Here is a 112,621-nt window from a genome sequence, read left to right on the forward strand (position 1 = left end):
GTCGATGACGACACGAACCAGGCGTGCCGGATCGAGATAACCCTCTTCGAGGTCGAAATCCCAGGAACGGTTCTGCTGCGCCATCAGGCGGCGCTGCAGCCGGTTGGCGAGCCGGCCGACGACGCCGGAGAGATTGGCCAACTGCTTGTCGAGGAAGGCGCGCAGCCGGTCGAGTTCTTCCTCCTCGCACAGCTCTTCCGCACCGACCGTCTCGTCGAAGGCGGTGGTGAAAACCTTGTAGTCGATCTCTTTCGGCAGGTTGGCGAAGGGGTTGTCGTTGCGGCGCGCCTCGCCCGGCGTTTCGGCGTCCGCATCGTCATCGTCGGAAAGATCGTCGGCAGTGGCGTCGGAGGCCTCAGTCTCCGACGACTGTTCGTCGTCGGCGGAGGCCTCGGCATCCTCGGACTGCGACTGCTCGGAGCCGGAATCCTCTTCGCCGCCCTCCTCGCTCTGCTCCTCGCCTTGCGGCTGGTTGTCGTCATTGTCCTCGGAGTCTTCGGTTTCCTGGTCGTCGCCGAGTTCCTCGGCCATCTCCATGGACGCAAGCATCTCGCGCACGACGCGGGCAAAGGCCTGCTGGTCGCCAAGCTTGGCCGACAGTCCGTCGAGATCGGCCTTGGCTTTTTCCTCGACCCAGGGCCGCCAGAGGTCGACCAGCCGTTCGCCGCTCTTCGGGATCGGCCGTCCGGTCAGCTTCTCGCGCACCATCAGCGCCAGCGCTTCCTCGATCGGCGCGTCGGCCTTGTCCTTGACGTCGACAAGGTTGGCCTTGGCGTATTTGTCCTCCAGCATGGAGCCGATATTGTCGGCGACGCCCTGCATGGCGCGGCTGCCGATCGCCTCGACGCGGGCCTGTTCCACGGCGTCATAGATCGAGCGCGCCAGCTTGCCTTCCGGCGCCAGTTTGGTGTGGATGCGCTGATCGTGGCAGGCGCGCTTCAGCGCCATGGAATCGCCCAGGCCACGAGTAATCGCGATGTCTGTCTTGGACGCTTTCTTCGGCAGTTCGGGCAGTCGGGCGCGGCTGCCGGCGAGCGCCGGGCGGTCCTTGGCGAAACCGACTTCGAGCTCCTTGTCGCCGGCGATGGCGCGCATGCAGACGGTGACGGCACGCTTGAAGCTGTCGGCTTCAGACCCCGTCTTCGACTTGTTGCGCGTGTTGTCGCCCGGACCCGCCATCAAGGCTCAGCTTACCCCAGCACCACGTTGGCGGCGCTCTCGGGCAAATCCTCGCCGAAGGCGCGCTGGTAGAACTCGGCCACCACCGAACGCTCCAGCTCGTCGCACTTGTTGAGGAAGGTCAGCCGGAACGCCATGCCGATATTGCCGAAGATCTCGGCATTTTCGGCCCAGGTGATGACGGTACGCGGGCTCATCACGGTCGACAGATCGCCATTGATGAAGGCCGAGCGCGTCATGTCGGCGACGCGCACCATCTTGTTGACGATGTCCTTGCCCTTGCCGTCGCGATAGTGCTTGGCCTTGGCCAGCACGATGTTCACCTCATTGTCGTGCGGCAGGTAGTTCAGCGTGGTGACGATCGACCAGCGATCCATCTGCGCCTGGTTGATCTGCTGCGTGCCGTGATAGAGGCCGGTGGTGTCGCCGAGGCCAACGGTGTTGGCGGTCGAAAACAAGCGGAACGCCGGATGCGGGCGGATGACCCGGCTCTGGTCGAGCAGCGTCAGGCGCCCCGATGATTCCAGCACTCGCTGGATGACGAACATCACGTCCGGACGGCCGGCATCGTACTCGTCGAAGCAGAGCGCGACATTGTGCTGGTAGGCCCAAGGCAGGATGCCGTCGCGGAATTCGGTGATCTGCAGGCCATCCTTGACGACGATGGCGTCCTTGCCGACGAGGTCGATACGGCTGACATGGCTGTCGAGGTTGACGCGTACGCAGGGCCAGTTAAGGCGGGCTGCGACCTGTTCGATATGCGTCGATTTGCCGGTGCCGTGATAGCCCGAGACCATGACGCGGCGATTGTAGGCAAAGCCGGCAAGGATCGCCAGCGTCGTCGCCTTGTCGAACAGATAATCCGGATCGATGTCCGGCACATGTTCCGAGGTCACCGAATAGGCCGGCACCACCATCTTGGACTCGAAGCCGAATTTGTCTTTCACTGACACCGTCGTGTCGGGCAAATTGGCGATGTCGCGATCGACCTTGTTCATCTCTATCCGAGTCTCCACGGGCGAAATGCCTGATTTCGCCGGCAATCGTTTTTGTCCGGGGGCGGTCTTAGAGCCTTTTCCACCCTTATGAAAGTTGGAAAACGACACGAACCGTTAGGTCGCTCAGCACAAACCCGCCTGCTTGAGCACGCGATAGGCCTGCAGCACATCGCGGAACCGGTCTTCCGAACCTCTATCGCCGCCATTCGCATCCGGATGGTGGCGCTTCACAAGTTCCTTATAGCGCGCCTTGATGTCCTTGCCAGTCGCCTTTGTATCAAGGCCAAGCGTTTCCAGCGCCTTGGCCTCAAGCGGCTTGGCCTTGCGTTCGCGCGCCTCGCGCGGGTCCTTCGGCCCTTTGAACAGATCGAAGGGATCGCGCATGCGGTTGTAATAGCCGGCGCGACCGGAACGCTGCTGGGCGAAATCGGGCGAGGAGCGCGTCGAGGCGCCGGCGACGCCCATCTTCCATGTCGGCCGGTGGCCGGTCATCGCTTCCTTCTGGAAGCGGGCTATCTCGGTGTCCGGCACGCCGGAGAAGTAGTTGAAACCCTTGTTGTATTCGCGCACATGATCGAAGCAGAACTGAAAATACTCGCCTTCCTTCATGCGTCCGACCGGCGCCCGGTGGGTACCGGCCTCCTTGCAGCCGTCCCACTGGCAGATCGGCGAGTGCGACTTCAGCTCCGCATCCTTGTCGGGACGGACCCGAATTTTCTCGAAATATTTGGGGTACGGTTTCATCTCACCCATTTATGGGCTGTTCGCACGTGCGAAACAAGAATTGACATTTTCGCGATCATCGCCCTAACCGCTGAATCGCGGCATAAAGCAGGGCGAATGGCGATTTTTGAGGCGGCCCGGCGGGATCGATCCCGATTTCCCGATCACGCCTTGCAGATATGGTGAAGGGAGATGGCGATGTCCATACAGGCGACGATGGAAGACAAGCTGAACAAGGCGTTTTCGCCGGAGCGGCTGGCGATCGTCAATGAAAGCCACCTTCATGCCGGTCATCACCACCACGGCTCCGACGATCACGGTGCCTATGACGGCACCGGCGAGACGCATTTTCGCGTCCGCATCGTCTCATCCGTCTTTGCCGGCATGAGCCGCATCGACCGCCACCGCGCCGTCAACGAATTGCTCGCAGCGGAGCTGCAAGCCGGTGTCCATGCGCTGGCAATCGAACCGGCTGCACCCGGCGAAAAGACCCGTTGGTAAGTCTCTCCGCCTCAGATCACCGCTTCGATGAGAAACGGTCCCGGACGCGACAGGGCACTGTCGAGCAGCGCGTCGAACCGCTCGCACGTGTCGGCGCGGGCCGCCTCGACGCCCATGCCTTTGGCCAGCGCAACCCAGTCCAGCGCCGGATGGTCGAGATCGAGCATGCGCCTAGCGTTCTCGCCGATCTCATTGACCCCGACATTCTTCATTTCGCCATGCAGGATGGCGTAGGTCCGGTTGGAAAAGATGATGGTCACGACGTCAAGCTTTTCCCTGGCCTGGGTCCACAGTCCCTGCACCGTGTACATGCCGCTGCCGTCGGCCTCGAGATTGATCACCTTGCGGTCCGGGCAGGCGATCGCTGCTCCTGTCGCCATCGGAATGCCGCCGCCGATCGATCCGCCCGTACCCATCATGTAGTCGTGCGGCGCCGCAAAGGCGGATAGCGCGAAGAACCGTCTCGCCGAGGTGACCGCTTCGTCGCAGACGATGGCATTGGCCGGAAGTTTGCGCGCCACCGACAGCGCGATGGCATCGTCCGTCAGTCTGCCGCTCAGCGTCGGTTCGTCTGGAAAGGCGGTTGCGGCGGCGAATTGCTGCGTCGGCTTGATGCCGACCTCGGCAGCCAGCGCCTCCAGCGCCGCTTTCAGATCCTGGCCATGCGCCGCCAGCAAAAGCACCTTGCAATCGTCCCGAACCAGCCGCCCGGGCTTGCCGGGATAGGCGAAGAAGGCAACCGGCTCCTTGGCGCCGACCAGCACCAGCAAGTCGATATCCCGGAGCATGGCCGTCGCCGCATCGACCGGATAGGGAATGCGGGTCGGGGCGAACCGCCCGCGGCCGCGTTGCATGCGGGCGATCAGAACCTCACTGAACAGCCTGACATCGCTTCCCGATGAGATTCTCCCTGTGATTTCAAGGGCATCGGCGCGCGCCGCTTGCCCACGCACCACCATGCCGACACGGTCCGGCGCTGCGCGGATTGCTTCGGCGATCGTGTGCACAACAGCCATGTCGACCGCGGGCGGCGGCGCCAGCTTCACCTTGCCAGGCGAAATCGCAGCAACTTCGCCCCAGGCCGCATCCGCAGGCAGGATCAGCGTCGTGACGCCAGGCGGCGTGAGTGAGGCGCGGAAAGCCGCCTCTGCGGCCGGCACAATATCGGCCGGCCCCTTGACGCGGCCAACCCAGTTCGACATCGGCGACGCCAGGCCTTCTATGTCGCTGGTCAGCGGGGCATCGAGCGGCAGATGGTAAGAAGCATGGTCGCCGACAATGTTGATCATCGGGCTGCGCGCCCGCCTTGCGTTGTGCATGTTGGCCAAACCGTTGGCGAGACCCGGTCCGGTATGCAGCAACGTTGCTGCCGGGCGGTCGGTCATGCGCGCATAGCCGTCGGCGGCGCCGGTCACCACGCCCTCGAACAGGCCGAGCACGCAGCGCATCTGAGGTTTGCGGTCCAGTGCGGCAACGAAATGCATTTCGGATGTGCCAGGATTGGCGAAGCAGACCGTGACGTCATTGGCCAGGAGCACGTCGCACAGCAGATCGGCGCCATTCATGATTTTCTTTCCCAATCGACAATTCAGGAACAATTGCACCTGTAGGCGCCGGGTCGGCAATGTCCCGCCGGGGCTTTTGGTCTGATCCAGGACGCCTCGCGGGGATCCGGCGATCAACCGACGGTCCATTCAGGAAGGCCAGCATCGCGGCGGTCAACGCGTCGCCGTCCTCGCCGAAGTCGTGATTGATCGACATATGCGTGTAGGCGTTGCCGTCGAACAGCGTCACTTCAGTGCCGATGGCGCGCAGGCGTTTGGCAAAGCCTTCGATTGGTCGTCGCGGCCTTCGGCGCGCGAATAGGCGATGAAGGTCGGCGGATGCTTGTGTCCATCGAGATAGCTGGCCGGCGACAACGCCGCCCATCAGCGCCGCAGCACCGGGCAACCCGCCATTCCAGCCACTCCGAATGTTTCCTCCCAAGCCTTCTACCCGGATTGCAGCCACTCTCCTTCATGTGAAGGGAACCAACAATGCTTTCCGACAGTTGAAGGTGATGAGGCGATTGGAATCCAGATCGGCTCCGAGGGCAGAACATCATGCGTGCAACCCAATCCGACGTCTTCGATCTTTTTTCGGAAATTTATGCCAATGCGGCGGACGAAGAGGTCAGCATCCAACAGTATCTTCTTGCCTGTCGGGAAGACAAATCGATGTACGCTTCGGCGCCCGAAAGGATGGTCGACGCAATCGGCGAACCAAAACTGGTTGACACCAGCAAAGACGAGCGCCTCGGCCGCATCTTCGCGAATCGGACCCTCAAGATCTACCCTCATTTTTCCGACTTCTATGGAATGGAGGATACGATCGAGCGCATAGCTGGATATTTCCGCTATGCCTCGCAGGGGCTCGAAGAACGCAAGCAGATCCTCTATCTCCTCGGCCCGGTCGGCGGCGGCAAATCCTCTCTGGCCGAGCGCCTGAAGAAACTGATGGAGCAGCGCCCGATCTACACGCTGAAGGTCGGCAACCAGATCAGCCCGGTTTTCGAGTCGCCGCTTGGGCTGTTCCATCCCGATCACATGGGTGATCTGCTAGAGGATAAATACGGCATAGCCCGGCGCCGGCTGAACGGATTGATTTCGCCATGGGCGGCCAAGCGCCTCGACGAATTGTCTGGCGACATTTCCAAATTCAGCGTCGTCAAGCTGATGCCTTCGCGGCTGCGCCAGATCGGCATTGCCAAGACCGAACCTGGCGATGAGAACAATCAGGATGTCTCGGCCCTGGTCGGCAAGGTCGACATCAGGCAATTGGAAAATTTTAGCCAGTCCGACCCCGATGCCTATTCCTATAGCGGTGGCCTGAACCGGACCACGCAAGGTCTGCTTGAATTCGTCGAGATGTTCAAGGCACCCATCAAGGTTCTGCATCCGCTGCTGACCGCAACACAGGAAGGCAGCTACAACGGCACGGAAAATTTCGGCGCCTTTCCCTACCAGGGGATCATCGTCGCCCATTCCAACGAGTCGGAATGGCAACAGTTCAAGAGCAACAAGAACAACGAGGCGTTTCTCGATCGCATCCTGGTGGTCAAGGTACCCTATTGCCTGCGGATCACCGAAGAGAGGCAGATCTATGAGAAATTGCTGCGTGAGAGCGAGTTGGCCGCCAGCCCCTGTGCCCCTGAAGTTTTGGACATCCTCAGCCGCTTTGCAGTTTCGACGCGCTTGGCCGAGCACGACAACTCGCCGCTCTACACCAAGATGCGCGCCTATGACGGCGAAAATCTGAAGGAAGTCGATCCCAGGGCAAAGTCGGTCCAAGAATATCGCGACGCCGCCGGCGTCGATGAAGGCATGACGGGCGTCAGCACGCGCTTTGCCTTTAAGATCCTTTCGCAGACATTCAACTTCGATAATGAGGAGGTGGCCGCCGATCCTGTGCATCTGATGTACATTCTGGAGGAGGCGATCAAGCGGGAGCAGTTCCCGAAGGAAACGGAAGCGGCCTATCTTGAATTCATCAAGTCGGAGCTTGCGGCGCGCTACGCCGAGTTCATCGGCCACGAAATCCAGAAGGCCTATCTGGAGTCCTATAGCGAATACGGCCAGAACCTCTTCGACCGCTACATCGCCTATGCGGATGCCTGGATTGAGGACCAGGACTACAAGGACCCCGACACCGGCCAGATCCTCAACCGGGAGATCCTGGACAACGAACTTTCGCAGGTCGAGAAACCGGCAGGCATCGCCAATCCCAAGGACTTCCGTAACGAGGTGGTGAAGTTCACTCTGCGCGCTCGCGCAAGAAACCACGGCCGCAACCCGTCATGGACCAGCTATGAAAAATTGCGCGAGGTCATCGAGAAGCGGATGTTCGGACAGGTCGAGGACCTCTTGCCGGTGATCAGCTTCGGCTCCAAGCAAGACAGCGTTACGGAAAAGCGCCATAACGAATTCGTGCAGCGCATGATCGAGCGTGGCTACACAGAACGGCAGGTACGCCGGCTGGTGGACTGGTACATGCGGGTGAACAAGGCGGGTTGACAGAGCCGGATGGTTCCATGCCGATCTTCATCGACCGTCGCCTGAACCCCAAGGACAAGAGCCTTGGCAATCGACAGCGCTTCCTCAGGCGTGCTCGCGAGGAGTTGAAGCGGAGCATTCGCGATCAAATCCGCACTGGCAGGATCGCCGACGTGGATACCGAGCACGCCGTGCCCATGCCTGAAAGGAAAACAGCCGAGCCGAGCTTCAACGATGACAGGGCCAGCGGACGGCGCCGACACATCCTTCCGGGCAACAGGCATTTTTCCCCTGGAGACCTGCTCCCGAAGCCGCATGGGGGCGGCGCGGCGTCGTCGCCAGGAAACACGGCGTCGGAAGACGATTTTCGTTTCGTGCTGTCACGCGAGGAGGTGCTCGAACTCTTTTTTGAGGATCTCGAACTGCCCGACCTGGTTAAGCTCAATCTCAAGGAAATCCTTGCCTTCAAGCCGCGCCGGGCCGGCTTCGCGGCAACCGGTTCCCCGACCAACATCAATGCCGGCCGCACCATGCGCAACAGCCTAGGCCGGCGCATTGCGCTGAGGCGCCCCACGCAGCAGGAACTGGAGGCGATCCTCCGGGAAATCGTCACGCTTGAGTCGGCCCCGGCCGGCGCGGCGGTGCGCCAGCGCATCGCGGAATTACGCGACGAGCTTGACCGGCTGGAGCGACGGCGCAGGCGAATTGCCTTTGTCGATCCGGTCGATATCCGATTCAACCGCTTCGACGCCCGGCCGGTGCCGAATGCCAATGCCGTCATGTTCTGCCTTATGGACGTGTCCGGATCGATGGGCCAACGCGAAAAGGACTTGGCCAAACGCTTCTTTGTGCTGCTGCACCTGTTCTTGAAACGGCGCTACGAACGCACGGAGATCGTCTTCATCCGCCATACCCATGAGGCGCACGAAGTGGATGAGGACACGTTCTTCTACAACACGCAGAGCGGCGGTACGATCGTCTCCACCGCGCTCGACGAAATGCACCGCATTATCGGCCAGCGCTATCCTGCCAGCGAGTGGAACATTTACGCCGCGCAGGCCTCTGACGGGGACAATTTCACCACCGATTCCGAGCGGTGCATAGAGCTCATGAACGGCAAGCTCATGCGCCTGTGCCAGTATTTCGCCTATGTCGAGATCATCGACGAACGCGAGAGCCACATATTCGGTGCTACCGAAAACGGGACGTCGCTTTGGCGCGCCTACAGTACGATTGAACTGAAATGGCCCAACTTCCAGATGAGCCGCATCGCTGCTCCCGCGGATATTTACCCGGTCTTCCACCGGCTCTTCGCCAGGCAGCCGGCGGCCATCAAGAGCGCTTGAGAGAGAGATGGTCAGGCGAGCCAACGAAACGAATTTGTTGTTTTCCGGTTCCGACTGGAATTTCGAGAAATTATCGCGGGCTTTTGAAGAGATCGAGGCGATCGCGGTCGACGAGTTGCATCTCGATACTTACCCGGTCCAGATGGAGATAATCTCCTCCCAGCAGATGCTCGACGCCTACTCATCTATCGGCATGCCACTGATGTATCGGCATTGGTCGTTCGGCAAACATTTCCTTCACCAGGAGCTTCTTTACCGTAAGGGTGGTCGGGGGCTGGCCTATGAACTGGTCATCAACTCCAATCCCTGCATCGTCTACCTCATGGAGGAAAACACCATGGCGTTGCAGGCCCTTGTGACAGCCCACGCGGCGCTTGGCCACAATCATTTCTTCAAGAACAATCATCTGTTTCAGCAATGGACCGACGCCGGGGCAATCCTGGGTTATCTGGACTTCGCCAAGGGCTACATCGCCCGGTGCGAGGAGCGGCACGGCCTTGCAGCAGTGGAGGCCATTCTCGATTCCGCCCATGCGCTGATGGAACAAGGGGTGTTCCGCTACCACCGGCCGCCAAAGCTCTCGTCGGAGCGACAGCGCGAAGGGCTTCGCGAGCGCCTCGAATACGAAGAGCGCTCCTACAACGATCTGTGGCGCACGCTGCCGCCGTCGCAGAACAAAAACAAGTCCGGCAATGAGGATCAAGGGATGGCGGAGCGCAAGAGATCGCTCAACCTGCCCGAGGAAAACCTCCTGTATTTCCTCGAGAAGAACAGCCTGATCCTGGAACCCTGGCAGCGCGAGATCATCAGGATCGTCCGCGTCATCGCGCAATATTTCTACCCGCAGCGACAGACTCAAGTGATGAATGAAGGCTGCGCCACCTTCGTGCATTATACGCTCATGAACATGCTATTCGATCGTGGCCGGATCGGCGAAGGTGCCATGCTCGAAATCCTGCGCAACCATTCGAACGTGATCTTCCAGCCGGCCTTTGACGATCCCCGGTTTTCAGGCATCAATCCCTATGCCCTCGGCCTCGACATGATGCAGGACATACAGCGCATTTCGACCGAGCCGACGGCGGAGGACCGCGACTGGTTCCCGGACATTGCAGGACATGGCAACTGGCGCGAGGTCCTGCTTGAGGCCTGGGCCAACCACCGCGACGAATCCTTTATCCGCCAGTATCTCAGCCCGAGCTTGATCCGAAAATGGCGGTTCTTCGTGCTTGGCGATGGAGCCGACAAACCGCATTTCGAAGTCGCGTCGATCCACAACGAACGTGGCTATCACAAGATACGCGCCCAGCTTGCCCACAGTTACGACCTTGGAGCGAATCGGCCGGACATCCAGGTGATTGATGTCGACCTGCTCGGCGACCGGCAGTTGCGACTGCAACACAGGGTAAAGGATGGTGTTGTGCTCGAAGGCGCCAGCCGTGACGCGACGCTCCGCCATGTCCGCAGCCTCTGGGGCTACGAGGTCAGCCTGGTTGCAGTTGACGCTCAAACCGGTGCGACCATCCACGAACGGTCTACGAGCCAGATCGCGGCATAAGCTCGGCAAAGAGCGTTCTGTTGCGGGCCTGCTCGGTACCTTTAGGATTCGCCCGCCGGCCTGATCCTGATCCTGGCGATCCGGTTCTTGTCGCGTTTCATCACCACGAAGCGCTTGCCGTGGAAGGTGAAAGCCTGCTTTTCCTCGGGGATCGACTGCGTCTCGTGGATGACCAGCCCGGCAATGGTGGTCGCTTCCTCGTCAGGCAGGTTCCAGTCGAGCGCCCGGTTGAGATCGCGGATCGGCACGGTGCCGTCGACGACCACGGAACCGTCCGCCTCCTGCTTGACGCCCTGAATGTCGACATCGTGCTCGTCGGCGATCTCGCCAACGATCTCCTCGATAATGTCCTCCAGCGTCACCAGCCCTTCGACCTCGCCATATTCGTCGACGACGATGGCGAAATGCGCCTTGGCGCGCAGGAAGGCGTTGAGCTGTTCCTGCAGCGTCGTGGTGTCGGGCACGAACCAAGGCTTCGACGCGATCTTCATCACGTCGACCCGGGAAAAGTCGTTGCCGACCTCGTTCAGCGCTCGCAGCAGGTCCTTGGCGTGCAGCACGCCGACAATGTTGTCGAGAGAGCCTTTCCACAACGGCATGCGGGTGTGCGGGCTTTGCAGGATCTCGCGCACCACCGCTTCCGGCCCATTGTCGGCATTGACCGAGCGCATATTGGTGCGGTGGACCATGATGTCGGAGACTTCGAGCTCGGCGAGATCGAACAGCCCGCCGACGCGGTCGCGGTCCTCTCGCACCATCTGGCCGTCGCGGCGGAAATCGTCGACCGCGCCGCGCAACTCGTCCTGGGTCGAGCGCTGCGGCTCGATGCGCGACAACTCATAGCCGAACATGGCAAGCAGGCGCGTGCGCACGGCCAGGACAAGCAGGATGAGGATGGCAAGGACGGCGACGACGGTCCAGCCGGGCTCGTTGATCATCGCGGCCGGCTTTCCTGGCCCGGGTGGTTCTCCCTGAGGAACGAAAGTACTTCCGACGCAGGTACATCCTTGGCAATAAAAGCCTGGCCAACGCCGCGCGTCAGGATGAAGGTCAGCGCGCCGCGCGACACTTTCTTGTCCTGGGTGATGAAGCCAAGCAGCGCCTCGGCATCGGGCAACTCACCAGGGATGTCGGCCATCCGCCAGGGTAGACCGACGGCGCGAAGATGCGCCTCCACGCGCGCCGCGTCGTCCGGGCTGGCCAGATTGAGCCTTGCGGAAAAACGGTGCGCCAAGGCCATGCCGATGGCGACGCCTTCGCCATGGACGAGGCGGGCGCCGTCATACTGTGTGGCGCCTTCCAGCGCATGGCCGAATGTGTGGCCAAGATTGAGCAGTGCGCGGTCGCCGGTTTCGAACTCGTCGCGGGCGACGACATCGGCCTTGGCGCGGCACGCCTCGGCAATGGCCTCGGTCCGCTCCGGTCCGCCAGCGAACACCTTTTCCCAGTTCGCTTCCAGCCAGGCGAAAAACGCCGGTCGGTCGATCAACCCGTATTTGGCAAGCTCGGCATAGCCGGCGCGAAATTCGCGGATCGGCAGCGTGTCGAGCACTTCGGTGTCGGCCAGCACCAGCTTCGGCTGGTGGAAGACGCCGACCAGATTCTTGCCGCGCGGGCTGTTGATGCCGGTCTTCCCACCGACCGAGGAATCGACCTGCGCCAGCAGCGAGGTTGGAATCTGGACGAAATTCATGCCGCGGCGCACGATGCCGGCGGCAAAGCCGGTCAGGTCGCCGATGACGCCACCGCCGAGCGCAATGACGACATCGCCGCGCTCCAGCTTGGCGGCGAGCACGCCGTCGACTACCTCTTCGAGATGGGCAAAGCTCTTGGTCTTTTCGCCGGCCGGCAAAGTGATGACGGCAGGCTGGATGCCGCCTGTTTCCAGACCGGCCTTCAGCGCGTCGAGATGTGCCGCCGCGACATTGTCGTCGGTGACCACCGCCGCTCTCGTGCGGGGCAGGCGGCGCGAAATCTCGGCGCCGGCGCGCGCCAAAAGGCCGGGGCCGATCAGGATGTCATAGGCGCGCTCGCCAAGGCCGACCTCGACAGTGACCGGTTCGCTCACAGCCGCACCTCGCCCGGCGCAGTCGGAGCCGGAATGCCGAAATGCCCGCACAGCGCGTCGACAACCTCCGTCGCAATGACCTCCTTGCGGTCGTCGCGTGTCGGCACGGTGATGTTGGACGTGGCATAGACCGGGTAGCGCTCGCCCATCAGTCGCTCGAGCACGGCGCGCGGATCGGCGCTTTTGAGCAACGGCCGGTTCTGCTTCTTGGACACGCGCTCCATCAACAGGTCGATCTCGGCCTTCAGCCACACCGACACGCCATGCCCGGCGATCGCTTCCCGCGTCTGCGCATTCATGAACGCGCCGCCGCCGGTCGACAGCACCTGCGGCCCACTCTCCAGCACGCGCAGGATGACGCGCTGCTCCAATGCCCGGAATTCGGTCTCGCCATAGCGTTCGAACAGTTCCGGCACCGTCATGCGCGACACGGTTTCTATCTCCTGGTCGCTGTCGACGAAGGGCAGCGACAGCATCGTCGCCACCTTGCGGCCGATCGCCGTCTTGCCGGCGCCCATCAGGCCGACAAAGACGATCGAGCGGCTGCCCAGCCTGTCGAGCAGCGCGGCATGGCTATCGCCGGGAGGATTTGCTGGTAACGCGTTCATGAGACCATGCTGTTTCTAAGCCGTCTTTGCCGGCGTATCGACATCAAAAGCCCGTTTGCGTCAAGCATAGCGCCTTTCGCACGCAGAGCCCTTCGTCCTTGAATTGACGGAATTAGCGTCCCATAAGGACACGGGCTTGGAATCGCAGAGCAAGAAGACGGGCGAAGATTGATGCCGACACTGTTCCGCTTTGTCGTGACGATGATGATTCTTGCCGGCATTGCCTATGGTACGATGGTGGCGTTGGCGATGTTCGTCGAGCCGAAAAAAGCCGAAATCACCGTGCGCATTCCACCGGAAAAGCTGAACCCCAAGAAAAACTGACCCAAAACTGACCCAAAACTGACCCCTGGAACATGAACAGCGCGGCTCGCATCGAAGCCTTTCTCGAGATGATGAGCGCCGAACGCGGTGCCGCTGCAAACACGCTGTCTTCCTACCGCCGTGATCTCGAAGACGCTTCGCAGCAGATTGCCGGCGGGCTTGCCGCTGCCGCCGCAGCCGACATCCGCGCCTATCTCGACGATATCGCGGCGCGCGGCTTTGCGTCGACGTCGCAGGCGCGCAAACTGTCGGCGATCCGCCAGTTCTTCAAGTTTCTCTACGCCGAGGGCTTGCGCGGCGACGACCCGACCGGCACGCTGGACAGTCCGAAAAAAGGCCGGCCGCTGCCCAAGACGATGAGCGAGGCCGATGCCGGTCGGCTGCTCGACCGTGCGGCGCTTGAGACAGGCGATGGCGTCAATGGCGACCGGGTGGCGGCACTGCGCCTGCACGCTTTGGTCGAGGTGCTCTATGCCACCGGGTTGCGCGTCTCCGAACTTGTCGGCCTGCCGGTGACCGTCGCCCAGCGCGACGACCGCTTCTTCATGGTGCGCGGCAAGGGCGACAAGGAGCGCATGGTGCCGCTGTCGGCCAAGGCCCGCATGGCGATGCGGGCATGGCTCACGGCCCGGGCGTCGGTGCCGGCTTTCGCCGACAGCCCGTTTCTGTTCCCGGCCGCCGGCGACAGCGGCTTTCTCTCCCGGCAGGTCTTTGCCCGCGACCTCAAAGGCCTTGCCGCGCGGGCCGGCATATCGGCGGCCAAAATTTCGCCGCATGTGCTGCGCCATGCTTTTGCCAGCCATCTCCTGCAGAACGGCGCTGATCTCAGGGCGGTGCAGCAGCTGCTCGGCCACGCCGATATCTCGACCACGCAGATTTACACGCATGTGCTGGAAGAGCGGTTGGTGCGGTTGGTCAACGATCATCATCCGCTTGCCGACTAGGCCTCATATCGCTATGTGAGGGCAACGTGCCCGCGCGGAGCCTACATCTGCGCGATGTTTGCCTTCCGACGCATCGGTCCGCTCAAGAATGTACAATTACCTCGATTTCGAAAAGCCGGTGCAGGACCTTGAACTCAAGATCCTCGAGCTGAAGAAGCTTGCCGAGAATGGCGAGGCGGTCGACGTCGGCGACGAAATCAGCCGGCTCGAGAAGCGCGTGCGCGACGCGCTGCGCGACATCTACAAGGCGCTGACGCCGTGGCAGAAGGTGCAGGTCGCGCGCCACACCGACAGGCCGCATTGCCTCGACTACATCAAGGGTCTGTTCAGCGATTTCACGCCGCTCGCCGGCGACCGCAATTTCGGCGAGGACCAGGCAATCATCGGCGGCTTCGCCCGCTTCCGCGGCGAACCGGTGGCCGTCATCGGCCAGGAAAAGGGCTCCGACACGGCGAGCCGGCTCAAGCACAATTTCGGCTCGGTGCGCCCTGAAGGCTACCGCAAGGCCGTGCGGCTGATGGAACTTGCCGACCGTTTCCAGATCCCACTTCTGACGCTGGTTGACACCGCCGGCGCCTACCCCGGCGTTGGCGCCGAGGAACGCGGCCAGGCTGAAGCCATCGCCCGCTCAACCTCGGCCTGCCTCGGCCTCAAAGTGCCATCGATTTCGGTTGTCATCGGTGAAGGCGGTTCGGGCGGCGCCATTGCGATCGCCACCGCCAACCGCGTCTACATGCTGGAACACGCCATCTATTCGGTGATCTCGCCGGAAGGCGCTGCCTCGATCCTGTGGCGCGACACCACGCGCTCGAAAGATGCGGCGACCAACATGAAGATCACCGCCCAGGACCTTCTGGAAATGAAGATCATCGACGCCATCATTGCCGAGCCGCTCGGCGGCGCCCAGCGCGCGCCCGAAACGGTGATCGCCGCCACCGGCGACCTCATCGCCAAGACGATGAAGGATTTTGCCGGCGCCAACACCGATTTTCGCGAACAGCGCCGCGAAAAATATCTGGCGATGGGCCGCAGCCTCTGATTTTGGCCGGCAGCGCACCGCAATGTGGCGTTAAGGAGCAATTTCGCCACAAAAATGCCGCCGCATTCGGCTCAATAAAAAATCCGTGACACCGGGCGAATTGCCGTGGGGGGCGCCGTCCGACGCTTGCGGTAAGGAATTTTCAAGGTTAACGGGCTTAGGGTCCGTCAGTGTCAGCATGCAGGCCCGGGCGCTATCCGGCCGTGCCGCGAGAAAAAGATATAGCCGTATCCATGTTTACCAAGCTTGCCCGCACTGGACTTCTGATCGCCGCGCTTGGCGTTGCCGGCTGCAACGATTCCTCGATGAAGAATTTTGCGCCGGAAGCCAGCAAACCGCTGCCGGACAAGATCCTGGCCGACATGAAGGCCAAGGGCATGATCCGCACCTCGTCGGTGATGGCTCGCATCTTCAAGGAAGAAGGCAAGCTCGAAATCTGGAAGGCCAAGACCACCGGCCGCTACGAGATGGTCGCCAGCTACGACATCTGCAAATGGTCGGGCAAGCTCGGCCCAAAATACACCGAGGGCGACCGCCAGGCGCCGGAAGGTTTCTATACGGTCCGCCCGTCGCAGATGAATCCGCGCTCGAACTATCACCTGTCCTTCAACATCGGCTATCCCAACGCCTATGACCGTGCCAATGGCCGCACCGGCGCCAATCTGATGGTGCACGGCGCCTGCTCGTCGTCGGGCTGTTATTCGATGACCGACCCGCAGATCGAGCAGATCTACGCTTTTGGTCGCGATGCCTTCCAGGGCGGCCAGACCGAGTTCCAGATCCAGGCCTTCCCGTTCCGGATGACCGCCGCCAACATGGCGCGCTACCGCAACGACCCGAACTATGAGTTCTGGAAGATGCTGAAGGTCGGTTACGACAATTTCGAGATCACCAAGGTGCCACCGAAGGTCGATGTCTGCGACAAGCGCTATGTCTTCAACCAGGTGGCGCCTGAGGGCACGACATTCGATCCGACTGGCGCCTGCCCGGCGACCACGCAGCCGGATTCGCTGAAGAGCGCACTCAACGCCTATCAAAGCAGCTATGACGCAGCCTTCACCGGCGCGGTCAAGGCCAGCGTGCCGGCGCCCAAGCCGACCATTGCCGGCATCAAGGAAGCCAGCATCGTTTCCGACTGGTCGAAGCGCCGCGCCCGGGGCGAGCGCGTGCCGATCGAACCGCCGTCGCTGAATTCCGACGGCACGCTGACCGAGACGGCGCGCATGGGCCGCATCGATTCGCCCGCCGGCCGCAAGATGGCGGCGCTGGACGCAGAGAAGGAAGCCAAGCGCAAGGCCGAGGAACAGCGGGTTGCTGCCATCGAGGCTGCGAAAGCCGCCAAGGCCCAGGCACTGGCTGAAAAGCAAGCGGCAAAGGCCCAAGCGCTGGCCGAAAAGGAAGCAGCCAAGCAGGCCGCCCAGCAGCCGGTCGCCACTGCGAGCGTCGAGGCGGCGCCTGCAGAACCGCCGGCGGACGAAAGCCGGATGTCGAAGATCAAGAACAAGCTGCTAGGCATGTTCGGCGGCTGAGGTTTTCGCCTTGCCGATGCATGCCGCCCAAAAGTGCGCCGCGGTTTTGGGACAAAGACATGCATGAAGACAAACAAACAAATCACACCGCGATCTATGACCTCAAGGGCCTGAACTGCCCTCTGCCCGTTCTCAAGGCGAAAAAACGCCTGGCGGCAATGCAGCCGGGCAGCCGGCTTTGGCTGGAGACCACCGACCCGCTGGCGGTCATCGACATCCCCGCCTTTTGCGCCGACGCTGGTCACCAGTTGGTTGAAACGTCAGCCGTCAGCTGCGGCCACCGCTTCCTGGTCGAACGCGGCGCATAGCGAGCCTGAGAATCAGCCCCCGGCTATCGCCAGCGGATTGCTCTCCAGCGCCGCGCGATCCGGCGTGTCGATCGACGGCCGGTTGGTGAAAGCGGAAAACAGCCGGCGCACATAATCTTCCGGCATATCGAGCGTGATCAGCACCAGCCTGGTGCCGCATTGGCCGTCCGGCCAGGCCAGCAGCCGCGCCGGCGGATGCAGGATCTTCTGTACCCCGTGGACAACAAGCGGCCGCGACGGGTCCTCCGCAAGCTCGATGACGCCCTTCATCCGCAAAAGCTTGTCGCCATGCGCAGAACGCAGCAGGTCGAGGAACATCTCGATCGCCGAAAACGGCACCGGGCCGTCATGGACCAGCGAGTAGGAGCGCACGCGGGAATCGTGGTGGTGCTCATGCTCGCCGTGATCATGATGATGATGGTGGTGCTCATGGGCGGCTTCTTCGCCGAGCCAGCGCCGGACATCGGCGGATTTGGTCGCCGGATTGTAGAGGCCGCAGTCGAACAGCGCCGCGACGCCGGTTCGGCCGTCGCCGGCCTCCAGCACCACGGCGCCTGGATTGAGCTGATGGACTCGCGTTCGCAAAGCATCGACGTCGCCGGAATCGCTGGCCAGATCGACCTTGGTCAGCACGATGCGATCGGCGACTGCCACCTGCTTGACCGCCTCGACATGGCCGTCGAGCGTCGCATTGCCGTTGACCGCGTCGACCAGCGTGATGACGCCATCAAGTCGGAAGGCCTGCACCAGGGCGGGATGCGCCATGATCGACTGCAGCACCGGCGCCGGATCGGCGAGCCCGGTGGTTTCGACGACGACGCGGGCGAGGCGGGCGATACGGCCCGTCTGCAGCCGGTCGACGAGGTCAGCCAGCGTGTCGACCAGTTCGCCGCGCACCGTGCAGCATAGACACCCGTCGGACAGCTGGATGATGCCGTCCGAGGCCTGCTCGACCAGAAGGTGGTCGATCGCCACCTCACCGAATTCGTTGATGATGACGGCCGTGTCGACCAGTGCCGGATCTTTGAGCAGCCGGTTGAGCAATGTCGTCTTGCCGGCGCCGAGGAAGCCGGTGACCACCGTGACGGGTATCGGAAAGCCAGCCATCGCCTAGTTCGCGGCTTTGACCAGCTGGTCGCCCTGCACCGCGGTTGCCTGGCCCACCACGGCCGGTTCGGCGCCCTTTGGCGCCGGAATGTCTGGCCGCCAGCTCGGCAGCGGCACATCGGCGTATTCCTGGCCGCCCTGGTCGAGCATCGCCTTCGGCGCCGGCCCGGTGGCGCCGCCGAGGCCGACTGCAACCAGCGTCGGCACGTGGTCGAGCTTTTCCTGATAGGGCGATTTCGGCACGTCGGCGCCCTTCGCGGCCACCGGCGGAGCCGCCTCGGACTGCTCGTGCGGCGCCTTCTTCCTGCAGATCTCATCATGCATGTCGTTGGGTGACATGGTATCGCCATAGGAAGGCATGGCCGCGACCGTGAGCCAGTTCGGGTCGGGCATGGCAAAGCCCTGGTCAAGCAGCCTGGCGGCGGTCTCGGCACGGCTGATCGCCGATTTTTCGCCGAGCACGACCGCGACCAGCGTGCGGCCATTGCGTGTCGCCGAGCCGATCATGTTGAAGCCCGAGGGACAGACGAACCCGGTTTTCATGCCGTCGGCGCCGGGATAGCGCCCGATCAAGAGATTGTAGTTGGAGATCGCCTTCTTGCCGACGGCAAGGCCTTCGATCGAGAACCAGGGGGCGTATTGCGGGAATTCCTTGCGGATCGCCATCACCAGCAGGGCAAGATCGCGCGCCGTCGTGTACTGCTCCGGCGAAAACAGGCCGTTCGGATTGACGAAATGCGTTCCGGTCATGCCAAGCCGCGCCGCCTCCGCATTCATGCGAACGGCGAATCCGGCCTGAGAGCCGCCTATGTTTTCGCCGATGGCCATGGCGATATCGTTGGCCGATTTGACCAGCATCATCTTCAACGCATTGTCGAGCCGCATCACCGAGCCCGGCTTGAAGCCCATCTTGCTCGGCGGTTCGCCCGCCGAATGCTTGGTCACCTTGATCGGTGAATCGAGCTGGACCTCGCCGGCGGCAATCGCCCGGAAGGTGACATAGGCGGTCATCAGCTTGCTCAGCGAAGCGGGATACCAGCGCTTGAAGGCGTCCTGGTGCTGCAGAACCTTGCCGCTGTTGAGGTCGAACAGGATCACCGGATTGGCCAAAGCTGGCCCAGCCAGCATAGGTAGCGCCAAGCCGCCCGTTAGCAGTAATTTGAGGATATGGCTGTGCCGCATCATGGAATCCGAAATCGCCTCTTGCCGTAGTCGCCCCTGGCTCCGTAAGATTTCGTTACGCGATGGCCAGCATGACCTGATCCGGCCCTCAATTTCCGGATCACATTGTCTGGGGTGCTATTTACCCTATGTGACGCCAAGATGGCAAAGTGCCAAGATGGCAACAAGCATGGCAATCACAATTGCAATCAAGCAGGCCAGATCGTCTGCTCCAACAGCGAGATGGAACCATTATGCCGATTCTCAACCGCGCCGCCGAGATGCAGGATGAAGTTGCCGGCTGGCGACGCCATCTGCACCAAACGCCAGAACTGAATTTCGATGTCTTCAAGACCGCCGCCTTCGTCACCGAGAAGCTGAAGGAATTCGGCTGCGACGACGTGGTGACGGGCCTCGGCAAGACCGGCGTCGTCGGCATCATCCATGGCCGCAAGGGGCAAGGCGCGACCATCGGCTTGCGCGCCGACATGGACGCGCTGCCGATCAACGAGATCACCGGGAAGCCCTATGCCTCGACCGTGCCTGGCAAAATGCACGCCTGCGGCCATGACGGCCATACGGCGATGCTTTTGGGCGCCGCCAAATATCTGACCGAAACGCGCAATTTCGCCGGTTCGGTTGCGGTTATCTTCCAGCCGGCCGAAGAGGGCGGCGGCGGCGGCAACGAGATGGTCAAGGACGGCATGATGGAGCGTTTCGACATTTCGCGCGTCTTTGGCATGCACAACATGCCGGGCCTGCCGGTCGGCCAGTTCGCCATCCGGCCGGGTCCGATCATGGCGGCGACCGCCGAGTTCACCATCACCGTGAAGGGCCGCGGCGGCCATGCGGCGATGCCGCACGGCACGATCGACCCGATCGTCATCACCAGCCAGCTGGTCGGCGCCCTGCAGACGGTCGCTTCGCGCAGCACCGATCCGGTCGAGGCGGTGGTGGTTTCGGTGACGAAATTCCACGCCGGCGACGCCTATAACGTCATTCCCGAGACCGCCGAGATCGCCGGCACGGTGCGCACGCTGAAGAAAGAGATCGCCAAGAAATCGGAAGAGCGCATCCGCACCATCTGCGAAGGAATAGCCACCGCCTTCGGCGCGACGATCACCGTCGACTATGACGCCAACTATCCCGTGACCTTCAACAATCCGGAAGAAACGGTCTTTGCCGGCGATGTCGCGGCAAATGTCGCCGGCGACACCCAGGTCCACCGCGCCATCCAGCCGGTGATGGGCGGCGAAGACTTCTCCTACATGCTGGAAGCCCGCCCTGGCGCCTTCATCTTCATCGGCAATGGCGAGACCGCCGGCCTCCACCATCCGGCCTACGACTTCAACGACGAAGTCATCCCGCACGGCATGAGCTACTGGGTAAAACTGGCCGAAACGGCGCTCGCAGCCTGACATATGCCGCCGAAAGGCCGGCCGAATTGCCTTCGGCCGGCCTCTTCATTGCCTTCGGCGAGCCCTCTTGGCGAAACGATCGGAAGCGGCTATGTGTCGGGCCGCGTGGTCCCGTAGCTCAGTAGGATAGAGCGGCAGATTCCTAATCTGTAGGTCACAGGTTCGATTCCTGTCGGGATCACCAGCAGCCACGATCAGTCCGTGAGGCGCCCACGAAACAACGTGGTGCCGTCGGTCAGCTGCGACCTGGAGATATCCCGGAACCCAGCCCCGGCCATCCACCCGCGATACTGACCTTCCGTGTACGATTCGCCTGCGCGGTAAAGGTTCAGGAAGGTGAGATTGAGAAAGACACCCTCAGGCGGGCCGAGACGGTCGTCATCGACGACACCCCACCCCGCAATTGCGATCTCGCCTCCTTGGGTGAGGCAACGCGCCGCGTTCAGGATCGAACTGCGCGCCTGGTCCGGCGGCAGGACCTGGACGACAGCCTTCAGGATTGCCAAGTCATGCCGGCCGGTCGATGGAGCGACCGTTATGTCGCCTTCTTCGACAACCACATCGCCGGCACCGTATTCCGACAGGATCGCTGGTGCGACCGCTGCGACCGTCGGGAGTTCCATCAAAGTCGCCGCAATATGCGGCCATCGCTCGCGAAGTCCGACCAGAATGGTCCCGGCGCCGCCGCCGATGTCGATCACCGAACGGACCGCCGAGAGGTCCAGCTCACGGGCCAGATTCCGGCCGAAAATCACCCCTCCCGGTGCGAGCATGCGGCTGAAGGCCGCTGCGGATTCTGGCCCCGCTTCAGAAAAGTCATGCAGCGCGGCCGGCCGGTTCTGCCGCAGCGACTCTGCGGTCAAAAGGTCGGCTCCCCAGAGTTCGCGCAGCAGCACATGATCGCCGCCGCGATAGGTCGGCTTGGACGCGTCGAGAAACTTCGACGCTTCGGCTCCGTTGCGAAACTGACCATCCTTGACGTCGAGGAGACCGATGCTGGCGAGCGCGTAGAGGAGCCGCGACAGACGAGCGGGCTCGACTTTGAGCGCTGCCCCAAGGCTGTCGGCAGTCGCAGCATCGCCGCCGAGCCGGGTGAAGATGCCAAGGTCCAGCCCGGCACGAAGCGCCAAGGCGGGGGGCACCCCTGCGATCAGCTTGTCGATCCGATCGGAATCCACCATGTCATATCCCGTTGTGCGATCCAGGATCGACTTTGAACAGATCGGCCAACCTCGTCAAATCAGTTCGCCAGCGCGCCGCTCTCCGCGTCGAGCAGGTTCAGCTTGGCGGTATCGGGTTCGACGTAAAGCGTATCTCCGGGGCCAGCGCTGATCCTACCAGCGCCCGCGACCGTTGTGCGCCGGCCCGGCATACCTCAAAAATCCGGCTGTGATAATGGCTGGTCGCGCCTTCGGACGCTACGCAGGCAAGGCCAGCAGCGCCAGTCCGGCCAGCGCCGAGCCGGCCAATGTCGGCAGCATGCCGATCCTCAGTTTCAGCATGGCGACCATAGCGGCTGCCGCCAGCAGCGCGGCACGCCAATCCAGCGACGACAGCACCGGCACCTCCATGCCCAGGCCAACGCGGTGCACCGCGCCGAAGACGACATGCAGTGCGAACCACAGCGCAAGGTTCATCACCACGCCGACGACAGCCGCCGTGATCGCACTCAGCGCCGCCGACAGTGCCTTGTTGCCGCGCAGCGCTTCGATGTAGGGGGCACCGAGAAAGATCCAGAAGAAGCACGGCACGAACGTCACCCAGAGCGTCAGCAATGCGCCGAGCGATCCGGCGACAAGCGGTCCCATCGCACCGGCGTGCCGGTAGGCGGCGACGAAGCCGACGAATTGCAGCACCAGGATCAATGGTCCCGGCGTCGTCTCGGCCAGGCCAAGCCCATCGACCATTTCACCCGGCGCCAGCCAGCCGAACGACGTCACCGCTGCCTGCGCGACATAGGAGAGTGCGGCGTAGGCGCCGCCGAATGTGACCACCGCCATCAGGCTGAAGAAGCCGCCAAGCTGTGCCCAAACACTGGCAGGGCCGGTCAGCGCCAGGATCAGTACGACCGGCCCGAGCCAGATCGGCACCCAGATCGCGATGGTGCGCGGCGCGTGCCATTTCGTCGGCTTGGTGTGAGCGAGTTCGCCGCGTTCGAACATGACGTCGACGGCGCCCCTGACATCGGGCAAATTGTCCTTGCCGCGTGCGGCTCCGGAAAAACGCGCCGGTGCCAGGCGGTTGCCGATCCAGCCGGTCAGCCCTGCAACCAGGATGATCAGCGGAAACGGCAGCCTGATGACATAAATGGCAAGGAACGCGGCCACCGCGATCGCCATCATCACCCGGTTCTTGAGCGCCCGTTTCCCGATGCGGAGGACCGCCTCCACGACGACGGCCAGCACCGCCGCCTTGATGCCGAAAAACAGCGCCTCGATGACGGGCGCATCATTGTAAAGCACGTAGAAGATGCTGAGGCCCAGCATGACAAACGCACCGGGCAGCACGAACAGGATGCCGGCAACGAGGCCGCCGGCGGTCCGGTGCAGCAGCCAGCCGATATAGATGGCGAGCTGCTGTGCCTCGGGGCCTGGCAGAAGCATGCAGTAGTTGAGCGCATGCAGGAACCGCTGCTCGCCGATCCAGCGGCGATCCTCGACCAATTCCTTGTGCATCAGCGCGATCTGTCCGGCCGGCCCGCCGAAGGAGAGCAGGCCGATCCTTGCCCACAGTTTCGCGGCTTGGCGGAAGGTCGGGACGATCGGAGCCTCGGTAGCCTGTGCATCGTCGTCCGCGGCAAGGGCGCTCATGGCGCTTTGCCCGCGCTGGGCCAATTGTGGGTTTCGTCAGTGGCATCGCGGCACCATCTGAAGAACGCATCGTAGAGCAGCATGCCGGCATCAAGCTGTTCGAGATCGTCGCGGAACATGCGCGACAGCCCGAGCGATGCAGCGAGGAACCCGGCCGCCTGCGGTACGAGATCGAGGCGCGCCGTATCGGCTGCACGCACGATCAGCGCAAGGCGATCGAGCGCTTCGGACCGCAACCCGAACTCTTCGATCATCGTGTCGAAGGTGCAGCGCTCGCCGCGATGGCTCCAGAACACGTCGTCGATGTCGAAGGCAACCGCCCCAAACCGATCGGCGGCCGCCAGCACTTCAGACGGCTCGACAAACAGGAACACCGCCGAGGGATCGACGAAGCGGCGGATCAGCCAGGGACAGGCGATGCGGTCGACCTTGGGGCGGGCACGCGTCACCCAGACCGTGCGGCCCTTGTCGTCGCGGGGCGGTATCTTGTCGGCCTTGACCAGAACCCCCTTGGCCGCCTGCCACGCCTCGAAGCCGCCTTCAAGGGATTCGGCAGCAATGCCCTCATGGCGCAGCCATGCGGCAACGCCTTGCGAAAGCTTCAGCCCCTTCTGGCAGATGACGACAGCATGAGCCCCCGTTAATTCGGCCGCCCAGTTCGAAACAGACTTGAAGTCGCGCCGGCACGAGGCCGGAAGCAGGCGCGGATCGGCGTCGTAGTCTTCGTCGATGCGGACATCGACAAGAACAGGCGCGTCGGACAGACCGACAAGGCGGGAAAGCTGCGCTACGGTGATTGCGGTTGTTGACGGCATGGCGTCCACCTCCAGCGTGAGAGTTTGGACGCGATCATTGGGCTGACGCCTCACGGGGTCGTCGCGAAGGAACCCCTTGCCACAATGCTGGATTGATCCTTCGCCTTTGTCAAGGAAAGAGCGGCGCCGGGGGACCGCGCCTACTGCGCCGTCCAGCCGCCATCCATCGGCAAGGTGGTGCCGGTGATCTGTCTGGCTGCGTCAGAGCACAGGAACAGAGTCAGCGCGGCGAGCTCCTCGACGGTGACGAATTGCTTCGTCGGCTGCGCTGCCAGCAGCACGTCGTGCTTGACCTGTTCCTCGGTCATGCCGCGCGCCTTCATCGTGTCGGGGATCTGTTTTTCGACCAGTGGCGTCCAGACATAGCCGGGCGCGATGGCGTTGACGGTGATGCCGTCCTGCGCGACTTCCAGCGCTACCGTCTTGGTCAGACCCGCTATGCCGTGCTTGGCCGAGACGTAAGCCGACTTGAACGGCGAGGCGACCAGTGCATGCGCCGACGCGGTGTTGATGATGCGGCCCCATTTGCGCGCCTTCATGCCGGGCACCACGGCCTTGATCGCGTAAAAGGCGGCAAGCAGATTGATGCGGATGATGGCTTCCCACTTGTCGTCGGGAAACTCCTCGATTGGCGCGACATGCTGTATCCCGGCATTGTTGACCAGAATGTCGAGGCTGCCCAAGGCCTGCTCGGCTTCGCGCACCATGGCGGTCACCGCTGCGCCGTCCATCATGTTGGCGCCGGAGTAGCGGCACTGGACGCCGAAATCCTTCTCGATGCCGGCGCGCTCCTGTTCGATCGCCGCGGCTTCGCCAAGGCCGTTGATCGTGACGTTGGCGCCCTCGGCGGCAAGGGCGCGGGCAATGGCCAGGCCAATGCCGCTGGTCGATCCGGTGACGAGCGCATTCTTCGAAGAAAGGGAACCCATGGAGATCTCGCGACTGTTAGGAGGACTACAAAGGCACATAGTTTGTGCGCCGCAACATGACAATGCCATAACCATATGTCGGCGCCATCACAGCCCTAAAACGCGCTTTGCCGGCCTCGCCGAGCGCCGTCTCAAGGCTGACACGTCAAGGCTGGCACGGCAGTGTTATGGTGCGGCGCAACATAGTCGGCCGCGCATTCGCGCAGTCATTCCTGAAGCATCGATCCAACGAATCAGGGGGGCTGTAGCTTGAAATCGCCGATGTCGTGATGCGTGCCTATGCCATGCCGCTCACTAACCGTCCTTTCCGCCCGGCCCGTATCGCTTCTTCGACCGCGACGCCCTAAGCTATCCCGCAATCTCCAGTAGGGCCGATACCAGCAAGTGGCGTTCGTCGGCGGACAGCACGTCGGAATCGAAGAGGTTCATGCTGCGCAGCCCTTCGATGGCCAGAAAGCAGACCAGCAGCGTCTTGAGGTCCGGCGTCTCGCTCTTCAGCCGCTGCAGCAGCTGTGACTTGAAGGCTTTTATCGGCGTCAGGAAATCCGGATCCTCGGCGATCGCCGAGAATATCCACGAAGCCGTCGGCTTCGGCTCCTCACAATCATCCGCCGAGAGCCGGATATAGGTGGCGAGCAGGCTCTCGCCGCTGGCGCCGGCGACACGGCCCGATTCCAGCGCCAGCTCGAACGCGCGCAGGTAATTCTCCACCAGGCCCTGCATCAGTTTGGCCTTGGTCGGAAAGTTATATAACAGGCCGCCTTTCGACACGCCGGCGCGGCTGGCGACGGCGTCAAGCGACAGGCTGCCGGGACCGGTCTCGCGTGCGACATCGGCGGCGGCGGCGAGTATCTTGTCGCGCGAATTTGCCCTTTGGGTCTTCATCGATCCCTTCCCCCGCACCAGCCTAGGCGGAATTGACAAGACCGTCCAGACGGTACAGTAAGTTCGCCGTCATTTGTAATCGGGACCTGGCGTCGATAAGTGTCCCGCTATTCGGCTATTTTGCCGGACACCGGCCGAGGGGACAGTTCGTGAAGCGCTTCATCTCTATCACCGCAATTCTGCTTCTGCTCGCTCTGGTGTGCGTCGGCGTTGTCGGCTTCAACCTGTTCCGCGACAACGCTATCAAACAGTATTTCGCCACCATGAAGCCGCCGGCGACGACCGTATCGACGGTTGTCGTCAAGCCTTCCGACTGGACGCCGGGCGTCGAGGCGATCGGCACGGTACGCGCCGTGCGCGGTGTCGACCTTACCGTCGAGACCAGCGGCATCGTCAAGGACATCCTTTTCCATGCCAACCAGAAGGTGCCGGTCGATTCGGTCCTGCTGCAGCTCGACGATGCCGTCGAACGCGCGGATCTGGTCGCGGCCAAGGCGCAGTCCGTGTCCGACAAGACGGCGCTCGAACGCGCGCTGGAGCTGCAGCGGCGCGGCGTCGGAACGGATGCCACGCTCGACACCGCTCAAGCCGCTGCATCGGCCTCCGCCGCGCAGGTCAACAAGCTGCAGGCCGTGCTCGATCAGAAGCAGCTGACGGCGCCGTTCGCCGGCACCGTGGGCATCCCCAAGATCGACCTCGGCCAATATCTCTCGCCCGGCAACGCAGTGGTGACCTTGCAGGATCTGGACACCATGCGGGTCGATTTCTCGGTACCCGAACAGCAGCTGCCGCTGCTCAAGATAGGCCAGGCGGTGCGGCTCGGCCTCGGCGGCACCGGCGGCGGCGCCGACATGCCGTTTGCCGGCTCCATTCGCGGCATCGATCCCAAGATCGACGCTTCAAGCCGCCTGGTGTCCGTCCGCGGCGAGGTCGCCAACCCTGACGGCAAGCTGACGCCCGGCCAGTTCGTCCAGGTTCGCGTCGAGCTGCCGCAGGAGAAAAACATTCTGTCCTTGCCGCAGACGGCATTGACGTCGAGCCTCTATGGCGACTTCGTCTTCGTCGTCGTTCCGGCGAAGCCGGCGGAAGGCGCCCCAGCCGCGAAACCCGAGGAAAAGCCTGCCGCGGGGGCCGACGCAGCAAAGCCGGCGGCAGATGCAAAGCCGGCAGACGCGAAACCGGCTGCCGAAGACGCCGCGGCGAAGCCCGCGGACAAGCCGGCTGTCGACCCCGCGAAGCCCGCGGCAGAACCGGAAAAGCCGGCGCTCGTGCTGTCGCAGGTGTTCGTGAAGCCCGGCCGCCGCAACGACGGCATGGTCGAGATCATCGAGGGCATCAAGACCGGTGACGAGGTCGTCACCGCCGGTCAGAACCGTCTCTTCAACGGCATGTCCGTCGCTGTCGACAACACCATTGACCCCAGCAAGTCGGCTAACCAGCAGGCTCAGCAATGAACTTTTCCGACATCTTCATTCGCCGGCCGGTCCTCTCCACCGTCCTCGCCTGCATGATCCTGCTCCTGGGTTTCCAGGGCATCTTCAACCTGTCGATCCGGCAGTATCCCAAGGTTGACGAGACGGCGATCACCATCACCACCGCCTATCCCGGCGCCAGCGCCGACCTGATCCAGGGCTTTATCTCCGCCCCGATCGCGCGGGCCGTCGCCTCGACCGAGAACATCGACTACGTCACCTCGTCCAGCCGGCCGTCTTCGAGCACTGTGGTCGTCCAGATGAAGCTCGGCTCCAATCCGGATGTCGCGCTCACCGAGGTCCTGTCGAAGGTGCAGGGCGTACGCGGCACCTTGCCGGATGCATCCAAGGACCCGGTCATCGTCAAGGGCACCGGCCAAGAGTTCGCGATGATGTACATCTCGATGCAGAATCCGAACATGAGCAAGGAGCAGCTCACCGAATATATCGAGCGCGTCGTGCGGCCCCGCATGTCGACGGTCGAAGGTGTCGCCGACGTGCAGATCTTCGGCGCCGAGGAATATTCGATGCGGGTCTGGATCGACCCGGTCAAGCTTGCTGCGCGTGGCGTCACCGCCGCCGAAGTGCTGGCGGCGATCAACAACTCCAACTTCCTGTCGGCGCCCGGCAACACCGAGAACGAATATGTCGTCTCCTCGATCACGGTTCGCTCGACGCTGCAGACGCCTGAGGCCTTTGCCGAGCTTCCGCTGCGCTCGACGGACGGCCAGGTGGTGCGCTTGCGCGACGTGGCGCGAGTCGAGCTTGCCGCCGAGAGCACCGACACGAGGGTGAGCTTCAATGGCAAGCCCGGCACCTTCCTCGCCATCTTCCCGACGCCGGCCGCCAACCCGCTGACAACGGCGGAGGCGATCCACAAGATCGTGCCTTTGATTCAAGAGACGCTGCCGAAAGGCATGACCATCGAAATCGTCTACGATTCCACCGAACAGATCAGCGCCTCGATCGATGAAGTGTTCAAGACCATCGCCGAAGCCGTCGCCATCGTCGTCGTGGTCATCCTGTTGTTCCTCGGCTCATTCCGCTCGGTGATGATGCCGATCGTGACCATCCCGCTGTCGCTGGTCGGCGTCTGCTTTCTTTTGTTTGCGGTCGGCTATTCAATCAACCTTCTGTCGCTGCTGGCCATGGTGCTGGCCATCGGCCTTGTCGTCGACGACGCTATCGTGGTGGTGGAGAACATTCATCGCCACATGGAGGAGGACCACATGTCGCCGATGCAGGCGGCCTTCAACGGCATGCGCGAGATTTTCTCCGCCATCGTGGCCATGACCATCACGCTCGCCGCCGTGTTCGCGCCGCTGGCCTTCACCGGCGGCCTGACCGGCGCGCTGTTCCGCGAGTTCGCGGTGACGCTCGCCGGTTCGGTGGTGCTGTCCGGCCTCATAGCCGTCACCATCACGCCGATGATGGCGGCGCGTCTGCTCAAGGCGGGATCGCACAGTCGCTTCCAGCGCGTCGTCGACGGAACCTTCAGCCGTGTCGAGCATGTCTATGAGCGGGCGGTCACCGCCTCCTTGAGAAATCGACCGGTGACACTGCTGATGGTCGTGGCGCTGGTTGCGCTCACCGGCTTCATGTTCACCAAGACCTCGAGCGAACTGGCGCCGGAAGAGGACCAGGGCTTCCTGTTGTCGATCGTGACGGCACCGCGCTACGCGACCTCGGACTACACCGAGACCTACGTCAACCAGATCCTCGGCCTGGTGAAGGACATTCCCGAAACCAGGGCGCAATTCTCTGCCGTTGCCTTTGGCGGCGCCACCAACGGCGCCTTTGTCGGCTTCGCCTTCAAGGATTGGGCCGAGCGCCAGCGCAACTCAAAGGAGCTTCAAGCCGATATCCAGGGACGCCTCGGCAAGGTGGCCGGCGTCGAGGCCTTCGTCTTCGCGCCGCCGACGCTGCCGGGCTCCGGCGGCGGCCTGCCGATCTCCATGGTGGTGCGCTCGACCGGTGGTTCCGCCGAGGTCTACGAGGCGGCCGAGCAGATTAAGAACAAGGCGCAGGCCTCCGGCCGCTTCATCGTCGTGCAAAACTCGATGTCCTTTGACGCTCCGCAGGTGACGGTGACCATCGACCGCGACCGCGCGGCGGCTCTCAACCTGCCGATCGCCGACATCGGCCAGACGCTGACGCTGCTGGTCGGCGGCGCCGAAGTGGCTCAGTTCGACCGCGACTCCAACAGCTACGACATCATCCCGCAGGTGCCGAAGGAATTCCGCGACAATCCCGAGAAGCTCGGCGAATATTTCGTGCGTAGCGTGACCGGCGAAATGGTGCCGCTTTCAGCGGTAGTGAAGATTTCGACCAACGCCGCGCCGGCCGCGATCGAGCAGTTCAACCAGCTGAACTCGGCGACGATATCAGCGCTGCCGCTTCCCGGCGTCACCACGGGCGACGGGCTGCAGACCCTGGAGAACCTTGCCAAGGAGAGCCTGCCCGATACCTTCTTCATCGATTATTCCGGCCAGTCCCGGCAGGAGAAGGAGCAGGGCAACACGATCCTTATCGCGTTCGCAGCCGCCGTAATCGTCATCTATCTGGTGCTGGCGGCGCAGTTCGAAAGCTTCCGCGACCCGCTGATCATCATGATGGCGGTGCCACTGTCGATCTTTGGCGCCATCGTGCCGCTCAATCTGGGGCTTGGAACGCTCAATATCTACACGCAGGTCGGCCTGATCACACTGATAGGTCTGATCACCAAGCATGGCATTCTTCTGGTCGAGTTCGCCAACCAGCAGCGCGAGCTGCATGGCATGAGGCGGCGCGATGCGATCGTCGCCTCGGCCAAGGTGCGCTTGCGGCCGATCCTGATGACGACAGCGGCGATGGCGCTCGGCGTCGTGCCGCTGATCGTGTCCAGTGGTGCTGGTGCGGCGGCGCGCTATTCGATGGGCCTCGTGATCTTCACCGGCATCCTGGTCGGAACCATGTTCACCCTGTTCGTGGTGCCGATGTTCTACACCTTCATCGCCAGCAAGGACCTGCCGCACCACGCCGAAAAGCCAGACCCGAAGCTGATGCCGGTGCACGCGGACTGAGCTGCGAACGGCGTTAGCGAACAAACGAAAAGAGGCCGGAAATTTCCGGCCTCTTTTTTGACTGGATTGATTTACCGCGAAGCTCTGATGGAGCTTCAGGCGGGAACTTGCGGTGCGGCATGACCTGGCCGGCTGCGCTGCACCATCGCTCCAAACGCAGTCTGCTACTTGACGATGACGATGCTGGTGTTGGTCGGGCCGAAGGTTTCGACCAACTGGTAGAAGTCGGCGGCATTGTCGGGATGCAGCCGCACGCAGCCATGCGACGCCGGCCGTCCCAGCCGCTTGATGGCGTTGGTCGCATGCACGGCGTAGCCGCCGCTGAAGAAGACCGAATGCGGCATCGGCGCGTTGTCGTATTTCTTCGAATGCCACATCTCGTGCATGCGGGTCGGCTTGAACGAGCCGGTCGGCGTGACATGCGCACTGTCGCCGGTCGAGACCTTCCAGGCGAAAGTCGGCCGGCCATCGACCAGCACTTCCATGGTCTGCTGCGACAGCGAAACACGCGCCACGATCTGGTTTGCCGCGGCATGGGCGGTGCTGTTGGCGGTGCCAAGCAGAAGCGCGGCGCCGCCGGCTGCGGCGGTGACGTTGATGAGTTTGGCGGAAATGGCTTTGTACATGATGGCTCCTCTTTGCCGGTCCTGCCGGCGTCAATTCGGTGGCCGCCTTATCCCCGCGCCATGTTTCAGACTGACTTCGCTGAGGCTCGTTTGTGTTTCGAATCTGTTTCCTCTGGTTAACAAGCAAGGTGGACAAGGGAAGCGTGCTCCGCCTTCGCTGCGCACTCCCGATCACGCACCGCGCCCCCAAACGAAAGTGCTGATGTCCTTATATGAAAGAAGATTGGCTTCGCTCGAAACCGACTTGCAACAAAGCGCGGCCTGGGCGGCATGATCTGGTTACAGGCTCGCGGCACAGTCATCCCAACGAGAACAGCCGGCGCCAACGAAAATGAGCATCAAATCGACCACCCTGTCCTGGCTCTTCAGGATAAGCATCGCCGCATTTGTCGTCGGCGGCATCGGCACAGTAGCCGGCACCCCGATGACGAAACTGGCGGTGATGAATTCGGGTGAGATTTCGACGCTGCATGCCGCGCTGTTCATAGCCTTGGTCTGGATTGTCTCCAGTCTGCGCATCAACCGTCTCAGGGCCCTCTGGCGGGTCGGCCTCGGGTTGAAGTGGATGCGCGGCCCCTCCGGCAACTTGCTGCCGAGAGGACCGAAGGCCCGCGTCGCAACGGGGGGCTCCGTGGGCGACGCGGGCACTTCGGGTTTATCCTGAAGCACCCGCGGTTCTGATTTTTGGGGACAACCGATGAAGACGAAATCTGCAGCCTCCGTGCTTTCGGTACTGCTCTATGCACAAGGCCTGCTCGGCTTTGCCGGTCTCGCCACGGTTCTCCTGAAGGACCGCGCGCATGCCGCCAGCGAAATCGTAGTCGCCAGCGAATTGCCGTCGGGACCATCGCTTCTGGTGGTGCGCTGACGCCTATGCATGGCGCCCGAGATTGCGCAGCTTTTTTGGGCGAGCCGAGGAACAATCCAGCCTCCCGACCCTCAGTCGGCGCGCTGCGTCGGCGGGTCGAACCGGTAGCCTGCGCCGCGTATAGTTGTGATGGTTTCGGTGTCGAGCTTGCGGCGCAGCCGCACGATGCGCGAATCGATCGAGCGGTCGAAGGCATCGGCATTTTCGGCGGGCGCCGCCGCAATGATGTCGTCGCGCGTCAGCACCTTGCGCGGGCTGGCCAGAAACAGCCTGAGCAGCGCCACCTGGCCCGGCGACAGCTGTTCTTCCGTACCCGAACGGTGCATGACGATGGCCGACCGCAAATCGACGGTGGCATTTTCCAGCACGATCATTTCCTGGGCGGACCTGCCGCGCCGCGTCAGCAGGCCGCCGATGCGCGCGGCAAGCTCCCTGACATTGAGCGGACTTTCGACGACATCTGCGGCGCCAAGCTCGAGCGCCAGCACCTTGTCGACCAGATCGGCCGGCCGGCAGATCAGGATGAAATCCGGCCCCGCCTTCCCGTCCGCGCTCTGGCCGCCGCCATAACGCCTGAGCAGGTCCCGCCCTTCCGCCTGGCTGAGGCTGTCGCCGACGATGACGATATCGATGCCTCCGGCCGAAAGCAGGGATTCAGCTTCCCAGGGCTGCCGCGCCTCGCGCACGTCATGGCCGCGCCGGTCGAGATGATCGGCAAGATCGCCGGCCACCACATCGGCGACGGAAACCAGCGCGATGACGGATCGTGCAGCCATGTTTTTCTTCCCGTTCCCCCGCAACCGGATATGAGTGCTGGACATCATGTTTATACCCAATCTACTTTCCGCTGAAAGCGGGAGCGAGGCCATAGTGCGGGCACGGATTGTCATCGTCGAGGACGAGCCCGATCTCCGGGACGCGGTAGCCGAGTATCTCGGCGCCAACGGCTACGATGTGACCCAGGCCGGAAGCGCGGCCGAGGCGCGCGCCTTGCTGGAGACGGAATCGTTTCATTTGGCCATTCTCGACATCGCCATGCCGGGCGAGGACGGACTGTCGCTCGGCCGCTGGCTGCGCTCGAAAATACCGGTCGGCATCATCTATGCCACGGCTGCCGGCACCGCACTCGACCGCATTGTCGGGCTGGAGCTTGGCGCCGACGACTACATCGTCAAGCCCTACGAGTTGCGTGAGGTGCTGGCTCGTGTGCGCAGCGTGCTGCGCCGCGTTCCGCAGCCGAGCCCGCCCCAGGCGGCGAAGACACAAGCCGATGGCGGCCGCCGCCTGACCTTCGGCCCGTTCCAGGCCGACCTCGACGGCAGGCTTGTCACCGGCGCCAACGGCGCCGTCATCGACATGGCCAAGAGCGAGTTCGATGTGCTGGAGGTTTTCCTGACCCGCGCCAACCGGCTGTTGACGCGATCGGCGATCTCCGAGGCGATTGGTTTTGTTGAGGATCCTGAATCGTCGCGCGCCGTCGACATTCGCATCATGCGGCTGCGCAAGAAGATCGAAACCGATCCGGCCAATCCGAAATTTTTGCGCACAGTGCGCGGCGAAGGCTATATCTTCTCGCTGCCGACCGGTGACGGGCACTAGAGCAATTACAGGAAAAGTGTACGCGGTTTTCCGCCCGGAATTGCGTAAAAACAAAGAGATAGAGGCTTCTCCGTTTCCGTGAAACGGTGAAACGCTCTAGCAATTCCAGGAACAGTGCGTAGCGATTTCCGTTCGGGATTGCATTGAAACATGGAGCGTTTCACCTTTTTCGTGAAATGCTCCATAGCTGCCTAATTCGACGGCCCTTTACTGATGGCTGACATGACCGCTGAACCAGCACCACGTATGGACCCGCAAGGCGCTCGCCAGAGCGCCGCGATGGCGGCTGTGCGCGTCGTCCGCCGGTTGCGCGATGCCGGCGACTGGCAGCGCGAGATGGAAACCATCCTCGAAACGCTCTGCAGCGCCATGAATTGCCAGCGCGGCATCCTGTTCAGGCTGCGCGAATTGCCCGGCCAGGGCTTCGCCCAATCGGTCGCCGCCTACTGGATCGATCCTCGCTTCGGCGGCGAACTGGCTTCGCCGACGGTGATCATGCAGTCGATCGTCGATACCGATCCGCTGCTGGAGCGGATTGGAGAGGACGAGCGGCAAGGCAAGATCTTCGCCGGCCATACGCGCGATCTCGACGGGTTCCTCAGGGCCGATTTCGAAAAGCAGCACATCAAGTCGTTCCTGTCGGTATCGGTGTTCGCGCACGGTCATCTGTGGGGCACGTTCGCGGTCAATGACTGCCTAAACGAGCGCGAATGGACCGAAGAGGAAGAGGCGACGATGCACATCATCGCGCTCGCCATCGGCGACGCCATCGAGCACTCGCCGTCCGACGCCCATGCCAGCGAAGTCATCCGCCGCACCATGCTGCAGGCGTCGCTCGACGCCATCATCGTCATCGACGAGACCGGCTCGATCATCGAATTCAATCCGGCCGCCGAAAAGATGTTCGGCTATCAGCGCAGCGACATCCTCGGCAAGGACCTGCTCGATACCGTGGTGCCGGAATATTACCGCAAGGGCTATGTCTCGGGCGCCGAATACATGTCTGGCCGCGGCGCGCCGATGGTTGGCCAGCGGCTTGAGACCGTGACACAGAATGCGGCCGGCGAGGTGTTTCCCATCGAATTGACGGCGACCGAGATGCGGGTGGCCGACCGTCAGCTCATCTTCGGTTCGATCCGCGACCTGCGCGATAAGCTGCGCGCCGAAGAAGAGATCAACCGCCAGCGCGAAAAACTGCACCAGAACGAGAAGATGGCGGCAATGGGTTCGTTGCTGGCCGGTGTTTCGCACGAGCTCAACAACCCGCTCGCCGTGGTCGTTGCTCAGTCGACGCTGCTGCATGAATTCGCCACCGACCCGCAGACCAAGGTTCGCGCCGAGAAAGTGCGCGCCGCTGCCGAGCGCTGCGGCCGCATCGTCAAAAGCTTCCTGTCGATGGTGCGCCTGCATCCGGCGGCGCAGGCCGAGACCGATCTCAACCAGGTGATCCGCGCCGCACTCGAAGTGACCGCCTATGGCGCACGCTCGAGCGGCATCATCATCGACACCGATTTCGCGCCCGGCCCGCTGCTGGCGATGGCCGATGCCGACCACGTCACGCAGGTGGCCGCCAATTTCCTGATCAACAGCCAACACGCTCTGGCCGGTATCGGCGGCGACCGCCTGATCAAGGTGCGGACATTCCGCAGCGATCGCGGCAACCCCGGGTTTTCGGTCGAGGACAACGGACCGGGCATTCCCGAGGCGATCCGCAGCCGCATCTTCGAATCCTATTTCACCACCAAGCCGGTCGGCGTCGGCACCGGCATCGGCCTGTCGATCTCGAAATCGATCGTCGAGCGCCACAACGGCAATATCTGGTTCGAGGAGGTGCCGCCGCGCGGCGCGCGCTTCGTCGTCCAGCTGCCGGTAATCACCGGCGGCGCGGCAGCAGCCGGCGACAGCCCGGCTCGTTCCAGCGGCTTGCGCCATGCGCTGATCATCGACGACGAACCCGACGTCGCCGGCTCCCTCTCCGACATCCTGGAACTGATGGGTATCAAGTCGCGGGTTGTGCCGGCCTGGACGTCGGCGGCGGCGACCTTGACCGGCCACATGCCGCCAGACATCGTCTTTTCCGACTTGCGCATGCCCGGCACCAGCGGCATTGCCATCTACCGCGAATTGCTCGCCGACAACCTGGCGCTCGCCAAACGCTTCGTGCTGGTCACCGGCGACCTGATCGGCGCCAAGGCCGAGATCGAAGCCTTGCCGGCGCCGCAGCGCCCGCAAATCCTGGAAAAGCCGTTCTCGACGCTGGACGTCCGCGGCGTACTCTCGGCAATAGCCGACCAGGTCGCCGCCGCCGGCTAAGTTTTCCGAAGCACCCATGTAGGGTCTATCGAGATTCGGGTCAGGCGGAGTCGAGAATGGTGGTTCCCGAGAACCGGAGCGGAGCGTACTTGAAGTACGCGAGCACCGGAAGCGCAGGGAACCTCCATGCGCAGGCCGGCCTCACCCGAATGTCGATAGGCCCTAAAAAAGAGGCTCCCGACCGAGGGAAGCGGCGGGAGCCAAGAACGAGCGCGGGAGGAAGCGCTCGGGAGGTTCAGAAAACGTTGGGTGTCGTGGTCAGCGGCGCTGCGTTGGCGATCATGCGGACGGCACGCGCCTTGTGCACGCCGGACTGGGCGGCGATGACGCGCAGGCACTCCGCGCTCTCGGCGCCCCAGGCTTGGCCCTGGCAGGCAAAATCGATTTCCGGCTCCGGCAGCCGGGCGGTCTTGATGGTGGTCGGCGCGCCCTGGACGACATTGGCCGGCGGGTTGAGCGAAGCGAAGGCCGGACCGGAAGCCGGGGTCAGGAACATGACGGCCAGAGCGCAGGCGCCCAGCATGGAGAACATCGCAACCGGATGGTCGCTGGCGCGCTGACGCAGTGCCGGTTTGGCGCGTCGTTCGTTGCTAGTGATCTCGACTTTCGTATGCATTGCTGCTCCCCTTCGTTTTATTATGAAACGAACCTAAGCGCGCCTGGTAACGGGCGAATGATGCGCTTGGCTTGCCCGCGTAACAGGTTTGAAACAAGAAATTCGGGCATATCCGGACAGATCCGGTCATGTGCCGACGGCAAGATGCGTTTGCGAAGCTGTTTCATGCGGGCAATCAAATGTTGACGACAGGCGGGCCGCGAACGCACCAAGCCCGCTTCCTGTCGGCCGCACTATGAACAAGCTCACACTGCGGATCGAATTTGCGGACGCCAGGTATTTTCGTCTCGGAGCGGGCCGTGTTTTGAAGCTCGGCACGGCCAAATCCGCATGCCGGACAACTATTTCACGCCCCCCGGTTAACGCCCGGATATTCCGGGATTTTCTGGCTTTCAGCTGGTCCTGTTGTGCCGACTTGAAAAGTTGAGATTTCTACAAACCATTGCATTTCAATGTAAAATATGGTTTTATTGAATGAGTATTCAATAAAAGAAGAGCTTTTTTATGAACCCGCATCTCCGTGACGTGGCGATCCCCAATGATTGGGACCGGCGGGGTCTGCCGGGCTGGAGTTATCACTCCGACGCGCTTCTCGAACTTGAGAAGGAATACGTCTTCCGCAACCATTGGCAGATCGCCGGCCATGTCTGCGACGTGCCGAATGCCGGCGACTATCTGACTATGGACGTGGTCGGCGAGCGGGCGCTCATCGTGCGCGGCAAGGACGGCGTCGTGCGCGCCTTCAACAACATGTGCCGGCATCGCGGCAGCCGCGTCGTCGCCGACAGCCAGGGCACCTGCAAGAACGCGCTGGTCTGCCCGTTCCATGGCTGGGTCTACAATCTCGACGGCACGCTGCGCGGCGCCGCCCGGCCGCGCTCCTTCCCCGAGCTCGACAAGACCGAATTCGGCCTGATGCCGCTCGACCTTGAGATATGGATGGGCTTCATCTTTGTCCGCTTTCGCAAGGGCGGCCCGCAGCCTTCGGTGGCCGAACTGTTGAAGCCGATCGAGGCCGAGATGGCACACTACAACGTGGCCGAGATGGTGCCGTCCTGGGGCATCTGGACACAGAAGACGCCGGTCAACTGGAAGTCGGTGCGCGACGTCGACAATGAAGGCTACCACGTCGCCATGGCGCATCCGGCGCTGCAGGATCTCTACGGCTCGACCTATTTCGACGAGCCGTTCATCAACGGCGTGTCGCGCTCCTTCGCCACCTACAGTCCGCATGCCGGCCGGCGCTGGAGCGTGCGCGAATACATCAAGCTCACGCCCGATGCCTCACACCTGCCGGAGCATCTGCGCAGGGCCTGGATCTATTACGGCATCTTCCCCAACAACGCGCTGTCGATCATGCCGGAATCGGTGCAGTTCTATCAGGAGTTCCCGCTGTCGACCGGCGAGACGCTGCTGCGCGGCGCCATCTACCGCTACCCCGACGAGACCCGGGAACAGGCGGCCGCCCGCTATCTCGCCTACCGCATCGACCGGGACACCATGAACGAGGACGTGCAGCTTTCCGTGTGGTCGAACGAGTCCATGATCTCGGAGGCCTTCGAGGGTTTTTATCTCTCCGACCTCGAATACGGTGTGCGCACCCACCACGACCATCTGCGTAAGCAGATCCCGGTGCTGGGCCTGGAGACGGCGCCGGAGGAGAAGGACATGTGGAACCTCAATGAGGCTATGCGCTCGCAGGTGTAGGGGCGGAACTGCCAGTCACCCCTGCCACACGCCCTCTTTGCGCAGATCATCCATGGTCCGCGAAATGCCTTCGCGCAGGATCGCCACCATGTCGTCGATCTGCTCTCGCGTGATGATCAGCGGCGGCGACATCACGCACATGTTGATCAGCGGCCGGACCAGGAGGCCGAGTTCGTGGCAATGCGCGTCGATGCGCTTGCCGACATCCTTGTCGAGCTGCAGCGGATCCTTGCTTTCGCGGTCGGCTACGCACTCGACGCAGCCCATCAGGCCCATGCCGCGGACTTCGCCAACCAGCGGCAGCTCCTCCAGCGTCTTCAACTGCGCCTGGAAATAGGGCGCGACATCGCGCGTGTGGGCAAGCACGCTGTCTTCCAGGATATCGAGGTTCTTCAGCGCCACCGCGCAGCCGATGGGATGACTGGTATAGGTCAGGCCATGGCCGAACATCGCATCGGGATGGTTGGAACGGCGCATTTCCTGAAGCAGCCGCTCCGAGATGATGACGCCGCCAAGCGGGAAATAGCCTGATGTGACGCCCTTGGCGAAGGTGATCATGTCGGGGTCGATGCCGAACACGTCGCCGGAGGCAAAGACATGGCCGAGCCGCCCGAAGCCGGTCACCACCTCATCGGAGATATAGAGGATATCGTTGTCCCTGCAGATTTCGCGAATGCGCTTGAGATAGCCATCCGGCGGCACGACGACGCCGCCGGATGCCTGCACCGGTTCGCCGACGAAAGCACCGATCTTCTCTGCGCCGACGCGGGCGACCGCATCGCGAAACTGATCGACCAGGAAATCGCAGAAGGCGGCGATGTCAATGCCTTTCGGCCGCCGGAACGGGTCTGGCGAGGACAGTTTGACGACCAGATCGTCGGCGCCGTCCATCCAGTCGCGGTCGCGCGGCCGGCCGTTGAGCGAGGCCGACAGATAGGTCGAGCCGTGATAGGCGCCGCCGCGGCTGAGGATCAGCTTCTTTTCCGGCCGCCCGCGCACATTGTTGTAGAACTGCATGAAGCGCAGCGCCGTCTCGACAGCCGACGATCCGCCGGTGGTGAAGAAGGTATGGCTGAGACCGCCCGGCGCATGATCGGCGAGGCGCTTGGCGAGCTCGGCCGACGGCGCATTCATCGTATACCAGGGCGTGTTGTAGGACAGCATCATCGCCTGGTCGTACATCACCCTGGCCAGCTCCTCGCGGCGGTGGCCGACATTGATGCACCACATGCCGGCCGGCCCGTCGATCAGTCGCTTGCCTGTTACATCGGTGATGTAGATGCCATCGCCCTCGCCAATCAGCGCACGCGCTTCATTGCCGACCGAGCCGGCATAAGGCCAGGGCTGGATGAGATGGCGCTTGGCCAGCTCGACCGCATCGCCACCGTCAGCCATTTCCATCGCTCTTAGGTCTCTTGCAGCCGCCATCATTGCCTCGCATCGTCTGAGCGTAATTTCACCGGACAGAAAGCGAAGCGCCAAGGGCAGGAAAGCCGGCTTTCTTCACTTCATTTTGAATGTCCGTTCAATCAATATTACAGAAATAGCGCTTGATTTCAATGCACGGATGCGCTCATGATGAAAGAAAGCCGGCAAGCTTGGAGCGCAACCAGCAAAGCGCGCTCCGCAAAAATTGGGAACAGGCAGCCGGCCCGGTCGATGGGAGCATCATGGCGGAACAGTTCGAGCCAGCAACCGAGATCACGCCCGGGTCGCTGCAATGACGGTAGCTGCCGAAGGGGTGCCCACGCGGCGCATGACGCGAGCAAGGCGAAACGCCCTTCTGCAGTCCGAGTCCGTCCAGGGCCTTGCCCTGATCAGCCCGACCTTGGTCTACGCTTTGATCCTGCTGCTCGTGCCGATCCTGGTGGTCTTCGCCCACTCCTTCTGGACGCAGAACTACCTCACCATCGACCATACATTCACGCTGGAGAATTATCGCATCGCGCTGACCGAGCCGATCTACCGCGATCTGCTCTGGCGCTCGCTCTACATTTCGCTGACGGTGAGCTTTTTCACCGTCATCCTCGCCTATCCGATCGCCTATTTCATTTCGTTCCATGGCGGCCGCCACAAGAGCCTGTGGCTGTTCCTGATCACCATCCCGTTCTGGACCAGCTATCTCCTGCGCGTGATGTCATGGAAAGTCATCCTCGGCTATAATGGCGTGCTGAATTCCGGCCTGATGGGCCTCGGCATCATCGACGAACCATCGACCGCGCTACTCTACAATTCCAGCGCGGTCATCATCACGCTCACACACGCCTGGGCGGCCTTCGCCATCCTGCCGATCTTCGTTTCGCTCGAGAAGGTCGACCGCACCTTGGTCGAGGCTGCCACCGATCTTGGCGACGGCCCGCTGCGCTCCTTCCTGCGCGTGACGCTGCCGCTGTCGGCGCCGGGCGTCATCTCGGCCGCTCTCATCGTCATGATCCCCACCGTCGGCGACTACGTCACCCCAAGGCTGGTCGGCGGCAAGGATGGCGTGATGATCGCCAATGCCATCGAGTCGCAGTTCCATAAGGCCTCCAACTGGCCACTCGGCGCGGCACTGTCCGTGACCACCATGCTGGTCGTGACGCTGATGGCGGGCGCCACCGTGCTCATCATCCGCGCGCTGCAGAGGCTGGCGCGATGACAGCGAGGCGGCGCCTTTTCCCCGGCGGCTGGCTGTCCGCCTACGCCCTCCTCTACGTCGTCTTTCTCTATCTGCCGGTGATCTTCCTGCCGATCTTCTCGATCAACACCGCGCCGACGCCAAAATTTCCTCTCACCGGCTATACGCTGAAATGGTACCAAGACCTGCCGAAGACGCCGGCGCTGCTTGACGCCGCCTGGAACAGCCTGATCGTCGGTATCTCGGCATCGGTGCTGGCGACGCTGCTCGGCATCCTCGCCGCCCGCTCGATCACCCGCTACCGCTATCCCGGCCGCCGCACAATCAATGGCCTGATCATGGCGCCGCTGGTGCTGCCGGAAATCATCCTCGCCATCTCCATGCTGCTGGTCATGCTGCAACTGGGCTTGAGCCTTTCGCTGTTCACCGTCGTACTCGGCCATGTCCTGATCTGCATTCCCTATTCGATGACGGTGCTGACCGCCGGTTTCGAGGGCTTCGACCGCAGCCTCGAAGAAGCCTCCGCCGATCTCGGCGAGAGTGCCTTCGGCACCTTCCGGCGGGTGACGCTGCCGATGGTGGCGCCGGCGATCATTTCCAGCCTCCTGGTCTGCTTCACCATCTCGCTCGACGAGTTCGTCATCGCTTTCTTCCTGACCGGCACCGAGACGACGCTGCCGATCTATATCTGGGGCCAGTTGCGCTTTGCCGCCAAGCTGCCGGGTGTGTTGGCGCTGGGCACGCTGCTGCTGGTTGCCTCTTTCGTTTTGATGACCGTTGCCGAGATCCTGCGCCGCCATGCGGCCAGACGCACCCAGAGCGAGGGAGGCCTCTATGCCTGAGCAGTCCCGGGCCGAACGGCCTCAGGATGAACCATCCAAGCAAGATAAGTCCGAGCGGGCCCAATCTGATCGACCCCAAACCGACCGAGCAATGATCGAAATCCGCAGCGTTACCCGCAGCTATGGGGCGTTCAAGGCGCTCGACGACGCCTCGCTGACCATCAAGGAGGGCGAATTCTTTTCGCTGCTCGGCCCTTCCGGCTGCGGCAAGACTACGCTGCTGCGCATGATTGCCGGTTTCGACAACCCGACCAGCGGCTCGATCTCGGTCGGCGGCCAGTCGATGGAAGGCATCCCCGCCAACCGCCGGCCGACCAACATGGTATTCCAGAGTTATGCCATCTTCCCGCATCTCAATGTCGAGCAGAATGTCGCCTATGGGCTGAAACGGCTCAGGCTGGGAGGAACGGAAGAAAAGCGCCGCGTCGAGGAAGGGCTGGCGCAGGTGTCGCTCACCGGCCTCGGCAAACGCCTCGCCACCGAGCTTTCCGGCGGCCAGCGCCAGCGCGTGGCGCTCGCCCGCGCCTTGGTGATGCGGCCCAAGGTGCTGCTGCTCGACGAGCCGCTGTCGGCTCTCGACAAGAAATTGCGCGAGCAGATGCAGGTCGAACTGCGCCGCCTGCAGCAGGCGGTCGGCATCACCTTCGTGCTGGTCACCCATGACCAGTATGAGGCGCTCGCTATGTCCGACCGCATCGCCGTAATGTTCCGCGGCAAGATCGCCCAGGTCGCCTCGCCCAAGGAAATCTACCAGCGGCCGGTCAACCGCCAGGTCGCCGATTTCCTCGGCGGCATGAATTTCGTAAAAGCGCAGATTATAGAGGAGAATGCCGCCTCGCTGGTCGTCGACACGCTGGGCTTCGGCCGCGTCAGGACCGACAAGCCGAAGGCCTTCATGCGCAATGGCGGCGGCGCCACTCTGGGCATCAGGCCGGAGCGATTGCGCGTGCTGTGGGACAATGCGACGGCGAAATTCGAAGTGGCCGGCAAGGTGGTCGAACGCCACTATTTTGGCGAGATCACCCATCTCATCGTCGAGATACCCGGATTGGAAAAGCCACTGTCGGTCACCGAGACCAACGACTTCGGCGCCGACGATATCCCCGTCGGCACTTCGATCCGCCTCGGCTACGATCCGGAGGCCTTGGTGGCGATGGCGGACTGAGCATGATCCCGAAAAGTGGAAACCGGTTTTCGGAATAAGATCATGCTCCACTAAGAATTTTAAGTTCCGTCGCGATCTGTTTGGCTGCGATCCGCCCCATCACGATGGCGCCTTCGACATAACCCGGGAATGACGGCGACAGTTCCGACGATGCGAAATGAACAGGATCTGCGCCGGCACGGATCGTGCGCTCGGCATCCCTTGCCGTCACATCGACAATAAGGTCGCTGTAGGCGCCGCCGCTCCAGCGGTCATCGATCCAGTCGCGCTGGCTGAAATCGATAATATCGGCCGCCTCCGGGCCAAGGGCATCAACGAGCCTTGCCGTGACCTCCGCACGCAGCGCCGCGTCCGCGAGCGGACGCCAACGCAACGCCAGTGGTCCGCCGACGAAGACGACCAGCGCGGCATGTTGCGCATCCTTGCTGGCGTCACAGGCGAACAGGCCCGGCAGGTCGCGCCACATCACCATGCCGCACAGGTCGCGCTCGCGCCAGAACGGCGTGGGATAGCGCACCAGGATCTTGATCACCGCACCGCTTTCCCAGACGCCGAGCGCCTTTGCGAGAGCCGGCGGCAGAGCGGGCGCGAAATCCAGCTTCGCGGCCGTCGCCGGCGGCAGCGCGACCAGCACTTTTCGCGCTTCGATGGAGTTGCTCGCCGAGACGGCACGAACCCGTTGCGGCCCGTGCTCGATGCGCGTAACCGGTTCGTTCAGCCAAACCCTGTCGCCGAGATCTCCCGCCATGTCGTCGGCCAGCGACTGCATGGTTTCGAGCAGCGAATACTGCAGCTCCGGCACCTCGTTGGTGATGCGGCGGTCATTGTCGATGAGGTACCACAGCGGCACCTTGTGCATCGCCAAGCACCACAGGCCTTCGATCATCGAGCGGAAAGCCGTCTTGGCGTCAGTGGGATCATGCTGGCGTTCGAGCCAGGCGGCAGCGCTCATGCCGGCGATCGAGGGATCGTCCGGCTCGATCGCATTCATCCGCTCGCGGATTGCCATCGCGCCATGATAGGTCCGTTCGGCCTCTTCGACCGACAGCGATGGATGGGTGATGAAATCGCCATTCACATAGGTTTCGACGAAGGCCTTGCCACGGGACGCGGCCAGCGCCGTCACCTCCGGCATGTCTTCGCAGAAAAACTGGCCGCCGCTGTCGATGCGCTCGCCAAGCCCGTTGCGAATAGCCTCGACCCTGCCGCCGACGCGGTCGCGTGCCTCGAGCAGCACGACATTGATGCCGGCCTTTCTCAGCTCAAGCGCAGCCGACAGGCCGGTGAAACCGGCGCCGACGATGACGACATCGGTTCTTTCAGTCCTGTCGCTCAATAGCCGGCCTTGATCTTCTCGAATTCCGTGACCATGCGCTGCTTGAGCTCAGGCGGCACCGGCTGCTGGAACAGCGTCTTGTCCAAGAACTTGTCGAGATTGTCGAAGCCACGGTCGCTCAGCACCTGATGGTCGATCGCGGCCATCCCGGCGCTGTTGCCGTGGCCGTAGCCGAAGGTCTTGACCAAGTAATCGGACACGGCATGCGCGTTGACCGCACTGAGGAAATCATAGGCCTGATCGAGCTTGCCCGGCGCGTCCTTCATCAGCACATAGCCGCACACCCAGGTGGATATGCCTTCCCTGGTGTCGCGGTTCATGGCGATCGGCATGCCTTGGCCCTTGAGCGTCACGAAGGTCTCATTCCAGCCCCAGACGAGGTCGACCTCATTGCCGGTAAAGGCCTGGTTGAGGTCGGTGTCGTCGGTCCAGTAAAAGCGGATGTTCTTGTGGACGTCACGCAGGAAGGCGGACGCCTCCTGGAACTGCGCGTCGGTCATCTTGGTCCAGTCCTTGAGGCCGATGACCAGGCTGGCCAGCGCATAGGCGTCATCGACATTGTCGCCGATGGTGACGCGGCCCTTGAATTTGGGATCGGCGAAAATCTTCAGCGACTGCGCTTCCTCCGCCGTGACCTTGTCGGTGCGGTAGAGCAGCGAAGTGTTGCCCCAGTCGAACGGCATGAACCAGGCCTTGCCGTCGGCGGTGACGGCGAGATCCTTCATCGCCATGATGCCGGGATTGAGATCCTTCCAGCCGGCGATCCGGGAGGTGTCGAGCGGTTGCAGAATGCCGGCCGCGCGCCACTTGGTCACGCTTTGCGAGCAGGGGTGGGCGATGTCGGCCTTGAAGCCGGCGCGCATCTTCTGGAACGCTTCCTCCTCGTCGCCGAAGAAAGCAAAGGTCGGCTCGGCGCCGTATTTGGCGGTGTAGTCGGGGTGCAGCAACGGATCTTCATAGCCTGACCAGTCGAACACGACGAGGTCGCCGCCGCCTTCGGCATAAGCAAGCACGGCGCCGGCGCCGACTGTAAGAGCAGCGGCAAGGGCGAGGCGGCGAAGCATGGAATTCATGGCGCGAAACTCCTCATCGCGAAAAGCGGCCGGGCGACGTTACGGAATTTCAGCGGCCTTGGCGAGACCGTCTGCCCGGCGCACTGACAGGCAGACGGAGGAGGCCGGACAGAGCTTTAGTAGCCTGCCTTGATCTTCTCGAATTCGGCGATCATCTTGAGCTTGAGCGACGACGGCACGGGCGATTGGAACAGGGTCTTGTCGACGAATTTCTGCACGTCGTCATAGCCCTTTTCTTTCAGGATCGCCGGGTCGACGCCGGCCATGCCCTTGGCGTTGGCCTGGCCATAACCCCAGTCCTTGACCAGCACCTTGGCGGTCTCGGGATCGTTGATCGCGTTGAGGTAGTCATAGGCCTTGTCGACATTGCCGGGTGCGTCCTTGAACAGCACGTAGCCGCAGACCCAGGTCGAGATGCCTTCGTCCGTATCCTTCTTGGACTTGATCGGCACACCGGCAGCGACGGATTGTACCGTGGCATCGTTCCATGCCCAGGCGAGATCGACCTCGCCGCCGCTCAGCAACTGCACGACGTCGGTGGTATCGGTCCAGTAGGAGCGGACATTTTTGTGCACCTGACGCAGGAAGTCGGAAGCCTGCTTGAACTGGTTGTCCGTCATCTTGGTCCAGTCCTTAAGCCCGATGGCAAGGCTGGCCAGCGCATAGGCGTCGTCGACATTGTCGCCGATTGAGACCCGCCCCTTGAACTTGGGATCGGCGAAGGCCTTCAGCGACTGCACATCCTTCGCGTCGATCTTGTCGGAGTTGTAGGTGAGCTGGGTGTTGCCCCAGTCCCACGGCATGAACCAGGCCTTGCCGTCCGAAGTGGTGGCCAGATCCTTCATCGCCATGATGCCGGGATTGAGATCCTTCCAGCCGGTGATCTTCGAGGTGTCGAGCGGCTGCAGCAGCCCCGCCTCACGCCACTTTGTCACGCTCTGCGAGCAGGGATGGCCAAGATCGGCCTTGAAACCGGAGCGCACTTTCTCGAAGGCTTCGTCCTCGTCGCCGAAGAAGGCGAAGGTCGGCGAGTCGCCGTTCTTCTCGACATATTTGGGGTGGAAGCTCGGGTCCTCATAGCCGGACCAGTCGAACACGATCAGGTCCTTGTCGGCGGCGACCGCAATCGCCGCGGCCGAACCAGCCAGCGTCGCCGTCAGCGCCAATGTCAGTGTCAGGCGTCGGGTTATTCTTTTCATGCTGTTCCATCCTCTTTGTCATTGCATTGCCGACTCGACTGGCCGGCTTCTGGTTATCCGTAGTGCTTGGGAAAGGCGGCCGACAGGAATTCGTTTGCCGCCTGCAGCGCGCTCTCACGGGTGACGTCCTCGGTCCCCATCATCAGCCGCAGCCACAAGCCCTCCAGCATGGCGCTGAGCGCGAGCGCCATGACCTGCGGCTCATAGGCGTAACCACCGCCCTGCTTGAGCGTGGCACAGAGGTCGATGAAGATCTTCTGGTAGGCCGCGTCGCGCGCGCCGCACAGCGCCTGGTAGGTCGGCCGCGACTTGGCCTCGCCCCAGAACGCGCACCACGCCGCGAGCTTGCGCTTGTTGCAGATCGAACGGTCGAAATCGGCGGCGACCAGCGCCCGCAGCTGCCGGGCTGGATCCTCGCCGGCCTTGGTCAGCGCGACGCGCCAATGCGCCGCATATTCGTCGGCCATATAGGCCAGCGTGGCGACGAGCAGCTTCTCCTTGCTCTCGAAATGGAAGTTGACGATGCCGCGCGACAGGCCGGCGCCGTCAGCGACATCGGCCATCGTCGTTTCCGAATAACCGCGCTTGGCCAGCGAATCGATGGTCGCTTCGATCAGCTGCTGTTGCCTGACCTCCTTCGACGCCTTGCGGCCGCGTTTTTCCGGCTCGGTTTTTCCAGACGTGTCGGAGGATCGCTCTTCGCGCGCTGCAGCTTTCATCGGTGCCGTCATGCTCCACATTGCCGGCTATCCCACCACAGCCGGCTTCCACCCGCGAAGATGAGTGGGACGGTGCTCGCCACTGTCAAGCACCTTCTGCATGGCTTCCCAGGTCTTCATGTTCTTGTCGACATAGGCCGCTCCGACCGTGACTGCCGCCGTCTCGTAGAGCGGGCCTTTCAGCCTTTCCAGCTCGCCGCGTGCGACCTCGCGGTACCAAGAATTGCGGTCCTTCACAGTGACATCGGCAAAGCCGGCGCTGCGCATCGCTTGCGCATAGCGTGCCGGCGAGGCCATGGCGAAGGACAGGCCTTCGGCCGCGACATAGGCCTTCATCTCAGATGACGGCTCGCCGTCATGGCCGATCAGCCAGTCGGAGGCGGCAAGGACGCCGCCCGGCTTCAGCACGCGGAAGATTTCCGCAAACAGCGCGTCCTTGTCGGACACGTGCACCAGCGCATCCTTGGAGAAGACGACATCGAACGAAGCGTCGGCAAAAGGCAGCGGCCCCGGCGGCGCCTGGACGAAGCTGGCGCGGTCTGAAAGCCCTCGTGCAGCGGCATGCTTTCTGGCCGCCTCGATCACCGGCCGCTCGATGTCGAAGTCGGTGGCATGAGCAGCACCGTGGCGCTCCACCAGATGCAGCGCGATGCCGCCGGAGCCGCAGCCGATGTCGAGGATCGTCTTGCCCCTGAGCGACAGCCCTTCGACCACCCGGTCGACCTCGTCTGGTCCGCCCCGGCGACAGATAGCCCTCGCCCCACGCGCCTCGAGGAAGCGGATCGCGGCGTCGTCATATTCCGGCTCGCCATCTGCCGTTTCGATCATCAGACCTTAAGTCCCGTCAGCCGAATTGCGCAGGTTCGAATGCCGGCAAAGCGTAGCGTATTAACAGGAAAACGCAATATCATTTGTTGAACATTCATTCAGAATGGCTGGACAGAATAGCCGCTGCCGTGCCAAATTCCGCGCATTCGGCGACAAATCACGCGAAAATGAAGGGTCGAGCACCATGAAGGCTGGGCGCGAATGAAAGCTTGGGATGCGATCGTCATCGGCGGCGGACACAACGGCCTGGTCAACGCCTGCTATTTGCAACGCGCCGGGCTCGACGTGCTGGTGGTGGAAAAGAACGACTGGGTCGGCGGCGCCGCCACCAGCCGCGAGCTGACGCCGGGCTTCCTCTACTCCAACTGCTCCTATGTCTGCTCGCTGTTTCGCCCCGAGATCATGCGCGACCTCGAACTGCCGCGTTTCGGCTTGCAGGTTATTTCCTATGAAGGCGGCGCCGTGTTCACCCGCGACGGCGACTACCTCGCCAACTACCGTGACCACGATGCGCACCGGCGCGAATTCGCCCGCTTCTCCAGGCGCGACGCGGAGGCCTATGACCGCTATTCGCGCGACGTGACGCGGCAGTGCCGTTTCATCCAGCCGCTGCTGATGCGCACCGCACCGGACCCGGCCAGTCTCAAGCCGCGCGACCTCGGAGAGCTTCTCTATCTCGGCAAGAAGTTCGTCGGCCTGTCATCAGAAGAAATGGCGCTGACGCTGCGCTTCTGGACCATGTCGATCTCGGAATTCCTCGACGAATATTTTGAGACCGATGTCATCAAGGCGAACTTCGCTTTGTCCGGCATTATCGGTACCGCGCTCGGGCCGATGTCGCCCGGCACAGCCTACGTGCTGCTGCACCATTATATGGGTGAGGTCGACGGCTCGGTCGGCGCCTGGGGCTATGCGCGCGGCGGCATGGGCGCCGTCACCAAGGCGCTCGCCGCTTCATTCAAGGCGTCCGGCGGCGCTATCCGCACCGGCGCCGAGGTCGACCATGTGCTGGTGAGCCGAGGCAAGGCCAAGGGCGTGGTGCTGGCCGGCGGCGAGGAGGTCTACGGCAAGCTCGTCGTCTCCAACGCCGACGTCAAACGCACATTCCTGAAACTGGTCGAGGAGAAGGAACTGCCCGACATTTTCCTGCGGCGGGTCAGGAACTTCAAGATCCGCGGCTCCTCCGGCAAGGTCAACATCGCGCTGGATTCTCTGCCGGAATTCCCGGCACTGCCGAAGGATTCACCCGTTTATCGCGGCGACATGCATTTCACCGATTCCATGGAGCGCATGGAGCGCGCCTATGACGACTGGAAGGCCGGTCGCTGGTCGGCCGACCCATTCCTCGACATGGTCATCCCAACGACGCTCGACCCGACCATGGCGCCGCCGGGCAAGCATTTCATGAGCTGCTTCGTGCAGTACGCACCGCCCAAGGTGAACGGCCGCGACTGGACCGATGCCGACCGCGACGGTTTCGCCGAAAGCGTAGTTGCGCAGATCGCCGAATACTCGCCAGGCTTCCGCGACCGCATCGTCCATATGGAGGTGCGCACGCCGCGCGAGATCGAAGCCGAGGTCGGCCTCACCGAAGGCAACATTTTCCAGGGCGAGCTGACCTTCGACCAGTTGCTGTTCAACCGGCCGGTGCCGGGCTACGCACAATACCGCTCGCCGGTCGGCGGGCTCTATATGTGCGGCTCCTCGACACATCCCGGCGGCGGCGTCATGGGCGCACCCGGCCGCAATGCGGCAGCCGAGATCCTGCGCGACCTCGCCAAATCGACCTCCCATATGAGCCCGGCCCATGACGTCATTTGATGCCATCATCATAGGCGGCGGCCATAACGGCCTTGTCGCTGCCGCCACTCTGGCGAAAGCCGGCCGCAAGGTGCTGGTGCTGGAAGCGGCCGGCGATGTCGGCGGCGCGGCGCGCACCGAAGAGTTTGCGCCAGGTTTTCGGGTCTCCTCGATCGCGCATGTGCTGAACCGCCTGCACCCCGACGTGGTGAAGACATTGGAGCTGGAGAAACACGGGCTGCAGGTCACCCGCGCAGACTTCATTCCGTCGGTCGCCTTGGCGAGGGACGGCCCGCCGCTTGTCCTGCATGGCGCCTATGGCGAAGTGCTGACCGGCTCCACTCCGTCCGAGCAGTCCGCCTGGAAGGAATTGCGCGCGCAACTCATGCGCTATGCCGGCATCCTGAAACCGTTCCTGTCGCGGCGCCCGCCCGATCTCGGTGGCATGTCGCTGCTTGAAACCGCAGCGCTCGGCCAGACGGCCGTGGCGCTGAAAAAGCTCGGCAAGGAAGACATGCGCGATTTCCTGCGGGTGCTCCTGTTGAACGTCGCCGACCTGCTCGACGAACAGCTTGCCGATCTCAGGCTGAAGGGCCTGCTTGCCTTCGACGCCACGCTTGGCAGCCACCTCGGCCCGCGTTCGCCGACCTCGCTGCTTGGCCTCTATTACCGGCTGGCCGGCGAGACTGACGGTGCGGCCGGGGCACAGATGCTGCCGAAAGGTGGTATGGGTGCGGTCGTTGCCGCCATTCGCGCGGCGGCGGAGAAAGCCGGCGTCACCATCCGCACGGCAGCGCCCGTGGCCAGAATAGTCGTCGAGAAAGGGCGCGCCCTCGGCGTGACCCTCGACGGCGGCGAGGTGCTGCACGCCAGAACGATCGTCTCCGCCATCAACCCGGCGACGACCATGCTCGATCTCGTCGGCCCGCGCGAGATCGACACGGGTTTCGTGCGCAAGGTAAAGAACATCCGCATGAGGGGCGACGCGGCGAAGCTCCATCTGGCGCTCGAACGGCAACCGCAATTTTCCGGCGTCGGCGCCGATAATCACAAGGGCCGTCTGGTCATCGCGCCCTCGGCCGACCATGTCGAGCGCGCCTTCAACCCGTCAAAATATGGCGAGTTCTCAGCCGAACCGGTGATGGAGATCACACTGCCGTCGCTCTCCGACCCGTCGCTCGCGCCAAGCGGCGCCTGCGTGCTGTCGGCGATCGTGCAATACGCGCCTTATGCGCTGAAAGAGGGTTGGGATGCCGGCAAGCCGAAATTCCTCAAGGCTGTTATGGCGCAGCTCGAAGCGTACGCCCCCGGTATCGGCAAGTCCGTGCTGCATGCCGAGCTTTTGACGCCAGCCGATATCGAAGCCAATTGCCGCATGCCGGGCGGCCATTGGCACCACGGCGAATTGCAGGCCGACCAGATGTTGATGTCGCGGCCCGTCTCCGGCTGGTCGGGCTACGACACGCCGATCGAGGGGCTGTTCCTGGCCGGCGCCGGTTCGCATCCGGGCGGCGGCGTTTCGGGTGCTCCCGGTTTGAATGCGGCGCGGCGCATCATCGCGATGAAGGGATGATCGGATGTTTCAGCCAGTCAACGCCGCACTTTACGGCGAAGGAATGCCGTCATGACGAGTCCGATCAACAACGCCGCCCGCACCACAGCGCAGTCGCATTTCCGCACACTGCGTCTCGGCACGCCGTTCCAGCCGCGCATCGATGCGCTGGCCAAAACTCAGGACTGGTACAATTGGGCCGGCTATCGCGCGCCGCGTTCGCTGTGGGACGAGGAACTCGAATATTTCGCCATCCGCAGCCAGGCGGCTTTGTTCGACATCTCGCCGATGACCAAATACCGCATCGAGGGGCCGGATGCCGAAGCCTTCCTCGATCGCGTCACGCTGCGCGATGTCACCAAGCTGAAACCGGGCCGCGTCCACTACACCGCATGGTGCGACGACGAAGGTTTTGTCCTCGATGACGGCACGCTGTTCCGGCTGTCGCCGACCCGCTTCCGCCTGTGTTCGCAGGAGCGGCACCTGCCCTGGCTGCTCGACAGCGCCATCGGTTTCGAAGTGACCGTCGAAGAAGAGACTGAAAGCGTCGCTGGTCTCGCTCTGCAAGGCCCAACCTCCTTCGCCGTGCTGCGCGAGGCCGGCTTTGCCGGCGTTGAAAAACTCAAAGTGTTCGATCTCGCCGAGTTCCCGCACGATGGCGGCACTATCACCATCTCGCGCACCGGCTTCACCGGCGATCTCGGCTACGAACTGTTCGTGCCGGCCGAAAAAGCGCTCAGCCTCTGGGACCGCCTGATGACGGCAGGCGAACTGCGCGGCATCCGCGCCATCGGCTACGCCGCCCTCAACCGCGCCCGGCTGGAAGCCGGCCTCATCGTCGCCAATGCCGACTTCACCACCGCCGAGCATGCCATTCGCGCCGACCGTCTGCGCATGCCGGACGAGATCGGTCTCGGCTTTATGGTCGATTTGGGAAAAGGCCATTTCAATGGCCGCCGCGCCATGCTCGAAGCGCGCGCCAAACGCAAGCTGCGCCATGTGCTGGTCGGGCTGGAGATCGAAGGCAACATCCCGGCCGAACACGCCATCGTCTACCACAAGAAGCATCAGGAGGTCGGGCTGGTCAGCGCCGCCATGTGGTCGCCGATGGCCAAGCGCAATATCGCCATCGCCTCGCTGACGCGTCCCTATGGTGATAGGATGGTCGAAGACCTCTGGGTCGAGATCTACGCAATGCGCGAGTTGCAGTACCAGAAGCTGATGAAGCGGGCCAAGGTGGTGGCCCGTCCTTTCATCAAGCTCGACCGCCGCACCGCCAATCCGCCAGCGGATTTCTGATCATGGCCGACGAACCGGATGATGAGACGGAAGCCGCCGAACAGTGGCAGCTGGTCAACACGCCGCTCGGCGAAAAATGGTCGGGTCGTACCCGCTATGCCGCCGCCATGTACTTCTACAAGCGCGGTGAAATGAGCGCCGAGACGCTCGAAGTCTACCGCATCTGCGCGCGGCTGGACTGGGAGAACCCGCTGCCGATGATCAGGGATCGCGGCGGCCAGGATTGGCTGAAGCGCATGGGCGCTTAAGCCTCAGCCTATGGTTCTTTCGAGAACGTTCAGCCAGTTGCGATAGGCGATCTTCTCGATCAGCGCGCGTCCGAAGCCGCGCGCGGCCAGCGCATCTACCAGCTTTGGCAGACCGGCAACGTCGCCGATGACCGCCGGGATCATGGCGCCGTCGAAATCGGAGCCGAGACCGACGCCGTCCTCGCCCAGCGCCTGCAGCAGCGAGTCGACATGGCGCACCATGATGTCGAGGCTGGTGTCCGAGTTCATCCGTCCGTCTTCACGCAGGAAGCCGGTTGCGAAGTTGAGCCCGACCATGCCGCCGGTCTCGCGGATAGCGCCGAGCTGCCAGTCCGTCAGGTTGCGCGAATGGGTGCACAGCGCATGCACGTTCGAATGGGTGGCGACCAGCGGCGCATCGCTGAGTGCGGCGACATCGCGAAAGCCCTTTTCGTTGAGATGCGACAGGTCGACCATGATCTTGAGCTGATTGCAGGCCTTGATCAGCGCCTTGCCGGCATCGGTCAGCCCCGGTCCGGTATCGGGCGACGACGGAAAGCGGAACGGGACGCCGTGGCCGAAGGCGTTGGGTCGGCTCCAGACAATGCCGAGCGAGCGCAGGCCGGCTTCGTAGAGCACGTCGAGCAAGGTAAGTTCGGGATCGATCGCCTCGACGCCTTCGATGTGAAACACCGCCGCGATGGAACCTTTCGCCATCGCCTCGCGAATGTCACCGGCACTGCGGCAGACGGTCAGAGCCCCCGCTCGCTCCAGCCGAAACAGGATCGAGGCCATGCCGATGGTGGAATTGAGCGCATCAGCGCGCGGCAGTTCCGGCGGCAACGGCTCATTGTCGCTCGGCGCCGGCGGCACCGCAGAGCGTTTGCTCTTCTCGACCGGCGGTGGAAAGATCGCGAACATGCCGCCGGCAAAGCCGCCCTTCTTGGCGCGCGGCAGATCTATATGACCGCCCTGCGTCCCCTCGATGAACAGCTTTTCGACGTCTGTGTCTTTCGACTGGTACAGTCGCAGCAGCGTGTCGTTGTGGCCGTCGAAGACGGGGACGAGATCGGGTTCGGTCATCAGGAAGCCATTCGGTCAATTGGCAGGAGCGGACGAACCGCGGCGAACTGTGTACTTAGGCAAGAAGGCCGAACTGCGCAAATGCCAGAGAGGCGTTCGCTCTTGTGGCTGAGCGGCTCCGACCACCTGCCGGGTCCCCGCTGCTTCGCAGCGTCCCGGCGTTCGCCGGCCTTTCATCGTGCCACCGGCACGATGAATTCGCCTTCGGCGACCGGCAACTCACCCCACAAGGGGAGAAGGGAAAAAGGTCTATTGCTTCAGCACATCCGCCCATTCCGGATGGCGGCGGAACTGGGCGTTGGCGAAGGGGCAGAGCGGGATGATCTTCTTGCCCACTGCCCGCGCGTCCTCGACGGCGCGTGTGACGAGCCGAAGGCCGGCGCCCTGGCCGCGAAACACGTCCGGCACTTCGGTGTGATCGATGATGATCTGGTGCTCGCCGACCTTGGTGAAGGTCATCTCCGCCTCGGCGTCGCCGGGCCCGCGCAGGACATAACGTCCCTTCGAGCCGCGGTCCTCGAGTTCGATCTCAGGCAATTCGTCAGGCATCGCTTGCTCCTTCAACCGGCGCATCGGCAAAAAGCCGCCTCGCCGCTTCGATCTCGTTTGGCCGAATTTCGTGGCCGCCATCGTGCCACTCCACTGTGACATCGGCGCCATCGGCACGCAAATAGGCTTCCAGCCGCGACGTCAGGTTGGGCGGGCAGATCGGGTCGCGCTTGCCGGCGGTGACCAGGATGCGGCGTCCGGCAAGGCTGCCCTGCACCTGCGGTTCGAACGGGATCAGCGGGTGCATCAGCACCGCCGCATCGAACAGCTCGGGCGCGGCGAACATTACGGACGCCAGGATGTTGGCGCCGTTGGAATAGCCGAGACCCAAGACCGAAGATGGCCTTGCCGCTGCCACCTGCGCCTTGATGAAACCGGCCATCTTGCCGGTCGCCCGCGCGAGGTCGTCCATGTCGTAGACGCCCTCGCCGGTGCGGCGGAAGAAACGCGCCGCACCATGCTCGGAAACATCGCCGCGCGGCGATACGATCGTCGCCTGTGGCGCGAGGTCGCGCCCGAGCGACAGCAGCTGGCTCTCGTCCGCGCCGGTGCCGTGAAAGACGAAGAGCAGGGGGCCGCCGAGCGAACCCGGCAGCGCCTTATGGATGTAAGCTTCCTTGCTCATCGTCTCAGCCTTCCAGCTTCTGCAGATGCTCTTCAAGATAGGGCCGCAGATGCTGGTGCTGCGTCGGCAGTTTCAGGGCTTCGCCGAGATGGGCGGTGTCCTCGTCGCGGTCGAAGCCCGGCTCATTGGTGGCGACTTCGAACAGCACGCCGCCCGGCGTTCGGAAGTAGATCGCCCAGAAATAGTCGCGGTCGATCACCGGCGTCACGCCATAACCCGTATCGATCAGCGCCTTGCGCACTTCGAGCTGCTGGGCGCGGTTCTCCACCGCGAAGGCGACATGGTGGACCGAGCCGGCGCCGAGATTGGCAAAGCCCGCGGTAGGAAGCGATTCGATATCGACGACATCAGCGCCGTTGCCGTTCTTGATGGCGAGCCGGCTGACACTGCCGGACTTGTCCACTTGCTCATAGCCCATGAACTTCAACAGCTCTTCCGTGGCGCCACCATCCTTCAATCTGAGCGAGACCGAGTGGAAGCCGCGTATCGCCTCATCAGCGGGAATGCCGCCTTTCAACCATGGCGCGCGGCTGTCCGCCTTGTCTTCGACCAGCGCGAAACCGTCGCCGTCGGGACCGGCGAAGGCCAGCCGCTTCTCGCCGAACGTCTCTTCGCGGGAGACACCCGCAACGCCTTCATCGGCGAAGCGCTTTTCCCAATAGCCGAGCGTGCCGGCCGGCACCGAATAGGCCGTGGTACCGACTTCCCCGACGCCATGGCGGCCCCTGGCAATGTCCGGGAACGGAAAATAGGTCATCACCGAGCCGGGCGTACCGTGCTCGTCACCATAATAGAGGTGATAGACATCTGGCGCGTCGAAGTTGACGGTCTTCTTGACCCGGCGCAGGCCGAGCTTGTGCGTGAAGAAATTATTGTTCTGGCGCGCATCGCCGGCCATCGACGTCACGTGATGCAGGCCCTTGATCTGGTCGAGCATTGTCTTGCTCCTTCCCTTCGGTTTGCGGCTCTTGCCGCTGTCCACGCCTATATGAGGGGCCGCCTGGCAATGGCAAAGGCGGCAAACTCAGAATGGACTGTATCCCAATAGTGAACAGCAGGAAATTTTCGTTCACCATTTAAGCAAGACTGACAGGCTTGCGCTGCCGCCAAATTCCGGTTCATTGAACGTCTTCCCGACGTGACAGGATAGAGCATTGGCCGCGAAAAGCAGACGCCCGAACATCCTATTGATCTCCTGCGACCAATGGCGGGGCGATTGCCTGTCGGCTGCCGGCCATGCCGTGGTGAAGACGCCGAATGCCGATGCGCTCGCCGCCGAAGGCGTCCTTTTCATGCGGCATTACGGCGGCGCGGCGCCCTGCTCGCCGGCCCGCGCGTGCCTCTACACCGGCCTCTACCAGATGAACAATCGCGTCTGCCGCAACGGCACGCCGCTCGACGCCCGCCACGGCAACATGGCGCTTTCGGCCCGCGCCCTCGGCTATGATCCGACTTTGTTCGGCTACACCGACGTCTCGCCCGATCCGCGCACGATGGCGCCGGGCGATCCCCGGCTGAAAAGCTATGAGGGCGTGCTGCCCGGCTTCAGCGTTCGCCAGTTCCTGCCTGAGCATCAGAAACCATGGCTGTCATGGCTGAAGGCACGTGGCGTCGACACCAGCGCGGGCTCTCCCGGCATTCACCGCCCCGTAGGCGGGGAAGCGGGCGACGCCGTGACCAGCGCGCCGCCTGTCTATTCCAGGGACGAGACGCCGACCGCTTTTCTTGCCGGCGAATTCATTCGCTGGCTGGACGAACAGGATTCGCCATGGTTCGCGCATGTCTCCTTCATCAGCCCGCATCCGCCCTTTGTCGTACCGCGGCCCTACAACACGCTGTATGATCCGGCGGACGGACCGCCCTTCCGCCATGTCGAGACTTGGCAGGCCGAGGCGCAAAGGCATCCCTATCTGGCTTACGACCTTGGTCGCCAGAAGCGGAGAAGCTTCCGCCCCGGCACCGACGGCCACGTGCGCGACTGGGGCGACGACAACATCCGGGCCATCCGCGCGATCTATTACGGCATGATCTCGGAGGTCGACGCGCAGCTTGGCCGCATCTGGCAAGCGATCAAGACGGCGAATGCATGGGATGACACCATCATCGTGCTGACTTCGGACCACGCCGAGATGATGGGCGACCATTTCATGCTGGGCAAAGGCGGCTTCTTCGACGGCAGCTATCACATCCCATTGATCGTGCGCGACCCGCGTCACGGCAATGCAGCCGGCTCGACCGTCAACCACTTCACCGAGGCCGTCGACATCTTCCCGACCTTGCTCGATCTGCTGGACGCCGACGCCCAGCTGCATCTCGACGGCCGCTCGCTAAAACCGTTCCTGCAAGATGAACCGCCTAAGGATTGGCGCGACGCGGCGCATTGGGAGTTCGACTTCCGCTCGATTGCCAGCGGTGAGGCCGAACGGCATTTCGGCATCGGCTCGCGCCAGTGCAACCTCGCCGTCATCCGTACGGAAAAATTCAAATACGTGCATTTCGGCGGCGGCCTGCCGCCGCTGCTCTTCGACATGCAGAAGGATCCGGGCGAACTGGCCAACGTTGCCGCCGACCCGGCCTATCTCAGCGTGCGGCTTGAATTTGCCGAGCGACTGCTTGCCTGGCGCGCCGAGCATCTTGACCAGTCGTTGGCGCTTGCAGAGCTGACGGACGAAGGGGTGGTGGATATGTGGTAGGCAGTAGGCAGTAGGCAGTAGAATGTTCTGGCGGCCTGATTGCCTCGTCACTCGGTTTCGCCTACTGCCCAATCCCTACTGCCTATTCCCTTACTGTACCATCATCCGCTGCTGGTCGCGCTTCTCGGCATAGCTGCCCTTGTCATACGCAGCCTGCGCCTGCAGCTGCTCCTTGGTGAAGTTGGTGTAGAGATATTTGTTGCCGTCCTTGTCGGTCATGAATTTGAGCTTGTCCATGCCGACCGCGACCTCCTTGGCGCCGATGCCTAGAAAGCCGCCGACATCGATGATGACGGCATCCGGCTTGCTGTCGGGCGTGAGCACGACGTCGCCGATCTCGCCGACCTTGGCGTCGTTGGCGCCATAGACGGTGGTGCCCTTCAGGTCGTCGCCTCTGATGTTACCGACCGGCATTTCGGTCAGTGTGGACTTGTCGATCGCTGCCGTTTGCGTCGGATCGGTGGCTTTTGTACCGGCCGGAGCTTCCGCGGTCTTGTCCGCGGGCTGAGCATTGTCAGCCGGTGCAACGGCCGTCGGGGCAGCCGGAGCAGTCGGTTGCGTCGCGTCGGACGTTGTCGTCACCGGCGCCGGATCATAGGGCTTGCGGTCGAAATCAGGCTGCGCCTGCAGTTCCTCCTTGGTGGTCTGCGCCACCAGCCAGCGATCGCCGTTCTTTTCGGCCCACTGCGCCTTGGCGAAATCATAGGTGACATTCTTTTCACCCATGCCAAGGAAGCCGCCGACGCCGATCACCAGCGACTGCGCCTTGCCATCCTTGGTCAGCACGATGTCGTTGACGTCGCCGATATTCTGGGCATCGTCGCCAGTGCCATTGTAGACATTCTCGCCGATGATGTTGGTTGCGAGATTGCCGTCAGCGCGTTTCACCGCCGGTTCTGACGGCGCGGCGTTGAGATCAACCGGCTTCTGCGGGTCGTTCTGCGCCGTGGAAGCAGTGGCCGGGGCCGGATCGTAGGGCTTGCGGTCGAAATCGGGCAGCGCCGTCAACGCTTCTTTCGTCGTCTCGGCGACGAGCCAGCGGTCACCATTCCTCTCGACCCATTGCAACTTGCCGTAGTCGAAGGCGACGTTCTTGCTGCCTATGCCGAGGAAGCCGCCAACGCCGATAATGGCGGATTTCGCCTGGCCTTTTTCATCGAGGACGACGTCGCTGACGTCACCGATCTTCTGCGCATCGTCGCCAGTGCCATTGTAGACGGACTCGCCGATGATATTGGTCATCAGCGCGCCGTCGGCCTGTTGCGGCGCCGGCGCGATGGTAGCAGGGGCTTCAGCCGGCGCTGGGGTCGTCGCCGGGGCCGTCGTTGACTGCGCAAACGCACCGGTAGCGATCAGCGTTGCGAGTGCAGTCGTCGCGAACAGTGTGCGGATCATGATTAAGTCTCCTCTTGCGTGATCTCATGCGCGCCGCAATCGGCAAACCACTTGCCGGGAGACCGAAGGCGGCGCCTCCAATGGGATCACAACGTTGTGACAAGGCGCTTGTTCCGAAAAAACGGGAGCATCGAAATACCCTGGGCAAGTCCGCGGAATCGCCCGACATTCCGCCCGGCCGATGGAACCTTTGCCAAGCTTGCCCGTTTCAGCCTGCGGCTGGCATTCCGGCCGCTAAAAAGAATACGGAGCGGGGCATGCGATTTGCAGCGGTGCTGAACCGGGACGGCGGCACCTTGCGGACCACCGATCTTTCCGCGCTAACAGACCGCATGCGCCAGACGCTCGAGGCGGCTGGTCACTCCGTCGATATCGACATCGTCGCCGGCAAGGAGATTGTCGCGGCGCTCGACAAGGTCGCCGCGCGGCGCGACATCGACGTCGTGCTGGCCGGTGGCGGCGACGGCACCATTTCGGCCGCCGCGGGGCGGCTGATGAATGACAAGAAGGCGCTGGCCGTCCTGCCTGCAGGAACCATGAACCTGTTCGCCCGCGGCCTTGGAATTCCGCAGACCATCGATGGCGCGCTGAAGTCCTTTGCCGACGGCGAGATCATGGCGGTCGATATCGCGAGCGCGAATGGCCGGCCGTTCGTGCATCAGTTCTCGATCGGCCTGCACGCCAGGATGGTGAAGCTGCGCGACAATATGGAATTCGCCTCGCGCCTGGGAAAGATTCGCGCTTCGGCCAAGGCCGCTTGGACGACGATCAACAATCCTCCAGCCATGAAGGTGACATTGACGGTCGGCGAAGCCGAAATCGTGACCCGCATCAGCGGCATCGGCATTTCCAACAATCTGTTTGGCGAAGGCCATCTGCCTTATGCCGACAATCCTGCCGGCGGCGTGCTCGGCATCTATGTAACCGTGGCGCGGCAGCGTGGCGAGCTGGTCAGGGCGCTCTTCGACATGGCTCGAGGCAGGTGGCGCGACAGCGATCATGTCGAAACTCATCAGGCCGACAAGGCAATCGTGACGATCCATACCGGGAGCAAGAAATTCGGCGCCGTCATCGACGGCGAACTGGTCAAGCTGGAGCGCGAAACGACAATCCAGATCCACCCTGGCGCACTGAACGTCCTGGTTCCGGCGCAAGCCGCCCAGGCGAAGGCCGCCTGATGCGATTACGAATGACGCGGAAAACCCTAGCCGCCCGACTGCCCCTCGCCGGCTGGCGCGCTCTGGTTGGCCGGCGCGCTCTGGCCGGTGGGCTGCCCCTGGCTTTCAGGGGTATCTGGATCGATCTTTTGGCCATAAATCTCGGCCGCTCCCCAAGCAATGAAAGCCAGGAGCAACCCGGCGACCAATATGCGCAGGCCGTGCCAACCCCAGCGCCCCTGACGGGCTTTGTTTTCAGGGGCGATCTTGGTCATTGGCGGCGTTCCTGTCGCGCAACCGGGATGGTGGATAAAACCATCGCCAGCGAAGCATGGTGGGGTAACGATTGCTTGCTACAAAAGTTCCGGCGCGCGACGACGGCCGCGCGAGATGCGCGCCACCGCAGGTGGGGCCTGCAAGCGAGGGGGCTTGGTGGATAGCAAGGTGGCGAAGCAGGCTGGTTTGCCGGTTGAGGTCCGCCGCGCCGTGGCGGCGCCGGAGCGGCTTGCCGTACTGCATAGGCTTGACGCGATCGACACCGACTCCGATCCCGACTTCGATCGCATCACCGGCCTTGCCGCAGCCGTGATGCAGGCGCCGATCGCGCTCGTCACGCTGCTCGACACCGAACGACAGTGGTTCAAATCCTGTGTCGGCTTCGACGAGACCGAAACCGCGACCGACATATCGTTCTGCGCCCATACCATTGCCGCCGGCGACGAGCCCATGGTGGTGCCGGATGCCAGCATCGACCCTCGCTTCTCCCGCAACCCGCTGGTCACCGGCGAACACCATGTCCGCTTTTATGTCGGCGCGCCGATGGTGGTCGCCGGCGCGCGCGTCGGCACGGTGTGCGTGCTCGACCGGGAGCCGCATGAATTTCCGTCCGCTGCCGCGCTCGATCATTTGAAATCGCTGGCCAGCCTCGCCGCCAGCCTGTTTACCCTCAAGGACGCCACCCGCAGCGGCGCCATTGCCACGGCTGCTTTGGCGCAGGAGGAAAAGCGCCGAGCCATAGCGCTCGATGCCGCCTCGCTCGCCAGTTGGGCCTGGGATATCCGCACCGACATGATCGAATGCGACGTGCGTTTGTCGGAGCTGTTCAACCTGCCGCGTTCGAACCGGCTGCGGGCGCGCGACATTTTGGCCGCCATCGACCCGCGCGACGTCTACCAGACCGAGACGCGCTTTCGCGATGCCCTGACCGGCAGCGACGACTATTTCGGCGAATACCGGGTCAAAGGCTTCGATCCGCCGCGCTGGATAGTCACCCGCGGCCGCGTCATCGAGCGCGACGGCGAAGGCAAGCCGACGCTTATCTTTGGCGTCAACTACGACATCTCGGAACGCAAGCTCGGCGAGGACCGGCAAAGGCTGCTGCTGCGCGAGCTCAACCATCGGGTCAAGAACACGCTGGCGACCGTGCAGGCGCTGGCCACACAGACCGTTCGCCACGCTCGCCGCCCAAGCGAATTCCTGGAAGCCTTCGGCGCCAGGCTGCAGGCGCTGGGCGCTGCCCATAACCTGCTGTCGGATCGCGAATGGCGCGGCATCGGTATTCGCGAACTGATGCAGATCGAGGTGAAGCCGTTCGATTCGGCAGAACGGCCGCGCATCGTGATCTCCGGTCCGGAGCTGCTGCTTTCGCCCGACCAGGCGGTGGGGCTCGGCCTGATCATGCACGAACTGGCCAGCAACGCGCTGCAATACGGATCGCTGTCGGTTGGCTCGGGGAAGGTCGATGTCGACTGGAAGGCGGCGGGCAAGAAAGGCGCGCGCCGCCTTGTGCTGACCTGGAGCGAAAGCGGCGGGCCGAAAGTCGACCCGCCGGAACGCCAGGGCTTCGGCTCTATCCTGATCCGCCGCAGCCTCGCCAAGGTTTTATCGAGCGAAGTGACCCACGAATTCCGCAGCGAAGGCGTGTTCGCCGAAATATCGATGCCGCTTGAAGATCTGCCGGCTTAAAGCAATTTCAGAAGTGCGAAGCGGTTTTCCCGGGAACAGCGTATCAGCGCGACGCGCTTTAGTCGGCTTCGCTGTCTGGATCGCCCGGATCCGGTTTGACGTTCTCGCGGTAGATGGCATAGGCCGCGAGCGCGATCATCGGGCCGAGAATGACGCCCTTCCCGCCTTTCCCCTTGAGCAAGGCCGGCAGCACGGCAAGCGCCGCGGTGATACCGAGCGCCTTCAGGTCGGCATTGCGCCTTCGCGCACGTCGGCGCGCACGCGTTCCGGCCGTAAGTTGATGAATGAGCACGATAAGCCCGGCCGTTACCAGGAAACCGGCCGCGAAGCCGAGACAGGCGGCCATCGAGCCGTAACGGTCAGCCGCCCAGATGTAGGCCGCCCCCAGGAGAAACCCGAGGCCGCACAGGGCAGCCACGGCGGCGAGCCCATAGACGATTGCCGCCGTGCGCGCGCGGCGCATGGCGGCAATGGCTTCACCCGAGGCCAAGGCCGAGATAAGCGGTGCCAGCATGCCCATCTCTGTCGAAACTAGCGCCGGGCAAGAAGCGCAAACAGGAAGCCGACGCCGGCCGCGATCGCCAGTGAAGTTACCGGCTTCTCGCGCACATTGGCCGTGATCTGGGCCTCAAGATCCTTGGCGTTGCCACGCAGGCTGTCGAAGACGGCTTCGCCCTGCGCGCGCAACTGGTCGACGCCTTCGGCAGCAGCGCGCCGCGCCGTGCCGTAACCATGTTCGCCGGTCTTGGCCAATTGCTTGGTCAATTTTTCGATATCCGCCTTCAACTGCCGAATGTCGGCCTCGAGGTCGGCGTTCGTCTGACTTTCGTTGGCGGTTTTTCCTGCGGCAGTTGCCATTCTAAACTCCTTGCGTTTGCTTGGCTTCAAACGCCCGACACACATCATGGTTCCGGAATCGGAGACCGTATCCATGAAAGGGTGTTTGCAAGTGCGAGTCCAGCCCCAGATGGAGGCCTGCCTGTCAGATCAGCGGCCGACGGCCTTCGCTTAGGCCCTCCCAGCGCGCGAGATCCTTCAGCCCCTCCCCGTCGATCACTTCGCAACCGCCGTCGCGCCAAGCGATCAGCTTGCGATCGATGAGCTTGCGGATCGTCTTGTTGGTGTGGACCAGCGACAGGCCGAGCGTATCGGCGACATGCTGCTGGGTAATCGGGATTTGCACCGGCGCCTTGCCGTTGAGCCCGACTGCCGCCGCGCGGCTGGCGATGAAGGCAATGAGATAGGCGGTGCGCTCGACCGCCGTGCGCCGACCGACGCTGAGCAGGTTCTCGTCCAGCATGCGCTCCTCGCGCGACGCCAGCCAGGTAATGTCGTAAGCAAGGCCCGGATGGTTGCGGTAGAGCTCGTGCAGGTTTTCACGCTCGAAGACGCACAACAGCATGGGCGACAGCGCCTCGACCGAGTGCTGCATTTCGCCCATCAGGCTGCCCTGCAGCCCGATAAGATCGCCGGGCATGGAGTAGTTCAGGATCTGGCGCCTGCCGTCCGACAATAGTTTGTAGCGGAAGGCCCAGCCCGAAAGCACGGTGTAGAGATGAGCACTTTGGCTGCCTTCGACCAGCACTGTGGCGCCCTTGTCGACGGCCAGTTCGCCCTTCTTGAACATGCTGACATAGGCAAGCTCCTGCTTCTCGAATTCCCGGAACACCGGCAATGGCCGAAGCGGGCAGATCTCGCATGGGTACTGACGGCTGGAAAACGAACGACCATTCTGGCCAGACATTTCGATCCCTCTTTCGAAAGTCTCTTGCCAGAGACTGAGTGCTACGCCTTTGCAAGGCCGCGGTTCCGCTGCCGATGGCATGTCTTTTTTAAATGACAGGATGGCAAATAGCGATCATGACTCGCTACACTCCACTGAGGCGAATTCGAAGCTCGCTTGTGGAGTAGAGCCGGTGGGCGAACTTTTCGGATTAAGGCCTGACCGATCCCCCAAGGTCCACGATGCGGTTGACTGGAGTCACGGTACCCGATGCTGCAAGAATTGAGGAGAGATTGCCAAGTGCCGCCATTGCTTGAGGGATTGCGAATTCTTGTCTTGGAGGATGAATTCCTGATCGCCATGGATGTCGAGCAGCTTTGCCGCGACCATGGCGCGAACGACGTAGTGATTGCCCGCGCTCTGGCCGAGATCGATGAGCAGAAGGTCGTTGGCGAGTTCGACGCCGCTATCGTGGACCTCATGCTGGGCGGAACGTCCACACTCGATTTCGCCGCGCGGCTGCGCCAATCGGGCCTGCCGTTTGTCTTTGCCTCCGGCTATTCGGACCCCGATGAGATCAAAGGGTCTTTTCCCGGCATCCGCCTGGTCACCAAGCCCTATTCGGGGACCGATCTCGTCGAGGCTCTGGCGGCGGCCTGCGGCCGCGCGCCAGTCTGAGATATCTTCGATGCGTATGTGTAGAGAGCCCAGGCCCGCAAACGGGGCCTCCGCCGTCAGGCAGCGTTTGAACCCGTCACCTGGGACGAGATCGCGTCCGGCCCGTATTCGTCTTCGCCGGAGATTTTGAGGATCTCCTGCAACCGCGTGCGGGCCCGGCTGACCCGGCTCTTGATCGTTCCGACCGCACAGCCGCAGATTTCGGCGGCCTCTTCATAGGAAAAGCCTGAAGCGCCGATGAGGATGATGGCTTCGCGCTGGTCCTCGGGGAGTTGCTCGAGCGCGCCGCGGAAATCCTTGAGGTCAAGCTGGCCGTGCTGAGCCGGATGAACGGCAAGCCTGGCCGTCATGATGCCGTCGCTGTCCTGCACCTCGCGGCCGCGCTTGCGCATCTGGGAATAGAACTCGTTGCGCAGGATGGTGAACAGCCATGCCTTGAGATTGGTGCCGGGCTGAAAGCTCTCATGCTTGTCCCAAGCCTTGACCAGCGTCTCCTGCACGAGATCGTCGGCCTTGTCGGCATTCTGCGTCAGCGACACGGCAAAAGCCCGCAGGCTCGGGATCGAGCCGAGCAGGTCGGTCTTGAACCCTTGTGAGACAGCTGCCATGCCTCAGTCCTTCTTCTGTGCGGGTTCGGCCTTTTCCAGTTGGCTGAGCAACTGGGCAAAGCGATCCGGCACATTGTCCGAGACCAGCTCGTCATAATACTGTTTGAGTTTACGGCCAATTTCCGAATTCGCCCCGAGCGGGTCGCCGGAATTGGCCCGGCGCCTGTCAGCGGCGCCAGCCAGCGTTTCTTTATTCATGTCCTTCATTTCGCCCTTAAATCCAGCGCCCCGAGCCGCCCCATTACACAACGCAAAGCGGCCCCCTCGTCTGGTTGCCCATCGCACCACAAACGTCGCCCGTGCAGTTTCGTTCCACAAGTGTCGGAACTTTTTCGCAAAACCCGCGTTTGGGTGTTGGGGCTTGCAATCAGCTTGACCTGCAATCTATGCAATCACGTCATCTGAGGGAGACGTCTACCATGAGCCTTTCCGCAACCATCGCTCCGCACCTGCCGTTCCTGCGCCGCTTTTCACGCGCCGTATCCGGATCGCAGGAGAGTGGCGATGCGCTGGTCGCCGCGATGCTCGAAGCCATCATCGCCGACGTCGACATCTTCCCGCAAGCGTCAAGCGACCGCATCGCGCTCTACAAGGTATTCGCCAAACTGTTCACCTCCATTGCCATCCGCGTTCCGCAGGAGCAGGCGCAATCGGCATGGGAGCAGCGCGCCGCCGCCAATCTGAACGCCATTGCGCCACGGCCACGCCAGGCTTTCCTGCTGGTCGCGGTCGAAGGCTTCGGTGAAGACGAGGCAGCTGAAATTCTCGATGTCGACGCCAAGGAATTCTCCGAACTGCTTGCCCAGGCGAGCAACGAGATCTCTCGCCAGGTGGCGACCGATGTGCTGATCATCGAGGACGAGCCGCTGATCGCCATGGACATCGAGGAAATGGTCGAGAGCCTCGGCCACCACGTGGTCGGAACCGCGCGCACCCATACCGAGGCGGTGGCGATGTTCGGCAAGACAAGGCCGAAGATGGTGCTGGCCGACATTCAGCTTGCCGATGGCAGCTCGGGTATCGATGCGGTCAACGAAATCCTGTCGTCGACTTCGGTGCCGGTAATCTTCATCACCGCCTTCCCCGAACGTCTGCTGACCGGCGAGCGGCCTGAACCGGCCTTCCTCGTCACCAAGCCGTTCAATCCCGACATGGTCAAGGCGCTGATCAGCCAAGCGCTGTTCTTCGACCGGCAGGCCAAGGCCGCCGCGTGAAGTAGGGCCTTCAATCTCCAACTTTTCGCCGCCTCGCAGCGTTGGCGGCACTGGCGATCGCCTAACCCGGCGATCGGCGGCTGCCCGTCGCGCCGTATCGCGCTCAGGCGCGCGAATCAATTCGCGTCCGGGCCTCTTCCAAAGACCTTCTTTTTCGGCAAATGGTGGAACAAACAGCAATCACTCACGTTCTTGATCCAGTATCGGAAGGAGACAGATCATGCTCTACTGGGCGCTCGTATTTCTCGTCGTGGCGATCATCGCCGGCGCGCTTGGTTTCGGCGGCATCGCCGGTACCTCGGCCGGTATCGCGCAAATATTGTTCTTCATCTTTCTCGCCTTCCTCGTCATCTCGCTTCTGGCCGGCCTGTTCAGACGGGCATCGTAGGAGCGGGCGAAGAACACTGGAAGCCGCACCCCTCAAACGGTTTCCAGCCACCGCCGGGCGATGTCCTCCAACGGGACATCGTCCGGCGGACCTTTTCTGGGGACCTACTCAGGAACTGAGTCCAAGTGAATCGTTCGGTCCTGATCAGGTGGACAGGTGATTGATGCGTTCCATTGGCGGAGGCGAGAGCGGACAGGGCGACGAGGTGATCGCACTGCACCCGGCTGAAAGCGGAATGCAGCTTGGCCGGGCCTTGCTTCACGCTCTGCACAATGCCGGCATTTCCGTCCTCTATCAGGATCGTGAATTGAAGACTGTATGGGCCCGCAACATGCGTGCGCCGTGGGTTTCCGACACAGCCGACAGCAACGGCGCGTTGCCACCGGCGCAAGCTGAGCAAATCGCCGCCGCCAAAAGCAATGTGATCGCTTCCGGCAATCCGGAACGCCTTGAACTGAGTGTTCCCACCGGTGATAGCATGCGCTGGTTCCAGGTATGGGTCGATGCCGATCGGGGCCATCGCGGCGACGTGCAGGGCGTCGTCACCACGATGGTGGAAACCACCGAGCAGAAACGCCGCGAACAGACGCTGAAGACGCTGTTGCGCGAAGTCAGCCACCGCTCCAAGAACCTGTTGGCTATCATCCAGAGTATTGCCACCCAGACCGGCCGCTATTCCGAGACACCGGACGATTTCCTGAAGCGCTTTCGCGGCCGCCTGCAGTCACTGGCTTCCTCGCAGGACCTGGTGACGTCGTCGAACTGGCGGGGTGCAGCACTTCGCGAGCTTATCCGCGGCCAGGTCGTTCGCTACGGCGCCGATCCCGCGCAGAGCCTGCGCTTCAATGGCGTCAACCCCTACCTCAATCCCAACGCGGCCATTCATATCGGCCTGGCCATGCACGAACTCGCCGTCAATTCATTCAGCTACGGCGCCCTGGCGCGGCCGGACGGCTTTGTCGAGGTAACCGCCGATCTGTCGAACGTCGCAGAGGCCGCAGACAAGCCGGCTTTGTCGCTGACCTGGGTCGAGGCCATTGTCGCCAATGATAACAGGCGCACCGAGAAACGCTTCGGCAGCGTTGCCCTCGAACGTGTCGTGCCGGCATCGCTGAACGGCACGGCGACGCTGGAGATCACCAGTGACCGCCTCGAATATCGCCTCGTCGTTCCGCACGGCAATTTCGAAACCGAATGAGCGGCGGGATTCCTTAACCGGCTGTTCACCATAAAATCCGATGCTGTGGTTCCCAGAGATTGCTGGATCTTGACCGATTCAACCGATGTTTCGGCCGCAGCCTGCAACGCGAGTATGGGAGGAATGATCATGACGGTTGCCGATATGAACAGGCTGGAGCAGGCCGCCCGGGTGTCGATGAGCGGCTTTCAGGATCCTGACGCTTCAGCCTCGCCTTTGCAGCACGCCTGGCATCCCTTGCTTCGCGTCGCCGCTGTCGCGCTCGTCGCCGCTGTTGTGCTGATCGTGGCGTCGCAATTGGTCTGAGCCAGATGCTCAGGTTCACGCTGCTCCCAAGCAGCCTGGCTCAGAAACTGTCCAGCTCGTAGCCGACCAATTATTAACGCCCCTTTCGGCACAGGAACTTTGACGGCTGTGGACCGTTCTTATGGCGAGAGGACGTGTCGCCGTGGAACACATCGCCGCTTTGCTTTTGGTAATTGGCTGTTCGAACAACATGACCGAATGCCGTGAACTGCCGGTGCCGGTCAGTGTTTTCGAAACCGCCGAAGCATGCACGGCAGAACGTCCATTCGCTGCCGGCGACGTGCAGGGTCAGGCCGAGCACGTCGTTGCCAAATGTCTTACGGTCGACCCCGCGCTGGAAGATGATTACGACCAGATCGTCTGGAACGTGCGCCCGGACGGCACCCTCGACGCGTCTTTGCAGATTTCCAGTGTCGTGGTCGCGTCGAACGCCACGCGCCGCGAAAAAGACTCTCTTAGCCAACAATAAGATCGAGCGGGCAAAGGCTGCTGTTTCGTGCTAAATAGCGGCTGGAGCTTACTAAAGTGAGGACAAAAGTGAGGAGAGATTCTATGCGGAAATTGATTATTGCCATGGTTGCGGTGGTCGCCGTCAGCGGCTGCAGCACGACCGAGCAGGATGTCGGTGTCGGCGCCGGTGTCGGTGCTTTGGCCGGCGGACTGATCGGCGGCGGCAAGGGTGCGCTGATCGGCGCAGCCGTTGGCGCCGGTTCCGGCCTGCTGGTGCGCAACCTGCGCAACGGCTATTGCCAGTATCGCGACAATCGCGGCCGGCTCTACACCGCTCGCTGCTGATCCGCTTCAAAAGCGTCAGACAATCGCGACGGAGACCGGTCAGCCGGTCTCCGTTTGTTTGACTGCATCAGGCTGCGGGATCCTGATTTCCACCGTAAGCCCATCGATGCGAAAATCTCGGGCAATCGTGCCGCGCAATTCGCGCGTGACATTGAGGTCGATCAGCTTGGTGCCGAAGCCGGTCTTCGCCGGCGCTTCGAGTTCCTTCTGCCCGGCCTCGCGCCAGTTCAGAACCAGCATCCGCTCGGACCCGCGCCCCTCGAACGACCAGTCGACCTTGAGCGCACCCACGGAATTGCCGGCCTCGCCATATTTCAGCGCATTCGTCGCCAGTTCGTGAAAGGTCAGGCCAAGCGCCTGCGTCGTCCTCTCGTCGAGCAGCACCTGAGGCCCTGACAATATCCCTTCCGGAAGCTCCTTGCCGAACACCTGGCCGAGCTCGATGCGCAGCAGGTCGCCAAGATCGGCCTTCTGCCAGCGCGAACGCGTCAGCATATCCTGGGAAGCCGCCATTGCCTGCAGGCGGGCTGAGAAGGAAGTTGAGAACTCCTTCACGTCGGTTGCTTGCGCTGCCGTCTGGCGCGCAATCGCCAGCACCCGCGTGATCGAATTCTTGATCCGATGCTTCATCTCCTGCAGCATCAAATCCTTTTCGAGCAGGCTTTTTTCCGTCGTTTCATGCAGCAGCGACTTGGCGTCGTAGGCGCGCTCCTGGTAGCGCGCCACCAACGCGATGGCCCCGGCCAGAAGCAGGCCGAACAGCCCGAGCATGACCGGAATGGCGCGCGAGGACGGTTGCGAAAATGCACTTGTCGGCCGAAACAGCACCGTCCACGGCCGACCGGCGACGATGATCTTGCGCGTCACCAACAGCCTGTCGCCAAAGCTCGCAACCGGCGGCGTTTCCGACTGGAACAGAAGATTGTCGGCGTCGGCCGTGCCGTCATAGACCGCGGTGTTGACCGGCAGCAAAGGCGTGCGGCTGAGCGCGGTCTGGAACAGGTCGCGGGCGCGGAAGGCCGCGTAGAGAAGGCCTGATGTCGATGATCTGGACGCATTGATACCATCCGGCGCGGTTTCGACATTGAGCCTGACGAAGACCAGGAAACCGGTAAAGGTCTGCGCCGCGCCAGTGTCCTGGCCGAGCTGGACCAGACCGCTTGCGTGCTGTGCGTCATCGGCCATCGCTTTTTCGATCGCCTCGCGCCGCACCGGCTCGGTGAACATGTCGTAGCCGATGGTGGATTCGTTGGCAGGGTCGAGCGGCTCGAACAGCACGACGGGCGTGCGCCATGGCTGTGTCGTGTCCGGATAGACCGTGTGGGCGGCGCCGCGGTCGCGCAACATGTCGCGCTCGACCGCCGCTTCGTCACCGGTCTTGGCCAGCCTGAGATAGCCGATGCCGCGCAGGCCGGCGAAATTGTTATCGACATCGAGGGCGCTGAAGAAGGCCTTGAATTCGCTACCTGAAATCTCGCCATTGCGGGCGTCGAACAGCGCCTGCGTCGAGCGCAGCAGTGACAGATGCAGATCGATACGGCTTTCGATGCGGTTGAGCGCGTCGTCGGCCGTCGCCTCGAACTTGATGCGCGCCGCTTCCTGGGTCGCGAAATAGGCGAAGCCCGCCATCGTCAGGCTGATCAGTGCAACGGCAATGAAGGCAAGGATCGGGAAAAACTTCTTCAACGCAGGCCCATGGACGGTTCGGGACCTTTATGGGCAAGTCGCCGCGGCAAGACAATGGCGCGGCCAAGCCATAATGACAGCTGGCATATCATGCATATTTAGCCGGCTTATCGATCTCGAGCATCAGTGAACATGACAGCTGACGATAGCGTGGTCTCAGGCCGCGATCTTCAGCGCACCCGGACCGGGAATGGCGCCGGGCGGGCACTTTCCCAGGATGATCATGCCGAGCACTTCGTCCTGCGTCACATCGGTGGTGAGCGCGGTGCCGACGACCTGGCCGTTCTTCATTACGCAGACCCGGTCGGCAAGCTCGAACACGTCGTGAATGTCGTGGCTGATCAGGAAAATGCCGATGCCGTCGGCCTTGAGCTGCTTGACCAGTTCGCCGACCTGCGCCGTCTCCTGCGGCCCAAGCGCGGCCGTCGGTTCGTCCATGATCAGGATGCGGGCGTTGAACAGGATGGCGCGTGCGATCGCCACCGACTGGCGCTGGCCGCCCGATAGCTTGATCACGGGCTCCTTGAAGCGCTGGAAGCGCGGATTGAGCCGGCCCATCACCTTGCGCGCCTCGGCCTCCATGGCGACATCGTCGAGTGTCCCCCACGCGGTCATCAGTTCGCGGCCGAGGAAGAGGTTGGCGGCAGCGTCGACATTGTCGGCCAGCGCAAGCGTCTGGTAGATCGTTTCGATGCCGTATTTCTTGGCGTCGCGCGGATTGGAGATCGAGGCCTCCTGGCCGTTGACCAAGATCTGGCCGGCATCGCGCTTGTAGGCGCCCGACAGGATCTTGATCAGCGTCGACTTACCGGCGCCGTTGTGGCCAAGCAGCGCCACCACTTCGCCCGGGAAAAGATCGATGGACGCATCGTCGACGGCGCGAATGCCACCGAACGCGATCGAGATGTTGCGCATGTCGATCAGTGGCGTACCGGTGGGAGCAGTTTTTTCCATAGTCGTTCCTCCCTAGACGCGCTTGCGGTAGACGGTGTCGAGCCAGACGGCGATGACCAGGACAGCGCCAACGACAATGCTCTGCAGCGGCGAGTCGATGCCGAGCAGCACCATGCCGGATTGCAGCGACTGCATCAGAAGCGCGCCGAGCATGGCGCCCATCACCGTTCCGGCGCCGCCCGCGAGCGACGTGCCGCCGATGACGGCGGCCGCGATCACCAAAAGCTCGTCCAGTGTGCCCAGCGCATTGGTTGACGCATTGAGACGGGCCGACGAGATCGCCGCGCTGATTGCAGCCAGCACACCCATGATCATGAACACCTTCATGGTCACCCAGCGCGTGTTGATGCCGGCGAGTTCCGCTGCCTCCGGATTGCCCCCGATGGCGAAGACATAGCGGCCGAAACGCGTGCGCTTGGTGATGAACGTCATGATGATGCCGGCAATCACCGCCATCAGCACCGGTATGGCGATGCCATGCGCGATGAACAGCCCGCCTTCGGGAACGGTGATGCCGTTCTGCTGTGCGTACTGGCGCACGATGCCGATCGGCCATGGATAGGAATTGGCGATCCACACGGCGCCGAGGATGGCCGCGCAAGCGACCACGCCAAGCAAGGTCTCGGCCCAGACGGGGCGCAGTGGAAAGCTGAAGCGCTTGCGCTGCGAGCGACCGTTGAGCAGCGCGAAGGCGACCGCCGCGCAGGCGACGATGCCGACGATCCAGCTGGCAGCGGCGCCAATCGAGCCGCGTGGTCCGCCGCCCATCAGCTGGAAGGTGGCGTCGAGTGGCGCGACCGTGCGCCCGCTGGTGATGAGCCATGCCATGCCGCGCCAGACCAGCAGGCCACCAAGCGTCACGATGAAGGCCGGAACCTGCATATAGGCGATGATGAAGCCCTGGAACGCGCCGATCAGCAGACCAAGCACCACGCCGGCGGCAAGCGCGACGATCCAGAGCCAGGGGTTTCCAAGCTGGAAGCCGATGATGCGAATCAGGAATTCGGCCTGTGCCACGCCCATGATCATGCCGATCACGCCTTCGACGGAGCCCACCGAAAGGTCGATGTTGCGCATAACGATGACCAATACCATGCCGGTCGCCATGATCGCGACGGAGGACGTCTGCACCGACAGGTTCCAAAGATTGCGCGGCGTCAGGAAAAGCCCGCCCGACAGGATATGTATGCCGACCCAGATGACCAGCAGCGCGCCGACCATGCCGAGCATGCGCGTGTCGAGCTCGGTCGCTTTCAGGAACCGGGCGACCGCGCCGAGTTCAGACGCTCGTGCCGTATCGGCCTGCGGATTTGAGGTCGTGTCGGTCATGATGTCCTCCAGCGGCTTGCCGTCTGGCGCGGATGCCGGACCACAGCCTAGAAGTTTGCCGCCGATGGCGGAAACACACAATTCTCGTAGAGAAAACGCCGCGGCTTGACAGCCGCGGCGCCTCATTTCTTCAAGTCGTCGAGATCAGTTGCAAGCCGCGACGCTGCCGGCGGCGACGCCTGTGCAGACTTCGTCCTTCTTGATCCAGCCGGCGTCGATGACGACGTTGAGGTTGTCCTTGGTGATCGCGACGGGGGTCAGGAACAGCGACTTGACGGTGTTGCCGCCAGGCGTGGTGAAGTCCTTGGCGCCGGCAATGTCGCCCGTCTTCTTGCCATCGGCAAGCTGCGAGGCGATCTCGGCGGCGTTCTTGCCGAGTTCGCGCGCGTCTTTCCACACCGACACCGTCTGCGTGCCGAGCGCGATGCGGTTCAGGGCGGCATGGTCGCCGTCCTGGCCCGAGACCGGAACCGTTCCGGCAAGGCCCTGCGCCGTCAGCGCGGCGACAACGCCGCCGGCGGTGCCGTCATTGGCCGCAACCACGGCATCGACCTTGTTGTCATTGGCGGTCAGGAACTGTTCCATGTTCTTCTGGGCGTTGGCCGGCAGCCAGCCATCGGTATAGGCCTCGCCGACATTCTTGATCTTGCCCGAGTCGATGGCTTCCTTGAGCACTTCCATCGAGCCCGAGAACAGGAAATCGGCATTCGGATCCGAGCCCGAGCCCTTGATGAAGACATAGTTGCCTTCGGGCTTCGCCTTGAACACTTCGCGGGCCTGCATGCGGCCGACTTCCTTGTTGTCGAAGGTCAGGTAGAAGACGTCCTTGTTCTCGATCAGGCGGTCATAGCCGACGACCGGAATGCCTTCGTCCAGCGCCTTCTGCACCGCCGGGCCGATGGCCGAGGCGTCCTGCGCCAGGATGATCAGCGAGTTGGCGCCCTGCGAGATCAGGCTTTCGACGTCGGTCAGCTGCTTGCCGGGATTGGACTGCGCGTCGGCGGAAATGTACTTGTCGCCGGCAGCCTCGATCGCCGTTTTCATCGCCGCCTCGTCGGTCTTCCAGCGCTCTTCCTGGAAGTTCGACCACGACACGCCGATGACCTTGTCCTTCGCCTGCGCGACCGACACCAGCGCCAGCGACATGGCGACACCCGCCAGCATGGCGGCTGCAAATCTGTTCATCATAATCCTCCCTGCGCCGCGTGCGGCGCGACAAAACTGGCCCGAGGGCCGGCACACAGAGGCCCTATTTTTTCGAGCCTCGAAAAAATACTGGTTCAATGATAAGGCGCTGTCAACATCGATTCTGATGGATTCTGATGGCCTTGCCGAATTTTTTCGAGGTCCGCAATAAACAATGACAGGGCTGCCGGCGTCTGCCAATATTTGGCTGGTGCCGTCGAACGCCTTCACTATCATGAGGCGCGAGGAGGCCGGGAGGAAACAAATGTCGGTTGGAATCCGCCACGACGATCTGCGCCGTCGCAACCGTGCGATGGTGATTTCAGCCGTGCGCCGGGCCGGCCAGCCGTCGCGGACCGAGATTGCGGCGACCACCGGCCTCAGCCACTCGACCATATCGGCAATCTCGTCTGATCTGATTCAAGAAGGCATCCTGATTGAAGGCAAACCTGGCGAGACCGGCGCACTGAAACGCGGCCGGCCGCAGGTGGGCCTTGGTCTCAACCCGGAAGCGGCGGCGGTGATGACCGTCGTGCTGTCGCTCAATTTCCTGTCCGTCACCGTCATCGACTATGCCGGCCACGTCGTCGCCGAGGAACAGCGCCGGCTGGACACGCTGACCAAGCCGCGCGACGAACTGATCGGCGAATGCGTAGCAATCGTCCGGAGGCGTCTCGAGGACCCGGACCTGGACGTCCAGAGCATCGCCCGCATTGCCATGGGCATCCAGGGCATCACCGATTCGCAGGCGCGGGCCATGCTGTGGTCGCCAATCACGCCACTGACCGACATTGCCTTCGCCGACATGTTGGAAGTGGAATTCGGCATTCCTGCCACCATGGAGAACGACTGCAATATGATGGCGGTGGCGCTGCAATGGCGCCAGCCCGAGCGCTACCGCGACAATTTTATCGCCATCCTCTTATCGCACGGCATCGGCATGGGCCTGGTGCTGAAAGGCGAACTGTTCACCGGCACCCATTCCTCGGGCGGCGAGTTCGGCCACATGATCCACCGTCCGGGCGGCGCGCTCTGCCGCTGCGGGCGGCGCGGCTGCGTGGAAGCCTATGCCGGAAACTACGCCATCTGGCGCAGCGCCAAAATGATGGGCGAGGATGCCGAGCCGGTCGATATCGGCGACGCTGATATGCGCGCACTCGCCGCGCGCGCCCGCGAAACCGACGGCCCGGAGCGCGAAGCCTATCGCAAGGCCGGCGAGGCGCTCGGCTTCGGCCTCGGCAGCCTGTTTGCGCTGATCGATCCGGCACCCGTCGCCATGGTAGGCGTCAGCGCCGCCGCCTTCGACCTGATCGAGCCGGCATTGCGCGAGGCCATCGCCCAGACTGCCGGCGGCCAGCACTCGAAGTCGATCTCCTTCGACACCGAGCCCAACGAACTGCCGCTGATCCGCGAAGGCTGCGCCATGCGCGCGCTCGGCTTCGTCGATCAGGAGATTTTCGCGCCGGGCATTCAGGCCAAATCCGGCAAGCATGTCGCCTGAATGGCCGGCAACGGCGCGACGCGCAGCATCCTAGTCTTCCCTGATCGCGTAGCCGGCGCCGCGAATGGTACGGATGACATCCGGCATGCGGCCGTTGTTGACCGCTTTGCGTAATCGCCCGACATGGACGTCGACGGTTCGCTCGTCGATATAGATCGTCTCGCCCCAGACATTGTCGAGCAGTTGGCTGCGCGAGAACACGCGGCCGGGATGGCGCATCATGAATTCGAGCAGCCGGAACTCGGTCGGTCCGAGCCTGATCTCGCTCTTCTTGCGGTAGACCCGGTGCGATTCTCGATCGAGCACGATGTCGCCGACCTTGAGCACGCTCGACAGCACTTCCGGCTTGGCGCGGCGCAGCAGCGCTTTCACGCGCGCCATGAACTCCGGCGTCGAGAATGGCTTGACCAGATAGTCGTCGGCACCGGTGGACAGGCCGCGCACGCGGTCGCTTTCCTCACCGCGCGCGGTCAGCATGATGATCGGCAGCCGCTCGGTTTCGGGCCGCACTCTAAGCCGCCGGCAGAGCTCGATGCCGGAAACAGCCGGCACCATCCAGTCGAGCACCAGGAGATCGGGCACGTTTTCCTGCAGGCGGATCTCGGCCTCGTCGCCGCGTGTCACCACCTCGACCTGATAGCCTTCGGATTCGAGGTTGTAGCGGAGGAGCACGCCTAGTGGCTCCTCGTCCTCCACGACCATGATGCGTGGCGCGATCATAGGCAGTTCACCCTCATCAGGCCGGCGTGGCCATCGCCGTCTCGTCCTGCTTCGGACGATTGGCGGGCAATTGCTGGCCGGTCAGCACATAATACGCATTTTCGGCGATGTTGGTGACATGATCGCCGATGCGCTCAAGATTCTTGGCGCAGAACAAGAGATGCGTGCAGGCGGTGATGTTGCGAGGGTCTTCCATCATGTAGGTCAAGAGCTCACGAAACACGGACGTGTATTTGACGTCGATGCGCTCGTCGTCATTCCTGAGTTTTGCAAGCGCTGCCGCATCGGTGGCGGCATATTCCTCGACGACGCCTTGCACCTGGATCAGCACCAGTTGCGCCATGGCGTCGATGGAGTGCGAGAGGTCGCGCGGCGTGACGCTCAAGCCCACGGTGCCGACGCGTTTGGCGATGTTCTTGGCGAGGTCGCCGATGCGCTCGAGGTCGCCCGCCATGCGGATCGAGCCGACCACGGCGCGCAGATCGTTGGCCATCGGCTGGCGCTTGGCGATCAGCGTGATGGCGCGGTCGTCCAGTTCGCGCTGGCGCGCATCCATGATGGCGTCGTCGGAAACGACACGCTGTGCCAGCGCATTGTCCGAATTGAGCAGCGCCCTGGTCGAGCCGCTGACCATCGAGCCTGCCAGATCGCCCATGTCGCGGATCAGCTTGCTGATCTGCCCGAGCTCTTCATCGAAGGAGGCGACGGTATGTTCACCCATGATCTTGGTCCTCGTGCCTGAAAATTCACCCGCCGGACGGCTCAGCCGAAGCGGCCGGTAATGTAGTCCTGGGTGCGCTTGTCGTCGGGGTTGGTGAACATCTTGTCGGTGGCGCCCTCCTCGACGAGATAGCCGAGATGGAACATCGCCGTGCGCTGCGACACGCGCGCCGCCTGCTGCATCGAGTGGGTGACGATGACGATCGTGTAGTTCTGGCGCAGTTCGTCGATCAGCTCCTCGACACGGGCGGTGGCGATCGGATCGAGCGCCGAGCAGGGCTCGTCCATCAGGATCACCTCCGGCGACACGGCGATGGCGCGCGCGATGCACAGGCGCTGCTGCTGGCCGCCGGACAGGCCGGTGCCGGGCTCCTGCAGGCGGTCCTTGACCTCGTTCCAGATCGCCGCCTTCTTCAGGCTCTGCTCGACGATCTGGTCCATGTCGGACTTGCGCTTGGCCAGCCCATGGATGCGCGGGCCGTAGGCGACGTTCTCGTAGATCGACTTCGGGAACGGGTTGGGTTTCTGGAACACCATGCCGACGCGGGCGCGCAGTTCGACGACATCGATGTTCTTGTCGTAGATGTCGTCTTCATCGAGCGTGATCTTGCCGGTCACCCGCGCCAAATCGATGGTGTCGTTCATGCGGTTGAGGCAGCGCAGGAAGGTCGACTTGCCGCAGCCGGACGGGCCGATCAGCGCCGTCACCTGGTTCTGACGCACGTCGAGATTGACGTCGAACAACGCCTGCTTCTCGCCGTAGAAGACGCCGACCTTGTCGCCGCGCATCTTGATGACTTCGTTCGACTTGGCGTTCATTTTGTCGCCCACTGCATTCTCAAGGGACTGTTCGGTCATGATGTTCATACCAAATTGCCTTTTTTCTACCAGCGCCGCTCGAAGCGGCGCCGGAGCACGATCGCGGTGATGTTCATGGCCATGAGGAAGACGAGCAGGATGATGATGGCGCCGGACATGCGCTCGACAAAAGCGCGCTCAGCCTCGTTTGCCCACATATAGATCTGAACCGGCAGCGCGGTCGCCGGATCGAAAGGCGTCGTCGGATAATCGGCGACGAAAGCGACCATGCCGATCAAGAGCAGCGGTGCTGTCTCGCCGAGCGCACGCGCCAGGCCGATGATGGTGCCGGTAAGGATGCCTGGGGCGGCAAGCGGCAGGATGTGATGGAACACCATCTGCATCTTGGAGGCGCCGAGACCTAGGGCCGCCGAGCGGATCGACGGCGGCACCGCGGCGAGGGCGGCGCGCGTGGCGATGATTATGGTCGGCAATGTCATCAAGGTCAGCACCAGGCCGCCGACGAAGGAAGCCGAGCGCGGCATGCCGAGGAAGTTGATGAACACGGCAAGGCCAAGCAGACCGAAGACGATCGACGGCACCGCCGCGAGATTGTTGATGTTGACTTCGATCAGGTCCGTAAAGCGGTTCTTCTTGGCGAACTCCTCCAGATAGATGGAGGCGGCGACGCCGATCGGCAGCGCCAGCAACAGCACGATCACCATCATGTAGAACGAGCCGATGATCGCCACGCCCATGCCCGACGTTTCGGGCCGGCTGGAGGCGCCATAGGTGAACAGGCCGGTGTTGAAATGCTCGGCCATCACGCCGTCGGCTTTAAGCTTGTTCATCCAGTCGATCTGCTGGTTGGACACCTTGCGGCGCGCTTCATCGACGCCGAGGTCGATCTGGCCCTTGAAGGCCGAGTCGAGGTTCGCGGCAGCCAGGATGTCGACGTCACGCGTCCTGCCGATCACCGACGGATCGGCGGAGACGATGTCGCGCAGCTGGACGCGGGCGCCTTCCGACAGGAAGCCCTTGAGCTTCAGCATCATCGGCTTGTTGGCCGGATCGATGCCGAGCTTGGCCACCAGCGCGTTTTCGGCGAGCTTGGGATAGTTCGCCTTGATCAGCACGGTAGGGTCGGTCGCGCGCTTGCCGGAGGGATCGATCACCTTCTCGTCGAAGGTGACCGGCAGCGTCACCGTCGTCTGCCAGAAGGCGGTGTAGCCTTTCGAGACGATGGTGATCAGCATGATGGCCAGGAACGCCAGGCCCACCGAGATCGCAATCACGCCATAGATGCGGAACCGGCGTTCGGCGGCATAGCGCGCCTTCAGCCCGATGTCGCGGCGCGGTCGCGCGACGGCGCCCGCCATCGTGTCCAGGGGGATGTCGGTCATTCGTACTGCTCCCGGTACTTGCGCACGATGTAGAGGGCGACGATGTTCATCACCAGCGTCAGCGCGAACAGCGTCAGGCCGAGCGCGAAGGCGACCAGCGTCTGCGGCGAGTTGAACTCGAGGTCGCCGGTCAGCTGGTTGACGATCTTGACGGTGATGGTCGTCATCGCCTCGAACGGATTGGCCGTCAGATTGGCGGCGACGCCCGCCGCCAGCACGACGATCATCGTCTCGCCGATGGCGCGCGACGCCGTCAACAGGATGGCGCCGACGATGCCGGGCAGTGCCGCCGGCAGGATCACCCGCTTGATCGTCTCGGAGCGGGTGGCGCCGAGGCCGAGCGAGCCGTCACGCATTGCGCGCGGCACCGCGGTGATGATGTCGTCGGACAAAGAGGACACGACCGGGATCAGCATGACGCCCATCACCAGACCGGCGGTGAAGATGCTCTGGCCCTGGATGAAGGGCGAGCCGCCGGTGAGTGCCGCCGACAGGTCGCGCAAGAACGGTCCGAGCGTGACAACGGCGAAGATGCCGTAGACGATGGTCGGAATGCCGGCCAGCAGTTCCAACGCCGGCTTGACCACCGAGCGCACACCGCGCGAGGCATATTCGGACATGTAGACCGCCGACATCAGCCCGACCGGCACTGCGACCAGAAGCGCGACGGCGGCGATGTAGAGCGTGCCGGCGAGTAGCGGGATCAGGCCGAACTGACCCTGGCTGCCGCCGGAACCGGCGGCGGCGAAACGCGGATCCCACACCGTGCCGAAGAAGAAGCTCATCGGCGATACGCTCTCGAAGAAGGTGATCGTCTGGAACAGCATCGACAGCACGATGCCGACCGTGGTCAGGATGGCGATGGTCGAGGCCGCAAGCAGCCCCCACAGCATCAGCTTCTCGACATTGTTGCGCGCCCTGGCGCGCGGCGCGATCTGCCTCAGCGCATAGAAGGCGCCGGCGACCGACAGCGCGAAGGTCAGCACGGCGCCGAACAGGCCGAGCCGGTCCTGGACCTGGTTCGCCTCGACCGCGATCGGGATCATATAGTCCTGTGTGTCGCTGGCCAGTGCCACGCCCTTGGCGGCGAGCAGCGGCTGCAATTCGGCGAAAGTAGCGGGAAGTGCGGTATCGCCATCGAGCCGGCGCAGGCCCTTGGCCAGGCTCTTCACCAGGCTGGCGTCGAGCGCTTCGCTGGCCACCTTTGTGTCGGCGGTGCGCTCGGGCAAAGCGGCATGGATGTGCCGGTCGAGATAGAAGGGAGAGCCGATATCCCAGACGGCGAGCAGCAGGACGGCAGGCAGGACCGCGAGCAGAAAGGCCCACCAGCCATGATAATGCGCGCGCGAATGCGGCTTGACCTTGCCGGTATCCTGCGCCGCTGCGCGCTGGCGGCCGATCACAAAAGCGACCACGCCTATGGCGATGACTATGGCGAGTACGAGCAAGGACGACATCACCCACCCCAGGGAAAATTCAGATCGCCGCCACCGTTGCGGCAAGCGGCGAAATCAGGGCGCGGATTTGGTCCGCGCCCTGATCCGGTCGGTTGATTACATCGTCTTTCCGGCGGCGAAGGCGTCGCGCTGGCCCTGACGTTCGGCGTCGGGAGCGGAAACCAGGCCGTACTGGGCGAGCGGGCTTTCCGGGCCGATCATCTGGTCATCAAGGAAGAACTCGACATATTCCTTGAGGCCGGGAACGACGCCCAGATGCGCCTTCTTGACGTAGAAGAACAACGGCCGCGACACGGGGTACGTGCCATCGGCGATGGTCTGCGTCGAAGGCACGATGCCTTCCACGGTAGCGACCTTCAGCTTGTCGGCATTGTTCTCGTAGAAGGCGAGGCCGAACACGCCAACGCCGGTCTTGTTGGAGTCGATGCGGGCCAGCGTCTCGGTGTAGTCGCCATCGATGTCGACAGCCTTGCCGTCCTTGCGGATGGCGATGCAGGTCTTGCCGATTTCCTTGTCGTCGGCGATGCCGGCAGCCTTCAAAGCGGCCTTGTCGCAGCCGGCGTCGAGCAGCTTGGTCTCGAACACTTCACGGGTGCCGTGCTTCTCACCCGGGATATAGGCGGCGATATCCCAGTCGGGCAGCTTCGGATTGACCTGGTTCCACTTGGTGTTCGGGTTGTCGACCAGCTTGCCGTCGACCACCAGCTTGGCGGCGAGCGCCTTGTAGATGTCGGCGGGAACCAGCGCCCAGTCCGGACCCTTGATGTCGGTGGCAAAGACGATGCCGTCATAGCCGATGCGGACTTCCTGGACGTCCTTGACGCCGGCGTCGGCGCAGGACTTCAGCTCGTCCTTCTTGATCGGGCGCGAGGAGTTGGCGATATCGATCGTGTCTTCGCCGACGCCCTTGCAGAACTCCTTGATGCCGGCGCCGCTGCCGCCGGACTCGACCACCGGGGTCTTGAAGTTGGTGAAGGTTTCGCCGAACTGCTCGGCGACGATCTTGGCGTAAGGCAGCACGGTCGACGAACCGGCGACCTGGATCTGGTCACGCGCAGCGGCGACACCGGACGATGCGGCGAACGCTACCGCCACGGCCGATGCCGTAACGAGGAATTTCTTCATGTGGCCTGCTCCTGTTCGGAAGATGGTCTCTTGGCGCCCTCTTCAAACCGGCGCCCGCTGAGGCCAATAGCCTTCGATTATTACAGTCGCATGACAGTTTCGTGTCAGCCCGGTAACGTCGCACAGACGTCTTGTGGGCCGCACCCTTTAAGCCGGTTTGTGGGAATGGAAGTTGCCGCTGGAATCAGACGCTTGCGCAATTCGTGCTGGCATCAAGTCCCGGCACACCGCAGGCCGCGATGCCGAGAAAGAAAAACCGGACGGGAGCGCGTTGCCCGTGACCAGAGCGAATCTTGGCCGAGCCATCGCCAAAAACAGGTCCGTTGGGGTAGATTCGACGCTGTTTCTTGTCGGCGGTCGCTTGCTCCCGCCCGTAACTGAATGAGCGGTTTCGTTGCGACCATTGTCCTGACTGGGCGCCAGCTTTGATATGGTGCGATCGCACCATATCCTTGGCTGTTGCGGCGCGGCCGAATCCCGGCGGCGCCGCAGGTTGCTATCCAGCGTCTCGTTGGGCTTCGCCTGATATGCCGACCCAGCGCTCGACCTTTTCGAGCAGCGCCCTGGGGCTGATCGGCTTGGGCAGATAGTCGTCCATGCCGGCTTCCAGGCAGCGCTCACGGTCGCCCTTCAAGGCATGCGCGGTGACGCCGACGATCGGGATATGCATACCCGTATGTTCTTCCAGCCGGCGAATTGCGGCGGTGGCCTCGAGCCCGTTCATCTCCGGCATCGAGACGTCCATCAGGATCATGCGCGGATTAAGCCGGCCGAAGGCGTCGAGCGCCTTGCGGCCGTTGCCGACGATTTCGAAACTGTAGCCGGTTTCGCCGATTATCTGGGTGAACACCATCTGGTTCACCTCATTGTCCTCGGCAACGAGAATGTCGAGCCGGCGTTCATCCCCGGCGGCCCGGGCGCGGGCACGAACCGGCGGCGGTTGCAGCAAGGCGCGTTCCGATGCAGCGAGCGGCGGCTTTGCCGGCGACGGTTCGTTCCTGCCGCCGCCGGAACCGCTGCTTGCCGCCGGCAGCACACGGCTGTCCGTGATATTGTGATGGTGCCGCTGGATGGTGGCGACCAGCGTTTCCAGAAGCACCGAGGAACGCGCCGGCTTGATCAGCTGGGCGTCGATGCCGAGATCGCGATAGCTGGTGTTGGCGAGCGACTGGTCGACCGAGGTCAGCATGATGATCGGCGTGTCGGCCAGCCCTGCGGTGTTGCGCACGACGCGCGCCATTTCGGCGCCGCTCATCCCCGGCATCTGATAATCGAGCACGACGCAGTCGACCGGCACGCCGTAGGCAGCCGCGGCGACCAGCACCTTGAGCCCTTCGGGTCCGCTTTCGGCGGCGCAGGAATCGAAGGTCCATGACGCCATCTGCTCGCTCAGGATCGATCGGTTGACGGCATTGTCGTCGACGATCAGCACCCGTGAGCCGGTCACGTCGACCGGCATGATCCGCCGTCCGGTCTGTTCCTCGGCCCTGGGCAATGTCACGGTGAACCAGAAGGTCGAGCCCTTGCCTTCGGCGCTCTCGACACCGATCTCGCCGCCCATCAACTCGACCAGCCGCGAGGTGATGGCGAGCCCGAGCCCTGTGCCTTCGTGGCGTCTGGTCGACGAGGTGTCGGCCTGACTGAATTTTTCGAAGACGAGCTTTAATTTCTGCTGCGGAATGCCGATGCCGGTGTCGGTGACCGAAACGGTAAGCTTTGTCCCCGTCGGCCCCCTTTGTCCGGTCACGTCGACCAGCACGTGGCCTTCGTCGGTAAACTTCACCGCGTTGCCGACCAGATTGGTGACGATCTGCCTGACGCGACCGACATCGCCGACGAACAGGCTTTCCAGGCCCGGCTCGACGCGCACGATGAGCTCGAGGTCCTTCTCCTTGGCGCGCGTCGATATCAGCGTCGCCACATCCTCGATCGCTTCGGGCAGGTTGAAGGGCGCAGGGTCGAGCACCAGCTGTCCGGCATCGATCTTGGAGAAGTCCAGTATGTCGTTGATGATGGTCAAGAGCGCGTTACCCGACTTGACGATGATATCGGTGAACGTCTTCTGCTTGGGATCGAGGTCGGATTTGGCCAGCAACTCGGCCATGCCGAGTACGCCGTTCATCGGCGTGCGGATCTCGTGGCTCATATTGGCCAGGAATTCCGACTTGGCGCGGTCGGCCAGCACGGCGCGCTGGCGCGCCTCGCGCAGTTCGGCCTCGCGCAGCTTCAGTTCGGTGATGTCGGTGGTCGACCCAATCAGATAGAGCGAACCGTCGGACGCGATCATCGCGCCCTTGCGGGCGAACTGGTGGCGCACGCTGCCGTCGGCAAGCGTCACCGTTTCCTCGATCTCCTGTGTATCGCCTGTGCGCAGCACGGCGAGATCGCTGTTGACGAAGGCTTCGCCGTCTTCGCCGAAAATCTCGATGTCCGTCTTGCCGATCGCGTCTTCCCTGCGGAGGCCGGTGAGGTCGCACCAGCCCTTGTTGACGTAGAACTGCCTGAGGTCGGAGCGCTTGGCGTAGATCGACACCGGCACGTTGTCGATGAGATTGCGGAACACCTCGTTCTCGCGCATGCTCTCTTCCAGCGCCTGCTCGCGCGCCTTGACGTCGGTGATGTCGGTGCTGGAGCCGACAAGGTGCACCGACCCATCGAGCGCCACCAGCCGGCTCTTGCGCGTCATCAATTGCCGCACCGTGCCGTCGCGATGGGTAACGGGCTCCTCGATCTCGCGGCCGCGGCCGGTGACGACGACCTCGGTGTCGTCATGGGTGTAGGTTTCGGCGTCGTCGATGCCGAAAAGCTGGAGATCGGTCCGGCCGATGACTTCCTCCTTGGGGATGCCGGTCAGCGCGCACCAGGCCTTGTTGACGAATTCCATGCTCAGATCCTGCGCCTTGATGAAGGCGGCGACCGGCAGTTCGTCCATGACGTGGCGGAACAGGTCGATCTGGCGCATGCTTTCCTGCAGCGCCTTTTCGCGGCTCTTGATCTCCGAGATGTCGACGCGCACGCCGATGAAGGTGCCGTCCTCGGTGCGCATATCGTAGACCTGATACCAGCGGCCGTCCGCATTGAGGCGCTCATAGGACGAGTTGGGCAGGCGATAGCGGGCGAGGATGGCATTGAGCCAGACATCGGGGTCGCCTTCATAGAGCCTATCGATTTCTCGATCGCCGCTCGATCGGAAATAGCCGACCGAATGTCCGAGTTCCAGGGCCTCGCGGAAGCTGCGGCCGGGCTGCCATGCCGGTTTCAGCTCCGGCAGCGTGTCCTGCAGCTTGCGGTTTGCAAAGACGAACTTGTCGTCGCGGTCATAGATGATGACGGCCGCCGGCAGCGACTCCAGCACCGTGGTGAGGTTCTTGCGGGCGTCCTCGGCTTCGGTCTCGCGGCGCTTCATGTCGGAGATGTCGAACAGGAAACCGGCGACATAGTTGCGGCCGCTGGGCATGCCGACGCGGTTCTTGCGCACGATGCGCGAGCGGCTGGCGCCCTCGGCGTCGAAAGTCTCCTCGACCTCGTAGGGCGTGCCGGTCGCCAGCACGGCGCGTTCGCTGTCTTCGAATTGCGCGGCGTCCTTTTGCTTGAGGAAGTCGCCGCCGGGCCTGCCCAGCATCGCTTGCGGGCTCTGTCCGAACAGTGCCGAAAACGCCTCATTGACGAAGACGAAACGCAGATTGTCGTCCTTGACGAAGATCGGGTCCTTGACGCCGTTGATCACCGCCTCGGCCAGCCGCGATTTCTCCAGCGCTTGGGCGAGTTCAGCCTCGCGATCCTTCATGTTGGTGACGTCGACATAGGAGATCAGCCTTTTGCCGCCGGCGAGCGGCGCCAGCGAGGCAATCAGCGTACGGCCGTCATTGCGTGGCAGTTGCCTGGAGCCCACCAGGCCGGCCGAGATTTCTGCTTCGCGCTCGGCGATGTGGCCCTGCCATTCGGCATCGTCAGCACCGTAAGGGTCCATATCGCGGCTGGCCTGCATCAGTTCGCGGAAGCCGCAGCCGATGCCGGCGCGTCGGGGATCGATTTCCCAGAAATCATAGAAGGCGCGGTTGATCACCTCCGCGCGCATCTCCGCATCGAGGACGAGCACGCCGATCGGCATCTGGTCGACCATCGTGCGAAGATTGGCGAAGGTCTCCGTAATTTTGGCGTTGGCACTCTCGATCTCGGCGTCGCGACGCTTGAGCTCGGAGACGTCGTAGTAGGTCAACAGCCGCTTGCCGCCGGACAACGCCGTCACGGAGAACATCATCGTCCTGCCATTGGCATGGAGAAATTCGCGTGGCGCAACCGAGCCGGCGCTGATCTCCTCGATGCGGGTGGCTAGGTAGTGCTGCCACTGCTGTTCATCGAGATCGCCGTAGATGCCGTTGCGGCGGTTGAGTTCCATCAACAGACTGAACGGCGCGCCGACAGTGACGGCGCCATCGTGAATCCTGGAGAGCTCGCGATAGGCCTTGTTGACGATGAGTGTGCCGAGCTTTTCGTCAAGCAGCACGACGCCCATATGCATGGCATCCATCGTCCGCTCGAGATCGGCGAGGTGCTGCGTGGCCTCGCCGGCCGGCGGATCGCTCTCCTCCTCCCGCAGTTCGTCCAGCGCACCGGCCAGTGCCGTGACGTTGCGGCCGATGCCGCGATAGCCGATGAATTCGCCTTCGCCGTCGAACCGCGGGGAACCGGTGATCGAAACCCAGCGGCAGCCGGGACGGCCGCCCTTCAACTCATAAACAAAGTCGCGAAACGGCCGATGCGCCTGCAGATCCTCCAGATGCGCGGCGGCGTGTCGATTGCCGTGCACCATCTGCTTGAGGAAATCGAAGCGGAAACGGCCAAGAATGCTGGCCGGATCGATGCCGGTGGCGGCCTGGTAGTTCTCCGAAAGCCAGGAAAAGCGCAGCTCGGCGTCGGTCTCCCAGACCCAGTCGGCGCCGGCCCCGACCAGTTCGCGCAGCGCTTCGGGCGAAACCCCGACGGACGTATCCTGGCCGTTCACCACCCCTTTTCGGGAACCGCGTCCGCCGCGTGTTCCAACAGTCCCGTCAGCCATCCCGTTCCCACCCCGAAAGCCAAGGCCGAACCCCCTCAGCGGTTCGCCGGCGGAATGTGCCCGAGAAGCATTAATGATCCGCTAACCATAACCAATCCAGACTGCGGCCAGAGCCACATTGCCCTGCGGTATTCCGCCGGTTGTCGGCGGAACCCCGGCCGGGCTATAAGTCGGCGGGGGTGTTGCTGATGACCGGTTGGATCGTGCCTTGTTTCCTGTGCCTGGCGCTGCTTGCGGGCAGCGGCTGCGCACGCAGCTATGACGGCACGGTGGTGATCCCGAAGCCGCTCGATATCAGGCGGGTCTGGGATCGCGATCCGTCGCAGACTGAGGCCAGCCGGATGCAGGCGGCAGCCGGTGTGTTTCCGACGCCGCCGCCGCAGGAGCCCTACCGGCCCGCGGCACGCAGGCACACAACACAAATAGCTGCGCCAAGGCGGCACGTCAGGTCCAGCCCGCCCAGCATGGCTTCCGAACCGGCCAATCCGCTCACCTGCAAGAATGTCAGCGAACCCGGCAAACGCTACAGGATGGTTTGCGAATAGCTGGTACTAGAGCAATTCCAGGAAAAGTGTGAAACGGTTTTCCGTCCGGAATTGCGTAAAACAAAGACATAAAGCGGTTCGCCGTTTCGGTGAAACGGTGAAACGCTCTAGGCGCAGGTTACTCCGCCGGGAAGAAAGCCGGCCCGACCACCCTGACCGGCCGCGAGCCGGCCAGTGGCTCGACCGATTGTCGCTGGGCGGCGCCCCTGGCCTCTGCAGCGTCTGCGCCAGGCTGGGGAAGTTGCGCCACGGTGCCAAGATCCGGCTTCGCTGACGGCAAAGGAATGATCGCGTTGGCCATATTGGCTGGCGTCACCGTGCGCGCTCTCAGCTCGGCAACGCGCCGGTGATAGCGCTTGAGGTCGCAGGCCCTGAAGTTCGCATCATCGCGATATTTGAAGGCCGTCGGCAGGTCCTTGTAGGATGTGCGCGTATCGAGCGCGACCATCTCTTCGGTTTCAAGGCTTGGGTCACTGAGCATGTACAGGTCGACGCCGGCATCGTCGCAGATGTAGCGGCACTGATCGACCATCTCCTTGACATCGCCGCCTTGCACGAACTGCGATTTCGGCGCCGGGAAGAAATAGCCGTCCGAGAGACGAACGCAAAACAGCATCGAATTGCTGCCGATCATGGCGCCAGCCGGACGCTGTCTTTGTTGCCCGGCGGCGGGCGTGCAGCCGAGCGCGACGAGCCTGGCCTGCAGTCCGGACGCATCCCGGCGCGAAATCGCGGCGCCGGCGATCTGGCGTTGCACCTGTGTGCGGCTTTTGGCGAGGTCGGCGCAAGCATTGAAGAAGCCCCCCACCGCACTTTGCGCCGTGCACCGGCGTTGCCTCTCCAGCCCCTGGATCGCCGCAAGCTGGCGACGTAGCTGCGCAAGCTCGGAGCTGATCCCGCCGCTGCGGCCGGACGGTGCCAGCTGGCTCCTGACCGCGGCGCATGGATCGGCAAGGGAAGCCGAAATGCCGAGGACGCTTGCCGCTACCGACACCAGTGCAAAGGTCACGACAAGCCACAAACGCATCATCGGCGACACCTGGTCCTTGTACCCCTGTGGAGCCGATCGTCGCTCCAGCCGATTGAGCCTCAATGCGTGAGGCAAGTCTAATTCAAGAGACGCCAGCAACCGCTAGGTATTTTATGCCGAGTGTATTATGCAGTTCCTGTAAATTCGCTATTACACTTTTGTTTCAAGATTGAGACGTAGCCAGGCTCGGGCGAGCCCAGGCCGCCGCAATCATCGATCCCGCGTTATCGGCCCTTGCGGATGAAACCTTTCTCCGGTGTCTTGCGTTGTGTCGGGCAAAGGAGACCGAAGATGTCTATTCACTTCACTGTCTCTGGCCTGACCAGGAACCTGTTCCACTCGCTGGGCCTGGACCATGAGCGGGGTTGTGTGCGTCAAGTTCTGCAAAATGGGGCGGCCATGATGCTGGTCATGCGGCTTGGCGCAGAGCGAGCTTCTTGTGCTCGCGCAGGTCGTCCATATTGATGTATCGGTTGGCCTCCATCCAGTTTTCATTGGTCTCGACGGCCAACGCCCTGACCAGGCGCAGGCAGCTTTCGGTATTGGGGAAGATGCGCACGACATAGGTGCGCCGGCGGATTTCCTCGTTGAGCCGCTCCAGCATGTTGGTGGATTTGAGATGCTTGTGGTGCTGTCTGGGCAGCCTGAAGAAGGTCAGGGTTTGTTCGATGGCATCCTCGGCCCAGCCTGTCAGGCGCGGATAGCGTGCCGACCATTTGGCAAGCCATGCGGCAAGATCAGCCCTGGCCTCTGCGAGATCGCGCCGGTCGTAGAGCCAGCGCAATTCCTGCAGGCAGTCGTCGCCGTGCTTCCTCGGCAGATGATCGAGCGCGTTCCTGAGGAAGTGCACGTAGCAGCGTTGCCAGGCGGCTTCGGGGATCACCTCGCCGATCGCTGCCACCAGGCCGGCGTGATCGTCGGACACAACCAACTCGACGCCCTTGAGGCCGCGCGCCTTGAGGCCGACGAGGAAGTCCCTCCAGGCCGAGCGGCTCTCGCGATTGGCCATCTCCACGGCCAGGATCTGGCGCCTTCCGTCCCAGTCGATACCGACCGCTATCAGCACCGCCTGGCTCATGACAACACCGGCTTCACGCACCTTCTCGTAGCGCGCATCGAGGATGAGGTAAGGAAACGGCTCTTGAAGGGGGCGCCTGGCAAAGGCAGCGAGGCTCTCGTCCAGCCGCTTGTTGATGGCCGAGATCGACGAGGCCGAGAAGGCATGGCCGCACAGTTCTTCCGTGATCGCCTTCACCTTGCGGGTCGACACGCCCTGCACATACATCTCCGCCAGTGTCGCCACCAAGGCCCGCTCGGAACGCTGGTAGCGCTCGAACAGCTCGGTGGAGAAGCGCCCGGCCCGGTCCTGCGGAACCCGCAGCTCGAGCTTGCCGACCCGCGTCACAAGGGTGCGGCCGTAATAGCCCGAGCGATAGCCAAGCCGTTCGGGCGTGCGCTCGCTCTTCGAGGCACCCAGCGCCTCGTCCATCTCGGCCTCAAGCACCTCCTGCATCACCGCACGGAGCACTTCGTGCAATCCATCCGGGTTCGAAAGCAAAATGTCTTTGACGGCAGCGCTGGCGGTCTTAACTTCAGTCTTGGTCATGGTGGCGTTCCTTCGCGGGAATCAGGTGACGTGAACAATCACCAGCCTGCCATGACCGCCCCCTCTCAGCGAATTTGCAGAACTCTCAGCACACTACCATGAGCGGGCGCCGAGAGCGCTCGATCCCGAACAGAGCCTGTTGCTGGAATGCTATCTGGCCGGACAGATTCCGGAATCCGCCTGGGCCGACTACGTCTTCGAGGCGCCGGAACTGCAGCGGCATGTCGATATCAGGCGCCCGCACAACTGATCAGAGCAATTCCAGGAAAAGTGCGAGCCGTTTTCCCGGGAAAAGCGCGTGGCGCTTTCCCTTGGGAATTGCGTCAAGACGACGAGGGAGCGGGTTGCCGTTTCTGTGAAACGGTGAAACGCTCGCCCGCTCGCTTATTGCTTGGGCGAGGCGAATTGCAAGGTGAAGACATTGCCCGCGACGCCTTGCGCCAGCGTCGGCGAGAAGCTCAACGGCAGGCACTTTTGCAGGGCAGTGGTTGCGGCGTCGACGAACGACTTCCTGGTATCCGCATCGCCATCGACCTTGATCGCCGTCGGCCGCGGCGGACCGATCAGCGTGCGTCGCGCTTGAAGCTGAAGCTCAAGGTGACGCTGGCATTTCCAGCACCCGCCGGCGGCGTCCAGCACGCCTGGATGGCATCGCCGATCTCCGCCATCGTGTCGAGCGGCGCGGCATTGCACGGGTAGCCTCCGACCAACACAACACCGGCAATCGCAAACACTCTCGCTACGCCCTTCATCGCAAAGCTCCTCATGTGTCGTCCGCCGACCATGATGGTAGGGTCGAAGCAGACGATGGCAATATGCCTGATGTCAGACTTTACGGCATGAGACGGGCCTGATGGCGCATCGGCGAAAAGCAAAAGGCCGGCATTGCGCCGACCTTTCCCTTCACCCTTGCGCCAGTACATCCGTGGTCGCGCGGTGCCTTCAATAGACAGCGTTTTGGTTAAACGAATCCTTAGTTTTGCGCGCTGGCCTGCGACTTCACATAGGCGATGTAGCCGCGCACGTCGCCGGCCGGCTCGGCATAGGCCTGGCCGAGTTTCTTCTCCATCGCCGCGACATACTCCTTGGCCCATTTGGGCAGCGCATAGTCGATGACGGCCAGGAACTCCAGCGTCGATGCCAGGCGTATGTCGGCGATCGACGGGTGCTTGCCGCCGATGAACGGCTTGCCGTCCCTGAAGAAGGAGTGAAACACCTCCAGCGGCTCGGCAATCGCCGCCATGGCGGCCTTCTGCGCCTCGGACTTCTTCTCTGGATGAGCGTCGCTATGGCCGACCTCACCGGCATAGTGCGGGAAACCCAGCGCCGGATAGGTGGCGCGCGCCACATACGGGTAGAGCGTGCCGATCAGGTAGAACATGGCGCTGTCGACCATCGCCCGCTTGGCCGGCGCCTTGGGATAGAATTTCTCCAGCCCGTGCTTGTTGGCGAGATACTGCATGATGGCACAGCTCTCCCACAGCACGCCGCGCGGCAGCCCCTTGTCCTCGATCATCGGCGTCAGATGCGCCGGATTGCGCGCCATATATTCCGGCGACCGCGTGTGGCCCCAGGCGTCGGTCTCGGCGGCGTCGAACCCGGCCGCACGGGCAAACACCCGGACGGTCATGTTGTTGACGCTCGGCTTCAGCATCGAAAGCTTCAGCGCCGGTTTTTTCGCCCCCTTGGCCTTCGGCCCCGACATCTTAGTAGCCGGCTTTGTCGCGGCTTTCGCGGCCGGCTTCGCGGCTGCCTTCGGCGCGGCCTTTACGGCCGCCTTTGCGGCCGGCTTCGCTGCCGCTTTTGCTGCTGGCTTGGCCGCTGGTTTGCCAGCGCTCTTAACTGTCTTTGCCATTATGGTCCTCCCCTTTTGCTGGCCGTCAGTATGGATTCTTCGGCGTCCGGTCGTCCGACAAGGTCGCGCGCGACCGTTCGACCAGCGTCTGGATCGCGTCGGCAAGGTGCACTTCGGCGATGTTGTAGTCGCCGCGCGCAACGCGCAGCTTGTGCGCCTGCATCAGCACATCGGCGTGGGTGAAGCCGGCCGGCGGCTCAAAGCGATAGGACGCCAGCTCGATCAAGAGGCCGAGCGGATCCTCGAAATAGATCGAATCCATGAAGCCGCGATCCTTGACGCCGCTGTGCTTGATGGCGCGCTCGTCGAGCCGGGCGACCGCCTGCAGGAAGGTCACGCGCGACACCGAGAACGCAATATGATGGACGCAGCCCGGTTCGGTGGGCGTGCGCCGCTTGACCGGCGTGCGGCTCTCGTCGGTGAAGACGGTGATCAGCCTGCCGTCGCCGGGATCGAAATAAAGATGGCTTTCGCTTGGCTTGTCGAGGTTGGGCTGCTCGAAAATGAACGGCATGCCGAGCACGCCTTCCCAGAAATCGATCGAGGTCTGGCGCCCGGCGCCGACGAGCGTGATGTGATGGACGCCCTGCGATTGCAGTTTCCGCATCGGTCTCCTCCTCGCCGACCCCTCGCCTTCCGGGGCGAGCTTGGATCCCGCCACCTCATACCATCGCCGCACGCCATGCGCGTGGCCGATGTGCATGCCTGGCGGCGTTTCCCCCTATCTGTTCCCCGGCGTTTTGCGCGCCGTAACGAGCCCTTTGGAAAGGCTTCGTACAATGATGCTAGTGCAATTGGCAGCGCCGCGCCAGAAGCGACGATAGCTAACGATGCGTGGAGAGCCAAGCGCTCAAGGTTGTCGAATCTTGGCTAAGCGACGGCTCTAAGTTCGGCCTCCGCCAGCGTGCCCAGGCCCGCGCATTCGGCGCATGCCATGGTCTGCCCGGGACAGCCGGCCCGATGCGTACCTTGCGGGCAGCAATGCCCTTTCGACTCACGCCATTTCAAGCAATCGAAAACCTGCCCGCTGCCGTGACAGCGCGGGCATATCATTTTTGCCGAACTCATACTTGCTATGCCCAACCAAATCCGCGTTGCCGCAGATGCTATCCCCGCACCGCAAGTAACAGAGAGATTGCTACGCTTTCAAGCGTCGCGGCCTGACTTAAATTGGGTGCATTCGGGACATGCGTATGTGAACGGCTTTCGCTCGGCCCCGCCAAACCCTCACCGTCAAGCGCAACCCATACAGCTGCTTGCCTGAACGTTGGGATGTTGGGGGAAAACGGCTGAGCCGTTGCCCGCCGTGGCAGAGAAACACTACGCGCATCTGGCGCTGTCATACGTCGCGGGCACGATCAGGCGGCTGGCGCCGGACACCTGAACCAACAGACTGGCCAAAGCTTCACAGAATAGTCACTCTCAAAGGGGAGAATGATCCGATGGCTGAAACTTCAATCGAATGGACGGACGCGACGTGGAACCCGGTGGCGGGCTGCACAATCCTGACTGCCGGATGCACGAATTGTTACGCGATGCGCATGGCAGCGCGCCTCGAAGCGATGGGCATGGAGAAATACCAGGGCTTGACGCGCAAAACCGGCGGTCGCGCTAAATGGACAGGTAAGGTCGTGACCGATCCGAAGTCTCTCGCGATCCCTGCCTCCTGGTCGAAGCCGCGTCGGGTTTTCGTCAATTCGATGTCGGACCTATTCCATATTGATATCCCGGCTGACTTCATCCGACAAGTCTGGACTGTGATGGAGGAAACGCCGCGTCATACTTACCAGATTTTGACCAAGCGACCAGAGGTCATGGCGAGCGTCCTCACACGTGGCGACTTCCCGGTCCTACCAAATGTGTGGCTCGGGACCAGCGTCGAAGATAGCCGCGTGCTCGACCGCCTCGACGACTTGCGTCGCGTGCCTGCTGCAATCCGCTTCGTCTCTCTCGAGCCTCTGATCGGTTCCGTCGCCCGCGCCAATCTCAAGGCCATTCATTGGGCGATCGTCGGCGGCGAATCTGGGCCGGGCGCCCGTGACATGAATCCGCGCTGGGTCGATGAAATTGAGACCATGTGCCGGCGTAGCGGAACGGCGTTTTTCTTCAAGCAGTGGGGTGGCCGCAACAAGAAGGCGACGGGCCGAACGTTGAACGGCCGAACCTACGACGAGATGCCGACGGCGACGATTTAGAAAAGCGAGCCCTGCTTAGACTTGTTGGACGCCACTTTCCAAAAGGCGTGGGCAAGTTGGTGTCGAGCGACCAAGGTTAGCCAGTATAGGTGTTGACCTCGGCTACCCGTTATAAGCTCCATATCGGTAGAAGCGCCGATCCCCAAGTTCGCTACCTTCTGCTTCCAGAAGCTAAACACATCACGGCGAATGGCCGGTTGCGACTGCCTAAGATCTACAGCCGATCTCCAGCCGGGCGCAAACATATCGAATGCGGACTGCTGCGCTTTCACATTGATACCGAGGTTGCGTTGAAGGTCCATCTTGCTTACGTGAACCAAAATGTCGATGTATTTGAGCTTGGCCAGTTCCTGCATCACGCAGAAGTCGAATGACGCGAGATTATAGGGGTCGAGAAATGCGAAGTGCAGGCCTTGCGGCTTGAGCCTCGACATGACCGCATGGATTGAGTTCGCCGCATCTCCGCCAACTTCTATCACGGGTGCTTTGAGCCGTCGGAGGCGTTGCGCGGCCAGATCGCGGCGCTCGTCATCTGCATCGGCGATGATCACCTCAGAGAAAGGCGTGCCACCGTTGAGGCTGGCATTCCATGCCGCGACGCAACTGCCGTCGATAAACTCGCCCGTTCGCCGAACCTTTGCACGGCCAGGGCCGCAAAAGAGATCGATGTAAGTAGCGCCAGCCTTCCCAGGGTCGAGCCATTTTGAACGGACGCCTCTGGAAATATCGACATAGCGCGACAGTGATTGATGCTTATCTTTTGCCCATGCGCCGACTTCTTCGACCGGGAGGCCATCATCGCCTTCCACCAGTTCCCCCACCGCAAACCCCTCCCGCGCTTCCCGCCGGCGACCTTATCTCAGCTTTATGGTCAAGTCTCGAACTGGTCGCGAAGGGGTCGAGGCGCCAGTCTGCGCCTTTGGCGCCTGGCAATGCCCGCGAACAGATCGAATCGGCCTCTGTCGCAGTTCGTAGTCAACGAAACCGCTCCGGTGAGTGCTAAGCTATTGGAAATCTTGGTACGCCCAAGGGGAATCGAACCCCTGTTCCCGCCGTGAGAGGGCGGTGTCCTGACCGCTAGACGATGGGCGCGTTCAAGAACCGGCGATATAGGCTGACGGTTTGGAAAAAGCAACTGGGCTTCGAACCGCCGGACCGCTTCTGTGCAATGTCGGTTTGCGGACCTAGCGTTTCGGCTCGATCAGATCCCACAGATTGCCGTAAAGATCGGCGAACACCGCTACCGTGCCATAGGACTCATGGCGTGGCGCTTCGCGAAAGTCGACGCCCTTCGCCAGCATCGCCGCATGGTCGCTGGCAAAGTCGTCGGTTTCGAGGAACAGGAAGACGCGGCCGCCGGTCTGGTTGCCGATGCTCTTCTCTTGCGCCTCGCCGTCAGCTTCGGCCAGAAGCAGCCTTGCGCCCTGGCCGTTCGCCGGCGTCACCGTCACCCAGCGCTTGCCGTCACCGAGATCGGTGTCGTCGCAGAGGACAAAGCCAAGCTTGCCGACATACCAGGCAATCGCCTCGTCGTAATCGCCGACGACGAGCGTGAAATCCGGTCATTTGTTACGGCCCAGTTGTTGCGCCAGTTATTTGTTGCGGATGGCAAAGCGGCCGATGAGGCGGCGCTCGGCCATGTCGTAGACGAAGATGGCGCGGCTGCCGTCGGCTAGCTCCGCGTCGATCGAAATTCGGTTTCCCGACAGCGACTGGCTGATCACCCTGGCCCCGACCGGCAACACGATGTCTTCTGCCAGCGGCTCGCCACCCGGCACCTGGATGTCGCCGGCCAGCGGCGGGTTCGCGGGCGGCGCCTTGCGCGATTTGTAGACAATGGCCGCGATCACCACCATAAGGGCCAGCAAAAGCAGGCCGAGATTGATGGCCATGAAGCGGATGAGCCTGCCGCGCACCTTTTCGATCTCGGGATCGAGCGGCTTTTCTTCTTCATCGGCAACGGGCCGGGCCATGGCAGAACTTTCCGGAACTTTTTCGATGAGCGCTCATAACGAAGAGACCCCTGAATTGATAGAGGCTGGACAATTCATAGAGGCGGCGCCGACCGTGCTCGAAGCCGGCGCGGAAGCGGCCGGCCAGCGCCTCGACCAGTGGCTGGCGAGCGCCCTCGGGCCTGACATGTCGCGCAGCCGGGTGCAGATGCTGATCCGGCAAGGTGCCGTTTCGATCGACGGCAAGCCGGTCGACGAGACCAAGCGCAAGATGAGTGCCGGCGAGCGCGTATCGGTCGTCATGCCCGAGCCGGAACCGGCCGAACCGCAAGGCGAGGCCATCGCGCTCGACGTGCTTTATGAGGACGACGAGCTGATCGTCATCAACAAGCCGGCCGGCCTCGTCGTCCATCCCGGCGCCGGCAACTGGACCGGCACGCTGGTCAATGCCCTGATCCACCACTGCGGCGACAGTCTTTCAGGCATTGGCGGCGTCAGGCGGCCGGGCATCGTCCATCGGCTGGACAAGGAAACCAGCGGCGTCATGGTGGTGGCTAAGACCGACCGCGCCCACAAGGCGCTGTCGGAGGCCTTTGCCGACCACGGCCGCACCGGCGACCTCGAACGTGCTTATTTGGCGCTGGTTTGGGGCATCCCTCCACGGCCGACCGGAACGGTCGACGCGCCGCTTGGCCGTGCCGCCGACCGCGTGCGCCGCGCCGTCGTGCCGGAAGGCCGTGACGATGCCCGCCGCGCCGTGACCCATTTCACCGTCAAGGAGCGTTTCGGCGAGGGCCAGCAGTCGTTCGCCACCGCCAGCCTGGTCGAATGCCGGCTGGAAACCGGCCGCACCCACCAGATCCGCGTTCACATGGCCCATATCGGCCATCCCGTCATCGGTGACCCCGATTACGGCCAGGCCTTCCGCACCAAGGCCAACCGGCTGCCCGAACTGCTGAAGGGTCAGGTCAAGGCATTTTCCAGGCAAGCTTTGCATGCCTGGCTTCTTGCATTTCGGCACCCGGCTACCCATTTATCGATGAGGTTCGAGGCGCCGATACCGGGGGACATGGAGGAACTCGTCGGCGGCTTCCGCAAACTCTGAACCCGAGCAATTCCAGGAAAAGTGTGAAACGGTTTTCCGTCCGGAATTGCGTCTAAACAAGCCAGCTAAAACCTGAGCGGCATTGTTCACTTCAGCGTAACACACTGTTTCGTGTTGAACAAATGCCTGTCTTTTCTGGTTTTGTTCCTATATAAATCAGTTGCCGCGGGCGAGCCTTTTGGTGCTCGCGTCACATGCCCGCCGCGTTTCGGGGGCATCACTCCAATAGAGAGGGGGCGCAATCATGGCCCAGTCACTACCCAGTATTGTTTCCGGCGAAGGCGGCCTCAGCCGCTACCTGGAAGAAATCCGCCGCTTTCCCATGCTTCAGCCGCAGGAAGAGTACATGCTCGCCAAGCGCTACGCCGAGCATGAAGACACCAGCGCTGCGCACAAGCTCGTCACCAGCCACCTTCGGCTCGTTGCCAAGATCGCCATGGGCTATCGCGGCTACGGCCTGCCGATCGGCGAAGTGATCTCGGAAGGCAATGTCGGCCTGATGCAGGCCGTCAAGAAATTCGAACCCGAGCGTGGCTTCCGCCTCGCGACCTACGCCATGTGGTGGATCAAGGCCTCGATCCAGGAGTACATCCTGCGCTCGTGGAGCCTGGTCAAGATGGGCACGACCGCCAATCAGAAGCGCCTGTTCTTTAACCTGCGCAAGGTGAAGGGCAAGATCCAGGCGCTGGACGATGGCGACCTCAAGCCCGACCAGATCACCGAGATCGCCACCAGGCTGAACGTGTCGGAAGCCGAAGTCGTGTCGATGAACCGCCGCCTGTCGGGCGACGCGTCGCTGAACGCGCCGATCCGCGCCAGCGAAGGTGAATCCGGCGAATGGCAGGACTGGCTGGTCGATGATCACGAAAGCCAGGAAGACATGCTGATCGAGCAGGACGAGCTGGAAAACCGCCGCGGCATGCTGTCGGGCGCTCTGGCCGTGCTCAACGATCGTGAGCGGCGCATCTTCGAGGCCCGCCGCCTCGCCGAGGAGCCACTGACGCTGGAAGAGCTGTCGTCCGAGTTCGACATCAGCCGCGAGCGCGTGCGCCAGATCGAGGTGCGCGCCTTCGAGAAGGTGCAGGACGCGGTCAAGGCCGCCGCCAAGCGCCAGATGCAGGCGCTGCGCACGATCGAGGCGCAGCCCGCGGCGTAAAGCTGGGTTCGGTTACGAAACAAAAAGCGGCGCCAGGAAACTGGCGCCGCCTTTTTTTATGTCTTACGCTTACGCTTACGCTGGCGATTGGCGAAAGCATTCTTGACATCCAATCTCCCCCCTTGCGGGGGAGATGTCCGGCAGGACAGAGGGGGGTGTGAAGGATCGCCAACTTCGGTTTTGGCTACCCTATCGGAATTGACGGCACAGCTACCCGACTGACAGGTCAGCGGGACAGCACCCCCCTCTGCCCTGCCGGGCATCTCCCCGCAAGGGGGGAGATCGGCAGCTTCGCCAACTGCCCTCTCAAAGCCCATCAAGCGGAAACTTCAGATACCGCCTTCCATTGGCCTCCGGTTCCGGCAGCCGTCCACCATTCATGTTGACCTGCAGCGCATGCAGGATCAGCCGCGGCATCGGCAGTGTCTTGTCGCGCGCTTCGCGCAAGTCGACGAACTCGGCTTCGCTGCGCGCCGCAACGAGGTGGATGTTCTTTGCCCTCTGCTCGGCGACCGTGCTCTCCCAGCACGGCTCGCGGCCGCCGGCCTGATAGTCGTGGCCGACGAACACGCGCGTATCGTCCGGCAGCGCCAGAATGCCCTCAATCGAATGCCACAGCCGCGCGGCACTGCCGCCGGGAAAGTCCGTCCTTGCCGAGCCGCTGTCGGGCATGAACAGCGTGTCGTGGACGAAGGCGGCGTCGCCGATGACATAGGTGATCGAGGCGAGCGTGTGGCCGGGCGAGAACAGCACCTTGACCGGCAGGTTGCCGATCATGAACGTTTCGCCTTCCCCAAACAGCCGGTCCCACTGCGAGCCGTCTGCGGGGAAATCCGGCCAGTTGTAGATCGCCTTCCACAGCGCCTGGACTTCGATGATCCTGTCGCCGATCGCCGTCGGCGCGCCGGTCTTTTCCCGGAGATAGTGCGCCGCCGAGAAATGATCGGCATGCGGATGGGTGTCCAGGATCCACTCGAGCTCCAGCCCGTTTGCCCGGACGAAATGCAGCAAGGCGTCGGCATTCTTCGTCGCCGTCGCGCCGGATTTTTCGTCGAAATCGAGGATCGGGTCGATGATAGCGCAGCGTCTCGTCACCGGGTCGGTGACGACATACTGGATGGCGCCGGTCGGCTTGTCGTAGAAGCCGGCGACCTCAGGTTTGGCCGAAGCGATGTCCAATGTCCGGCCCCCCTGCCCCTTGCCCGACAGGAACCGTTTTCTCCGTCGGGTTGAACAAGAGCATGGTCATCTGGCAAAGCGCGCCGGTCAAGCACGCCTTGCCACAAATAGGACTGAAGCCCCAAATAGCTCCGACGGAGAAAACCTAGGCTGACGGCTGCTTGGTCTTCCTGAGATAGGGCAGGATCGTCTCGAAAGCGCCAAAACGCTTGACCGCATCTTCGTTCGAAACCGCGGCGGTGATGATCACATCCTCGCCCTGCTTCCAGTTGGCCGGCGTCGCCACCTGGTGCTTGGCCGTCAGCTGCATGGAATCGACCGCGCGCAGGATCTCGTCGAAGTTGCGGCCCGTCGTCATTGGGTAAGTCAGCACCAGCTTGATCTTCTTGTCCGGCCCGATGACATAGACCGAGCGCACCGTGGCGTTGTCGGCCGGCGTGCGGCCTTCCGACGTCTCGCCGGCGCCCGCCGGCAGCATGTCATAAAGCTTGGCCACCTTGAGGTCCTTGTCGCCGATCAGCGGGTAGTTCACCGTCTGGCCGGTCGCCGTCTTGATGTCGGCCTGCCACTTGTCGTGGCTCGCAACGGGATCGACGGAAATGCCGATGACCTTGACGTTGCGCTTCTTGAACTCGCCTTCGAGCCCCGCCATCGTGCCCAGCTCGGTGGTGCAGACCGGGGTGAAATTCTTCGGATGGCTGAACAGGATCGCCCAGCCGTCGCCGATCCAGTCATGAAACTTGATCGGCCCTTGCGTGGTCTCGGCGGTGAAGTCAGGCGCGATGTCGTTGATACGAAGGCTCATGGCATTATTTCCCCAGCAACAGATTTCGTCAGGAGCGGCCGTGGACGGCGTCAACGCTCCGGCATTCCCGCATCTTAGCGCAAAAATCGCGGCTGCAGGACAATAGGAAACTATTATTGGCGACGGAACGAGCACTTTCGTTCTACGGACCGACGTTGGGCCGACAATCTTTCGTTTGTGCGGGAAAGGCTCAGGCCTTGTTGACCGCCAGCGACGTGGCCAGGTCTTCCATGCGCTGGGCGAGCGCGCCGAGCGCGCTGGTCAGCACGGTGTCGTTCTTGTCGGCCTTGGTCAGCGCTTCGTCGCGCGTCTTGCGCAGCGTCTGCACTTCGGTCTCCATGCCCTTGACCCGCTTCTGCAGCTCCGAAAGCTCGTCCATCACCATGATGCCGGCCATCACCGTCAGCCGCTGGTCGCCGATCTCGCCGAACGAATCCTTCAGATGCGAGACATAACGGTCGAACCGCTCGGCGAGGTCGATCAGGTGCTCTTCCTGACCCTCGTCGCAAGCCATGCGATACTGCTTGCCGTCGATGGAAACCGTGACCTGTGCCATGGTCTGCAGCTCCTACCTGTCCAGCACCGCGCGGATGGTTTCCATGGCGGTCACCAGTCGGCGCGACACTTCCTTGTTGGCATCTTCCAGCCGTTCGGCGCGGGCTTCGGAATTGTCGAGTTCCTGCGCCAGCCGTGAACGGTCGGCGTTCATGCGCTGCACCTCAGCCTCGGCTTCGGAATAGTCGCGCTCGTGCTCGAGCTTGGCCGCGACGGCGTTTTCCAGCCCCTCGATGGCCTTGCCCAGCCTGTGGATGACTTCCTTGAGTGTGGTTTCGCCGGTCATGGCCTTCGTCCTGTGCCCTGCCCATCACCGAATCGCTTCGCGTTCAGAACGCGTTAACAAGGAAACATTAGGCACCGGGTGAAGGCAACGTCAACAAAGCTCTCGCGACTGTCCCCCGCTAACGCTAATGTAGGTCGCCCCATAAGGTCTCAAAGCCATCACAAGACCGGCAAATGTGCAGCCGATTTGTTGACTAAAAGCCCCTGGCTGCTATGTGTCGCGCACTCTTTCCTGGGCTCTGCCAAGCCCACAAATCCCCACCCCGGAGGTACCATGACGTCGCGTGAACAACATGACCGGATGGCCAATGCGATCCGTTTTCTCTCCATGGACGCCGTCGAGAAGTCCCAGTCCGGCCATCCCGGCCTGCCCATGGGCTGCGCCGACATCGCCACAGTGCTGTTCACCCGCTTTCTGAAATATGATCCGAAGAACCCCCATTGGCCGGACCGAGACCGCTTCATCCTGTCGGCCGGCCATGGTTCTATGCTGCTCTACTCACTGCTGCATCTGACCGGTTACGAGGACATGACCCTCGACCAGATCAAGCATTTCCGCCAGCTGGGTTCCAAGACTGCCGGCCATCCCGAATACGGCCATGCCACCGGCATCGAGACGACGACCGGCCCGCTCGGCCAGGGTCTCGCCAATTCGGTCGGCTTCGCGCTCGGCGAGCGCATCATGAACGCCGCCTTCGGCAACGACCTCGTCGACCACTACACCTATGTGCTGGCCGGCGACGGCTGCCTGATGGAAGGTGTTTCCCAGGAAGCCATCGCGCTGGCCGGCCACCTCAAGCTCAACAAGCTGATCGTCTTCTGGGACAACAACAACATCTCGATCGACGGTCCGGTTTCGCTTGCAGACAACACCGACCAGGTCGCCCGCTTCCAGGCCTCGGGCTGGAACGCCAGCCACATTGACGGCACCGACCCCGAGGCGATCGCCTACGCCATCGAAGCCGCCCGCCATTCCGACAAGCCGACGATGATCGCCTGCAAGACGACCATCGGCTTCGGCGCCCCGACCAAGGCCGGCACCAACAAGGCGCACGGTTCGCCGCTCGGCGCCGACGAGATCGCCGGCGCGCGGAAATTCTTCAACTGGGACTCGCCGCCCTTCGAAATTCCGGCCGACATTCTCGACGCCTGGCGCACCGCCGGCAAGGCCGGCGTCAAGCCGCGCACCGACTGGGAAGGCCGCCTGGCCAAGGCCAAGCCTGAGTTGAAGGCCGAGTTCGAGCGCCGCCTCGCCGGCAAGTTGCCGTCGAATTTCGATGCCGTCATTGCCGACTACAAGAAGAAGCTGTCGGCCGACAAGCCGAAGGTCGCCACCCGCAAATCGTCGGAAATGGCGCTGGAAGTCATCAATGGCGCGGTGCCGGAAACCATCGGCGGCTCTGCCGACCTCACCGGCTCCAACAACACCAAGACCAGCCAGACCAAGAACATCACGCCGGACGATTACGGCCAGCGCTATGTCCACTACGGCATCCGCGAGCATGGCATGGCGGCCGCCCTCAACGGCCTGACGCTGCATGGCGGCCTCATCGCCTATGGTGGCACCTTCATGTGCTTCTCCGACTATGCCCGTCCGTCGATGCGGCTGGCGTCGCTGATGGGCATCCGCTCGATCTTCGTCATGACCCATGATTCGATCGGTTTGGGCGAAGACGGCCCGACCCACCAGCCGGTCGAGCACCTGGCGGCGCTCCGCGCCATCCCCAACCACAATGTCTTCCGCCCGGCCGACGCCGTGGAAACCGCCGAATGCTGGCAGATCGCCATTGAATCGGAAAAGACCCCGTCCACCCTGGCGCTGACCCGCCAGAACCTGCCGACGGTGCGCACCGAGCACTCGGCCAGGAACCTCTCGAGCCAGGGCGCCTATGAGCTGGCCGCGGCGAGCGGCGAAGCGGCGGTGACGATCTTCGCCACCGGCTCCGAGGTCGAGATCGCTCTCGGCGCCCGAGACCTCCTGGAAAAGCACGGTCACCCGACCCGCGTCGTCTCGGTGCCTTGCTTCGAACTGTTCGACCAGCAGAGCGACGCCTATCGCAAGGAGACGATCGGCAACGCGCCGATCAAGATGGCGATCGAGGCCGGCATCCGCCAGGGCTGGGATCACCTGATCGGCTCCGACGGCATCTTCATCGGCATGACGGGCTTCGGCGCTTCCGGCACCATCGAGCAGCTCTACCCGCATTTCGGCATCACCGCCGAAGCCGCGGCCAAGGCAGCGGAAGCCCACCTGCACGGCAAGTAAGATCAGGGTCAGTCCCGCGCACCTCCGAGGCGGATTCGCGGGGCTGGACCAACCTAATCGATTTAAATTCGGCCTTCTGCGGCTGGATTCTTGTGCCATCCGCCGCTATGAAGCTGCGGACCCATCTGCCGCCTCCAGCTCCCAGGGAGAGTAAAATGACCGTCAGAGTTGCCATCAACGGATTTGGCCGCATCGGCCGCAACATCCTGCGCGCCATCCATGAATCCGGCCGCAAGGACATCGACGTCGTCGCCGTCAACGACCTCGGCCCGGTCGAGACCAACGCGCATCTGCTGCGCTATGACAGCGTGCACGGCCGCTTCCCGCATGAAGTGTCGGTCTCGGGCGACCAGATCACCGTCGGCAAGGAGACCTTCAAGGTCACCGCGATCAAGGACCCGGCGCAACTGCCGTGGAAGGAACTCGGCATCGACATCGCGCTCGAATGCACCGGCATCTTCACCGCCCGCGACAAGGCTGCCGCGCATTTGACTGCTGGCGCCAAGCGCGTCGTCGTCTCCGCGCCTGCCGAAGGTGCCGACCTCACCGTCGTCTACGGCATCAACCACGACAAGCTGACCAAGGACCACATCGTCATTTCGAATGCGTCCTGCACCACCAACTGCCTGGCGCCGCTGGCCGCAGTGCTGCACGAGACAGTCGGCATCGAAAAGGGCATGATGACGACGATCCACTCCTACACCGGCGACCAGCCGACGCTGGACACCATGCACAAGGATCTCTACCGCGGCCGCGCGGCTGCCCTGTCGCAGATCCCGACCTCGACCGGTGCGGCCAAGGCGATCGGCCTGGTGCTGCCCGACCTCAAGGGCAAGCTCGACGGCATCTCGATCCGCGTGCCGACCCCCAACGTCTCGGTTGTCGACTTCAAGTTCATCGCCAAGCGCGCCACCACCGTGCAGGAGATCAACGAAGCCGTGATCGCCGCCTCCAACGGCAAGCTCAAGGGCATTCTCGGCGTCACCCATCATCCGAATGTGTCGATCGACTTCAACCACGATCCGCGCTCGTCGATCCTGGCGCTCGACCAGACCAAGGTCATGGACGGCAACTTCGTCTCGGTGCTGTCCTGGTACGACAATGAGTGGGGCTTCTCCAACCGCATGGCCGACACCTCGGTCGCCTTCGGCAAGACCATCGCCTGACCTGAAGGCATCGTCTCGCAGCTTCGAACGCCCGGCTTTGCCCGGGCGTTTTTCGTCAGCGCGCCGGGCAAGGCGCGCCGAGCCGGCAAACGCGGAAAATCAGCGGCATAAGGCAAAAAGCCATCCTTGCGCCTTGCACCGGCCATGCCTTCGCCCCACTCTCCCGTGAATCGGTAGAAAGAGGAATTCGAGGGGCAAATCACGGATGGAGCATGCGATCTATCTCGTCACGCTGGTCGGCACAGCGCTAGTCGTCGCCGCAGCGTTCTCGAGCCTGATCGCCTTTCGCTTCGGCGCCCCCCTTCTGCTCTTGTTCCTTTGCATCGGCCTGGCCAGCGGCGTCGATGGTCTCGGTATCGAATTCGACAATGCGCGGGTGGCCTACTTTGCCGGCTCACTGGCCTTGGCGGTCATCCTGTTCGATTCCGGTTTCGGCACGCCGCTCAACGCGCTGCGCCAGGCGGCCGGGCCGGCGCTGTCGCTGGCAACTTTCGGCGTAATCCTGACCACTGGCCTGTTCGGCGCAGCCGCCTATTACCTGCTCGACCTCAGCTGGCTGGAATCGTTCCTGCTGGGAGCTGCCGTCGCCTCGACCGACGCGGCTGCGGTGTTCTTCCTGCTGCGCGCCGGCGAGATCAATCTGCGCGAGCGCGTGCGCGCGACACTGGAAGTCGAATCCGGCACCAACGACCCGATCGCCATCTTCCTGACCATCACGCTGGTCGAGATCATCGCTGCCCACGCCAATCCGGAGACCCATGTGCTGGTCACCGACCTGATCCTCGGCTTCCTGCTCAATATGGGGCTCGGCGCCGTCGTCGGCGTGCTTGGCGGGCTCGGCATCGTGCGCCTCGTCGACCGGCTCAACCTCGACCATGGCTTGCTGCCGATCTTCGTGCTGACCCTGTCGCTGATGGTGTTCGCCGCCGCCGGCGCCATTGGCGGCTCGGGCTTCCTGGCGGTCTATCTCGCCGGGCTGATTGCCGGCAACTCCGACATCCGCGCCGTCACCATCCTGAAGCGCTTCCAGGACGGCATGTCGTGGCTGGCACAGATCATCATGTTCCTGATCCTCGGCCTGTTCGCGACGCCCTCGCAGTTTCCGGCGATCATGGTGCCGGCGGTGCTGCTCGGCCTGTTCCTGATGTTTGTCGCGCGCCCGGTCGCCGTCTGGCTCTGCCTTATCCCGTTCCGCCTGCCACGTCCCGAGATCGCCTTCGTCTCCTGGGTCGGCCTGCGCGGCGCCGTGTCCATCCTGCTTGCCATCACCCCGCTGCTCGGCGGACTGGAGAACGGCCGCACCATCTTCAACGTCGCCTTCATCATCGTTCTGGTATCGCTGGTGGTGCAGGGCTGGTCGGTCGGTCCGCTGGCGCGCCGGCTCGGCCTGATCGTGCCGGCGAGGCTTGGGCCGCTCGACAAGGTCGAACTCGAACTGCCGGGCTCCGCCCACCACGAACTGCTCGCCTACCGCGTCGCGCCCGGCAGCCCGGTGGCGCGCGGCGAGCGCATCCCGCGCTGGGCACGGCCCTCGCTGGTGCTGCGCGATGGCCGCTCGATGCGTTTCCAGGACATGGGCCGGCTCGCGGCCGGCGACCAGGTCTACATCTTCGTGCCCGACCGCTATCCGCGCCTGCTTGACAAGCTGTTTGCCAGCCGCGCCGTAGTCGACCCCGAGGATGCCGACTTCTTCGGCGCCTTCGCCGTCGATCCCGCCCGCTCGGCCGCAGAGCTCGAGGCCGCATACACACCGGGATTGAGCGAAGCCGAGCAGAAGCTCACCGTCGGCGCGCTGGTGACGGCAAGGCTTGGCGGCCATGCCGAATATGCCGACCGGGTGCTGATCGGCCCGATCGAATTGATCGTCCGCGACGTCGACGACAAGGGCAAGATCACCGGTCTCGGCCTCTCCTTCGAGCCGACCGCGCCGGTGGCGCGGGTTCCGGTGTTCCTGAGCGCCGGCGAGATCGGCGATCGTGTCTCCGCCTTCATCCGCAACTGGCGCAAGCCGACCGAGACGCAGACTGCAGAGGCGATAGCCAATGAGAAGGCCCTTGAGCCGACGGCGGAAAAGATAACGACCGAAGGCTGACAAGCGATCGGTTCACGCTGACGTCCCGCATCATCACGACAGCCTTCGCCTTGATCTCAAAATTTAGCTCGCACCCCGGCTCAAGCCTTGCATCGTCATCGATGCGAGGTATGGTCCCGGCGATTTTCCACGGAAAGGAACCCGCATGGCCGCCTTCAAGACACTCGACGATATCGGCAATATCAGCGGCAAGCGCGTGCTGGTGCGCGTCGACCTCAACGTTCCCGTCGCCGATGGCAAGGTCACCGACGCCACCCGAATCGAACGCATCGCACCGACCATCGCCGAACTGTCCGGCAAGGGCGCCAAGGTCATCCTGCTCGCGCATTTCGGCCGCCCGAAGGATGGTCCCTCGCCCGAATTCTCGCTGAGGCCGATCGCCAAGGCTACCGCGGAGGTGCTTGGCCGCCCGGTCGGCTTTGCCAGCGATTGCGTCGGCGACACGGCGGGCAGTGCGGTCGCCGCCATGAACAAGGGCGATGTGCTGCTGCTGGAAAACACCCGCTTCCACAAGACCGAGGAGAAGAACGATCCTGATTTCACAGAGCGGCTCGCCGCCAATGGCGACATCTTCGTCAATGACGCCTTTTCCGCCGCCCACCGGGCGCACTCCTCGACCGAAGGCCTGGCGCGGCTGTTGCCGTCCTATGCCGGCCGCACCATGCAGGCCGAGCTCGAGGCGCTGGAGAAGGGGCTCGGCAATCCGGTCCGCCCTGTCGTCGCCATTGTCGGCGGCGCCAAGGTGTCGACCAAGATCGACCTGTTGATGAACCTGGTGAAGAAGGTCGACGCGCTGGTGATCGGCGGCGGCATGGCCAACACTTTTCTCGCCGCGCGTGGCACCGCTGTCGGCAAGTCGCTGTGCGAGCATGACCTTGCCGCGACCGCCAAGCAGATCATGATCGAGGCCGCCGAGGCCGGCTGCGCCATCATCCTGCCTGTCGACGGTGTCGTCGCCAAGGAATTCAAGGCGGGTGCGGCCAGCGAGACCGTTGCCATTTCGGATGTCCCGGCTGACGGCATGATCCTCGATGTCGGCGAAAAGACCGTGAAGACGATCGGTGAATGGATCGACCGCGCCGCGACGCTGGTCTGGAACGGCCCGCTCGGCGCCTTCGAGATCGAGCCTTTCGACCACGCCACGGTGGCGGCGGCCAGGCACGCGGCGGCCCGCACCAGGGCCGGCAAGCTGGTCTCGGTCGCCGGTGGCGGCGATACGGTGGCCGCCCTCAACCATGCCGGCGTCGCCGACGACTTCACCTATGTCTCGACCGCCGGCGGCGCTTTCCTCGAATGGATGGAAGGCAAGCCGCTGCCCGGCGTCGACGTGCTGAAGAAACAAGCCTGACCGGATCGGGGGCGCAAAAACGGACGCCAGGAACTTTCAATCGATTCGAGCTTTCCGATCCCATTCCTTTGGCGGTAGACTTCCGTTACGCGCGGAACGTACCCCCTTAGGAGAAGAAAAATGAGCGAACGTCTCGAAGACATTGCCGCCGCGATGGTGGCCGGCGGCAAGGGCCTGCTGGCCGCCGATGAGAGCTCCGGCACCATCAAGAAGCGCTTCGACGTTATCGGCGTCGAATCGACCGCCGATAGCCGCCGCGACTACCGCGAGATGATGTTCCGCGCCAAGGACGCAATGACGAAGTACATCTCCGGCGTCATTCTCTACGACGAGACCATCCGTCAGAAGGCTGCCGACGGCACGCCTCTGGTCGACATCATCAAGGCGGCGGGCGCCATTCCCGGCATCAAGGTCGATGCCGGCGCCAAGCCACTCGCCGGCTTTCCCGGCGATACCGTTACCGAAGGCCTCGACGGCTTGCGCGAGCGGCTCGCGGATTATTACAAGCTCGGCGCCCGCTTTGCCAAATGGCGCGCGGTGATCGACATCGACACCGGCAAGGGCGTGCCCTCGGCCAATTCGATTGCCTCCAATGCCCATGCGCTGGCCCGCTATGCCGCACTGTGCCAGGAGGCCGGCATCGTGCCGATCGTCGAACCGGAAGTGCTGATGGACGGCGCGCACGACATTGCCACCTGCTACGACATCTCGAAGGCAACGCTGATCAAGCTCTATGACGAGCTGCATGCGGCGCGCGTTGTGCTGGAAGGCACCATCCTGAAGCCGAACATGGTGCTGGCCGGCAGGAAGTCGGGCAAGGTGAGCAGCCCCGAAGAGGTCGCGGAAAAGACCATAAAACTGTTCCGCGAAACCGTACCGGCAGCGGTGCCGGGCATCGCCTTCCTTTCGGGCGGGCAGTCGGACGAGGAGGCTACCGCCAACCTCAACGCCATCAACGCCATCGGCCCGCATCCGTGGAAGCTGACCTTCTCCTATGGCCGCGCCTTGCAGGCCGCCCCGCAAAAGGCCTGGAGCGGCAAGGCATCGAACGTCGCCGCCGGCCAGGCCGCCTTCACCCATCGTGCCCACATGAACCATCTGGCGGCGCTGGGACAATGGACGGCGAGCCTCGAACAGGCCGCCTGAGCGCAGTCCTCCCGTTGTCATACAACCCGGGCCGATGCGCCCGGGTTTTGTTTATGACAAGGCGGGCTTGGGACGGAGTTCGCCCATCCTTATCTCCTTTTCGGCAAAAGCTGACGGCGATGTCGGTTTCTGCCCACCCCGAACGTCCTTGGGTGAACAGACAGGGAGAACTTCATGACTCGCAAGAAGGTGGTTTCGCGTGAAGACTGGTTTGAGGCGCACAAGGCGCATCTGGCGCGCGAGAAGGAATTGACACGGTTGCGTGAGCGCATCGCCGCCGAGCGGCGTGAACTGCCCTGGATGAAAATCCGCAAGGACTATGTCTTCGAGACCGAGCAGGGTCCGAAGAACCTGGCCGGACTGTTCGGCGCCAACAGCCAACTGATCGTCTACCACTTCATGATGACGCCAGGATCGAACCACCGCTGCGAAGGCTGCTCCTTCCTTGCCGACCATATAGACGGCGCCGATCAGCATCTCAGGCGCCACGACGTGTCGCTGGTGGTGGTTGCGCGCGCGCCGCTGGCGGAACTGCTGCCTTACAAGCAGCGTATGGGCTGGAAATTCGACTGGGTGTCGTCCTACGCCTCGGATTTCAACTTCGACATGCAGGTCTCCTTCACCGACAAGCAGATCGCGGCCGGCGACACCACCTACAATTTCGAGACGCGTCCGCGCACGTCAAAGGACCTTCCCGGCACCAGTGTTTTCTACAAGGACGAGAACGGCGACATCTTTCTCACCTTTATGTCGCGCGCCCGCGGCGGCGAGGCGCAGATCGGCACCTATGACTATCTCGATATGACGCCGAAGGGCCGCGGCGAAAATGGCCCTTATCAAAGCCTGATGGACTGGGTGCGGCTGCATGACGAATATCAGGAAAAGCAGGCGGCTAAGGAAAACTGCTGCGACTAGAAGCGCGTTCACCTGCGCCCAAACATGCGCTAAGGCTGCCGTTAACCTCTAACGGTATTGCCATGCGCTTCCCGGCCCTTCTTACCTGGCTCGCCTACCCCGTCTATGTCTGGCAGGGCCTCGGCGTGCGCCGCCGCACCACCCGCATGCTGCCGGCACAAGGGCCGGTCATGCACGAAATATCGGGCAAGGCGCCGGCCATCTCGCTGCTGGTGCTGGGCGATTCCTCGGCCGCTTCCGTCGGCATCGGCAATTCCGAGAACGGGCTTGCCGCGCAGCTTGCCGTCATGATCGCGCAGCGAACCGGCTTGCCGTGCGCTGGCGCGCCGCCGGCTTCAACTCGGCAACGTCGGGCCAGATCCGCGACCATGTGCTGCCCAATCTGTCGGCCGATCGGTGGACGCATATAGTGCTGGCCATCGGCACCAACGACACCAAGAATTTCCACTCGGTGCCGCGCTTCAAGAAAGAGTTCGGCGGCCTGCTTTACGCGCTGCGCGCCAAATGGCCGGAGGCCCGCGTCGTCTGGTCGCCGGTGCTGGAATTCACCCGTGCGCCGGCCATGCCGCCGCTGCTCGGCAAGATACTCGAAATCCGCGCTACCGCAATGAACCGCATGGGCGAGCGCCTCTGTTTCGAGCGCGGCGCCGTGCCGGCGCCACGGCTGCCGATCACCAACCCTGAGGCCGGCTTTGCCTCCGATGGCTTTCATGCCTCGGAAGCCGGTTACCGCGCCTGGGCCGAACATCTGGTCGGATGGGTGCTCGCCGATTGACCTGAGGGGGCACAAGCTCGGACTGGTGGGCTTCAGAGAACTGACGCGGGTATTTCCAAATACTGTTGATTGCAGCCTGCTTCCAATGGATCTGAGCCAGAATATCATCCAGCAGCAATGGACGAGCTACGGCCTGGATTCCGAAACCGGCAACGACACCTGCACGCTGACCGGCAACCGCGCCGAATCGAGCAAGCATGTCATTCCGGCCGGCCCGGCCAACGCCACGCCTTTTATTGCGGCGAACCTGCCGGAATTCATGACGACGCGCGGTGGCGATTACTTCTTCGTGCCCAGCCTCAACGCCATCCGGATGATTGCCATGGGAACGGTGGACCCGACCTGACCCTCAAGGCTATGCCCAGTGCCCCAGCGCACCCGCCAGCGCGATGGCCGCCATGGCGATCAGGGCCAGCTTCCAGAAATCGCCGCGCCGCTTCAGGCCCGGCCAGCCGAGCGGCTTGATCAGCTGAATGGCCATCATGCCGATGATGACGAGCGCGAGGAGTTTCGACATGCCCGCCTTTGAGCAGCATCGCGACAGGCTGTCAAAGCGGTTCTTGCATGGTCTCGGTCGACTTGGCCATTCCTGACAAAAGGCTCGTTTCCGAACCGACCGCCAAGCACCTCGCAGCTTTCTTCAACGAGCTGACATGCTCCTGACAGACTGCTGTCAGGAGGGGTATGCGATAGTGTCTCCATCAGAGAAGAGGAGATGGTCATGAACAGCTTTGGTATTTTGAACAGCGTACAGCACTATGTCGGCAAGATCCGCACGATGCGCAATGAAGTCCGTACCCAGCGCTTCCTGAACTCCTTGCCGGCGGACATCCGCAAGGACATTGGCTGGCCGGATATGTATGAGGGTCACAGCCGCATTCGCGAGATCTGAGGCGTTTTACCTGACAATGCTTGGATGCGGACCCCGCAACGCCCGGATCATTGACATGGACCCCCGGGCAGCGACCCCTCGGGCTGGCGCAAAAACTTTGGCGCCTGCTACGGACAATGCTGAAGGCTCCTGACAGAATGCTGTCAGGAGCACCATGCCATAAACGTGTCAGGAGACATGAATGGTGAAAAGCTGGAACGACAGGCTGAACACGCCGGGCGTCAACGGCGTGAAGCCG

The 112,621-nt window shown here is 62.8% G+C and carries 105 protein-coding genes, 2 tRNA genes and 3 pseudogenes (2 of these 110 only partly in view); 50 read left to right on the plus strand and 60 right to left on the minus strand.

The window, feature by feature from the left end:
- The 3 genes from cobT to ACYG9Z_RS10670 form a co-directional block, all read right to left on the minus strand.
- Positions 1-1,179 carry the 5' portion of a cobaltochelatase subunit CobT gene (cobT, locus tag ACYG9Z_RS10660; protein WP_023737436.1) on the minus strand. It extends 720 nt beyond the left edge of the window, so the window shows 1,179 of its 1,899 coding nt (coding positions 1-1,179); the start codon lies at positions 1,177-1,179; its stop codon lies beyond the left edge, outside the window.
- Positions 1,180-1,190: 11 nt separating this feature from the next.
- Positions 1,191-2,177: a cobaltochelatase subunit CobS gene (cobS, locus tag ACYG9Z_RS10665; RefSeq protein ID WP_023670677.1), complete on the minus strand. Its 987-nt coding sequence runs from the start codon at positions 2,175-2,177 to the stop codon at positions 1,191-1,193.
- A 123-nt stretch (positions 2,178-2,300) separates the two neighbouring features.
- A complete protein-coding gene (locus tag ACYG9Z_RS10670) occupies positions 2,301-2,930 on the minus strand; it encodes a J domain-containing protein (RefSeq protein WP_032887126.1) in 630 nt (209 codons plus the stop codon).
- Positions 2,931-3,098: 168 nt separating this feature from the next.
- Here ACYG9Z_RS10670 and ACYG9Z_RS10675 point away from each other — a divergent pair, with 168 nt between their 5' ends.
- On the plus strand, positions 3,099-3,401 hold the full coding sequence (locus tag ACYG9Z_RS10675; RefSeq protein WP_023670675.1) for a BolA family protein: 303 nt from the start codon (positions 3,099-3,101) through the stop codon (positions 3,399-3,401).
- 11 nt (positions 3,402-3,412) lie between these two features.
- On the opposite strand, the gene ACYG9Z_RS10680 is transcribed toward ACYG9Z_RS10675, so the two are convergent.
- Positions 3,413-4,966 (minus strand): acetolactate synthase large subunit, encoded by a 1,554-nt coding sequence (locus ACYG9Z_RS10680; protein ID WP_023737435.1) that lies wholly within the window; start codon positions 4,964-4,966, stop codon positions 3,413-3,415.
- Entirely contained in the window at positions 4,923-5,351 is a 429-nt protein-coding gene (locus tag ACYG9Z_RS10685; RefSeq protein ID WP_245259876.1) for a hypothetical protein, read from the minus strand. The genes ACYG9Z_RS10680 and ACYG9Z_RS10685 overlap by 44 nt, the downstream gene beginning before the upstream one ends.
- A gap of 152 nt (positions 5,352-5,503) precedes the next feature.
- Here ACYG9Z_RS10685 and ACYG9Z_RS10690 point away from each other — a divergent pair, with 152 nt between their 5' ends.
- From ACYG9Z_RS10690 to ACYG9Z_RS10700, 3 genes are read left to right on the plus strand one after another with little or no spacing between them, the layout of a single operon-like run.
- Positions 5,504-7,453 carry a PrkA family serine protein kinase gene (locus ACYG9Z_RS10690; protein WP_023686732.1) on the plus strand — a complete coding sequence of 650 codons (1,950 nt, stop codon included), beginning with the start codon at positions 5,504-5,506 and terminating at the stop codon, positions 7,451-7,453.
- A 17-nt stretch (positions 7,454-7,470) separates the two neighbouring features.
- On the plus strand, positions 7,471-8,778 hold the full coding sequence (locus tag ACYG9Z_RS10695; protein ID WP_023686733.1) for a YeaH/YhbH family protein: 1,308 nt from the start codon (positions 7,471-7,473) through the stop codon (positions 8,776-8,778).
- Between the two features lie 7 nt (positions 8,779-8,785).
- Complete coding sequence (locus ACYG9Z_RS10700) at positions 8,786-10,336, plus strand: SpoVR family protein (protein ID WP_023670670.1); 1,551 nt, start codon at positions 8,786-8,788, stop codon at positions 10,334-10,336.
- A gap of 41 nt (positions 10,337-10,377) precedes the next feature.
- Here ACYG9Z_RS10700 and ACYG9Z_RS10705 read toward each other — a convergent pair whose 3' ends face one another.
- Genes ACYG9Z_RS10705 through ACYG9Z_RS10715 form a run of 3 tightly spaced genes read right to left on the minus strand, consistent with a single transcriptional unit; the run spans position 10,378 to position 13,012 of the window.
- Positions 10,378-11,274, minus strand: a complete 897-nt coding sequence (locus ACYG9Z_RS10705; protein WP_023751685.1) for an HlyC/CorC family transporter — start codon at positions 11,272-11,274, stop codon at positions 10,378-10,380.
- A complete protein-coding gene (aroB, locus tag ACYG9Z_RS10710) occupies positions 11,271-12,404 on the minus strand; it encodes a 3-dehydroquinate synthase (protein WP_023751684.1) in 1,134 nt (377 codons plus the stop codon). The genes ACYG9Z_RS10705 and aroB overlap by 4 nt, the downstream gene beginning before the upstream one ends.
- Positions 12,401-13,012 carry a shikimate kinase gene (locus tag ACYG9Z_RS10715; RefSeq protein WP_023670667.1) on the minus strand — a complete coding sequence of 204 codons (612 nt, stop codon included), beginning with the start codon at positions 13,010-13,012 and terminating at the stop codon, positions 12,401-12,403. The genes aroB and ACYG9Z_RS10715 overlap by 4 nt, the downstream gene beginning before the upstream one ends.
- Before the next feature lie 171 nt (positions 13,013-13,183).
- Here ACYG9Z_RS10715 and ACYG9Z_RS10720 point away from each other — a divergent pair, with 171 nt between their 5' ends.
- The 5 genes from ACYG9Z_RS10720 (at position 13,184) to ACYG9Z_RS10740 (ending at position 17,156) form a co-directional block, all read left to right on the plus strand.
- Positions 13,184-13,336, plus strand: a complete 153-nt coding sequence (locus tag ACYG9Z_RS10720) for a hypothetical protein (protein ID WP_023670666.1) — start codon at positions 13,184-13,186, stop codon at positions 13,334-13,336.
- 32 nt (positions 13,337-13,368) lie between these two features.
- The gene (locus ACYG9Z_RS10725) at positions 13,369-14,280 is read left to right on the plus strand and encodes a site-specific tyrosine recombinase XerD (protein ID WP_460222813.1); all 912 of its coding nucleotides are present in this window, start codon (positions 13,369-13,371) and stop codon (positions 14,278-14,280) included.
- Positions 14,281-14,368: 88 nt separating this feature from the next.
- Complete coding sequence (locus ACYG9Z_RS10730) at positions 14,369-15,319, plus strand: acetyl-CoA carboxylase carboxyltransferase subunit alpha (RefSeq protein ID WP_023685389.1); 951 nt, start codon at positions 14,369-14,371, stop codon at positions 15,317-15,319.
- A gap of 233 nt (positions 15,320-15,552) precedes the next feature.
- Positions 15,553-16,848, plus strand: a complete 1,296-nt coding sequence (locus tag ACYG9Z_RS10735; RefSeq protein WP_023751683.1) for a L,D-transpeptidase family protein — start codon at positions 15,553-15,555, stop codon at positions 16,846-16,848.
- 59 nt (positions 16,849-16,907) lie between these two features.
- A complete protein-coding gene (locus ACYG9Z_RS10740) occupies positions 16,908-17,156 on the plus strand; it encodes a sulfurtransferase TusA family protein (RefSeq protein WP_031244042.1) in 249 nt (82 codons plus the stop codon).
- Positions 17,157-17,168: 12 nt separating this feature from the next.
- On the opposite strand, the gene ACYG9Z_RS10745 is transcribed toward ACYG9Z_RS10740, so the two are convergent.
- Both ACYG9Z_RS10745 and ACYG9Z_RS10750 read right to left on the minus strand, forming a co-directional pair.
- A complete protein-coding gene (locus tag ACYG9Z_RS10745; protein ID WP_023751681.1) occupies positions 17,169-18,263 on the minus strand; it encodes a CobW family GTP-binding protein in 1,095 nt (364 codons plus the stop codon).
- A gap of 3 nt (positions 18,264-18,266) precedes the next feature.
- A complete protein-coding gene (locus ACYG9Z_RS10750) occupies positions 18,267-19,445 on the minus strand; it encodes a D-alanyl-D-alanine carboxypeptidase family protein (protein WP_023699101.1) in 1,179 nt (392 codons plus the stop codon).
- 233 nt (positions 19,446-19,678) lie between these two features.
- On the opposite strand from ACYG9Z_RS10750, the gene ACYG9Z_RS10755 reads away from it, so the two are divergent.
- Both ACYG9Z_RS10755 and ACYG9Z_RS10760 read left to right on the plus strand, forming a co-directional pair.
- Complete coding sequence (locus ACYG9Z_RS10755; RefSeq protein WP_023742908.1) at positions 19,679-20,842, plus strand: M20 aminoacylase family protein; 1,164 nt, start codon at positions 19,679-19,681, stop codon at positions 20,840-20,842.
- 107 nt (positions 20,843-20,949) lie between these two features.
- Positions 20,950-21,026: transfer RNA gene (locus tag ACYG9Z_RS10760), tRNA-Arg, on the plus strand.
- 10 nt (positions 21,027-21,036) lie between these two features.
- On the opposite strand, the gene ACYG9Z_RS10765 is transcribed toward ACYG9Z_RS10760, so the two are convergent.
- The 5 genes from ACYG9Z_RS10765 to ACYG9Z_RS10785 all read right to left on the minus strand — a co-directional run bounded on the left by ACYG9Z_RS10765 (position 21,037) and on the right by ACYG9Z_RS10785 (position 26,281).
- Entirely contained in the window at positions 21,037-22,023 is a 987-nt protein-coding gene (locus tag ACYG9Z_RS10765) for a methyltransferase (RefSeq protein WP_023751680.1), read from the minus strand.
- Positions 22,024-22,260: 237 nt separating this feature from the next.
- Positions 22,261-23,652 (minus strand): chromate efflux transporter, encoded by a 1,392-nt coding sequence (chrA, locus tag ACYG9Z_RS10770; protein ID WP_023751679.1) that lies wholly within the window; start codon positions 23,650-23,652, stop codon positions 22,261-22,263.
- A complete protein-coding gene (locus ACYG9Z_RS10775) occupies positions 23,649-24,467 on the minus strand; it encodes a chromate resistance protein ChrB domain-containing protein (RefSeq protein ID WP_023714995.1) in 819 nt (272 codons plus the stop codon). Before ACYG9Z_RS10775 ends, chrA begins: the two co-directional genes overlap by 4 nt.
- Before the next feature lie 140 nt (positions 24,468-24,607).
- Complete coding sequence (locus ACYG9Z_RS10780; RefSeq protein ID WP_023714996.1) at positions 24,608-25,396, minus strand: 3-hydroxybutyrate dehydrogenase; 789 nt, start codon at positions 25,394-25,396, stop codon at positions 24,608-24,610.
- Positions 25,397-25,744: 348 nt separating this feature from the next.
- Positions 25,745-26,281, minus strand: a complete 537-nt coding sequence (locus tag ACYG9Z_RS10785) for a TetR/AcrR family transcriptional regulator (RefSeq protein WP_023670057.1) — start codon at positions 26,279-26,281, stop codon at positions 25,745-25,747.
- 149 nt (positions 26,282-26,430) lie between these two features.
- Between ACYG9Z_RS10785 and ACYG9Z_RS10790 the strand changes: the two genes are divergently transcribed.
- Both ACYG9Z_RS10790 and ACYG9Z_RS10795 read left to right on the plus strand, forming a co-directional pair.
- The gene (locus ACYG9Z_RS10790) at positions 26,431-27,735 is read left to right on the plus strand and encodes an efflux RND transporter periplasmic adaptor subunit (RefSeq protein WP_023708598.1); all 1,305 of its coding nucleotides are present in this window, start codon (positions 26,431-26,433) and stop codon (positions 27,733-27,735) included.
- Positions 27,732-30,815, plus strand: coding sequence for an efflux RND transporter permease subunit (locus ACYG9Z_RS10795; RefSeq protein WP_023696405.1), 3,084 nt, complete (start codon positions 27,732-27,734; stop codon positions 30,813-30,815). Before ACYG9Z_RS10790 ends, ACYG9Z_RS10795 begins: the two co-directional genes overlap by 4 nt.
- A gap of 164 nt (positions 30,816-30,979) precedes the next feature.
- Here the strand turns inward: ACYG9Z_RS10795 and ACYG9Z_RS10800 are convergent, their stop codons facing one another.
- Positions 30,980-31,441 (minus strand): L,D-transpeptidase, encoded by a 462-nt coding sequence (locus ACYG9Z_RS10800; RefSeq protein WP_023683946.1) that lies wholly within the window; start codon positions 31,439-31,441, stop codon positions 30,980-30,982.
- Between the two features lie 331 nt (positions 31,442-31,772).
- Here ACYG9Z_RS10800 and ACYG9Z_RS10805 point away from each other — a divergent pair, with 331 nt between their 5' ends.
- Both ACYG9Z_RS10805 and ACYG9Z_RS10810 read left to right on the plus strand, forming a co-directional pair.
- The gene (locus ACYG9Z_RS10805; RefSeq protein ID WP_023670061.1) at positions 31,773-32,105 is read left to right on the plus strand and encodes a hypothetical protein; all 333 of its coding nucleotides are present in this window, start codon (positions 31,773-31,775) and stop codon (positions 32,103-32,105) included.
- Positions 32,106-32,138: 33 nt separating this feature from the next.
- Complete coding sequence (locus tag ACYG9Z_RS10810) at positions 32,139-32,309, plus strand: hypothetical protein (RefSeq protein ID WP_023670062.1); 171 nt, start codon at positions 32,139-32,141, stop codon at positions 32,307-32,309.
- Positions 32,310-32,380: 71 nt separating this feature from the next.
- Here ACYG9Z_RS10810 and ACYG9Z_RS10815 read toward each other — a convergent pair whose 3' ends face one another.
- The gene (locus ACYG9Z_RS10815; protein WP_023751678.1) at positions 32,381-33,085 is read right to left on the minus strand and encodes a response regulator transcription factor; all 705 of its coding nucleotides are present in this window, start codon (positions 33,083-33,085) and stop codon (positions 32,381-32,383) included.
- 94 nt (positions 33,086-33,179) lie between these two features.
- Here ACYG9Z_RS10815 and ACYG9Z_RS10820 point away from each other — a divergent pair, with 94 nt between their 5' ends.
- Both ACYG9Z_RS10820 and ACYG9Z_RS10825 read left to right on the plus strand, forming a co-directional pair.
- Positions 33,180-33,908, plus strand: a complete 729-nt coding sequence (locus ACYG9Z_RS10820) for a response regulator (RefSeq protein WP_023670064.1) — start codon at positions 33,180-33,182, stop codon at positions 33,906-33,908.
- Positions 33,909-34,130: 222 nt separating this feature from the next.
- On the plus strand, positions 34,131-36,221 hold the full coding sequence (locus ACYG9Z_RS10825; protein WP_023751677.1) for a hybrid sensor histidine kinase/response regulator: 2,091 nt from the start codon (positions 34,131-34,133) through the stop codon (positions 36,219-36,221).
- Between the two features lie 235 nt (positions 36,222-36,456).
- On the opposite strand, the gene ACYG9Z_RS10830 is transcribed toward ACYG9Z_RS10825, so the two are convergent.
- The gene (locus tag ACYG9Z_RS10830; protein ID WP_023751676.1) at positions 36,457-36,837 is read right to left on the minus strand and encodes a hypothetical protein; all 381 of its coding nucleotides are present in this window, start codon (positions 36,835-36,837) and stop codon (positions 36,457-36,459) included.
- A 504-nt stretch (positions 36,838-37,341) separates the two neighbouring features.
- Between ACYG9Z_RS10830 and ACYG9Z_RS10835 the strand changes: the two genes are divergently transcribed.
- The gene (locus ACYG9Z_RS10835) at positions 37,342-38,544 is read left to right on the plus strand and encodes an aromatic ring-hydroxylating oxygenase subunit alpha (RefSeq protein WP_023751675.1); all 1,203 of its coding nucleotides are present in this window, start codon (positions 37,342-37,344) and stop codon (positions 38,542-38,544) included.
- Between the two features lie 15 nt (positions 38,545-38,559).
- Here ACYG9Z_RS10835 and ACYG9Z_RS10840 read toward each other — a convergent pair whose 3' ends face one another.
- Positions 38,560-39,972, minus strand: coding sequence for an aminotransferase (locus ACYG9Z_RS10840; RefSeq protein ID WP_023751674.1), 1,413 nt, complete (start codon positions 39,970-39,972; stop codon positions 38,560-38,562).
- Positions 39,973-40,264: 292 nt separating this feature from the next.
- On the opposite strand from ACYG9Z_RS10840, the gene ACYG9Z_RS10845 reads away from it, so the two are divergent.
- From ACYG9Z_RS10845 to ACYG9Z_RS10855, 3 genes are all read left to right on the plus strand, one after another.
- Positions 40,265-41,182, plus strand: a complete 918-nt coding sequence (locus ACYG9Z_RS10845; protein WP_023701363.1) for an ABC transporter permease — start codon at positions 40,265-40,267, stop codon at positions 41,180-41,182.
- On the plus strand, positions 41,179-42,003 hold the full coding sequence (locus tag ACYG9Z_RS10850) for an ABC transporter permease (RefSeq protein ID WP_023693704.1): 825 nt from the start codon (positions 41,179-41,181) through the stop codon (positions 42,001-42,003). The genes ACYG9Z_RS10845 and ACYG9Z_RS10850 overlap by 4 nt, the downstream gene beginning before the upstream one ends.
- Positions 42,004-42,094: 91 nt before the next feature.
- Positions 42,095-43,168 carry an ABC transporter ATP-binding protein gene (locus ACYG9Z_RS10855; protein WP_023683949.1) on the plus strand — a complete coding sequence of 358 codons (1,074 nt, stop codon included), beginning with the start codon at positions 42,095-42,097 and terminating at the stop codon, positions 43,166-43,168.
- Positions 43,169-43,208: 40 nt separating this feature from the next.
- Here the strand turns inward: ACYG9Z_RS10855 and ACYG9Z_RS10860 are convergent, their stop codons facing one another.
- From ACYG9Z_RS10860 to ACYG9Z_RS10880, 5 genes are all read right to left on the minus strand, one after another.
- Positions 43,209-44,504, minus strand: coding sequence for a flavin monoamine oxidase family protein (locus tag ACYG9Z_RS10860; RefSeq protein WP_023683950.1), 1,296 nt, complete (start codon positions 44,502-44,504; stop codon positions 43,209-43,211).
- Positions 44,501-45,577, minus strand: coding sequence for an extracellular solute-binding protein (locus ACYG9Z_RS10865; RefSeq protein ID WP_023670074.1), 1,077 nt, complete (start codon positions 45,575-45,577; stop codon positions 44,501-44,503). The genes ACYG9Z_RS10860 and ACYG9Z_RS10865 overlap by 4 nt, the downstream gene beginning before the upstream one ends.
- Before the next feature lie 116 nt (positions 45,578-45,693).
- Positions 45,694-46,776: an ABC transporter substrate-binding protein gene (locus tag ACYG9Z_RS10870; protein WP_023748364.1), complete on the minus strand. Its 1,083-nt coding sequence runs from the start codon at positions 46,774-46,776 to the stop codon at positions 45,694-45,696.
- A 53-nt stretch (positions 46,777-46,829) separates the two neighbouring features.
- Positions 46,830-47,495 (minus strand): transcriptional regulator BetI, encoded by a 666-nt coding sequence (gene betI / locus ACYG9Z_RS10875; RefSeq protein ID WP_023751673.1) that lies wholly within the window; start codon positions 47,493-47,495, stop codon positions 46,830-46,832.
- A gap of 27 nt (positions 47,496-47,522) precedes the next feature.
- Positions 47,523-48,323, minus strand: coding sequence for a class I SAM-dependent methyltransferase (locus ACYG9Z_RS10880; protein WP_023751672.1), 801 nt, complete (start codon positions 48,321-48,323; stop codon positions 47,523-47,525).
- Positions 48,324-48,524: 201 nt separating this feature from the next.
- On the opposite strand from ACYG9Z_RS10880, the gene ACYG9Z_RS10885 reads away from it, so the two are divergent.
- The 4 genes from ACYG9Z_RS10885 to ACYG9Z_RS10900 are packed head-to-tail and all read left to right on the plus strand — an operon-like array spanning position 48,525 to position 53,222.
- Positions 48,525-50,144, plus strand: coding sequence for a phytoene desaturase family protein (locus tag ACYG9Z_RS10885; protein ID WP_023670078.1), 1,620 nt, complete (start codon positions 48,525-48,527; stop codon positions 50,142-50,144).
- Positions 50,131-51,696 carry a phytoene desaturase family protein gene (locus tag ACYG9Z_RS10890; RefSeq protein WP_023751671.1) on the plus strand — a complete coding sequence of 522 codons (1,566 nt, stop codon included), beginning with the start codon at positions 50,131-50,133 and terminating at the stop codon, positions 51,694-51,696. The genes ACYG9Z_RS10885 and ACYG9Z_RS10890 overlap by 14 nt, the downstream gene beginning before the upstream one ends.
- 51 nt (positions 51,697-51,747) lie before the next feature.
- The gene (locus tag ACYG9Z_RS10895) at positions 51,748-52,974 is read left to right on the plus strand and encodes an aminomethyltransferase family protein (protein ID WP_023701357.1); all 1,227 of its coding nucleotides are present in this window, start codon (positions 51,748-51,750) and stop codon (positions 52,972-52,974) included.
- 2 nt (positions 52,975-52,976) lie between these two features.
- Positions 52,977-53,222 (plus strand): hypothetical protein, encoded by a 246-nt coding sequence (locus ACYG9Z_RS10900; RefSeq protein WP_023690115.1) that lies wholly within the window; start codon positions 52,977-52,979, stop codon positions 53,220-53,222.
- Between the two features lie 3 nt (positions 53,223-53,225).
- On the opposite strand, the gene ACYG9Z_RS10905 is transcribed toward ACYG9Z_RS10900, so the two are convergent.
- From ACYG9Z_RS10905 to ACYG9Z_RS10920, 4 genes are all read right to left on the minus strand, one after another.
- Positions 53,226-54,284 (minus strand): dipeptidase, encoded by a 1,059-nt coding sequence (locus ACYG9Z_RS10905; protein ID WP_023751670.1) that lies wholly within the window; start codon positions 54,282-54,284, stop codon positions 53,226-53,228.
- 249 nt (positions 54,285-54,533) lie between these two features.
- The gene (locus tag ACYG9Z_RS10910) at positions 54,534-54,833 is read right to left on the minus strand and encodes a GNAT family N-acetyltransferase (RefSeq protein ID WP_023751669.1); all 300 of its coding nucleotides are present in this window, start codon (positions 54,831-54,833) and stop codon (positions 54,534-54,536) included.
- Positions 54,826-55,458 carry an alpha/beta hydrolase gene (locus tag ACYG9Z_RS10915; RefSeq protein ID WP_023751668.1) on the minus strand — a complete coding sequence of 211 codons (633 nt, stop codon included), beginning with the start codon at positions 55,456-55,458 and terminating at the stop codon, positions 54,826-54,828. Before ACYG9Z_RS10915 ends, ACYG9Z_RS10910 begins: the two co-directional genes overlap by 8 nt.
- A gap of 4 nt (positions 55,459-55,462) precedes the next feature.
- Positions 55,463-56,395 (minus strand): VOC family protein, encoded by a 933-nt coding sequence (locus ACYG9Z_RS10920; protein ID WP_023724468.1) that lies wholly within the window; start codon positions 56,393-56,395, stop codon positions 55,463-55,465.
- A gap of 217 nt (positions 56,396-56,612) precedes the next feature.
- Between ACYG9Z_RS10920 and ACYG9Z_RS10925 the strand changes: the two genes are divergently transcribed.
- On the plus strand, positions 56,613-58,151 hold the full coding sequence (locus ACYG9Z_RS10925) for an alkaline phosphatase family protein (protein WP_031197104.1): 1,539 nt from the start codon (positions 56,613-56,615) through the stop codon (positions 58,149-58,151).
- 90 nt (positions 58,152-58,241) lie between these two features.
- Here ACYG9Z_RS10925 and ACYG9Z_RS10930 read toward each other — a convergent pair whose 3' ends face one another.
- On the minus strand, positions 58,242-59,546 hold the full coding sequence (locus ACYG9Z_RS10930; RefSeq protein ID WP_023751667.1) for a PRC-barrel domain-containing protein: 1,305 nt from the start codon (positions 59,544-59,546) through the stop codon (positions 58,242-58,244).
- A gap of 257 nt (positions 59,547-59,803) precedes the next feature.
- On the opposite strand from ACYG9Z_RS10930, the gene ACYG9Z_RS10935 reads away from it, so the two are divergent.
- On the plus strand, positions 59,804-60,724 hold the full coding sequence (locus ACYG9Z_RS10935) for a diacylglycerol/lipid kinase family protein (protein ID WP_023751666.1): 921 nt from the start codon (positions 59,804-59,806) through the stop codon (positions 60,722-60,724).
- A 26-nt stretch (positions 60,725-60,750) separates the two neighbouring features.
- On the opposite strand, the gene ACYG9Z_RS10940 is transcribed toward ACYG9Z_RS10935, so the two are convergent.
- On the minus strand, positions 60,751-60,978 hold the full coding sequence (locus ACYG9Z_RS10940) for a hypothetical protein (protein WP_023735212.1): 228 nt from the start codon (positions 60,976-60,978) through the stop codon (positions 60,751-60,753).
- A gap of 115 nt (positions 60,979-61,093) precedes the next feature.
- On the opposite strand from ACYG9Z_RS10940, the gene ACYG9Z_RS10945 reads away from it, so the two are divergent.
- Positions 61,094-62,668, plus strand: coding sequence for an HWE histidine kinase domain-containing protein (locus ACYG9Z_RS10945; RefSeq protein ID WP_081726947.1), 1,575 nt, complete (start codon positions 61,094-61,096; stop codon positions 62,666-62,668).
- 58 nt (positions 62,669-62,726) lie between these two features.
- Here ACYG9Z_RS10945 and ACYG9Z_RS10950 read toward each other — a convergent pair whose 3' ends face one another.
- The 3 genes from ACYG9Z_RS10950 to ACYG9Z_RS10960 all read right to left on the minus strand — a co-directional run bounded on the left by ACYG9Z_RS10950 (position 62,727) and on the right by ACYG9Z_RS10960 (position 64,412).
- Entirely contained in the window at positions 62,727-63,188 is a 462-nt protein-coding gene (locus ACYG9Z_RS10950; RefSeq protein ID WP_023751664.1) for a hypothetical protein, read from the minus strand.
- Between the two features lie 11 nt (positions 63,189-63,199).
- Positions 63,200-63,526: an ElaB/YgaM/YqjD family protein gene (locus tag ACYG9Z_RS10955; protein WP_023670092.1), complete on the minus strand. Its 327-nt coding sequence runs from the start codon at positions 63,524-63,526 to the stop codon at positions 63,200-63,202.
- Positions 63,527-63,650: 124 nt separating this feature from the next.
- On the minus strand, positions 63,651-64,412 hold the full coding sequence (locus ACYG9Z_RS10960) for a Crp/Fnr family transcriptional regulator (protein WP_023670093.1): 762 nt from the start codon (positions 64,410-64,412) through the stop codon (positions 63,651-63,653).
- Positions 64,413-64,751: 339 nt separating this feature from the next.
- Here ACYG9Z_RS10960 and ACYG9Z_RS10965 point away from each other — a divergent pair, with 339 nt between their 5' ends.
- Positions 64,752-65,069, plus strand: coding sequence for a response regulator (locus ACYG9Z_RS10965; RefSeq protein ID WP_050485906.1), 318 nt, complete (start codon positions 64,752-64,754; stop codon positions 65,067-65,069).
- Between the two features lie 56 nt (positions 65,070-65,125).
- Here the strand turns inward: ACYG9Z_RS10965 and ACYG9Z_RS10970 are convergent, their stop codons facing one another.
- Positions 65,126-65,677 carry a sigma-70 family RNA polymerase sigma factor gene (locus ACYG9Z_RS10970; RefSeq protein ID WP_023670095.1) on the minus strand — a complete coding sequence of 184 codons (552 nt, stop codon included), beginning with the start codon at positions 65,675-65,677 and terminating at the stop codon, positions 65,126-65,128.
- 3 nt (positions 65,678-65,680) lie between these two features.
- Positions 65,681-65,884, minus strand: coding sequence for a NepR family anti-sigma factor (locus tag ACYG9Z_RS10975; protein WP_023670096.1), 204 nt, complete (start codon positions 65,882-65,884; stop codon positions 65,681-65,683).
- A 212-nt stretch (positions 65,885-66,096) separates the two neighbouring features.
- Between ACYG9Z_RS10975 and ACYG9Z_RS10980 the strand changes: the two genes are divergently transcribed.
- The 6 genes from ACYG9Z_RS10980 to ACYG9Z_RS11005 all read left to right on the plus strand — a co-directional run bounded on the left by ACYG9Z_RS10980 (position 66,097) and on the right by ACYG9Z_RS11005 (position 69,578).
- Positions 66,097-66,891: a response regulator gene (locus ACYG9Z_RS10980; protein WP_023670097.1), complete on the plus strand. Its 795-nt coding sequence runs from the start codon at positions 66,097-66,099 to the stop codon at positions 66,889-66,891.
- 220 nt (positions 66,892-67,111) lie between these two features.
- Entirely contained in the window at positions 67,112-67,279 is a 168-nt protein-coding gene (locus tag ACYG9Z_RS10985) for a DUF1328 domain-containing protein (RefSeq protein ID WP_023670098.1), read from the plus strand.
- Between the two features lie 163 nt (positions 67,280-67,442).
- A complete protein-coding gene (locus tag ACYG9Z_RS10990; RefSeq protein ID WP_023683963.1) occupies positions 67,443-68,477 on the plus strand; it encodes a sensor histidine kinase in 1,035 nt (344 codons plus the stop codon).
- Positions 68,478-68,606: 129 nt separating this feature from the next.
- On the plus strand, positions 68,607-68,783 hold the full coding sequence (locus tag ACYG9Z_RS10995) for a hypothetical protein (protein ID WP_023683964.1): 177 nt from the start codon (positions 68,607-68,609) through the stop codon (positions 68,781-68,783).
- Between the two features lie 142 nt (positions 68,784-68,925).
- Positions 68,926-69,252, plus strand: a complete 327-nt coding sequence (locus ACYG9Z_RS11000) for a hypothetical protein (RefSeq protein WP_023670101.1) — start codon at positions 68,926-68,928, stop codon at positions 69,250-69,252.
- Positions 69,253-69,335: 83 nt separating this feature from the next.
- Positions 69,336-69,578, plus strand: a complete 243-nt coding sequence (locus ACYG9Z_RS11005) for a YMGG-like glycine zipper-containing protein (RefSeq protein WP_023670102.1) — start codon at positions 69,336-69,338, stop codon at positions 69,576-69,578.
- Between the two features lie 39 nt (positions 69,579-69,617).
- Here the strand turns inward: ACYG9Z_RS11005 and ACYG9Z_RS11010 are convergent, their stop codons facing one another.
- The 4 genes from ACYG9Z_RS11010 to xylF all read right to left on the minus strand — a co-directional run bounded on the left by ACYG9Z_RS11010 (position 69,618) and on the right by xylF (position 74,732).
- Positions 69,618-71,264: a CHASE domain-containing protein gene (locus tag ACYG9Z_RS11010; RefSeq protein ID WP_023670103.1), complete on the minus strand. Its 1,647-nt coding sequence runs from the start codon at positions 71,262-71,264 to the stop codon at positions 69,618-69,620.
- A 156-nt stretch (positions 71,265-71,420) separates the two neighbouring features.
- Positions 71,421-72,218: an ATP-binding cassette domain-containing protein gene (locus ACYG9Z_RS11015; protein ID WP_023683966.1), complete on the minus strand. Its 798-nt coding sequence runs from the start codon at positions 72,216-72,218 to the stop codon at positions 71,421-71,423.
- 12 nt (positions 72,219-72,230) lie between these two features.
- Complete coding sequence (locus ACYG9Z_RS11020) at positions 72,231-73,547, minus strand: sugar ABC transporter permease (protein ID WP_023715018.1); 1,317 nt, start codon at positions 73,545-73,547, stop codon at positions 72,231-72,233.
- A gap of 144 nt (positions 73,548-73,691) precedes the next feature.
- The gene (xylF, locus tag ACYG9Z_RS11025) at positions 73,692-74,732 is read right to left on the minus strand and encodes a D-xylose ABC transporter substrate-binding protein (RefSeq protein ID WP_023670106.1); all 1,041 of its coding nucleotides are present in this window, start codon (positions 74,730-74,732) and stop codon (positions 73,692-73,694) included.
- A gap of 265 nt (positions 74,733-74,997) precedes the next feature.
- On the opposite strand from xylF, the gene ACYG9Z_RS11030 reads away from it, so the two are divergent.
- On the plus strand, positions 74,998-76,233 hold the full coding sequence (locus ACYG9Z_RS11030) for an ROK family protein (protein WP_023715019.1): 1,236 nt from the start codon (positions 74,998-75,000) through the stop codon (positions 76,231-76,233).
- A 30-nt stretch (positions 76,234-76,263) separates the two neighbouring features.
- Here ACYG9Z_RS11030 and phoB read toward each other — a convergent pair whose 3' ends face one another.
- From phoB to ACYG9Z_RS11065, 7 genes are all read right to left on the minus strand, one after another.
- Positions 76,264-76,953 carry a phosphate regulon transcriptional regulator PhoB gene (phoB, locus tag ACYG9Z_RS11035; protein ID WP_023822590.1) on the minus strand — a complete coding sequence of 230 codons (690 nt, stop codon included), beginning with the start codon at positions 76,951-76,953 and terminating at the stop codon, positions 76,264-76,266.
- Between the two features lie 16 nt (positions 76,954-76,969).
- Positions 76,970-77,674: a phosphate signaling complex protein PhoU gene (phoU, locus tag ACYG9Z_RS11040; RefSeq protein WP_023670109.1), complete on the minus strand. Its 705-nt coding sequence runs from the start codon at positions 77,672-77,674 to the stop codon at positions 76,970-76,972.
- A 41-nt stretch (positions 77,675-77,715) separates the two neighbouring features.
- A complete protein-coding gene (gene pstB, locus ACYG9Z_RS11045) occupies positions 77,716-78,540 on the minus strand; it encodes a phosphate ABC transporter ATP-binding protein PstB (RefSeq protein WP_023683970.1) in 825 nt (274 codons plus the stop codon).
- A gap of 17 nt (positions 78,541-78,557) precedes the next feature.
- Complete coding sequence (pstA, locus tag ACYG9Z_RS11050) at positions 78,558-79,874, minus strand: phosphate ABC transporter permease PstA (RefSeq protein ID WP_023683971.1); 1,317 nt, start codon at positions 79,872-79,874, stop codon at positions 78,558-78,560.
- Positions 79,871-81,331 (minus strand): phosphate ABC transporter permease subunit PstC, encoded by a 1,461-nt coding sequence (pstC, locus tag ACYG9Z_RS11055; RefSeq protein WP_023751663.1) that lies wholly within the window; start codon positions 81,329-81,331, stop codon positions 79,871-79,873. The genes pstA and pstC overlap by 4 nt, the downstream gene beginning before the upstream one ends.
- Before the next feature lie 96 nt (positions 81,332-81,427).
- Positions 81,428-82,456: a substrate-binding domain-containing protein gene (locus tag ACYG9Z_RS11060; protein WP_023670113.1), complete on the minus strand. Its 1,029-nt coding sequence runs from the start codon at positions 82,454-82,456 to the stop codon at positions 81,428-81,430.
- 496 nt (positions 82,457-82,952) lie between these two features.
- Positions 82,953-87,461 (minus strand): PAS domain-containing hybrid sensor histidine kinase/response regulator, encoded by a 4,509-nt coding sequence (locus ACYG9Z_RS11065; RefSeq protein WP_460222814.1) that lies wholly within the window; start codon positions 87,459-87,461, stop codon positions 82,953-82,955.
- 242 nt (positions 87,462-87,703) lie between these two features.
- Between ACYG9Z_RS11065 and ACYG9Z_RS11070 the strand changes: the two genes are divergently transcribed.
- Entirely contained in the window at positions 87,704-88,060 is a 357-nt protein-coding gene (locus ACYG9Z_RS11070; protein ID WP_023693676.1) for a hypothetical protein, read from the plus strand.
- 118 nt (positions 88,061-88,178) lie between these two features.
- Here ACYG9Z_RS11070 and ACYG9Z_RS11075 read toward each other — a convergent pair whose 3' ends face one another.
- The 5 genes and pseudogenes from ACYG9Z_RS11075 to ACYG9Z_RS11095 form a co-directional block, all read right to left on the minus strand.
- A complete protein-coding gene (locus ACYG9Z_RS11075; protein WP_023751662.1) occupies positions 88,179-89,090 on the minus strand; it encodes a DUF2865 domain-containing protein in 912 nt (303 codons plus the stop codon).
- Between the two features lie 409 nt (positions 89,091-89,499).
- Positions 89,500-90,696, minus strand: coding sequence for an IS256 family transposase (locus ACYG9Z_RS11080; RefSeq protein WP_286456782.1), 1,197 nt, complete (start codon positions 90,694-90,696; stop codon positions 89,500-89,502).
- Between the two features lie 384 nt (positions 90,697-91,080).
- Positions 91,081-91,448: pseudogene (locus ACYG9Z_RS11085) on the minus strand (hypothetical protein).
- Between the two features lie 221 nt (positions 91,449-91,669).
- A complete protein-coding gene (locus ACYG9Z_RS11090; protein WP_023752908.1) occupies positions 91,670-92,551 on the minus strand; it encodes a glutathione S-transferase family protein in 882 nt (293 codons plus the stop codon).
- A gap of 25 nt (positions 92,552-92,576) precedes the next feature.
- Positions 92,577-93,158, minus strand: a complete 582-nt coding sequence (locus tag ACYG9Z_RS11095) for a VOC family protein (protein ID WP_023752907.1) — start codon at positions 93,156-93,158, stop codon at positions 92,577-92,579.
- Positions 93,159-93,993: 835 nt separating this feature from the next.
- On the opposite strand from ACYG9Z_RS11095, the gene ACYG9Z_RS11100 reads away from it, so the two are divergent.
- Entirely contained in the window at positions 93,994-94,746 is a 753-nt protein-coding gene (locus tag ACYG9Z_RS11100; RefSeq protein ID WP_023752906.1) for a DUF5131 family protein, read from the plus strand.
- Here the strand turns inward: ACYG9Z_RS11100 and ACYG9Z_RS11105 are convergent.
- The 4 genes and pseudogenes from ACYG9Z_RS11105 to ACYG9Z_RS11120 all read right to left on the minus strand — a co-directional run bounded on the left by ACYG9Z_RS11105 (position 94,743) and on the right by ACYG9Z_RS11120 (position 96,719).
- The gene (locus ACYG9Z_RS11105) at positions 94,743-95,567 is read right to left on the minus strand and encodes a three-Cys-motif partner protein TcmP (RefSeq protein ID WP_023752905.1); all 825 of its coding nucleotides are present in this window, start codon (positions 95,565-95,567) and stop codon (positions 94,743-94,745) included. The genes ACYG9Z_RS11100 and ACYG9Z_RS11105 overlap by 4 nt on opposite strands.
- A gap of 196 nt (positions 95,568-95,763) precedes the next feature.
- Positions 95,764-95,838 (minus strand) — tRNA-Glu (locus ACYG9Z_RS11110).
- A gap of 92 nt (positions 95,839-95,930) precedes the next feature.
- Positions 95,931-96,296 (minus strand): annotated as a pseudogene (locus tag ACYG9Z_RS11115) (VOC family protein); the annotation flags it as partial.
- 42 nt (positions 96,297-96,338) lie between these two features.
- Positions 96,339-96,719, minus strand: a complete 381-nt coding sequence (locus ACYG9Z_RS11120; protein WP_023752903.1) for a hypothetical protein — start codon at positions 96,717-96,719, stop codon at positions 96,339-96,341.
- A 25-nt stretch (positions 96,720-96,744) separates the two neighbouring features.
- Between ACYG9Z_RS11120 and ACYG9Z_RS11125 the strand changes: the two genes are divergently transcribed.
- Together ACYG9Z_RS11125 and rpoH are read left to right on the plus strand one after the other, a co-directional pair.
- Entirely contained in the window at positions 96,745-97,803 is a 1,059-nt protein-coding gene (locus ACYG9Z_RS11125; protein WP_023752902.1) for an RluA family pseudouridine synthase, read from the plus strand.
- A gap of 244 nt (positions 97,804-98,047) precedes the next feature.
- Complete coding sequence (gene rpoH, locus ACYG9Z_RS11130) at positions 98,048-98,959, plus strand: RNA polymerase sigma factor RpoH (protein WP_023670124.1); 912 nt, start codon at positions 98,048-98,050, stop codon at positions 98,957-98,959.
- 306 nt (positions 98,960-99,265) lie between these two features.
- Here the strand turns inward: rpoH and ACYG9Z_RS11135 are convergent, their stop codons facing one another.
- The 4 genes from ACYG9Z_RS11135 to ACYG9Z_RS11150 form a co-directional block, all read right to left on the minus strand.
- Positions 99,266-100,138, minus strand: a complete 873-nt coding sequence (locus tag ACYG9Z_RS11135) for an MBL fold metallo-hydrolase (protein WP_023752901.1) — start codon at positions 100,136-100,138, stop codon at positions 99,266-99,268.
- Between the two features lie 145 nt (positions 100,139-100,283).
- Positions 100,284-100,943, minus strand: a complete 660-nt coding sequence (locus ACYG9Z_RS11140; RefSeq protein WP_023670126.1) for a peroxiredoxin — start codon at positions 100,941-100,943, stop codon at positions 100,284-100,286.
- A 190-nt stretch (positions 100,944-101,133) separates the two neighbouring features.
- Positions 101,134-101,499 (minus strand): cell division protein ZapA, encoded by a 366-nt coding sequence (locus ACYG9Z_RS11145; RefSeq protein ID WP_023670127.1) that lies wholly within the window; start codon positions 101,497-101,499, stop codon positions 101,134-101,136.
- A 12-nt stretch (positions 101,500-101,511) separates the two neighbouring features.
- Positions 101,512-101,784 carry a DUF4164 domain-containing protein gene (locus ACYG9Z_RS11150; protein ID WP_023670128.1) on the minus strand — a complete coding sequence of 91 codons (273 nt, stop codon included), beginning with the start codon at positions 101,782-101,784 and terminating at the stop codon, positions 101,512-101,514.
- 273 nt (positions 101,785-102,057) lie between these two features.
- Between ACYG9Z_RS11150 and tkt the strand changes: the two genes are divergently transcribed.
- The 8 genes and pseudogenes from tkt (at position 102,058) to ACYG9Z_RS11190 (ending at position 111,837) form a co-directional block, all read left to right on the plus strand.
- Entirely contained in the window at positions 102,058-104,049 is a 1,992-nt protein-coding gene (gene tkt, locus ACYG9Z_RS11155; RefSeq protein WP_023752900.1) for a transketolase, read from the plus strand.
- Positions 104,050-104,204: 155 nt separating this feature from the next.
- The gene (gene gap / locus ACYG9Z_RS11160; RefSeq protein ID WP_023683984.1) at positions 104,205-105,215 is read left to right on the plus strand and encodes a type I glyceraldehyde-3-phosphate dehydrogenase; all 1,011 of its coding nucleotides are present in this window, start codon (positions 104,205-104,207) and stop codon (positions 105,213-105,215) included.
- 205 nt (positions 105,216-105,420) lie between these two features.
- Entirely contained in the window at positions 105,421-107,307 is a 1,887-nt protein-coding gene (locus ACYG9Z_RS11165; RefSeq protein WP_023752899.1) for a potassium/proton antiporter, read from the plus strand.
- A 145-nt stretch (positions 107,308-107,452) separates the two neighbouring features.
- Positions 107,453-108,655: a phosphoglycerate kinase gene (locus ACYG9Z_RS11170; protein WP_023752898.1), complete on the plus strand. Its 1,203-nt coding sequence runs from the start codon at positions 107,453-107,455 to the stop codon at positions 108,653-108,655.
- A gap of 120 nt (positions 108,656-108,775) precedes the next feature.
- Positions 108,776-109,801 (plus strand): class I fructose-bisphosphate aldolase, encoded by a 1,026-nt coding sequence (locus ACYG9Z_RS11175; protein ID WP_023748338.1) that lies wholly within the window; start codon positions 108,776-108,778, stop codon positions 109,799-109,801.
- A 174-nt stretch (positions 109,802-109,975) separates the two neighbouring features.
- Entirely contained in the window at positions 109,976-110,716 is a 741-nt protein-coding gene (locus ACYG9Z_RS11180) for a DUF899 domain-containing protein (protein WP_023752897.1), read from the plus strand.
- Positions 110,717-110,778: 62 nt separating this feature from the next.
- Positions 110,779-111,491 (plus strand): annotated as a pseudogene (locus tag ACYG9Z_RS11185) (SGNH/GDSL hydrolase family protein).
- Positions 111,492-111,516: 25 nt separating this feature from the next.
- On the plus strand, positions 111,517-111,837 hold the full coding sequence (locus ACYG9Z_RS11190; protein ID WP_155924185.1) for a hypothetical protein: 321 nt from the start codon (positions 111,517-111,519) through the stop codon (positions 111,835-111,837).
- 9 nt (positions 111,838-111,846) lie between these two features.
- Here the strand turns inward: ACYG9Z_RS11190 and ACYG9Z_RS11195 are convergent, their stop codons facing one another.
- Positions 111,847-112,008, minus strand: coding sequence for a hypothetical protein (locus ACYG9Z_RS11195; RefSeq protein ID WP_023683991.1), 162 nt, complete (start codon positions 112,006-112,008; stop codon positions 111,847-111,849).
- Between the two features lie 204 nt (positions 112,009-112,212).
- On the opposite strand from ACYG9Z_RS11195, the gene ACYG9Z_RS11200 reads away from it, so the two are divergent.
- A complete protein-coding gene (locus ACYG9Z_RS11200) occupies positions 112,213-112,383 on the plus strand; it encodes a hypothetical protein (protein ID WP_023670139.1) in 171 nt (56 codons plus the stop codon).
- 181 nt (positions 112,384-112,564) lie between these two features.
- Positions 112,565-112,621, plus strand: partial view of a hypothetical protein gene (locus ACYG9Z_RS11205; RefSeq protein ID WP_031196067.1) — the start only. The gene runs 354 nt beyond the window's last position; 57 of the gene's 411 nt are visible here — the first part of the coding sequence; the start codon lies at positions 112,565-112,567; the stop codon falls past the right edge of the window.

The sequence above is a fragment of the Mesorhizobium sp. RSR380A genome, assembly GCF_054719385.1.

Coding starts and splice junctions, on each gene's coding strand:
- ACYG9Z_RS10980 (WP_023670097.1), top strand. CDS start 66,097: ATGAGCCTTTCCGCAACCATCGCTCCGCACCTGCCGTTCCTGCGCCGC.
- ACYG9Z_RS11150 (WP_023670128.1), bottom strand. CDS start 101,784: ATGACCGGCGAAACCACACTCAAGGAAGTCATCCACAGGCTGGGCAAG.
- ACYG9Z_RS10700 (WP_023670670.1), top strand. CDS start 8,786: ATGGTCAGGCGAGCCAACGAAACGAATTTGTTGTTTTCCGGTTCCGAC.
- ACYG9Z_RS10995 (WP_023683964.1), top strand. CDS start 68,607: ATGACGGTTGCCGATATGAACAGGCTGGAGCAGGCCGCCCGGGTGTCG.
- ACYG9Z_RS10765 (WP_023751680.1), bottom strand. CDS start 22,023: ATGGTGGATTCCGATCGGATCGACAAGCTGATCGCAGGGGTGCCCCCC.
- ACYG9Z_RS11070 (WP_023693676.1), top strand. CDS start 87,704: ATGACCGGTTGGATCGTGCCTTGTTTCCTGTGCCTGGCGCTGCTTGCG.
- ACYG9Z_RS10885 (WP_023670078.1), top strand. CDS start 48,525: ATGAAAGCTTGGGATGCGATCGTCATCGGCGGCGGACACAACGGCCTG.
- ACYG9Z_RS10960 (WP_023670093.1), bottom strand. CDS start 64,412: ATGTCTGGCCAGAATGGTCGTTCGTTTTCCAGCCGTCAGTACCCATGC.
- ACYG9Z_RS10825 (WP_023751677.1), top strand. CDS start 34,131: ATGACCGCTGAACCAGCACCACGTATGGACCCGCAAGGCGCTCGCCAG.
- ACYG9Z_RS10830 (WP_023751676.1), bottom strand. CDS start 36,837: ATGCATACGAAAGTCGAGATCACTAGCAACGAACGACGCGCCAAACCG.
- ACYG9Z_RS10965 (WP_050485906.1), top strand. CDS start 64,752: ATGGATGTCGAGCAGCTTTGCCGCGACCATGGCGCGAACGACGTAGTG.
- ACYG9Z_RS10845 (WP_023701363.1), top strand. CDS start 40,265: ATGACGGTAGCTGCCGAAGGGGTGCCCACGCGGCGCATGACGCGAGCA.
- ACYG9Z_RS10805 (WP_023670061.1), top strand. CDS start 31,773: ATGAGCATCAAATCGACCACCCTGTCCTGGCTCTTCAGGATAAGCATC.
- ACYG9Z_RS10725 (WP_460222813.1), top strand. CDS start 13,369: ATGAACAGCGCGGCTCGCATCGAAGCCTTTCTCGAGATGATGAGCGCC.
- ACYG9Z_RS10745 (WP_023751681.1), bottom strand. CDS start 18,263: ATGGCTGGCTTTCCGATACCCGTCACGGTGGTCACCGGCTTCCTCGGC.
- ACYG9Z_RS10850 (WP_023693704.1), top strand. CDS start 41,179: ATGACAGCGAGGCGGCGCCTTTTCCCCGGCGGCTGGCTGTCCGCCTAC.
- ACYG9Z_RS10800 (WP_023683946.1), bottom strand. CDS start 31,441: ATGTACAAAGCCATTTCCGCCAAACTCATCAACGTCACCGCCGCAGCC.
- ACYG9Z_RS10795 (WP_023696405.1), top strand. CDS start 27,732: ATGAACTTTTCCGACATCTTCATTCGCCGGCCGGTCCTCTCCACCGTC.
- ACYG9Z_RS10730 (WP_023685389.1), top strand. CDS start 14,369: ATGTACAATTACCTCGATTTCGAAAAGCCGGTGCAGGACCTTGAACTC.
- gap (WP_023683984.1), top strand. CDS start 104,205: ATGACCGTCAGAGTTGCCATCAACGGATTTGGCCGCATCGGCCGCAAC.
- ACYG9Z_RS10670 (WP_032887126.1), bottom strand. CDS start 2,930: ATGGGTGAGATGAAACCGTACCCCAAATATTTCGAGAAAATTCGGGTC.
- ACYG9Z_RS10675 (WP_023670675.1), top strand. CDS start 3,099: ATGTCCATACAGGCGACGATGGAAGACAAGCTGAACAAGGCGTTTTCG.
- ACYG9Z_RS10890 (WP_023751671.1), top strand. CDS start 50,131: ATGACGTCATTTGATGCCATCATCATAGGCGGCGGCCATAACGGCCTT.
- ACYG9Z_RS11080 (WP_286456782.1), bottom strand. CDS start 90,696: ATGACCAAGACTGAAGTTAAGACCGCCAGCGCTGCCGTCAAAGACATT.
- ACYG9Z_RS11170 (WP_023752898.1), top strand. CDS start 107,453: ATGGCCGCCTTCAAGACACTCGACGATATCGGCAATATCAGCGGCAAG.
- ACYG9Z_RS10695 (WP_023686733.1), top strand. CDS start 7,471: ATGCCGATCTTCATCGACCGTCGCCTGAACCCCAAGGACAAGAGCCTT.
- phoU (WP_023670109.1), bottom strand. CDS start 77,674: ATGGGTGAACATACCGTCGCCTCCTTCGATGAAGAGCTCGGGCAGATC.
- ACYG9Z_RS11015 (WP_023683966.1), bottom strand. CDS start 72,218: ATGGAAAAAACTGCTCCCACCGGTACGCCACTGATCGACATGCGCAAC.
- ACYG9Z_RS10705 (WP_023751685.1), bottom strand. CDS start 11,274: ATGATCAACGAGCCCGGCTGGACCGTCGTCGCCGTCCTTGCCATCCTC.
- ACYG9Z_RS11020 (WP_023715018.1), bottom strand. CDS start 73,547: ATGACCGACACGACCTCAAATCCGCAGGCCGATACGGCACGAGCGTCT.
- ACYG9Z_RS10735 (WP_023751683.1), top strand. CDS start 15,553: ATGTTTACCAAGCTTGCCCGCACTGGACTTCTGATCGCCGCGCTTGGC.
- ACYG9Z_RS10750 (WP_023699101.1), bottom strand. CDS start 19,445: ATGCGGCACAGCCATATCCTCAAATTACTGCTAACGGGCGGCTTGGCG.
- ACYG9Z_RS11075 (WP_023751662.1), bottom strand. CDS start 89,090: ATGATGCGTTTGTGGCTTGTCGTGACCTTTGCACTGGTGTCGGTAGCG.
- ACYG9Z_RS10840 (WP_023751674.1), bottom strand. CDS start 39,972: ATGGCGGCTGCAAGAGACCTAAGAGCGATGGAAATGGCTGACGGTGGC.
- ACYG9Z_RS10785 (WP_023670057.1), bottom strand. CDS start 26,281: ATGAAGACCCAAAGGGCAAATTCGCGCGACAAGATACTCGCCGCCGCC.
- ACYG9Z_RS10895 (WP_023701357.1), top strand. CDS start 51,748: ATGACGAGTCCGATCAACAACGCCGCCCGCACCACAGCGCAGTCGCAT.
- ACYG9Z_RS11180 (WP_023752897.1), top strand. CDS start 109,976: ATGACTCGCAAGAAGGTGGTTTCGCGTGAAGACTGGTTTGAGGCGCAC.
- phoB (WP_023822590.1), bottom strand. CDS start 76,953: ATGATCGCGCCACGCATCATGGTCGTGGAGGACGAGGAGCCACTAGGC.
- betI (WP_023751673.1), bottom strand. CDS start 47,495: ATGAAAGCTGCAGCGCGCGAAGAGCGATCCTCCGACACGTCTGGAAAA.
- ACYG9Z_RS10880 (WP_023751672.1), bottom strand. CDS start 48,323: ATGATCGAAACGGCAGATGGCGAGCCGGAATATGACGACGCCGCGATC.
- ACYG9Z_RS10740 (WP_031244042.1), top strand. CDS start 16,908: ATGCATGAAGACAAACAAACAAATCACACCGCGATCTATGACCTCAAG.
- pstB (WP_023683970.1), bottom strand. CDS start 78,540: ATGAACATCATGACCGAACAGTCCCTTGAGAATGCAGTGGGCGACAAA.
- ACYG9Z_RS11200 (WP_023670139.1), top strand. CDS start 112,213: ATGAACAGCTTTGGTATTTTGAACAGCGTACAGCACTATGTCGGCAAG.
- ACYG9Z_RS10680 (WP_023737435.1), bottom strand. CDS start 4,966: ATGAATGGCGCCGATCTGCTGTGCGACGTGCTCCTGGCCAATGACGTC.
- ACYG9Z_RS11145 (WP_023670127.1), bottom strand. CDS start 101,499: ATGGCACAGGTCACGGTTTCCATCGACGGCAAGCAGTATCGCATGGCT.
- ACYG9Z_RS11120 (WP_023752903.1), bottom strand. CDS start 96,719: ATGGCCCGGCCCGTTGCCGATGAAGAAGAAAAGCCGCTCGATCCCGAG.
- ACYG9Z_RS10950 (WP_023751664.1), bottom strand. CDS start 63,188: ATGGGCATGCTGGCACCGCTTATCTCGGCCTTGGCCTCGGGTGAAGCC.
- ACYG9Z_RS10810 (WP_023670062.1), top strand. CDS start 32,139: ATGAAGACGAAATCTGCAGCCTCCGTGCTTTCGGTACTGCTCTATGCA.
- ACYG9Z_RS11095 (WP_023752907.1), bottom strand. CDS start 93,158: ATGCGGAAACTGCAATCGCAGGGCGTCCATCACATCACGCTCGTCGGC.
- ACYG9Z_RS11060 (WP_023670113.1), bottom strand. CDS start 82,456: ATGAAGAAATTCCTCGTTACGGCATCGGCCGTGGCGGTAGCGTTCGCC.
- ACYG9Z_RS11125 (WP_023752902.1), top strand. CDS start 96,745: ATGAGCGCTCATAACGAAGAGACCCCTGAATTGATAGAGGCTGGACAA.
- ACYG9Z_RS11090 (WP_023752908.1), bottom strand. CDS start 92,551: ATGGCAAAGACAGTTAAGAGCGCTGGCAAACCAGCGGCCAAGCCAGCA.
- ACYG9Z_RS10755 (WP_023742908.1), top strand. CDS start 19,679: ATGCCGATTCTCAACCGCGCCGCCGAGATGCAGGATGAAGTTGCCGGC.
- ACYG9Z_RS10870 (WP_023748364.1), bottom strand. CDS start 46,776: ATGAAAAGAATAACCCGACGCCTGACACTGACATTGGCGCTGACGGCG.
- ACYG9Z_RS10865 (WP_023670074.1), bottom strand. CDS start 45,577: ATGAATTCCATGCTTCGCCGCCTCGCCCTTGCCGCTGCTCTTACAGTC.
- ACYG9Z_RS11030 (WP_023715019.1), top strand. CDS start 74,998: ATGTCGGTTGGAATCCGCCACGACGATCTGCGCCGTCGCAACCGTGCG.
- pstA (WP_023683971.1), bottom strand. CDS start 79,874: ATGACCGACATCCCCCTGGACACGATGGCGGGCGCCGTCGCGCGACCG.
- ACYG9Z_RS11175 (WP_023748338.1), top strand. CDS start 108,776: ATGAGCGAACGTCTCGAAGACATTGCCGCCGCGATGGTGGCCGGCGGC.
- rpoH (WP_023670124.1), top strand. CDS start 98,048: ATGGCCCAGTCACTACCCAGTATTGTTTCCGGCGAAGGCGGCCTCAGC.
- ACYG9Z_RS11140 (WP_023670126.1), bottom strand. CDS start 100,943: ATGAGCCTTCGTATCAACGACATCGCGCCTGACTTCACCGCCGAGACC.
- ACYG9Z_RS10955 (WP_023670092.1), bottom strand. CDS start 63,526: ATGGCAACTGCCGCAGGAAAAACCGCCAACGAAAGTCAGACGAACGCC.
- ACYG9Z_RS10900 (WP_023690115.1), top strand. CDS start 52,977: ATGGCCGACGAACCGGATGATGAGACGGAAGCCGCCGAACAGTGGCAG.
- ACYG9Z_RS10775 (WP_023714995.1), bottom strand. CDS start 24,467: ATGCCGTCAACAACCGCAATCACCGTAGCGCAGCTTTCCCGCCTTGTC.
- ACYG9Z_RS10990 (WP_023683963.1), top strand. CDS start 67,443: ATGCGTTCCATTGGCGGAGGCGAGAGCGGACAGGGCGACGAGGTGATC.
- ACYG9Z_RS10910 (WP_023751669.1), bottom strand. CDS start 54,833: ATGCCTGACGAATTGCCTGAGATCGAACTCGAGGACCGCGGCTCGAAG.
- ACYG9Z_RS10780 (WP_023714996.1), bottom strand. CDS start 25,396: ATGGGTTCCCTTTCTTCGAAGAATGCGCTCGTCACCGGATCGACCAGC.
- ACYG9Z_RS10905 (WP_023751670.1), bottom strand. CDS start 54,284: ATGACCGAACCCGATCTCGTCCCCGTCTTCGACGGCCACAACGACACG.
- ACYG9Z_RS11005 (WP_023670102.1), top strand. CDS start 69,336: ATGCGGAAATTGATTATTGCCATGGTTGCGGTGGTCGCCGTCAGCGGC.
- tkt (WP_023752900.1), top strand. CDS start 102,058: ATGACGTCGCGTGAACAACATGACCGGATGGCCAATGCGATCCGTTTT.
- ACYG9Z_RS10715 (WP_023670667.1), bottom strand. CDS start 13,012: ATGAACGCGTTACCAGCAAATCCTCCCGGCGATAGCCATGCCGCGCTG.
- pstC (WP_023751663.1), bottom strand. CDS start 81,331: ATGTCGTCCTTGCTCGTACTCGCCATAGTCATCGCCATAGGCGTGGTC.
- ACYG9Z_RS10975 (WP_023670096.1), bottom strand. CDS start 65,884: ATGAAGGACATGAATAAAGAAACGCTGGCTGGCGCCGCTGACAGGCGC.
- xylF (WP_023670106.1), bottom strand. CDS start 74,732: ATGAACAGATTTGCAGCCGCCATGCTGGCGGGTGTCGCCATGTCGCTG.
- ACYG9Z_RS10855 (WP_023683949.1), top strand. CDS start 42,095: ATGATCGAAATCCGCAGCGTTACCCGCAGCTATGGGGCGTTCAAGGCG.
- ACYG9Z_RS10940 (WP_023735212.1), bottom strand. CDS start 60,978: ATGACCAAGATCGCCCCTGAAAACAAAGCCCGTCAGGGGCGCTGGGGT.
- ACYG9Z_RS10935 (WP_023751666.1), top strand. CDS start 59,804: ATGCGATTTGCAGCGGTGCTGAACCGGGACGGCGGCACCTTGCGGACC.
- cobS (WP_023670677.1), bottom strand. CDS start 2,177: ATGAACAAGGTCGATCGCGACATCGCCAATTTGCCCGACACGACGGTG.
- ACYG9Z_RS10985 (WP_023670098.1), top strand. CDS start 67,112: ATGCTCTACTGGGCGCTCGTATTTCTCGTCGTGGCGATCATCGCCGGC.
- ACYG9Z_RS11195 (WP_023683991.1), bottom strand. CDS start 112,008: ATGTCGAAACTCCTCGCGCTCGTCATCATCGGCATGATGGCCATTCAG.
- ACYG9Z_RS10970 (WP_023670095.1), bottom strand. CDS start 65,677: ATGGCAGCTGTCTCACAAGGGTTCAAGACCGACCTGCTCGGCTCGATC.
- ACYG9Z_RS10690 (WP_023686732.1), top strand. CDS start 5,504: ATGCGTGCAACCCAATCCGACGTCTTCGATCTTTTTTCGGAAATTTAT.
- chrA (WP_023751679.1), bottom strand. CDS start 23,652: ATGAGCGCCCTTGCCGCGGACGACGATGCACAGGCTACCGAGGCTCCG.
- ACYG9Z_RS10815 (WP_023751678.1), bottom strand. CDS start 33,085: ATGGCTGCACGATCCGTCATCGCGCTGGTTTCCGTCGCCGATGTGGTG.
- ACYG9Z_RS10915 (WP_023751668.1), bottom strand. CDS start 55,458: ATGAGCAAGGAAGCTTACATCCATAAGGCGCTGCCGGGTTCGCTCGGC.
- ACYG9Z_RS11165 (WP_023752899.1), top strand. CDS start 105,421: ATGGAGCATGCGATCTATCTCGTCACGCTGGTCGGCACAGCGCTAGTC.
- ACYG9Z_RS10720 (WP_023670666.1), top strand. CDS start 13,184: ATGCCGACACTGTTCCGCTTTGTCGTGACGATGATGATTCTTGCCGGC.
- ACYG9Z_RS10920 (WP_023724468.1), bottom strand. CDS start 56,395: ATGCTCGACCAGATCAAGGGCCTGCATCACGTGACGTCGATGGCCGGC.
- ACYG9Z_RS11100 (WP_023752906.1), top strand. CDS start 93,994: ATGGCTGAAACTTCAATCGAATGGACGGACGCGACGTGGAACCCGGTG.
- ACYG9Z_RS10945 (WP_081726947.1), top strand. CDS start 61,094: ATGCGCGCCACCGCAGGTGGGGCCTGCAAGCGAGGGGGCTTGGTGGAT.
- ACYG9Z_RS10835 (WP_023751675.1), top strand. CDS start 37,342: ATGAACCCGCATCTCCGTGACGTGGCGATCCCCAATGATTGGGACCGG.
- ACYG9Z_RS10930 (WP_023751667.1), bottom strand. CDS start 59,546: ATGATCCGCACACTGTTCGCGACGACTGCACTCGCAACGCTGATCGCT.